This is a genomic window from Chitinophaga sp. W2I13, assembly GCF_050434005.1.
Lineage (GTDB): Bacteria > Bacteroidota > Bacteroidia > Chitinophagales > Chitinophagaceae > Chitinophaga.
On record NZ_JBNPWD010000001.1, the window covers coordinates 1,038,087 to 1,153,429 of the forward strand.

General features: G+C 47.7%; 102 protein-coding genes, 1 tRNA gene, 2 pseudogenes and 1 riboswitch (2 of these 106 cut by a window edge). Of the genes and pseudogenes, 45 read left to right on the forward strand and 60 right to left on the reverse strand.

The genetic code is table 11. The features are described from left to right. Together kdsA and QFZ48_RS04125 are read left to right on the forward strand one after the other, a co-directional pair. Positions 1-249, forward strand: partial view of a 3-deoxy-8-phosphooctulonate synthase gene (gene kdsA / locus QFZ48_RS04120; protein WP_370909788.1) — the end only. The gene continues 573 nt to the left of window position 1, outside the view; 249 of the gene's 822 nt are visible here — the last part of the coding sequence; its start codon lies off the left edge, out of view; the stop codon is at positions 247-249. A gap of 119 nt (positions 250-368) precedes the next feature. Next, positions 369-770: a hypothetical protein gene (locus QFZ48_RS04125; RefSeq protein ID WP_429045525.1), complete on the forward strand. Its 402-nt coding sequence runs from the start codon at positions 369-371 to the stop codon at positions 768-770. A 70-nt stretch (positions 771-840) separates the two neighbouring features. On the opposite strand, the gene QFZ48_RS04130 is transcribed toward QFZ48_RS04125, so the two are convergent. Next, positions 841-1,062 carry a PspC domain-containing protein gene (locus QFZ48_RS04130; RefSeq protein ID WP_079468922.1) on the reverse strand — a complete coding sequence of 74 codons (222 nt, stop codon included), beginning with the start codon at positions 1,060-1,062 and terminating at the stop codon, positions 841-843. A 209-nt stretch (positions 1,063-1,271) separates the two neighbouring features. On the opposite strand from QFZ48_RS04130, the gene QFZ48_RS04135 reads away from it, so the two are divergent. From QFZ48_RS04135 to QFZ48_RS04145, 3 genes are all read left to right on the forward strand, one after another. Continuing rightward, positions 1,272-3,542 (forward strand): aconitate hydratase, encoded by a 2,271-nt coding sequence (locus QFZ48_RS04135; RefSeq protein WP_429061249.1) that lies wholly within the window; start codon positions 1,272-1,274, stop codon positions 3,540-3,542. Positions 3,543-3,627: 85 nt separating this feature from the next. Next, positions 3,628-4,245 (forward strand): HD domain-containing protein, encoded by a 618-nt coding sequence (locus tag QFZ48_RS04140; RefSeq protein WP_429061250.1) that lies wholly within the window; start codon positions 3,628-3,630, stop codon positions 4,243-4,245. A gap of 8 nt (positions 4,246-4,253) precedes the next feature. After that, positions 4,254-4,835: a TIGR00730 family Rossman fold protein gene (locus QFZ48_RS04145; RefSeq protein ID WP_370909784.1), complete on the forward strand. Its 582-nt coding sequence runs from the start codon at positions 4,254-4,256 to the stop codon at positions 4,833-4,835. Here the strand turns inward: QFZ48_RS04145 and QFZ48_RS04150 are convergent. Next, entirely contained in the window at positions 4,832-5,881 is a 1,050-nt protein-coding gene (locus QFZ48_RS04150) for a DUF4421 domain-containing protein (RefSeq protein ID WP_429045519.1), read from the reverse strand. The two genes, QFZ48_RS04145 and QFZ48_RS04150, sit on opposite strands and share 4 nt — an antisense overlap. 31 nt (positions 5,882-5,912) lie before the next feature. Continuing rightward, positions 5,913-6,383: a metallophosphoesterase family protein gene (locus QFZ48_RS04155; RefSeq protein WP_370909782.1), complete on the reverse strand. Its 471-nt coding sequence runs from the start codon at positions 6,381-6,383 to the stop codon at positions 5,913-5,915. Positions 6,384-6,442: 59 nt separating this feature from the next. Here QFZ48_RS04155 and purU point away from each other — a divergent pair, with 59 nt between their 5' ends. Together purU and QFZ48_RS04165 are read left to right on the forward strand one after the other, a co-directional pair. Beyond that, a complete protein-coding gene (purU, locus tag QFZ48_RS04160) occupies positions 6,443-7,312 on the forward strand; it encodes a formyltetrahydrofolate deformylase (protein ID WP_429061252.1) in 870 nt (289 codons plus the stop codon). A gap of 33 nt (positions 7,313-7,345) precedes the next feature. Continuing rightward, positions 7,346-8,179 carry a CHAD domain-containing protein gene (locus QFZ48_RS04165; protein WP_429061254.1) on the forward strand — a complete coding sequence of 278 codons (834 nt, stop codon included), beginning with the start codon at positions 7,346-7,348 and terminating at the stop codon, positions 8,177-8,179. 30 nt (positions 8,180-8,209) lie between these two features. Here QFZ48_RS04165 and QFZ48_RS04170 read toward each other — a convergent pair whose 3' ends face one another. The 7 genes from QFZ48_RS04170 to QFZ48_RS04200 form a co-directional block, all read right to left on the reverse strand. After that, the gene (locus QFZ48_RS04170; RefSeq protein WP_429061255.1) at positions 8,210-8,386 is read right to left on the reverse strand and encodes an arginase family protein; all 177 of its coding nucleotides are present in this window, start codon (positions 8,384-8,386) and stop codon (positions 8,210-8,212) included. Positions 8,387-8,393: 7 nt separating this feature from the next. Continuing rightward, positions 8,394-9,215, reverse strand: coding sequence for a formimidoylglutamase (locus QFZ48_RS04175; protein WP_429061257.1), 822 nt, complete (start codon positions 9,213-9,215; stop codon positions 8,394-8,396). After that, complete coding sequence (hutI, locus tag QFZ48_RS04180) at positions 9,212-10,438, reverse strand: imidazolonepropionase (protein WP_429061259.1); 1,227 nt, start codon at positions 10,436-10,438, stop codon at positions 9,212-9,214. The genes QFZ48_RS04175 and hutI overlap by 4 nt, the downstream gene beginning before the upstream one ends. Positions 10,439-10,468: 30 nt before the next feature. Then, positions 10,469-12,139 carry a urocanate hydratase gene (gene hutU / locus QFZ48_RS04185; protein ID WP_429045509.1) on the reverse strand — a complete coding sequence of 557 codons (1,671 nt, stop codon included), beginning with the start codon at positions 12,137-12,139 and terminating at the stop codon, positions 10,469-10,471. Continuing rightward, entirely contained in the window at positions 12,117-13,685 is a 1,569-nt protein-coding gene (gene hutH / locus QFZ48_RS04190; protein ID WP_429045507.1) for a histidine ammonia-lyase, read from the reverse strand. The genes hutU and hutH overlap by 23 nt, the downstream gene beginning before the upstream one ends. 29 nt (positions 13,686-13,714) lie before the next feature. After that, on the reverse strand, positions 13,715-14,194 hold the full coding sequence (locus tag QFZ48_RS04195; RefSeq protein WP_429045505.1) for a MarR family winged helix-turn-helix transcriptional regulator: 480 nt from the start codon (positions 14,192-14,194) through the stop codon (positions 13,715-13,717). A gap of 127 nt (positions 14,195-14,321) precedes the next feature. Continuing rightward, the gene (locus tag QFZ48_RS04200) at positions 14,322-14,726 is read right to left on the reverse strand and encodes an SET domain-containing protein (protein ID WP_370909774.1); all 405 of its coding nucleotides are present in this window, start codon (positions 14,724-14,726) and stop codon (positions 14,322-14,324) included. Between the two features lie 125 nt (positions 14,727-14,851). Between QFZ48_RS04200 and QFZ48_RS04205 the strand changes: the two genes are divergently transcribed. Then, a complete protein-coding gene (locus QFZ48_RS04205; RefSeq protein WP_429061261.1) occupies positions 14,852-15,730 on the forward strand; it encodes a bestrophin family protein in 879 nt (292 codons plus the stop codon). Between the two features lie 55 nt (positions 15,731-15,785). Further along, positions 15,786-17,162, forward strand: coding sequence for a magnesium transporter (gene mgtE / locus QFZ48_RS04210; RefSeq protein ID WP_429045501.1), 1,377 nt, complete (start codon positions 15,786-15,788; stop codon positions 17,160-17,162). Positions 17,163-17,198: 36 nt separating this feature from the next. Here the strand turns inward: mgtE and QFZ48_RS04215 are convergent, their stop codons facing one another. After that, on the reverse strand, positions 17,199-17,729 hold the full coding sequence (locus QFZ48_RS04215; RefSeq protein ID WP_429045499.1) for a histidine phosphatase family protein: 531 nt from the start codon (positions 17,727-17,729) through the stop codon (positions 17,199-17,201). 102 nt (positions 17,730-17,831) lie between these two features. Here QFZ48_RS04215 and QFZ48_RS04220 point away from each other — a divergent pair, with 102 nt between their 5' ends. The 4 genes from QFZ48_RS04220 to QFZ48_RS04235 all read left to right on the forward strand — a co-directional run bounded on the left by QFZ48_RS04220 (position 17,832) and on the right by QFZ48_RS04235 (position 25,160). After that, the gene (locus tag QFZ48_RS04220) at positions 17,832-20,204 is read left to right on the forward strand and encodes a prolyl oligopeptidase family serine peptidase (protein WP_429061262.1); all 2,373 of its coding nucleotides are present in this window, start codon (positions 17,832-17,834) and stop codon (positions 20,202-20,204) included. 265 nt (positions 20,205-20,469) lie between these two features. After that, positions 20,470-22,305, forward strand: coding sequence for a glutamine--fructose-6-phosphate transaminase (isomerizing) (gene glmS / locus QFZ48_RS04225; RefSeq protein WP_429045496.1), 1,836 nt, complete (start codon positions 20,470-20,472; stop codon positions 22,303-22,305). Positions 22,306-22,395: 90 nt separating this feature from the next. Further along, positions 22,396-24,600: a DUF4954 family protein gene (locus QFZ48_RS04230; RefSeq protein WP_429061264.1), complete on the forward strand. Its 2,205-nt coding sequence runs from the start codon at positions 22,396-22,398 to the stop codon at positions 24,598-24,600. After that, entirely contained in the window at positions 24,588-25,160 is a 573-nt protein-coding gene (locus QFZ48_RS04235; RefSeq protein WP_429061265.1) for a DNA-3-methyladenine glycosylase I, read from the forward strand. Before QFZ48_RS04230 ends, QFZ48_RS04235 begins: the two co-directional genes overlap by 13 nt. Before the next feature lie 224 nt (positions 25,161-25,384). Here the strand turns inward: QFZ48_RS04235 and QFZ48_RS04240 are convergent, their stop codons facing one another. From QFZ48_RS04240 to QFZ48_RS04280, 9 genes are all read right to left on the reverse strand, one after another. Beyond that, entirely contained in the window at positions 25,385-26,434 is a 1,050-nt protein-coding gene (locus QFZ48_RS04240; RefSeq protein WP_429045489.1) for a cytochrome-c peroxidase, read from the reverse strand. A gap of 7 nt (positions 26,435-26,441) precedes the next feature. After that, on the reverse strand, positions 26,442-27,197 hold the full coding sequence (locus QFZ48_RS04245) for an MbnP family protein (RefSeq protein WP_429045487.1): 756 nt from the start codon (positions 27,195-27,197) through the stop codon (positions 26,442-26,444). Between the two features lie 68 nt (positions 27,198-27,265). Further along, positions 27,266-28,504 carry a sugar MFS transporter gene (locus tag QFZ48_RS04250; RefSeq protein ID WP_429045485.1) on the reverse strand — a complete coding sequence of 413 codons (1,239 nt, stop codon included), beginning with the start codon at positions 28,502-28,504 and terminating at the stop codon, positions 27,266-27,268. A 60-nt stretch (positions 28,505-28,564) separates the two neighbouring features. After that, positions 28,565-29,347, reverse strand: a complete 783-nt coding sequence (locus tag QFZ48_RS04255) for an SDR family oxidoreductase (protein ID WP_429061267.1) — start codon at positions 29,345-29,347, stop codon at positions 28,565-28,567. A gap of 20 nt (positions 29,348-29,367) precedes the next feature. Then, on the reverse strand, positions 29,368-30,195 hold the full coding sequence (locus tag QFZ48_RS04260; protein WP_429045481.1) for an amidohydrolase family protein: 828 nt from the start codon (positions 30,193-30,195) through the stop codon (positions 29,368-29,370). 51 nt (positions 30,196-30,246) lie between these two features. Then, positions 30,247-30,576, reverse strand: a complete 330-nt coding sequence (locus tag QFZ48_RS04265) for an L-rhamnose mutarotase (protein ID WP_370909761.1) — start codon at positions 30,574-30,576, stop codon at positions 30,247-30,249. A 5-nt stretch (positions 30,577-30,581) separates the two neighbouring features. Next, on the reverse strand, positions 30,582-31,433 hold the full coding sequence (locus tag QFZ48_RS04270; protein ID WP_370909760.1) for a fumarylacetoacetate hydrolase family protein: 852 nt from the start codon (positions 31,431-31,433) through the stop codon (positions 30,582-30,584). 24 nt (positions 31,434-31,457) lie between these two features. After that, on the reverse strand, positions 31,458-32,204 hold the full coding sequence (locus tag QFZ48_RS04275; protein WP_429061269.1) for a hypothetical protein: 747 nt from the start codon (positions 32,202-32,204) through the stop codon (positions 31,458-31,460). Between the two features lie 82 nt (positions 32,205-32,286). Beyond that, positions 32,287-33,072, reverse strand: a complete 786-nt coding sequence (locus QFZ48_RS04280) for an SDR family NAD(P)-dependent oxidoreductase (RefSeq protein WP_429061271.1) — start codon at positions 33,070-33,072, stop codon at positions 32,287-32,289. A gap of 144 nt (positions 33,073-33,216) precedes the next feature. Between QFZ48_RS04280 and QFZ48_RS04285 the strand changes: the two genes are divergently transcribed. After that, positions 33,217-33,894: a M15 family metallopeptidase gene (locus QFZ48_RS04285; RefSeq protein WP_429061272.1), complete on the forward strand. Its 678-nt coding sequence runs from the start codon at positions 33,217-33,219 to the stop codon at positions 33,892-33,894. 2 nt (positions 33,895-33,896) lie between these two features. Here QFZ48_RS04285 and QFZ48_RS04290 read toward each other — a convergent pair whose 3' ends face one another. The 7 genes from QFZ48_RS04290 to QFZ48_RS04320 all read right to left on the reverse strand — a co-directional run bounded on the left by QFZ48_RS04290 (position 33,897) and on the right by QFZ48_RS04320 (position 40,000). After that, positions 33,897-34,286 carry a hypothetical protein gene (locus QFZ48_RS04290; protein WP_429061274.1) on the reverse strand — a complete coding sequence of 130 codons (390 nt, stop codon included), beginning with the start codon at positions 34,284-34,286 and terminating at the stop codon, positions 33,897-33,899. A 263-nt stretch (positions 34,287-34,549) separates the two neighbouring features. Continuing rightward, the gene (locus tag QFZ48_RS04295) at positions 34,550-36,055 is read right to left on the reverse strand and encodes a 2-isopropylmalate synthase (protein ID WP_370909755.1); all 1,506 of its coding nucleotides are present in this window, start codon (positions 36,053-36,055) and stop codon (positions 34,550-34,552) included. 26 nt (positions 36,056-36,081) lie between these two features. Beyond that, positions 36,082-37,161 (reverse strand): 3-isopropylmalate dehydrogenase, encoded by a 1,080-nt coding sequence (gene leuB / locus QFZ48_RS04300; RefSeq protein ID WP_429061276.1) that lies wholly within the window; start codon positions 37,159-37,161, stop codon positions 36,082-36,084. 37 nt (positions 37,162-37,198) lie between these two features. Then, a complete protein-coding gene (gene leuD, locus QFZ48_RS04305; RefSeq protein WP_370909753.1) occupies positions 37,199-37,798 on the reverse strand; it encodes a 3-isopropylmalate dehydratase small subunit in 600 nt (199 codons plus the stop codon). Positions 37,799-37,812: 14 nt separating this feature from the next. After that, positions 37,813-38,562: a class I SAM-dependent methyltransferase gene (locus QFZ48_RS04310; RefSeq protein ID WP_429045470.1), complete on the reverse strand. Its 750-nt coding sequence runs from the start codon at positions 38,560-38,562 to the stop codon at positions 37,813-37,815. Positions 38,563-38,598: 36 nt separating this feature from the next. Beyond that, positions 38,599-39,399: an aconitase family protein gene (locus tag QFZ48_RS04315; RefSeq protein WP_429061278.1), complete on the reverse strand. Its 801-nt coding sequence runs from the start codon at positions 39,397-39,399 to the stop codon at positions 38,599-38,601. Further along, complete coding sequence (locus tag QFZ48_RS04320; protein WP_429061279.1) at positions 39,365-40,000, reverse strand: aconitase family protein; 636 nt, start codon at positions 39,998-40,000, stop codon at positions 39,365-39,367. Before QFZ48_RS04320 ends, QFZ48_RS04315 begins: the two co-directional genes overlap by 35 nt. 228 nt (positions 40,001-40,228) lie before the next feature. Here QFZ48_RS04320 and QFZ48_RS04325 point away from each other — a divergent pair, with 228 nt between their 5' ends. Both QFZ48_RS04325 and QFZ48_RS04330 read left to right on the forward strand, forming a co-directional pair. Continuing rightward, complete coding sequence (locus tag QFZ48_RS04325) at positions 40,229-41,707, forward strand: hypothetical protein (protein ID WP_429045466.1); 1,479 nt, start codon at positions 40,229-40,231, stop codon at positions 41,705-41,707. Between the two features lie 17 nt (positions 41,708-41,724). Next, entirely contained in the window at positions 41,725-42,303 is a 579-nt protein-coding gene (locus QFZ48_RS04330; protein WP_429045465.1) for an NADPH-dependent FMN reductase, read from the forward strand. On the opposite strand, the gene QFZ48_RS04335 is transcribed toward QFZ48_RS04330, so the two are convergent. Both QFZ48_RS04335 and QFZ48_RS04340 read right to left on the reverse strand, forming a co-directional pair. Further along, positions 42,282-43,409, reverse strand: coding sequence for a hypothetical protein (locus tag QFZ48_RS04335; RefSeq protein ID WP_429061281.1), 1,128 nt, complete (start codon positions 43,407-43,409; stop codon positions 42,282-42,284). The genes QFZ48_RS04330 and QFZ48_RS04335 overlap by 22 nt on opposite strands. 1 nt (position 43,410) lies before the next feature. Beyond that, entirely contained in the window at positions 43,411-44,052 is a 642-nt protein-coding gene (locus QFZ48_RS04340; RefSeq protein ID WP_429045461.1) for an ABC transporter ATP-binding protein, read from the reverse strand. A 444-nt stretch (positions 44,053-44,496) separates the two neighbouring features. On the opposite strand from QFZ48_RS04340, the gene QFZ48_RS04345 reads away from it, so the two are divergent. Both QFZ48_RS04345 and QFZ48_RS04350 read left to right on the forward strand, forming a co-directional pair. Further along, positions 44,497-45,471: a ribonucleoside-diphosphate reductase small subunit gene (locus QFZ48_RS04345; protein ID WP_429045459.1), complete on the forward strand. Its 975-nt coding sequence runs from the start codon at positions 44,497-44,499 to the stop codon at positions 45,469-45,471. 38 nt (positions 45,472-45,509) lie between these two features. Beyond that, the gene (locus tag QFZ48_RS04350) at positions 45,510-47,885 is read left to right on the forward strand and encodes a ribonucleoside-diphosphate reductase subunit alpha (protein ID WP_429045457.1); all 2,376 of its coding nucleotides are present in this window, start codon (positions 45,510-45,512) and stop codon (positions 47,883-47,885) included. A gap of 69 nt (positions 47,886-47,954) precedes the next feature. On the opposite strand, the gene QFZ48_RS04355 is transcribed toward QFZ48_RS04350, so the two are convergent. After that, entirely contained in the window at positions 47,955-48,800 is an 846-nt protein-coding gene (locus tag QFZ48_RS04355) for a helix-turn-helix domain-containing protein (protein ID WP_429061283.1), read from the reverse strand. 9 nt (positions 48,801-48,809) lie between these two features. Further along, complete coding sequence (locus QFZ48_RS04360; RefSeq protein ID WP_429045453.1) at positions 48,810-49,472, reverse strand: TrmH family RNA methyltransferase; 663 nt, start codon at positions 49,470-49,472, stop codon at positions 48,810-48,812. Between the two features lie 51 nt (positions 49,473-49,523). On the opposite strand from QFZ48_RS04360, the gene QFZ48_RS04365 reads away from it, so the two are divergent. Together QFZ48_RS04365 and QFZ48_RS04370 are read left to right on the forward strand one after the other, a co-directional pair. Further along, positions 49,524-52,229, forward strand: a complete 2,706-nt coding sequence (locus QFZ48_RS04365) for an AsmA family protein (RefSeq protein WP_429061285.1) — start codon at positions 49,524-49,526, stop codon at positions 52,227-52,229. A 246-nt stretch (positions 52,230-52,475) separates the two neighbouring features. Beyond that, on the forward strand, positions 52,476-52,859 hold the full coding sequence (locus QFZ48_RS04370; RefSeq protein ID WP_429045450.1) for an SdpI family protein: 384 nt from the start codon (positions 52,476-52,478) through the stop codon (positions 52,857-52,859). A 67-nt stretch (positions 52,860-52,926) separates the two neighbouring features. Here QFZ48_RS04370 and QFZ48_RS04375 read toward each other — a convergent pair whose 3' ends face one another. The 5 genes from QFZ48_RS04375 to QFZ48_RS04395 all read right to left on the reverse strand — a co-directional run bounded on the left by QFZ48_RS04375 (position 52,927) and on the right by QFZ48_RS04395 (position 60,776). Next, positions 52,927-56,109, reverse strand: a complete 3,183-nt coding sequence (locus QFZ48_RS04375; protein ID WP_429045448.1) for an efflux RND transporter permease subunit — start codon at positions 56,107-56,109, stop codon at positions 52,927-52,929. A gap of 29 nt (positions 56,110-56,138) precedes the next feature. Next, positions 56,139-57,272, reverse strand: a complete 1,134-nt coding sequence (locus tag QFZ48_RS04380) for an efflux RND transporter periplasmic adaptor subunit (protein ID WP_429045447.1) — start codon at positions 57,270-57,272, stop codon at positions 56,139-56,141. 18 nt (positions 57,273-57,290) lie between these two features. Next, the gene (locus QFZ48_RS04385) at positions 57,291-58,625 is read right to left on the reverse strand and encodes a TolC family protein (protein ID WP_429061287.1); all 1,335 of its coding nucleotides are present in this window, start codon (positions 58,623-58,625) and stop codon (positions 57,291-57,293) included. A gap of 408 nt (positions 58,626-59,033) precedes the next feature. Further along, entirely contained in the window at positions 59,034-59,933 is a 900-nt protein-coding gene (lipA, locus tag QFZ48_RS04390) for a lipoyl synthase (protein WP_079468971.1), read from the reverse strand. Positions 59,934-59,969: 36 nt separating this feature from the next. Next, positions 59,970-60,776, reverse strand: a complete 807-nt coding sequence (locus QFZ48_RS04395) for a hypothetical protein (RefSeq protein WP_429061289.1) — start codon at positions 60,774-60,776, stop codon at positions 59,970-59,972. A gap of 193 nt (positions 60,777-60,969) precedes the next feature. Between QFZ48_RS04395 and QFZ48_RS04400 the strand changes: the two genes are divergently transcribed. Next, on the forward strand, positions 60,970-61,377 hold the full coding sequence (locus tag QFZ48_RS04400) for an OsmC family protein (protein ID WP_429045441.1): 408 nt from the start codon (positions 60,970-60,972) through the stop codon (positions 61,375-61,377). 246 nt (positions 61,378-61,623) lie between these two features. On the opposite strand, the gene QFZ48_RS04405 is transcribed toward QFZ48_RS04400, so the two are convergent. After that, positions 61,624-62,907, reverse strand: a complete 1,284-nt coding sequence (locus QFZ48_RS04405; protein WP_429061290.1) for a DUF2851 family protein — start codon at positions 62,905-62,907, stop codon at positions 61,624-61,626. Between the two features lie 127 nt (positions 62,908-63,034). Next, positions 63,035-63,154, forward strand: a riboswitch (SAM riboswitch). 185 nt (positions 63,155-63,339) lie between these two features. On the opposite strand from QFZ48_RS04405, the gene QFZ48_RS04410 reads away from it, so the two are divergent. Together QFZ48_RS04410 and QFZ48_RS04415 are read left to right on the forward strand one after the other, a co-directional pair. Next, the gene (locus QFZ48_RS04410; protein WP_429045438.1) at positions 63,340-64,518 is read left to right on the forward strand and encodes a trans-sulfuration enzyme family protein; all 1,179 of its coding nucleotides are present in this window, start codon (positions 63,340-63,342) and stop codon (positions 64,516-64,518) included. A gap of 96 nt (positions 64,519-64,614) precedes the next feature. Further along, on the forward strand, positions 64,615-65,796 hold the full coding sequence (locus QFZ48_RS04415) for a homoserine dehydrogenase (RefSeq protein WP_429045436.1): 1,182 nt from the start codon (positions 64,615-64,617) through the stop codon (positions 65,794-65,796). A gap of 62 nt (positions 65,797-65,858) precedes the next feature. Here the strand turns inward: QFZ48_RS04415 and QFZ48_RS04420 are convergent, their stop codons facing one another. The 4 genes and pseudogenes from QFZ48_RS04420 to QFZ48_RS04435 form a co-directional block, all read right to left on the reverse strand. After that, positions 65,859-66,428 carry a Maf family protein gene (locus QFZ48_RS04420; RefSeq protein WP_370909733.1) on the reverse strand — a complete coding sequence of 190 codons (570 nt, stop codon included), beginning with the start codon at positions 66,426-66,428 and terminating at the stop codon, positions 65,859-65,861. Positions 66,429-66,430: 2 nt separating this feature from the next. Continuing rightward, positions 66,431-67,375, reverse strand: a pseudogene (locus QFZ48_RS04425) (geranylgeranylglycerol-phosphate geranylgeranyltransferase); the annotation flags it as partial. 10 nt (positions 67,376-67,385) lie between these two features. Beyond that, positions 67,386-67,907 carry a KdsC family phosphatase gene (locus QFZ48_RS04430; protein WP_370909732.1) on the reverse strand — a complete coding sequence of 174 codons (522 nt, stop codon included), beginning with the start codon at positions 67,905-67,907 and terminating at the stop codon, positions 67,386-67,388. A gap of 43 nt (positions 67,908-67,950) precedes the next feature. After that, entirely contained in the window at positions 67,951-68,715 is a 765-nt protein-coding gene (locus tag QFZ48_RS04435) for a Rossmann-like and DUF2520 domain-containing protein (protein WP_429061292.1), read from the reverse strand. 224 nt (positions 68,716-68,939) lie between these two features. Between QFZ48_RS04435 and topA the strand changes: the two genes are divergently transcribed. Then, the gene (gene topA / locus QFZ48_RS04440) at positions 68,940-71,288 is read left to right on the forward strand and encodes a type I DNA topoisomerase (protein ID WP_370909730.1); all 2,349 of its coding nucleotides are present in this window, start codon (positions 68,940-68,942) and stop codon (positions 71,286-71,288) included. A 127-nt stretch (positions 71,289-71,415) separates the two neighbouring features. Further along, complete coding sequence (locus QFZ48_RS04445; protein WP_370909729.1) at positions 71,416-72,288, forward strand: transglutaminase-like domain-containing protein; 873 nt, start codon at positions 71,416-71,418, stop codon at positions 72,286-72,288. 309 nt (positions 72,289-72,597) lie between these two features. On the opposite strand, the gene QFZ48_RS04450 is transcribed toward QFZ48_RS04445, so the two are convergent. The 6 genes from QFZ48_RS04450 to QFZ48_RS04475 all read right to left on the reverse strand — a co-directional run bounded on the left by QFZ48_RS04450 (position 72,598) and on the right by QFZ48_RS04475 (position 75,854). Further along, the gene (locus tag QFZ48_RS04450) at positions 72,598-72,816 is read right to left on the reverse strand and encodes a hypothetical protein (protein WP_370909728.1); all 219 of its coding nucleotides are present in this window, start codon (positions 72,814-72,816) and stop codon (positions 72,598-72,600) included. Positions 72,817-72,905: 89 nt separating this feature from the next. Beyond that, positions 72,906-74,219 (reverse strand): ribosome biogenesis GTPase Der, encoded by a 1,314-nt coding sequence (der, locus tag QFZ48_RS04455; protein WP_429045428.1) that lies wholly within the window; start codon positions 74,217-74,219, stop codon positions 72,906-72,908. Positions 74,220-74,277: 58 nt separating this feature from the next. After that, on the reverse strand, positions 74,278-74,877 hold the full coding sequence (era, locus tag QFZ48_RS04460) for a GTPase Era (protein ID WP_429061294.1): 600 nt from the start codon (positions 74,875-74,877) through the stop codon (positions 74,278-74,280). Between the two features lie 11 nt (positions 74,878-74,888). Continuing rightward, positions 74,889-75,149: a GTPase gene (locus tag QFZ48_RS04465; RefSeq protein WP_429061296.1), complete on the reverse strand. Its 261-nt coding sequence runs from the start codon at positions 75,147-75,149 to the stop codon at positions 74,889-74,891. Between the two features lie 114 nt (positions 75,150-75,263). After that, positions 75,264-75,335 (reverse strand) — tRNA-Met (locus QFZ48_RS04470). Between the two features lie 111 nt (positions 75,336-75,446). Beyond that, positions 75,447-75,854, reverse strand: coding sequence for a single-stranded DNA-binding protein (locus tag QFZ48_RS04475; protein WP_370909726.1), 408 nt, complete (start codon positions 75,852-75,854; stop codon positions 75,447-75,449). A 238-nt stretch (positions 75,855-76,092) separates the two neighbouring features. Here QFZ48_RS04475 and QFZ48_RS04480 point away from each other — a divergent pair, with 238 nt between their 5' ends. Continuing rightward, positions 76,093-78,468, forward strand: a complete 2,376-nt coding sequence (locus tag QFZ48_RS04480; protein ID WP_429045425.1) for a TonB-dependent receptor — start codon at positions 76,093-76,095, stop codon at positions 78,466-78,468. 221 nt (positions 78,469-78,689) lie between these two features. Here QFZ48_RS04480 and QFZ48_RS04485 read toward each other — a convergent pair whose 3' ends face one another. The 10 genes from QFZ48_RS04485 to QFZ48_RS04530 all read right to left on the reverse strand — a co-directional run bounded on the left by QFZ48_RS04485 (position 78,690) and on the right by QFZ48_RS04530 (position 89,961). Continuing rightward, complete coding sequence (locus tag QFZ48_RS04485; RefSeq protein WP_429061298.1) at positions 78,690-79,445, reverse strand: lyase family protein; 756 nt, start codon at positions 79,443-79,445, stop codon at positions 78,690-78,692. Then, the gene (locus tag QFZ48_RS04490; protein WP_429061300.1) at positions 79,399-80,025 is read right to left on the reverse strand and encodes a lyase family protein; all 627 of its coding nucleotides are present in this window, start codon (positions 80,023-80,025) and stop codon (positions 79,399-79,401) included. The genes QFZ48_RS04485 and QFZ48_RS04490 overlap by 47 nt, the downstream gene beginning before the upstream one ends. 78 nt (positions 80,026-80,103) lie before the next feature. Beyond that, the gene (locus QFZ48_RS04495) at positions 80,104-81,168 is read right to left on the reverse strand and encodes a M20 family metallo-hydrolase (RefSeq protein ID WP_429045421.1); all 1,065 of its coding nucleotides are present in this window, start codon (positions 81,166-81,168) and stop codon (positions 80,104-80,106) included. Positions 81,169-81,171: 3 nt separating this feature from the next. Then, a complete protein-coding gene (argB, locus tag QFZ48_RS04500) occupies positions 81,172-81,960 on the reverse strand; it encodes an acetylglutamate kinase (protein ID WP_370909722.1) in 789 nt (262 codons plus the stop codon). 2 nt (positions 81,961-81,962) lie between these two features. Then, positions 81,963-82,913: an N-acetylornithine carbamoyltransferase gene (locus QFZ48_RS04505; RefSeq protein ID WP_429061302.1), complete on the reverse strand. Its 951-nt coding sequence runs from the start codon at positions 82,911-82,913 to the stop codon at positions 81,963-81,965. A 72-nt stretch (positions 82,914-82,985) separates the two neighbouring features. Beyond that, positions 82,986-84,113 carry an aspartate aminotransferase family protein gene (locus QFZ48_RS04510; RefSeq protein WP_429045418.1) on the reverse strand — a complete coding sequence of 376 codons (1,128 nt, stop codon included), beginning with the start codon at positions 84,111-84,113 and terminating at the stop codon, positions 82,986-82,988. Positions 84,114-84,144: 31 nt separating this feature from the next. Continuing rightward, positions 84,145-85,128, reverse strand: a complete 984-nt coding sequence (gene argC / locus QFZ48_RS04515) for an N-acetyl-gamma-glutamyl-phosphate reductase (RefSeq protein WP_429045417.1) — start codon at positions 85,126-85,128, stop codon at positions 84,145-84,147. 11 nt (positions 85,129-85,139) lie between these two features. Further along, entirely contained in the window at positions 85,140-86,330 is a 1,191-nt protein-coding gene (argG, locus tag QFZ48_RS04520; RefSeq protein ID WP_370909719.1) for an argininosuccinate synthase, read from the reverse strand. 50 nt (positions 86,331-86,380) lie between these two features. Next, the gene (locus tag QFZ48_RS04525; RefSeq protein WP_370909718.1) at positions 86,381-87,160 is read right to left on the reverse strand and encodes a GNAT family N-acetyltransferase; all 780 of its coding nucleotides are present in this window, start codon (positions 87,158-87,160) and stop codon (positions 86,381-86,383) included. A 740-nt stretch (positions 87,161-87,900) separates the two neighbouring features. After that, positions 87,901-89,961, reverse strand: coding sequence for an alpha-L-fucosidase (locus tag QFZ48_RS04530; protein ID WP_429061304.1), 2,061 nt, complete (start codon positions 89,959-89,961; stop codon positions 87,901-87,903). Between the two features lie 319 nt (positions 89,962-90,280). On the opposite strand from QFZ48_RS04530, the gene QFZ48_RS04535 reads away from it, so the two are divergent. After that, the gene (locus QFZ48_RS04535) at positions 90,281-91,675 is read left to right on the forward strand and encodes a Gfo/Idh/MocA family protein (protein ID WP_370909716.1); all 1,395 of its coding nucleotides are present in this window, start codon (positions 90,281-90,283) and stop codon (positions 91,673-91,675) included. A 219-nt stretch (positions 91,676-91,894) separates the two neighbouring features. On the opposite strand, the gene galK is transcribed toward QFZ48_RS04535, so the two are convergent. Beyond that, positions 91,895-93,040 carry a galactokinase gene (gene galK, locus QFZ48_RS04540; RefSeq protein ID WP_429061305.1) on the reverse strand — a complete coding sequence of 382 codons (1,146 nt, stop codon included), beginning with the start codon at positions 93,038-93,040 and terminating at the stop codon, positions 91,895-91,897. A gap of 109 nt (positions 93,041-93,149) precedes the next feature. Continuing rightward, on the reverse strand, positions 93,150-94,472 hold the full coding sequence (locus QFZ48_RS04545) for a sugar MFS transporter (protein ID WP_429045409.1): 1,323 nt from the start codon (positions 94,470-94,472) through the stop codon (positions 93,150-93,152). Between the two features lie 198 nt (positions 94,473-94,670). Here QFZ48_RS04545 and QFZ48_RS04550 point away from each other — a divergent pair, with 198 nt between their 5' ends. From QFZ48_RS04550 to QFZ48_RS04625, 16 genes and pseudogenes are all read left to right on the forward strand, one after another. Next, on the forward strand, positions 94,671-96,587 hold the full coding sequence (locus tag QFZ48_RS04550) for an MFS transporter (protein ID WP_429045408.1): 1,917 nt from the start codon (positions 94,671-94,673) through the stop codon (positions 96,585-96,587). After that, a complete protein-coding gene (locus QFZ48_RS04555; RefSeq protein ID WP_370909712.1) occupies positions 96,559-97,524 on the forward strand; it encodes an ROK family protein in 966 nt (321 codons plus the stop codon). The genes QFZ48_RS04550 and QFZ48_RS04555 overlap by 29 nt, the downstream gene beginning before the upstream one ends. Positions 97,525-97,560: 36 nt before the next feature. After that, positions 97,561-98,616 (forward strand): N(4)-(beta-N-acetylglucosaminyl)-L-asparaginase, encoded by a 1,056-nt coding sequence (locus tag QFZ48_RS04560; RefSeq protein WP_429045406.1) that lies wholly within the window; start codon positions 97,561-97,563, stop codon positions 98,614-98,616. A 65-nt stretch (positions 98,617-98,681) separates the two neighbouring features. Then, on the forward strand, positions 98,682-99,437 hold the full coding sequence (locus QFZ48_RS04565; RefSeq protein WP_429045404.1) for a copper homeostasis protein CutC: 756 nt from the start codon (positions 98,682-98,684) through the stop codon (positions 99,435-99,437). A gap of 83 nt (positions 99,438-99,520) precedes the next feature. After that, complete coding sequence (locus tag QFZ48_RS04570; RefSeq protein WP_429061307.1) at positions 99,521-100,405, forward strand: alkaline phosphatase; 885 nt, start codon at positions 99,521-99,523, stop codon at positions 100,403-100,405. A 7-nt stretch (positions 100,406-100,412) separates the two neighbouring features. After that, positions 100,413-101,180: an endonuclease/exonuclease/phosphatase family protein gene (locus QFZ48_RS04575; protein ID WP_429045401.1), complete on the forward strand. Its 768-nt coding sequence runs from the start codon at positions 100,413-100,415 to the stop codon at positions 101,178-101,180. Positions 101,181-101,200: 20 nt separating this feature from the next. Then, a complete protein-coding gene (locus QFZ48_RS04580) occupies positions 101,201-103,495 on the forward strand; it encodes a beta-N-acetylhexosaminidase (protein WP_429061309.1) in 2,295 nt (764 codons plus the stop codon). A 235-nt stretch (positions 103,496-103,730) separates the two neighbouring features. Beyond that, positions 103,731-105,662, forward strand: a pseudogene (gene nagB / locus QFZ48_RS04585) (glucosamine-6-phosphate deaminase); the annotation flags it as partial. 56 nt (positions 105,663-105,718) lie between these two features. After that, positions 105,719-106,150 (forward strand): phosphohydrolase, encoded by a 432-nt coding sequence (locus QFZ48_RS04590; RefSeq protein WP_429045398.1) that lies wholly within the window; start codon positions 105,719-105,721, stop codon positions 106,148-106,150. Positions 106,151-106,213: 63 nt separating this feature from the next. Next, complete coding sequence (locus QFZ48_RS04595) at positions 106,214-106,786, forward strand: hypothetical protein (RefSeq protein WP_429045396.1); 573 nt, start codon at positions 106,214-106,216, stop codon at positions 106,784-106,786. Between the two features lie 25 nt (positions 106,787-106,811). Continuing rightward, a complete protein-coding gene (locus QFZ48_RS04600) occupies positions 106,812-107,189 on the forward strand; it encodes a hypothetical protein (protein ID WP_429045394.1) in 378 nt (125 codons plus the stop codon). A 73-nt stretch (positions 107,190-107,262) separates the two neighbouring features. After that, positions 107,263-108,102 (forward strand): hypothetical protein, encoded by an 840-nt coding sequence (locus tag QFZ48_RS04605; RefSeq protein WP_429045393.1) that lies wholly within the window; start codon positions 107,263-107,265, stop codon positions 108,100-108,102. Between the two features lie 93 nt (positions 108,103-108,195). After that, positions 108,196-109,152, forward strand: coding sequence for a YeiH family protein (locus QFZ48_RS04610; protein WP_429045391.1), 957 nt, complete (start codon positions 108,196-108,198; stop codon positions 109,150-109,152). A 150-nt stretch (positions 109,153-109,302) separates the two neighbouring features. After that, positions 109,303-110,148, forward strand: coding sequence for a class I SAM-dependent methyltransferase (locus QFZ48_RS04615; RefSeq protein WP_429061311.1), 846 nt, complete (start codon positions 109,303-109,305; stop codon positions 110,146-110,148). Between the two features lie 38 nt (positions 110,149-110,186). After that, complete coding sequence (locus QFZ48_RS04620) at positions 110,187-110,882, forward strand: glutamine amidotransferase-related protein (RefSeq protein ID WP_429061313.1); 696 nt, start codon at positions 110,187-110,189, stop codon at positions 110,880-110,882. 15 nt (positions 110,883-110,897) lie between these two features. Next, on the forward strand, positions 110,898-111,866 hold the full coding sequence (locus QFZ48_RS04625) for a YpdA family putative bacillithiol disulfide reductase (RefSeq protein ID WP_429061315.1): 969 nt from the start codon (positions 110,898-110,900) through the stop codon (positions 111,864-111,866). A gap of 271 nt (positions 111,867-112,137) precedes the next feature. Here the strand turns inward: QFZ48_RS04625 and murB are convergent, their stop codons facing one another. After that, entirely contained in the window at positions 112,138-113,154 is a 1,017-nt protein-coding gene (gene murB, locus QFZ48_RS04630) for a UDP-N-acetylmuramate dehydrogenase (protein WP_429061318.1), read from the reverse strand. Between the two features lie 65 nt (positions 113,155-113,219). Between murB and QFZ48_RS04635 the strand changes: the two genes are divergently transcribed. Beyond that, positions 113,220-113,882 (forward strand): oxidoreductase, encoded by a 663-nt coding sequence (locus tag QFZ48_RS04635; protein ID WP_370909697.1) that lies wholly within the window; start codon positions 113,220-113,222, stop codon positions 113,880-113,882. A 33-nt stretch (positions 113,883-113,915) separates the two neighbouring features. Continuing rightward, on the forward strand, positions 113,916-115,343 hold the 5' portion of the coding sequence (locus QFZ48_RS04640; RefSeq protein ID WP_429061321.1) for a hypothetical protein. The gene runs 543 nt beyond the window's last position; 1,428 of the gene's 1,971 nt are visible here — the first part of the coding sequence; it begins with the start codon at positions 113,916-113,918; the stop codon falls past the right edge of the window.

A 115,343-nucleotide genomic window follows, 5' to 3' on the forward strand; every position in this document is an offset into this window, starting at 1 on the left:
GTGGTAATGGATTGTACCCACTCCTTACAACAGCCCAACCAAACCAGCGGCGTAACCGGTGGTAACCCGCAAATGATCAGCACCATCGCCAGAGCAGCCATTGCTACCGGCGCAGATGGCCTGTTCATTGAAACCCACCCCGATCCTTCCTGCGCAAAATCCGACGGCGCCAACATGCTCCGCCTGGATTTACTGGAACCATTACTGGAACAACTGGTGGAACTCCGCCAGGTAGTGAGAAAGTTTTAATCCAAACCACATAAAGCAAAAAAGCTATTATCATCTTCCGGTGGTAATAGCTTTTTTCTTTACATGAAGCTTTGCACTTTTTTCAGTAAATTCATGAAACACATAAAACTCAGTTCACTATGATTAATATCCACGAATTAAAATCAGGTGATACCATTATCACAAATTATGGCGGGACAGAAAAGGAAGGGAAGATTTTGCAGGTAGATCATGAGGACAAGAAAGTGTTGGTGGCTACGGATGAAAATGAGTTCTGGTACGATCTTGATAACCTGGAACCTATTCATCTGACCGAGGCCACCCTGCTGAAACTGCAATTTCATAAAGATGAAACGGCATCGTCGAAAGCAGGAGGAACATTGTATGTGAGAGGACCATTCTCTATCCGCTGGTTTGAAGAAGGCAGCAAACCGCTGATGCAGCTGCATTACCGGGATGAAACCAGGAATCTCACAGAGCCGATCACGTTAAATGAATTGCAGAACCATTATCAACAGATGACATTGTTTCACCTGGAATAAGGAAAATATTTAAAAGAAAAGAGGTGGTTCACGGATAACGCGAACCACCTCTTTTCTTTATATCAATAACTTATAAATAACGCAGTGGATTCCTCCGGGCATTTAGAATGTAATTCTTCATATTTACCCAAAAGGCAAGAATCATGTATACAATGAGTGGGGAGCCCATTGTCAGGAAAGTGGCATAAATGAAAAAGATGCGAATACGGGACGTGGCTACGCCAAGTTTATCTCCTATAGCGGCACATACACCGAACGCCTTCCATTCCACAAAGTCTTTTATCCGGTTCATACTTCAAATTTATCAAATTCCGGCTGGAAAAACAAGGAAAAAACGGCTGGCAGGGCTATTCCCTGTACCGCGTTGAATATCAGGGGAACTTTAAAAGTACAGGAAGTTTTCAGGTAGTTGACCCGATGTTAAGTATTTAATTTAAAAACTTGCTGATTTTAGTTAATTTTGCGAGCAATTTTTAACCGCTCTTAAATAATTTTTTTCCCATGGTGTTTGATATTGACATGATTAAAAAAGTGTATGCGGCACTCCCGGGTAAGGTGGAAGCAACCCGTAAAATGCTGGGTCGCCCGCTGACACTGGCTGAGAAGATTTTGTACGCTCACTTGTATGCACCGACTACCACGCCCTACGAAAGAGGCAAATCTTATGTTGAATTTGCGCCGGATCGCGTAGCTATGCAGGATGCAACCGCCCAGATGGCATTGCTCCAGTTTATGACCTGCGGTCGTGATAAAGTTGCGGTTCCCTCCACTGTTCATTGTGATCACCTCATTCAGGCTAAAGTAGGCGCTACAGAAGATCTGGCAACGGCTATTGACACCAATAAAGAAGTTTACGATTTCCTTTCCTCAATTTCTGATAAATACGGCATCGGTTTCTGGAAACCAGGCGCTGGTATCATTCACCAGGTAGTGCTGGAAAACTATGCGTTTCCGGGTGGTATGATGATCGGTACCGACTCCCACACCCCTAATGCCGGCGGTTTAGGCATGGTGGCGATTGGTGTTGGCGGTGCTGACGCGGTTGACGTAATGGCCGGCTTACCATGGGAGCTGAAAATGCCGAAATTGATCGGTGTGAAACTGACAGGCAAAATGAGCGGTTGGACTTCTGCCAAAGATATTATCCTGAAAGTAGCAGGTATCCTCACCGTAAAAGGTGGTACCGGCGCTATCGTGGAATACTTCGGCGAAGGTGCGGATAGCTTCAGCGCTACCGGTAAGGCAACCATTTGTAACATGGGTGCTGAAATCGGCGCTACCTGTTCCCTGTTTGCGTACGACAGCAAAATGGCCGATTACCTGAAAATCACCGGTCGCTCAGAAGTGGCTGCCCTGGCTGATGAAGTAAGAGACCATCTCCGCCCTGATACAGATGTATATGCAGATCCTTCCAAATACTACGACCAGGTGATCGAAATCAACCTGGACGAACTGGAACCTTATGTAAACGGTCCGTTCACCCCGGATCTGGCATGGCCTATCTCCAAATTTGCACAGGCAGTAAAAGAAAACAACTGGCCTGAAAAACTGGAAGTAGCCCTCATCGGTTCCTGCACCAACTCTTCCTACGAAGATATTTCCCGCTCTGCTTCCCTGGCACAACAGGCCATCGACAAGCACCTGGAAATGAAATCTGAATACACCATCACTCCCGGCTCTGAACTGGTACGTTTCACCATCGAAAGAGACGGTTTACTGAATACCTTTGACCAGGTAGGCGGTGTGGTACTGGCAAATGCCTGCGGTCCGTGTATCGGTCAGTGGGCCCGTCATATCGATGACCCTACCCGTAAAAACTCTATCATCACTTCCTTCAACCGTAACTTCGCGAAGAGAAATGATGGTAACGCTTCTACCCACGCATTTGTGGCTTCTCCGGAAATCGTAACAGCACTGGCGATCGCAGGTGATCTTACCTTCAACCCGCTGACCGACAAGCTGAAAAACAAAAACGGTGAAGAAGTAATGCTGGACGAACCGGTAGGTTTTGAACTGCCTCCAAAAGGTTTTGCCGTGGAAGATGCCGGTTACCAGGCCCCTGCTGCCGATGGTAGCGGTGTTCAGGTGAAAGTATCCCCTACCTCCGACCGTTTACAACTCCTGGCGCCATTTGCTGCATGGGAAGGCACCGATCTGAAAGGATTGAAACTGCTCATCAAAGCAAAAGGTAAATGTACCACGGATCATATCTCTATGGCTGGTCCATGGCTGAAATACCGCGGTCACCTGGATAACATCTCCAACAATATGCTCATTGGTGCGATCAACGCATTCAACGATAAAAGCGATACCGTTAAAAATTCCATTACCGGCGAATATGGTGCAGTACCTGCTACCATGCGCGACTACAAAGCACACGGCTTCGGTGCAGTGGTAGTAGGTGATGAAAACTACGGTGAAGGCTCCAGCCGCGAACACGCTGCTATGGAACCCCGTCACCTCGGCGTTCGTGCCATCCTGGTGAAATCTTTCGCCCGTATCCACGAAACCAACCTGAAAAAACAAGGCATGCTGGGTCTGACCTTCGCTAACAAAGAAGATTATGACCTGATCCAGGAAGATGATACCATCGACATCCTGGGTCTTACGACCTTCGCTCCAGGTAAACAACTCACTGTTGTGCTTCATCATAAAGATGGCAGCACCAGCGAATTCCCTGTAAACCACACGTACAACGAACAACAGATCGAGTGGTTTAAAGCCGGTGGCGCACTGAACGTAATCCGTGCAGAAGCTGCGAAAAAAGCTTAATCAGGCTACTCAGCATAAAAGAAACGGGCAGGAATTTTTTCTGCCCGTTTTCTTTTTAAATTACTCCCCGAAAAGAACCCTGCGTATGTCAGCATTAAATGTCATCTGGTCCTCCCTTCATCCCAATACGGATGCAGCCCTGGTTAACAGCTCCTACGCGGCCTTGCTGGATGCCTACCAATCGTCCGGAAGGTATTATCACAACTGGTCGCATATACAGCAGCTGGTAAGCCTGCAACAGGCCTATGCGCATCAGCTCACAGATCCGGAAGCCGTACTTTTTGCCATCTTCTTTCATGATATCATTTATAACCCGCAGCAACCCGATAATGAAGAACGCAGCGCTGCAGCCGCAGTAGCCCATCTGCTTAAAATTAATTACCCGGCGGAAAAAACCGCCCAAATCAGCGATTTCATTATCGCCACCAAAACACATATCAATACCCGTCAGGATCCGAACCTGGATTACTTCCTGGACTTCGACCTGCAAATACTCGGCGCCGCACCGGAAACATACCGGGCCTACGCACAGCAAATCAGGCAGGAGTACCAGGTTTACCCCGATGAGGTGTATAACCCCGGCCGTAAAAAAGTATTGCAGCATTTCCTGGAAATGCCCGCCATTTATGTAACACCGGCGTTCCGGGAACAATATGAAACAGCTGCCCGCACCAACATCCGGGCTGAATTGAACACTTTATAATCAAGAATATGAATCGAATTGTTGTTTACTGTGGCTCCAGCGCCGGACATGATCCCGTTTATATGCAACAGGCCACTCTGCTGGGCGCCGCACTGGCCCAACGCAACCTTACACTGGTGTATGGCGGCGCTAACGTAGGACTGATGGGCGCAGTGGCAGATGGCGCCTTAAATGCCGGCGGAAAAGCCATTGGCGTACTGCCTCACTTCCTGCAACAGAAAGAACTGGCGCATACCGGCCTCACAGAACTGATCCTGGTAGATACCATGCACGAACGCAAAACGAAGATGAATGAATTGTGCGATGGCGTTATCGCATTGCCCGGAGGCTTCGGCACCATGGAGGAATTGTTTGAAATGCTCACCTGGGGACAACTGGGCCTGCATAAAAAACCCATCGGCCTGCTGAATGTAAATGGCTTCTACGACGCCCTGATGGCCCTGTCGCAAACCATGTCTGAGAAAGGCTTCCTCACGGCAGAGAACCGTGATATGCTGTTATGCAGCAATGATATCAGCGACCTGTTATTACAAATGGAAAAATACCAGCCACCGGCCAGGTCCAAGTGGATTTCACCGGCGCAAAGCTAAATCGTTTTTGATTTCCATAACGGCTTTTCCAAGGTGAAACGGCGCACCAGGCTCACCCTGAAATTGCCTGTACCAAAGGTTTGATAAGTATGTGGTATCGACATGCCGCTGCGGGTGTTCATGCCCACGTAGTGTATCCCCGCAAAATAACGGCTGGAATTATACCCCAGCGAGGCCCGCACTGTATTACTGAATTGCAGTCCCGCTTTACGGCTCACATTCCCGTTTTCCAGGAACAGGGTGGTGATATTTCCTCCTAAACCGCCGGTAAGCGATAAGGATAAAAAGAAGTGCTCCTTCAGCACAAAGGTGTAAGCATATCCTACATTGGCAGCCAGGGAATAAATGCCGGTCTTATGATAATGCTCATCCCGCAGAAATGCGGTATCTGCCATATTGGTGGGGATGAGGGAAGAATCGCCTTTGATGCCGGCAAAGAACATTTCTCCGCCTATGATCAGCGAACCCGCACTTTTCTTCTGGTATTCATTCTGTAGATTGGGCGCACGGTAAGAGAAACGTTTGTCGTTGAAGATATATCCCACATTCAGGCCGAAGTCGGTGTTCCTGATATCAGGCCGCTGCGGATAAGGATGCAGCGCAGTATAGGCTTTACCATATACTTCCTCCGGGTTGGCTACATAATAGCCTTTATAATATTGACCGTAGAAGTCTACTACAATTTTACGCAGGTATACATGCGACTGCAGATCGATGTATTTCGTTTTGCCGTACCTGTCGTTGCTGTTGATAAATGGCAGGTTAAACCCGATGTTAATGCCTATAAACCGGTAATTGGCGCCAAACCCCACATTAAAAGGAGTATTGGGACGGTAAAGGACATCGGTTTTCGTTTTCCGGTCTACGATGTCATACTTGGTGTACTTGCGGGAGCCGTACAGCCGGAAGGTAATATCTTCCGTATGATCTTCGATATACGCCGTATCATTTTCTGTTTTCAGCCATTTCAGGAATCTTCCCTGCGCCTTTGCCTGCGCAGATCCAAGTCCCAATACTACCAGCCATGCTAAAATTCGTAGGTTCATAAACGTTGTAGGTTATAAGCAATGATGTTGATCAGGGCAGTTCTATCACCTCGAGTTGTTGAATATTACCAGCCTCCAGTTGAAAACGCAGCAGCGTTTTTACCTTGTGCCATCCTTGTTGACCGCATGCGCCCGGGTTCATATGTAACAAATGAAGTGCCGCGTCCGGCATTACTTTCAGGATGTGTGAATGCCCGCAGATAAACAGTTTGGCAGGATGCTGTTTCAGTTGTTCCTTCACGCCCGGGGCATATTTCCCCGGATATCCGCCAATATGTGTCATCATCACCTCTACTCCTTCCAGGTTGAAACGCAGGGTTTCGGGGTAACGGATACGGATATCTGCCCCGTCGATATTCCCGGAAACGGCCCTGAAAGGCTTGAATTTTTCCAGTTTATCGGCCAGATCCACATTGCCGATGTCGCCGGCATGCCAGATTTCATCTACTTCTTCAAAATATTTGAATACCTGTGGGTGCAAATAGCTGTGGGTATCCGACATTAATCCTATCTTTTTCAACGGAGAATTGTAGTATTATAATTTTATATTTTGGTAATCATATGTTAAAACAAGAAGTCCCTCATATCACCGCCTGTTTGCTTATTTGCTGTCCCGACCGGCCGGGCATCGTAGCCGGCGTATCACAGTTCCTCTACCTGTTGGGTGCAAATATACTGGATGCAAGTCAACACAGTACCGATCCACGGGAAGGATTATTTTTTATGCGTATGGAATTCCAGCTGGAACAGCTTGATAAGTCCGCGCTGGAAGCGGCTTTCCAGCAACAGGTAGCTACCCCGCTGCAAATGGAATGGAAAATAGATTACAGCGATCGCCGCAAACGTATGGCTATCATGGTATCGGCGTATGATCATTGTTTGCTGGAATTATTATGGAGATGGAAAAGCGGTGAGCTGGCGGTAGATATCCCGCTCGTGATCTCGAATCATGCTTCCCTGGAAAAGGAGTGCACTGCATTGGGGATCCCATTTCACTACCTCCCGGTAAGCAGCGGCACCAAGGAATTGCAGGAGCGCGTTGCCATGCGGCTGCTGGAAGAGCACCGGGTGGATTTCACCGTGCTGGCCAGGTACATGCAGATCCTGTCGCCACAGTTTGTAAGTCATTATCCGCAACGGATCATCAATATTCATCACTCTTTCCTGCCTGCCTTCGCCGGCGCACGCCCTTACATCAACGCCTATACGAGAGGCGTAAAACTGATTGGCGCTACCGCCCACTACGTTACCAACGAACTGGATGAAGGCCCGATTATTGAGCAGGATGTGGCCAGGGTAAGCCACAAGCACACCGTGGAGGACCTGGTGATGCTGGGCCGCGACATTGAGCGGCAGGTGCTCACCCGTGCAGTGAAAGCGCATATTGATAACCGCGTGATCCTGCATGGCAACAAAACCATTGTGTTCTGATGGTTTCAGCGGATTTCGTTAATTTTAAAAGACATGTTGCAAACGGCTTTATATCATTATCTCCGTAAGGAATGCGATACGGTCACCACCGCATATGCCACCCTGCGGGAGGCTCCCGGTGATGCTGATGCCATACACGCCATGCGGGTAGGCGTAAAAAAGCTGCGGGCCTTTTTTTCGCTGGTAAAACAGCTCCCGGATTATTCGTTCGGGGCAGGTAAACATCTACGCACCGCCAGGCTGATACAGTCGATCGGCGGCGCTTCCAGGGATACGCACCTCCAGGAAAAAAACCTGCGCGGCTATGAAAAAAAAGTATCGTGGCGCTTTTCATTTGCGCATCTCTTACTGCAAAACAAAGCCGCTACAGCCAGTGAAATGTTAGCCGCCACAGTGAAATACTGCTCCCTGAAAAAACTGGAGTCACTGCCGGAAAGATTTAAAGAGGCTATTGCCAATACCGACACCAATGCTGCTACTGCCGCGCTGATCAGCTACCTGGAACAACAGCATCAAAAAATCACCGTACCTGCCAGCAGAGCGCATCACACGGTATGGCACGAAGTCAGGAAAGAAGTAAAAACATTGTACTATCAGCTCAATATACTGGAACAGGTACTCCCTGCTGTTTTCACAGAAAACCTCGCCACGCCTACCCGTAAAGCGGGTGAGCTCCTTGGCCAATGGCATGATACCAGCGAATTATTGTTGTTTGTAAAGGCAACGGCAGCACAGCTGAAGAAAGAGAAGATTACCCTGCCGGTAAATGCACAACAGCTGATACAGCTGCTGCAAATGGACATGAAAGAACAACTGGCGCAATGCGCCTGGCAGGTTAAGGAACTGAAAGCCGCTGCCGTATTTTAACGTATACCCGTTAAAGATAACGGCTACACGCTAAAATGCTTCTTCCCCGCTATACGCCATCACTATCTCAAAAACCAGCGCTGCCGCCAGTTTCGCAGTGCGGTTATCTATATCCAGTGAAGGATTTAATTCTGCAATATCGGCTCCTGCCACTTTCCCGCTTTCCAGTATCTTACGGAAACATTGCAGGAACAAACCTCCCGGCATAATACCATTATAAGCCGTAGCGCTTACTTCCCGGCGCAAAGGGTGCTGCAAATACATCCAGGCAGGTGGTCAGGTATACTTTATCCACCTGGCTGAGAAAATGCTGTATGGCGGCAAACAACGTGTCTTTATCCTGCAAATGAAAAGCATCTGCGCTTACATAAGTCGCTTCTTCTTCTCCTGCAGTATTAAAAAGCTGGCGGGTATTCCCGTTCTTCTGGATACCCAGGGCCAGGTAATGAAAAGGCACGCCGGACTGTTTGGCATCCTGCGCCAGTTGCCAGAAGCCGGTACCTGAGCTGGCGCCTTCTTCACCGGGAACACGGATATCAAAATGCGCATCAAAGTTGATAAAGCCTACGGATTGCTTTCCTGCAAACCGGCGGATACCACTGGCATGCCCATACGTAATTTCATGACCGCCGCCCAGTAACAGCGGCAGGTAACCTGCCGTGAGGATATCGTTCACCGTTTCGCTGAGCACCTGCTGCGCATTTTCCAGTTCGCCATTGGGACAAAGGATATCTCCCGCATCCAGCAACACCGTTTGTGCGTTGAAGTGAACCGGAAAGTTGGCAATCACCTTCCGTATGGCGGCGGGTCCTTTTGCAGCACCTGCCCTGCCTTTGTTGCGGCGCACGCCTTCATCGCAGACGAAGCCCAGCAGGACAATACCTTTCTGACCCGGCTGCAAAACCGGTAAGGGCGTTTGCAACAGGTCGGTTACGGTGATTACCTGGTGCCAGCGCAGCAGGTCGGGGTCTGTACCATCAATACGACCGGTCCAGGAACCACTTGCAGTGGGCTGATAGCTTTCTTTTGTTATCATACTAAAACTCCTTTCTTCCATACCAGTGACGGCTTCATCTTACCCTGGTAATAAAGTATGTCGCGATAATCCGCGGTGGGATAAGCCTGCATATCAGCGGCGTAACCTGCCAGCAGCTGGCCTGCATCTTTCAGTTGCAACGCAGGCGCTGCTCTTACGGTCAGCGCAGCCAGTACTTCTGCGGTGGATAACTTTTCGGCGGCGCTCATTACGGCAGCCTGTATCAGCAAATCGCCCATGGGGGCCGATCCGGGGTTCCAGTCGCTCGCAATGGCTACACATGCACCTGCATTCAGCAGCCTGCGCGCCGGCGCATATAACATACCTAATCCCAGTGAAGCACCTGGCAAAACTACTGCAACGGTATCAGAATTAGCGAGTAAAGCAATTTCTTTTTCAGTGCTGGCTTCCAGGTGATCGGCAGATAACGCCCGCGCATTCACGGCAACTTCAGCGCCGCCGGCGCTGAACTGATCCGCATGCACGGTTGCCACAAATCCCTGCTGCATGGCCTGTTGCAGGAAACCGGCAGCAGCCTTTGCAGAAAAAGCAGTTTCTTCTATAAAAATATCCACCCGGTTACTCAGCTGCTCCTGCTGCACCACCGGCAACAGTTCCGTTAAAACCCACTCCAGGTAGGCTTCTTCACTGCCTGCATAATCACGGGGTTTCATATGCGCAGCCAAACAGGTGGAAATCAGCGTAGCAGGCGTGTGCAGCCCCGCCTGCTGTATGGCGCGCAGCATTTTCAATTCACTCTCCAGGTTCAGGCCGTAACCACTTTTTACTTCCATGGTGGTAACGCCTTCTTTCAGATGCCGGTTAGCGCGGGCCACCGTGTTCTCCGTAAGGGTAACAAGATCGGCTATACGCGTTTTGGTAACCGAATCCCATATACCACCGCCTGCACGGGCTATTTCCAGGTAACTTTTACCGGCTATGCGCATGGCATAATCACGGTTGCGGCTACCATCGTAACAAATGTGTGTATGACAATCAATAAATCCCGGCAATAACACAAGCGGTGTATCCTGGAAAGCGATTTCGCAATCCGGGTATTTCTGCAACAGTGATTTGTACCCTGCTATCGCAATGATCTCCCCGTTTTCCACCACTACCCCGCCCTTCTCTATCACGGTCAACTGTTCATCGTGCAGGGCGCCTTTCAGCGATAAGCCCGTCATTGGCAGGATCTGGGCAAAAGGACCGATTAATGTTTTCATGGGCAATGATTAAGCGGTTAACCGCTGTGATTAAATGCTGATATCAAATTTTTGTCCCCATTCCTGTGCCTTTTCGTAACCCGCGTCCGCATGACGGAAAATGCCCAGCGCCGGATCATTGAAGAGCACGCGGCGTAAGCACTCAGCTGCACGGTCGGTACCATCGGCCAGCACTACCATGCCGGCATGTTGTGAATATCCCATCCCTACGCCGCCGCCATGATGAAAAGACACCCAGGTAGCGCCGCCGCCGGTATTGGCCATGAGATTGAGCAATGTCCAGTCGCTCACAGCATCGGAGCCGTCTTTCATAGATTCGGTTTCACGATTGGGAGAGGCCACGGAGCCACAGTCGAGGTGATCACGGCCAATCACAATCGGCGCTTTCACTTTTCCTGTTCTCACCAGCTCATTAAAAATAAGCCCCGCTTTTTCGCGTTCGCCCAGTCCCAGCCAGCAGATGCGTGCAGGCAATCCCTGGAACGCCACTTTCTCCTGCGCTTGTTTCAGCCAGTTGATCAGGTGGGTATTTTCCGGGAACGCTTCCATCAACGCGCGGTCGGTGGTATAAATATCTTCCGGATCGCCGGAGAGGGCTACCCAGCGGAAGGGTCCTTTCCCTTCACAGAAGAGCGGACGGATATATGCCGGCGTAAATCCGGGGAAGTTGAAAGCATTGGGCTCTCCGCCTTCCCGCGCAAATTCGCGGATGTTATTACCATAATCAAAAGTAACGGCGCCTTTCTGCTGCAGCTGCAACATAAAGCCCACATGGCGCGCCATGCTTTTCAGCGACAGCTCCCGGTATTTTGCCGCATCGCTTTTACGCAGTTCCAGCGCGGCCTGCAGTGTAATGCCATTAGGCACGTACCCGTTCAGCGGATCATGTGCGGAGGTTTGATCAGTGAGGATGTCCGGTATGATATTATCTTTCAGCATTCTTTCCAGCATATCACCGGCATCGCTTACCAACCCGATTGATAACGCTGTTCCGTTGGCCTGTGCTTCCTTCGCCCATTGAATGGCTTCTTCGTAGGAATGAGTCATACGGTCAATGTAACGGGTATCCAGTCTTTTCTGAATACGTGTAGGATCAATGTCGGCGCCAATGAACACGGCTCCGGCCATAGTGGCTGCCAGAGGCTGTGCGCCGCCCATACCGCCAATACCTGCTGTTACCAGCAGCTTACCGGCCAGGCTGCCATTGAAATGCTGCCGGCCGCATTCCATAAAGGTTTCATAGGTTCCCTGTAATATACCTTGTGTACCGATATAGATCCAGCTGCCGGCCGTCATTTGTCCGTACATCATCAGGCCCTTGGAACGCAGTTCGTTGAAATGCTCCCAGGTGGCCCATTTCGGCACCAGGTTGCTGTTGGCCAGCATTACTCTTGGCGCCTGCGGATGCGTGCGTACAATACCTACCGGTTTACCGGATTGCACCAGCAGGGAATGCTCGTCGTCCAGCGTTAATAATATTTCGATAATTTTTTGAAGAGATTCGCGGTTGCGCGCTGCCTGGCCGATGCCGCCGTACACCACCAGCTCATCGGGGTTTTCGGCTACTTCTGCATCCAGGTTGTTAAGCAGCATGCGCAGGGGCGCTTCGGTTTGCCAGGATCTGGCGTGCAGCTGTGCACCACGCGGCGCTTTATAATGCGGGTGAGCTGCATATGTTTTAATAAAGTCCAAACTGGTCATTATAAAGTCCGTTTAAGTTAAGTTGATGATTAGCGGCAGCTTCATTGGCTACACGTACCAGCGATTGATCGACAACAATTTTGTGCAGGGCGGCAATATCATTGGCAAAGATCCGGTCCTTATCTGCAAAGGTTACATGCCTGCGCGTATACTGATGTACGGCTTCCAGTACCGGGCCTGATTTCATTGGCCGGCGAAAATCCACTGCCTGCGCGGCATACAACAGCTCAATAGCAAGAATGTATTCGAGATTGCCGATCACCTGGTTCAATTTGCGGCCACTGATAGAGCCCATTGATACATGATCTTCCTGACCCAGTGAAGTAGGTACGCTGTCGGCGCTGGCAGGGAAGCACAGGGTTTTATTTTCTGTTACCAGTGCGGCAGTGGTATATTGTGGTATCATGAAACCGGAGTTGAGTCCGGCATCCTGGATCAATAATTTTGGCAGCCCGTATCTTCCTTCAATCATCATATAACAACGCCTGTCGGAGATGTTGCCCAGTTCCGCAGCAGCCACAGTAGCGTAGTCCAGGGGCAATGCCAGTGGCTGCCCGTGGAAGTTACCACCGCTGATGGTGTCTTCTGCACTGAAAATAATGGGGTTATCAGTAACAGCGTTCAGCTCTATGGTAGTGAGTTCCTGCAGGTGTTGCCAGGCAGTGCGTGACGCACCGTGTACCTGTGGCATACAACGCAGGGAATAAGGGTCCTGCACACGGCCGCAGTCTACATGCGACGACATGATCTCCGAGTTATCCAGCAATGCTTTCAAACGGTGCGCTACCAGCTGGTTGCCGGGGTACGGGCGGATAGCATGTAAGCGGGGATCAAATGGTTTGGCGGTGCCCATCAGTCCTTCGAGCGACAACGCCCCGATGATATCCGCGGCTTCGAGTGCATTATGCAGGCGTTGTACTGCTTTAACGGCAAACGACAGGATGAACTGTGTACCGTTGATAAGCGCCAGTCCTTCTTTAGGACCCAGCACTACCGGTTGGATCCCTTCCTGTTGCATCATGGAAGCGGTATCTGTTTTCGCGCCACGGTACATCACATGCCCCAGCCCTATCAATGGCAGGAACAGGTGCGATAATGGTGCGAGGTCGCCCGAAGCGCCTACAGAGCCCTTTTCAGGCACCAGCGGCGTTATCCCGTGTTCAATATGCCAGATGATTCTTTCGAGGGTGGACAGTGCCACGCCTGAGTAACCCTGTGCCAGTGCCTGCACTTTGGTGATGAGCATGATGCGGGCAATTTCTTCCGGGATATTTTCTCCTACGCCTACACTGTGGCTTTGCAGGATGTTGTACTGCAGGGCGCGGGTATCTGCTTCCGAAATCTTGGTATCGCACAACGGGCCGAAACCAGTGTTAATACCATATACCGTGGTGTGTTGCGCCACAATGGTTTGTACATAGCCGAAGCTGGTTTGTACACGCGTAATGACTTCCGGTACCAGTATGCCTTTCACTTTGCCGGCAGCAATATCAATCGCGCGGGCAACAGTGAGCTGGTCGATACCGTACTTAAAAATATCACTCATGTCGTTAGATTTTTCTGGTGTATGAAGTATTATAACTGTTGTCTGATCCTTTCTGATAAAGACTTTTGCTGCACTGACTGTTCAATCTGGGCGATGGCAGCCAATATCTGCTGGCTTTGTTTGTTTTCCGTTGCCAAAGCTTCCATAGCGCCGGTGATGGCTTCCCATACGGGTTGTATCTGTTGTAGCAGGTCTTCGCCTTTCTTGGAGAAAGCGACCAGTTGCCGGCGGCCATCTTCCTTACACGGCGTTGTTTTCAGGAGTCCTTTCTTTTTCAGGTTGGTCACCATCTGGCTTACGGCGGAGTGGGATATTTCCAGTTGTTCTGCAATATCGATCATGGGTACCGGCTGCTGTCTGGATAAGAGGTAAAACACCGGGAACCAGCTGGCATCAAAGGGTATGCCCGCCTGTTCATATACCTTGTTTACTTCCATGAGAAAGTATTCGCTCAGCCTGCGCAGGCGGCTGCCAAAAACGAGGTAGCCAAGTGATGGATAGAATGACATATGAAAAGGTTGATGTTAATATTATATAAGCGCTTATACAATATTACGAAAGAAATACGAATAATATAGTCACCGGGCAGGAATATTCACTGCTGTCTGCCCGCAACGGTACTATTCGTACTGCTTCTTACTTTTTAGCGGTCTGTTTCTTTTTAGTATCAAACCAAAGGGGGGAGCTGTCCGTTACATCACCATTGTAGTTGATAAAAAGCTCTTCTCCTTTCTTGATATCACGACGGGTGATGATACTCATGGTTTCTTCCTTGAAGTCCATTTCATACTCACAGTTGGGGTTGTAATCGTGATTATAGATAGAGCAAAAGCCCAGTGCCACGCAGGAACGGGTTTCTTTTGCACCCCAGAGAAAAATATAATTGTGGAGTCTTGTTTTATCCACAATCTCAGTATCGTCGTAAGTGAGAACGAGCACGGGTGACGTCTCAATTCTTGTTCCGGCAGGGATTTTTTCTTTGGTATAAACACCCCGGCCTTTTCCTTTCGACTTATCAATGTACAAATACGGCTTTATCATAGCGTAATTTCAAATAAAAGAAGACGTAAAGTAAAGTTAAAGCAGGAAGTTATCAAAATCATGTTTAAAAAATTTAGGTTTGCCGCCCGGAAAATATTTTTTTTGCCTTTCATTAACCTGCATATATGATCAATTATAATCCAAAGGAGTGGTTTACGTTCATTTTCCGTCTTCATAAAGCGGATACAGTAAGGAAGCTGTTCCCCATGTTTATTGCCCTCTCCATCTATTCTGCCATTGTAGCCTGGCTGGAACTGGAGGTCTGGAAGATGTCTGACAAGAGTGAACTGAAGAACATCACGCTGATGTATGGCCTGCTGGGCTTTGTGATCTCCCTGTTACTGGTGTTCCGCACCAACACCGCGTATGACCGCTGGTGGGAAGGCCGCCGGCAATGGGGCGCCCTGGTGAACAGCAGCCGCAACCTGGCTATTAAAATCCAGGCCATACTGCCATTGGAAAACAAGGCCGACAGGGATTTCTTCAAAGTAATGATCCCGAACTTCGCCTATGGCCTGAAAAATCACCTGCGCAAAACTTATGTGCACGACGAGATGGAAGCTATACCAGGACAGGAGCCGCTTCATACTGATATCAGTAAGCATGTGCCTAACCAGTTGTCGCAGCTCATCATGACTAAAACCATGGACCTGTACCGCAGCGGGCAGCTCACCGGGGATCAGCTCATTGTGCTGAACAACGAGCTGCAGTCGTTTGCTGATGTATGCGGCGCCTGCGAACGGATTAAAAATACCCCCATCCCTTTTTCCTACAGCGTATTTATCAAGAAATTTATATTCTTCTATGTAATGTCCATGCCCTTTGGATACGTGTTCAGCCTGGGTTACCTCATTATCCCCATGATTGTATTCGTATTCTTTGTACTGGCAAGCCTCGAGCTCATCGCAGAAGAAATTGAAGACCCCTTTGGCAAAGACGCCAACGATTTGCCGCTGGATAGCATTTGCAGCAACATCCGCCTGCATGTATCAGAATTATTATAACGACTGCCCCGGCAGCGTGCTATTTTAACTTAATTTCGCAGATAGAGGCAATTGTATGGAAAATGAAGCTTTACTGGAAAAATTCCAGACACTGACAAAAGAAAGAAATTACCGCGAACTGTCAGTATACCTGGACGACCAGCTGATTACGGATATAGCCGAATTGATTCACGAGGTCCCCGAAGATGCCGGAATAATCATCAATCACCTGTCGATCGGCAGAGCGGCAGCGGCTTTCCGTATCCTGGACTTTCCTTTACAGGAAGATGTGATACGTACTTTATCGCCCGCAAAAATAGCAGAGCTCATGAACGAGCTGCCAGCGGATGACCGTACCGCCTTCCTGGAAGAGCTTCCCAGCGAAGCGGTAAAAGAGCTGATCAAACTGCTGGACCCCGAAGAACGGCGCATCACCCTTTCCCTCCTGGGCTACAAGGAGAACAGTGTGGGCCGTATCATGACGCCCGATTACATTGCCGTTAGAGAAGAATGGACCGTGAAGGAAGTGCTGGATTATATCCGCGAGCATGGAAAGGACAGTGAAACCATCGACGTAATTTATGTAATCGACGAAAAAGGGCAGCTGCTGGACGACTTCCGGATACGTGAGTTCCTGCTCGTATCGCCGGAAACGGTGGTGCATACTCTCATGGACGACCGCTTTGTATCGCTCCATGCCAACGACGACCAGGAAGAGGCCATCCAGGTTTTCCGGATGGAAAACAGGGTAGCCTTGCCCGTGGCAGACGACCAGGGCATCCTGCTTGGCATTGTGACCATCGATGATATGTTGTGGATCGCCAACGAAGAACATACTGAAGATATCCAGAAGATTGGTGGTACCGAAGCCCTGGACGAGCCTTACCTCGATATGCCCCTGCTCAAACTGGTGAAGAAGCGGGTTGGCTGGCTGGTAGTATTGTTTATCGGTGAAATGCTGACCGCCACCGCCATGGGATTTTTTGAAGATGAAATTGCGAAGGCGGTTGTACTGGCGCTATTTGTACCGCTCATCATTTCCAGTGGCGGTAACAGTGGCTCACAGGCTTCCACGCTTATTATACAGGCAATGGCGCTGGGCGAAATCAGCGTGAGCGACTGGTGGCGCGTGATGCGCCGGGAAATCCTTTCCGGCCTGCTGCTGGGTGGCGCACTCGGCGCCATCGGCTTCCTGCGTATCCTGCTCTGGAATACCCTGTTCAATACTTACGGCGCACACACCGTGCTGATAGGCGCTACAGTAGGCATTTCCCTGGTAGGCGTAGTATTGTGGGGAACCCTCTCCGGTTCTATGCTGCCGCTGGTACTGAAGAAATGCGGCGCGGATCCTGCTACCTCCTCGGCACCTTTCGTGGCTACCCTGGTGGATGTAACCGGGTTGCTGATTTACTTTACAGTAGCCTATACCCTCATGAAAGGCATCTTGCTGTAATGCGCAACTATAGCGGGGGAAAAGGCTTTTCCTCCGCTAATAACAGATCTCTTTAAGCACCGTTCCTTCTCTTGTTTTCCGCACTATAAACAACCGGTCGTATTCATTTTCTCCTATAGAATCCGTATGTGGCCTAGCTTTCAGGCTATGCAAGATAGGGATCAGGGTATTGGAATGCCCTATCACCAGCAGGCGCTTTCCCCAGTCCTGGTGCCGGGTAACCTGGTAAATAAAAGATTCCCCGCTGGTATCTGCGGCATAAAAACAAGTATCGATGTGCAGGTGGATGCGCAAACTATCGGCCGTGGCAACCGCTCTTTTATAAGGCGTGAAGTAAATTTTATTCAGGCCCGAATCCTTCAGCAGCCGGTATAATGCGCCTGCCCTTTCCTGGCCTGCCAGGGTTAAAGTGGAATCCGGACCCGGGTTTCTTTCTGCATGCCTGATCACATAAAAAGTGCCTGTTAAAAAGGTACTGTCTTCAGATACCGGTACCGGTTGGCGGACGGGCTGCTTCGGCTTACAAGCGGTAAAGATCAGGAGGGAAAGAAGTATTGATATGCGCATAGCGTGGATTTAAAGCAGATGACCGCATTACGTCCATCCAAAACTTACGGCAATTTATGATTAAACCGTTACATTTATTCCCCAACAAAATAATGAACCGCTATGAGAAAATGGGTTATACCCGCCATTATTTTTTTATCAGCCAATCGCATCAGTGCCCAACAGGCAATGCCGCTCACGGTAGAAAAGATCATGCGCGATCCCAAATGGATAGGAACCTCTCCTGATAACGTTTTCTGGGGTGCCGACAACCAGACCGTTTATTTCAGCTGGAATCCCGGCAAGCAACTGAGCGACTCCCTTTACTATGCCGGTGTTAAAAACAATACGCCCCGGATTACAGCCGCAGGTGAGCGCTCCCTTATTAACGCCAAAGCTGCCGGTACTTGGAATGCAGATAAATCGCTACTGGCTTATTCCTATGAAGGGGATATTTATTTACTGGAGATAAAAAGCGGGAAAACCACCCGCATCACCAATACCAAAGCCGTGGAGTTTAACCCCGCATTCAGTTTCGGCGGTAAACAGGTGGTGTTTCAGCAAAACCGCGATCTCTATGGCTGGGACAAAGCGTCCGGGTTAATCAGTCAGCTTACCAGCTTTGAAGCAGGCAGCAAGCCGGCCGAAAACGATGAGCGTAAAACCGGCAACGCAGAAGAAAAGTTCCTCAAAGCACAGCAAGAGGAACTGTTGCAGGTGATCCGTGATAAAAAAACAAAGAAAGACGCCGCCGAAGCTTTTGATAAAGCATACGACCCCAAACCACTACGGTCCCTGTACCTGCAAAACAAAAGATTAAGAGATCTGCAGATCAGTCCCGACGGGCGCTTCGTTACCTATAGCCTTTTCACCGCACCCACTGATGCCCGCAATACCATCGTTCCCGAATTTGTAACCGCCACCGGTTTCACCACCGATATTGCGGCCCGCGATAAAGTAGGCGCGCCGCAAGGCAGCTTCGAAAGCTTTGTATACGACCGGCAGCGTGATACGGTGCTCCCCATCAAAACCACTGATCTCCCCGGCATCAAAGACCAGCCCGATTACGTAAAGGACTACACGAAAAAGGATACGCCCAAAGTAAGGGAAGTAATTGTGAACGGTCCTTACTGGTCGGAACAAGGCACACATGCCATTGCCGACATCCGCTCACAGGATAATAAAGACCGCTGGATTGTACTCCTCAACGCTGAAAACGGTACCGTGAAAACACTGAACCGCCAGCGCGACGAAGCCTGGATAGGCGGCCCCGGCATTGGCTGGAGCATGGGTGGCAGCAATATCGGCTGGATAAATGAAAACACCTGCTGGTTCCAGTCGGAAGCCACCGGTTATTCACATCTGTATACCGCCAATGTAAACGATGGTAGCACTAAAGCCCTCACCAGCGGCAACTATGAAGTACAGGAGGCACAATTATCTCCCGATAAAAAATACTTTTATATTACCACCAATGAAGTACACCCCGGTGAAAAACAATTTTACCGTATAGGCGTTGCCGGTGGAAAGGCCGAAAGGATCACTACCCTGCCCGGCGCCAATGAAGTAACTGTTTCTCCGGATGGAAAATGGATTGCGTTCCGTTACTCCTATTCCAACAAACCCTGGGAATTGTATGTGCAGCCAAACACACCGGGCGCAAAAGCAGTACAGGTCACCAACCTGGCGCAGACCGATGAATTTAAATCATATCACTGGCGCGATCCGCAGGTAATAACGATTACCGCGCGGGATAACCAGCCCGTGTATGCCCGCTTATACACCCCGGACCCTGCAAAAAATAATGGCGCGGCAGTGATTTTCGTACATGGCGCAGGCTACCTGCAAAATGCACATAAATGGTGGAGCTCCTATTTCAGGGAATACATGTTCCATAACCTGCTCACCGATAAAGGCTATACCGTACTGGACATGGATTACCGTGGCAGTGCCGGCTACGGCCGCAACTGGCGTACAGGCATTTACCGCTATATGGGCGGCAAGGATCTGGACGATGAAGTGGACGGCGCAAAATATCTGGCAGAAAAATTGCAGATGGACGCCCATCGTATCGGTATCTACGGAGGCAGTTACGGCGGCTTTATGACGCTGATGGCCCTGTTCACCCAGCCAGATGTGTTTGCATCCGGCGCTGCGCTGAGGTCTGTAACGGACTGGGCGCATTATAATCATGGCTACACCAGCAATATACTGAATGAACCATTCACTGACAGTATTGCTTACCGCAGGTCTTCCCCCATCTACTTTGCAGATGGACTGAAAGGCAAACTGCTGATGTGTCATGGCATGGTGGATACCAATGTGCATTTCCAGGATATCGTGCGGCTGTCGCAGCGACTGATTGAATTAGGGAAGAATAACTGGGAGCTGGCCGTGTATCCCGTGGAAGACCACGGATTTACTACGCCCAGCAGCTGGACAGATGAATATAAAAGAATACTTTTGCTCTTCGAGAGTACGCTCTTGAAGAGATGATTGCATTTTAAATTTTTTTATTTAGTTCCGTCGATATAAAAAAATTACAAAAGGGGGATACAGTGAATGATGCAGGCTAATGTTAAGGAATCTTAATATTCGCAAGGATCGTTCCCGGTATTCCCTTTTTCATTTTACATTAGGACCGTTGTAAAATGCATGCTGACCATATCTTTACTTAAACAATATTCACATTTTCTGATGTGATCTTAACATTTTAATGCGATATTGCAATGATAAAACCTAGCACAAATCCAAAAACCTTATGTGTGGAATCGTAGCTTACATCGGGCAGAGAGAAGCCTACCCGGTAGTATTAAAAGGCCTCAAAAGACTGGAATACCGCGGATACGACAGCGCGGGAGTAGCCCTGATCAATAACGGGTTACAGGTATACAAGAAAAAAGATAAAGTTGCCGCCCTCGAAGCATTCGTGGAAGGAAAAGATCTCCGGAGTCATATTGCCATCGGGCATACCCGCTGGGCAACACACGGAGAACCCTGCGACCGCAATGCGCACCCGCATTTATCCGGCGACGGTAAACTGGCCATGATCCACAATGGCATCATTGAAAACTATGTACAGCTGAAACAGGAGCTCATTAACCAGGGCCATGTTTTTCATAGTGATACCGATACCGAAGTACTCCTTCACTTTATTGAGGAAATCAAAAAACAAAACCAGTGTTCGCTGGAAGAAGCCCTGCGCATCGCTTTAAAAAGAGTGGTAGGCGCTTATGTGATTGTACTCATTGATGAAGAAAACCCGGATACCCTCATCGCCGCCCGCAAGGGAAGCCCGCTGGTAATAGGCGTTGGCAAGGGCGAACACTTCCTGGCTTCTGATGCATCTCCCATCATTGAATACACGAAAGAAGTAGTGTATGTAAATGATTATGAAATTGCCATCATCAAAGCAGATGAACTGATCCTGAAAAACATTTCCAATGAAAGGCAAACGCCTTACATCCAGAAACTGGATATCGAACTGGCCGCCATTGAAAAGGGAGGCTATGATCATTTCATGCTAAAGGAAATCTTTGAACAGCCGCAAACGATCTTCGATAGCTTACGTGGCCGTTTAGACGCGAAAAAAGGCACCCTCACCATGGGTGGTATGCGCGAATATGCGGATGTGCTGAGCAATGCCAAACGTATCATCATCGTAGCCTGCGGTACCTCCTGGCACGCAGGGCTGGTAGCCGAATACATGATTGAAGAATTATGCCGCATCCCGGTGGAAGTGGAATACGCTTCCGAGTTCCGCTACCGCAACCCGGTGGTAGGTCCCGGTGATGTCATCATTGCCGTATCGCAATCCGGCGAAACAGCCGATACCCTCGTAGCCATTGAAAGCGCTAAAGAAAAAGGCGCTATCATTCTCGGCGTTTGCAACGTGGTAGGTTCTTCTATTGCACGCTTATCTCACGCCGGCGCCTATACGCATGCCGGTCCTGAAATTGGCGTGGCCAGCACCAAAGCCTTTACTGCCCAGCTGGCAGTGCTTTGCCTGGTAGGCTTAAAACTGGCGGCCGATAAAGGCACCATTACCCCGCAAAGGTTCCAGCACCTGCTGGATGAACTGGAGCAGGTTCCTGAAAAAGTAGCAACGGCCCTGAAACTGGATAACCAGATCAAACAGGTAGCCGCCAAATATAAAGACGCACGTGATTTTCTCTACCTGGGCCGCGGATACAACTTCCCGGTAGCCCTGGAAGGAGCGCTCAAACTGAAAGAAATTTCCTACATCCACGCGGAAGGCTATCCTGCTGCGGAAATGAAACACGGTCCCATTGCACTGGTAGATGAAAACCTGCCGGTAGTAATTGTAGCCACGAAAGACAGCTACTACGAAAAAGTAGTGTCTAACATTCAGGAAATTAAAGCCCGTAAAGGTAAAGTGATCGCAGTAGTAACAGAAGGCGACAACACCATTCCTCCCATGGCGGATGATGTAATTTTTGTGCCTGCGGCAGATGAAATGGTAGCCCCTATCATTTCTGTAGTACCGTTACAACTGCTCGCTTATCATATAGGCGTGCTCAAAGGTCTGGACGTTGATAAACCCCGGAACCTTGCGAAATCAGTTACAGTAGAATAAAGACAATGGAGATACTCATCTGGTTATTTTATTATCTGCACGCATAATAAAATAACCAGATAGTCATTTCTCCTCAAATGATGTATCCTCATGAATAATATCCAAAAAAGACCCCTTTCCGATCTGGGGTATAATTTCATTGAAACCACGTTACCGAAAGGCAAAGACGAATATTATCTCCGTAATGAACAATGGAGCAGGCAGGACCAGTACAGGAAATTAACAGCATACGAAATAGAATCGCTGGTACGTAATGATAACACCTCCGACGACTGGAATATTATTTTTGTTTCCAACGAATTTGATCCGCAACTGGTACAGCACTGCCACTTTTTCGGGATGGTACGTATCGGGAAACTGGAACCCTACTACCTGGAGTTCCATAACCTTCGGATGCCGGTGGGATTGTACAACAGTACCATCTGCGCCTGCGACTTCGGCGACAATGTAGTGGTACACAACGTAAATTATTTATCGCATTATATCCTCGGCAACGAGGTAATTGTAGCCAACGTAAACGAAATGGCTACTACCGATTATGCTAAGTTCGGAAACGGTATCCTGAAAGAAGGCGAAAACGAAAACGGCCGCATCTGGATGGAACTGTGCAATGAAAACGGCGGCAGAAGCGTAATGCCCTTTGATGGTATGCTCCCCGGAGATGCTTACCTGTGGACACGCTACCGCGATGATGAACAACTGCAGCAGCAATTCAAATCGTTCACAGAAAAACAATTCGATAAAAAGCGTGGCTACTACGGTATGGTTGGCGATCGTACAGTGATCAAAAACTGTAAGATGATCAAAGATGTTACCATTGGTACCGACGCATACCTGAAAGGCGCCAACAAATTGAAAAACCTTACCATCAACAGCAGCAGCGAAGCTTCTTCACAAATAGGAGAAGGCTGCGAAATGGTAAACGGTATCATCGGCTACGGCTGCCGCGTATTCTACGGCGTGAAAGCCGTTCGTTTTGTAATGGCCTCGCACTCGCAGTTGAAATACGGCGCCAGGCTGATCAACTCCTATCTCGGCAACAACGCCACTATTTCCTGCTGCGAAGTATTGAACTCACTCATCTTCCCGGCACATGAACAACACCACCATAACAACTCGTTCCTGTGTGCAGCGCTGATCATGGGTCAAAGCAACATGGCGGCAGGCGCCACTATCGGCTCCAATCACAACTCACGCGGCGCTGATGGTGAAATCATTGCCGGCAGAGGATTCTGGCCAGGCCTGTGCGTAAGCCTGAAACATAATTCCCGCTTCGCCAGCTTCACCCTTATTTCCAAAGGCAACTATATGTCGGAGCTGAATATCTCCATTCCATTCAGCCTGGTGGTAAATGATGAACATGAAAACCGCCTGAAAATAATGCCCGGCTACTGGTTCCTCTACAACATGTACGCCATTGCCAGGAACTCCTGGAAATATGTTGACCGCGACAAACGCACCGATAAACAACAACTCATTGAATACGATTACCTGGCGCCCGATTCTGTAGAGGAAATATTCCAGGCGCTGTCGATCATGGAAACCGCCACCGGGAAAGCATGGTACGCCCTGCCGGAAAATGCCTCCAAAAAAGAACTAACGGAAAAGGACCTCCGTAAAAAAGGAAAGGACCTGTTAAAAAATAGTCCGGAAGAAGTAGCCAAGCTCACCATTCTCTCCAAAGGATTTGAAAACAGCTCGCGTGAAGTAGAACTGCTGAAAGTACACAAAGCTTACCCACTGTTCGTGGAAATGATAGTACTGTATGCTGTTAAAAATATTCTCGCCGCAGAAAAACCATCATTCCTGGCTTTACAGGCAGCAGTGAGCACCGCTAAACGCGGCGACTGGCAAAACATCGGCGGACAACTGATGAAAGCGGAAACAGTAGCCACGCTCAAAACAAAGATCCGGAAAAACAAGATCAGCAGCTGGCCGCAACTGCACACGGCCTATGAAGAAATAGGCAATGAATATGCAGCCGACAAATTACAACATGCCGTAGCCTGCCTGCTGGAAATAAAAGACAGCTCCCTGAAAAATATGACCACCGCCGATCTCGCGCAATGGATGAACGATTCTGTTGTAACGATGGAGTGGATCACCGCACAAATTAAACGCTCCAGGGAGAAGGACTACAAAAATCCGTTCCGCCAGCTCGCCTATGAAAGTGAAAAAGAAATGAATGCAGTAGTTGGCAGCCTGGAAGATAATAGTTTCATTAAACAAACTGCTGAAGACCTGGAAAAGTATAAATTGCAGGTAAACAAAACCATCAGCGAATGGGAGCTATAAAAAAAGTAAGATGCCACTGGTCGGAGAAAGATAAGCTTTACCAGGACTACCACGACGAAGAATGGGGCACGCCCAGTCATGACGATAAACATCTCTTTGAAATGTTATGCCTGGAAGGTGCGCAGGCTGGCCTCAGCTGGTATACCGTACTTACCAAAAGAGAAAATTACCGTAAAGCCTTTGATAACTGGGACGCCAAAAAAATAGCGAAATACGACGAGAAAAAAGTGGAAGAACTGATGCAAAACGAAGGCATCATCCGCAACCGTCTGAAAATAAAATCTGTGATCGGCAACGCAAAAGCCTTCCTCGCAGTTCAAAAGGAATTCGGCAGCTTTGACAAATACATCTGGTCATTTGTCAACCACAAACCCATCGTTAATCACTACCGCAAAGGCATGGCCGGCGTTCCCGCCAAAACAGCCATTTCCGACGCCATGAGCAAGGACCTGCTGAAACGGGGGTTCAAATTCGTGGGCTCCACCATCTGCTACGCCTACATGCAGGCCACCGGCATGGTAGATGACCACATGGAGGAGTGCTGGAAGAAGCGCGGGTAATGCGGATTTTGTCTTGCTCAGGATTACGCTGATTATACTGATTACCGGGATTTTTACTTTCTTGATTTTATAAAGGATTAAGGGAGATAGCAGCGGAGATATTCGCTTTTATCTCCCTTACTTATTATTAAAAAAATCAAAGAAATCCAAAAAATCCAAAAGTAAAAATCCCGGTAATCAGTATAATCAGCGTAATCCTGAGCAAGACAAAACTCGCGGCTGTCCTACTCGATCCGTACCTCACTTAGCGAAGCATTGCCGAGAAAGGAGTAGTCCGTGAGCGTGTTCAGAAAGAAATACAGCTGCCGCTTTTCCTGGTCCGACAACGGGATGCCCTGCTTCACCAGCGGATCGGTGGTGGGAGTGACCTTTACACCATGGTCATAGAAGTCAAAAACCTGGAAAATATCGAAGAAACGCCCATCGTGCATATAAGGGGCGCTTTTGAGAATATTGCGCAGGGAAGGTACCTTAAAACGAAGATTATCATCTGTGCTCCCGGTGATCTTCATCCGGCCGATGTCATTCAATGCCGGTAAATAAGGCAGGCCATTACTGCGGTAGGTGAGATCTGTGAACAATGGTTCCTTATGACAGGCCGCGCACTTCTCCTGGAAAACGGTGTATCCTGCGTTTTCTTCAGCAGTGAAGGCAACGCCGGGGACTTTGAGCATTACGCTGTCGTATTTGGAACCGGCCGATACCATGGTGGCAATAAACTGCGTGAAGGCTTTGAACATGCGTTCACTCGTGATTTCTTCCGTACCAAAAGCAGCTTTGAACATACTCCTGTATTCGGAGTCTGTCTGCATTTTTTGTATCAGCACCTTCAGGTCTACCGCCATTTCGTTGTGGTCTGTTAAGGGGGTGAGTGCCTGTATTTCGAGATGATTCACACCGCCATCCCACATAAACGCTTTTTGCCAGATCATGTTGAACAGTACCGGTACAGAGCGGATACCCTGCTGCCCGGCCACGCCATGCGCCAATGCGTGGTCAAAATGGCCGAAAGCCGCAAACTGCTGGTGGCAAAAACCACAGGACACGGTGCTGTCCTGCGACAGGCGGTAATCATAAAACATAAACCGGCCCAATGCCACACCTGGTTTGGTGAGCGGGTTACGGGTGAAGTCGTATACCGGCCGCGGAAAATGCGCGGGCAGCTGCAGTAAAAAAGGCTCCGGCCCTTTTACCGCGCGCTTCTTGGTACCCGCCTGCACCAGCGCCAGCAAAAGGCAAAACGCCCCAATGATGTATATGACCTTATGATTCACGCAGCGGCTAATTGGAAATACCTGTTATGTTAAACATATGCTGATAATTGCCGGCTACCTGTCTTGCTTTTACGCCCGGCGCCATGATCACGGTTATCTTTTTAAAACTTACGGTATCCGGTAAAAACCACCTTTCCACATCGGCAGTAAGATTAATACGGGGTTGTTTACCTGCTGCAATTGTTACCGGCTGCGGAAGCGGCAGCGTCACATTTTTCAGTACACCATCTTTTGTTTTATAACCGCCGCAATGAAATAAAAATTCCTGCATAGGCGTGTTAACCGCAGCAGAATGACCTTCTATCTGCGCCATAATATAACCGCTGTTCCACGTCCAGAACATGCCGGATTCTACAGCCAGCGCGCCGGATTGCACCCCGCTCACATTACGGATACTATCTACCCCGATCAGGAAACGGATACTCTTATATTCGCCGGCAGGAATGCTATCCAGCAGGATATTTTTTGAACTGTCGATCGCATCATCTACCAGGAAGTAAGCCGGTGGTAAAGTAACCATGTTGCCATTGACGGCTTCCAGTGAAAAGTTGCTGAGGAAATAACGGAAACGGCTGATGGTAAAAGCCTCTCCGGAAGCATTGGTGTAAGTGATCTCTTTCCTTACCAGTGGCTGCTGCCCCATCAGGTGGGTGAAAGACAATTGCAGGGAAGGCACAGGCCCGGGATCAGCAGGCACCCCGGCAAACAACGTGGTTACAACCAGGAACCAGCAAGCATAGGAAGCAAAAATCCGCAAAATCATGGTATCCTCTTTTGTTAAAGAAAGTTACAATGATTTTGCGGATTAAATATTAAAAAGAAATCTGCTGATTAAACTCTTTTATATCCTTTCCAGCCGTACAAAAACACAACAACAAAGCAGAAAGTAGGAATGCCGTAAGAAATAGCCAGCGACTGCCATTCCGTTACAATCCCCATCAGGTAAGGAACGGAAGCACCACCTACGATAGACATTACCTGGAAAGAAGCGCCGCGTTTGGTATGTACACCCAGGTCTTTTACGCCCAATGCAAAAATGGTAGGGAACATAATAGACATGAAGAAGAAGATAGCGATAAGCGCGTATACAGAAGGAGCCCCGTTACCAGTCATTACAAAAGCGCAGAGTAGGACATTTATAAACGCATAAACAGCAAGCAATTGATTCGGAGCGATTTTGCGCATAAGTGCTGTGCCCACAAAGCGACCTCCTGTGAACAGTGCCATACCAATAGAGAGCAGAAGAGATGCATTTTTAGCAGAGGTGCCATGCCAGTATTCAGTTACATAGTTAATAAACAAAGCGCCCACACCTACCTGAGCCGCCACATAAAAGAATTGTGCTACCACTCCTAATACAAAATGCCGGTGAGCAAAAAGCGGGCGGGTATCCGCCATCACCTCTTCACCTTCCTGTTTTGCTTCTTCAATTTCTGGCAAGGGAGTTCTTACGAAAAAAGCTGCTATTAGCAATACTACAACAGCAATAGCAACATAAGTAATCTTTACCGTGGTGAGATCTCCTTTACCAGTGCCGAGAAATAGCCAGGCACCAATAATAGGTCCGAGGAAAGACCCCAGCCCGTTAAAACACTGTGATAAATTCAACCGTTGCTCGGAAGTAGCTTTATCTCCCAACACGGTTACATATGGATTGGCAGCCGTTTCCAGGCAGGCCAATCCGCAAGCAAGTATAAACAATGCCAGCAGGAAGAAATCAAAATTGAGTGCGTTGGCCGCTGGATAAAAAAGAAATGCACCGGTAGCATACAACAGCAAACCCAGTATGATCCCCTTCTTGTAGCCAAATTTGTTCATAAACATTCCCGCAGGAAATGCCATGAGGAAATAAGCGCCGAAATAAGCGCCCTGTAATAAAGTAGAACGTTTCGTAGTAATGCTCAATACTTCCTGGAAATGTTTATTTAATACATCCAGCAGCCCGTATGCCAGTCCCCATAAGAAGAACAGGCTGGTAACCAGGATCAGCGGGAACAGGTAGCTGCCAGGCTTTGCGCCTGTATCTTTACTGGTGGTATAGGTGGAATTACTTACTGCGCCTCCGGCCATAACGAAGAATTTAATGTTTCAGGTGATTAAATGTTGATAACGTGTGTTGGCTCTTTATCCTTAGCTGATGGATCTGTCGAGATGCGTGTAACCACCATCTACGTATACGATTTGTCCGGTTGTATGAGATGAACGTGGCGACAGCAGGAATACGGTGCTGTTGGCGATTTCTGTTGAAGTGGTCATCCTTTTTTCAAATGGAATGTTAGCCGTGATAGACGCCAGTTTTTCTTTTGGATTGGGCAACGAATTAATCCAGGTTTCATACAGCGGTGTCCATACTTCAGCTGGGATAACCGTGTTTACACGGATGGAGTATGGCAGCAATTCCACTGCCCACTCGCGGGTGAGCGCGTTGATTGCGCCTTTGGAGGCAGCATAACCACTGGTGTTCCCCTGGCCGGTATCGGCTACTTTGGATCCGATGTTCACAATATTTCCTTTGGTGACCTTCAGGTACGGCAATGCAAAATGCGCCAGGTTGTAGTAGTGTGATAAATTATTCTGCAGCGACTGCATAAACCGCTCGGGGCTGCCACTTTCGAGTCCTACGCCATCATTGGCGCCGGCGTTGTTTACCAGCCCATCTATTCTGCCATACTTTGCTATCGTTTCAGAGATCACTTTTTTACAATCTTCCACTTTACCCAGTTCTGCGGTAACAGCGATCGCCTTACCACCCACCGCGATAATTTCGTTGACGGTTTTTTCATTATCGGCAGTACTGCGGCCGGCAATCACGGTAATACCGCCTTCCGCTGCTATTAGCTTTGCAATAGCTTCCCCGATTCCTTTTGCACCACCGGTAACGATAATCACTTTCTCCTGTAATCCTAAATCCATAGTATGTATGATATTATTTTTTATAGATGATAAAATGAGCGGGCATTGCCTCCCATTATCTGTTCCTGTTCACTTGTTGATAAGGTGCTGATGAAATCTGTCACGATGCCTTTCACTTCGTGGTACCTGGCGGCTACCAGGCACACGGGCCAGTCGGAGCCATACACCAGCCTGTTTGCACCAAAGGCTTCCAGCGCTACTTCCAGGAAAGGCCGGAAGTGTGCCGGCTCCCACTGCTGCCAGTCGGCTTCAGTAACCATGCCGCTTAGTTTGCAGTATACGTTTGGCGACTGTGCAATGCGGCGCATATGTGCCGCCCATGCGTCCAGTTCACCGGCTTTAATATCGGGCTTGGCCAGGTGATCAATGATCAGTGGCTGGTCAGGGAACTGCTGTACAAATTCTTCTACCGCAGGTAACTGTTTCGGATATACGAGAATATCATACGTGAACCGGTGCTTCGCCAGCGCTTTGATACCACGGCAGAAATGTTCCCCGAGAATAAACCGGTTATCCGCCTCACCCTGTACAATATGGCGAAAGCCTTTCAGCTTCGGATGTGCAGCGTACTGTTCCAGTTGTTCACTGATATTTTCAGCGCGGAGGTCTGTCCAGCCCACCACGCCTTTAATAAAATCATGCTTATCCGCCAGCGCCAGTAAAAAGGCCGTTTCATCCGGCGACTGATCCGCCTGTACCGCCACACAGCCGTGAACGCCGTTTTCAGCCAATACCGGGGCCAGGTCTTCCGGGTAAAAGTCGCGGCGGATCACTTCCATAGATTCATCGATCCATGCGTCGCGGACAGGATCGTATTGCCAGAAATGCTGATGTGCGTCAATAACCATGTAGATATTTTTTGCATACCGGTCGCCGGAAGTTCCGGCGGCCGGTATACTTTACAATGCAAAAATCTGATCCATAATCACCCACTTCTCTCCTTCCTTCGCTACCGGCAATGACTGCTGGTATTTCCACATCAGCTGTTCCCACACCTTTACGGCGGGATTGGCAGCGTCCATCGCATCTTTACGTTCAAAGGAGAAAGTATCGTCTACTTCCATGATCATAAACAGGCGGTTACCGGCACGGTAAATATCCATTACGGTAATGCCGGCGTCCGTGATACTCTTTTTTATTTCAGCGGATACGTTGCGGTGATGCGCTTCATATTCGCTGATCAATTGCGGATCATCTACCAGATCCAGCGCCAGACAATATCTTTTCATAATTATTATTTACAGGCTACAGCAGTTTGTTTGGAAGTACCCAAACCATCAATACCCAGTTCAATCACATCCCCTGCTTTGAGGTATACCTGCGGATTCATGCCCAGGCCCACACCAGCAGGCGTACCGGTGGAAATCACATCTCCCGGGAGCAGGGTCATGAACTGGCTCAGGTAAGCCACTACATAAGCTACGTTGAATATAAAGTTGGAAGTATTGCCATCCTGCATTTTCTGACCATTAACGGTGAGCCATAAACGAAGATTATTCACATCGGCAATTTCATCTTTGGTAGCCAGCCATGGGCCTAACGGAGCGAATGTATCGCAGCTCTTTCCTTTTACCCACTGTCCGTTTCTTTCAATCTGGAAAGCTCTTTCGCTGTAGTCGTTATGCAGGCAGTAACCCGCTACGTAGTCCATTGCGTCTTTTTCTTCCACATAAGTGGCCTTTTTGCCAATTACTACTGCCAATTCCACTTCCCAGTCGGTTTTCTGACTGTTGCGCGGAATCACCAGGTCGTCGTTTGGACCCACCAGTGCGCTGGTACTTTTAAAGAACACGATAGGTTCTGTAGGAATGGCTGCGTTGGTTTCACGCGCATGATCTGCGTAGTTAAGACCGATGCAGATAATTTTGGAAGGACGGAGGATAGGTGAGCCCAAACGTGTACCGGCAGGCACCTGCGGGCATTCTGCAGCATGTGCGCCATACCATTCTGATAAGCGCGCCAGCCCGTTGGTTTCAAAGAATTTCTCTCCAAAATCTTCACCAAAAGCACTCACGTCAAACATTCCCGCTGCGGTTGCAACACCCGGTTTTTCTTCTCCCGGTAAACCAAACCTGATCAGTTTCATATCGATATTATTTATTTATTAGTCTTACTTAATTTCTTTCAGTGTTTTAATCTGTAATCTTCCGTTTTCCACATGCAGGTCAATCACCGGTTCTGCTTTACCATCTTTTACAAAAGAGAAATACACATGATCATTTTGTCCTGTTGGCTGGATCACACCTTTACTGCCACTGGGCACGGGCATGAACATACTTTTACGGAGACCGCCAAATTCCACATACAGCTCCAGGCTGTCGGGTGAGGCATCCGGCTTGATCTCTGCAATAAAATCTGCCAGGATGTTTCCGGACTGGATACTCTTTTTATATTGCTGCAACATTTCGCCGCCGGCAGATACCTTACCAAGACCCAGCGTACCTTCCATGTATGCCCAGATTGGCTCAGGCGGCGTGGCAGCCCATAATATTTTCATGTCTTTTTTACTGTCTACAAAAGCGTGGTAATAACGTGGCTGATGATTCGCTTTCATAACGCCGATATAACAGCTGTTGGGCTCATTCCACAACACCTTATAAAGGTCTTGTTCCGGTGCGTCTTTCAGGATTGTTTGTTCAAAAGTTTTTTCCTTTGTTCCTTCTTTCAGCTGAAATTTAATCGTGACCAGCGAAGTATCTTTTTCCTTATCAGAAAAAGTAACAGATACGGTACCACCCGGTGTAGCCGGTTTAACCCCTGTGGCGGAATCCCCGGTGGCAGTTTCCTTGTTGGTACCGGAATTACAGGCAGATAATACGGCTATTGCTATTGCCAGCCCTATTCGAAAATGTTGCATGATATAACTAAAAATTAATGAATGAATAACTTGAAAGATACGGGTAATCGTCCGCACTTTAAAACACACATCACATTAATTATTAATTATTAAGCCTGATAAAACCGCCATCGATGGGATAGTCGGTTCCGGTAATAAAGCCTGCTTCGTCGGAACACAGGAATAACGCCAGGTTACCCACTTCCACTGGTTTAGCCATGCGGCCGATGGGTTGTGTTTTACTCAGCTTATCAAACATTTCAGCTTCCCTGCCCGGGTAATTCTTGGCAATAAATCCATCCACAAACGGCGTGTGTACTCTTGCGGGCGACACGCAGTTGCAACGGATATTAGCGCCGAGGTAATCTTTCGCCACGGATAATGTCATAGTCAGCACCGCGCCCTTACTCATAGAGTAGGCCAGCCTGTCCGGTATACCTACACTGGAAGCAATGGATGCCACATTGAGGATCACACCGCCGCCCTGTGCTTTCATTTGTTTAATGACTGCATACATGCAGTTATAGGTGCCCTTCACATTTACCTGGTACACCCTGTCGAAGTCCTGTTCCGCCGTATTTTCGAGGTTACCCACATGCGCAATGCCTGCACAGTTCACCAGGATATCCAGTTTACCGGCCGTTTGTACAATACCGTCCATAACGCCTATCACGGCTGCCTGGTCGGCTACATTGCACGCATGCACACTTGCCTGGCCACCTGCTGCCCTGATTTCCTCTGCTGTAGCTTTACCACCATCTTCATTCAGCTCCAGGATATGCACCTGCGCACCCTGGGCCCCGAATGTTTTTGCTATTGCCTGTCCTATGCCGCTACCACCACCTGTGATAACCGCTACTTTATTGTCTAGTCTGAACAGTTCCATCATTAAAAAATTTAAGGGTTCTAAAATACCTATTAATATAAGGTGATTGCAATTGTATTTTCACTGTATTTCATACTTTCTTGCCTAATTTTCGCAAAATTCAATAATCAGGTCCAAATACGGGGCTTTTTCTGCAATTTTAAGCACATGAAAATAATACTGTTAGCGGCGCTCCTGTGGACCATTTCCGGCCAGCTATCCGCCCAAAAAATACCGGTGAATAAATACGGACTCGCCGTATTGAGCACCCGGCAGCAATATGATCAGCTGGTGAAAGCCGACAGCAACCAGCTGCTCGTAAACCTGGAAAAGTATATCCCGGGCATCAAAAAAGATGTGCGCTATGCCACCACCAATAACTTCACCAAACAAAAGCTTTATACCCGCACCGATATTTACCTCCGGCTGCCGGCAGCCAAAGCCCTCAAAGTAGTACAGGAAGCCCTGCGCAAAAAGGGATACGGCCTGCTTATTTACGATGCATACCGTCCTTATCATGTAACGGAAACGATGTTTAAAATAGTACCAAACGATCTCTATGCGGCCGATCCCCGCAAAGGATCGGGGCACAACCGCGGCGTAGCCATAGACCTGAGTATGGTAAGCCTGAAAACAAACAAGCCCGTGGCAATGCCTACGGACTTTGATGATTTTACCCTGAAAGCGCATGAAAACTACACCCCGCCGGACCCGGCAATGGCGGCCAACCGCAAATTGTTAAGAGATACCATGATGCAACATGGCTTTAAAGGAAGTTCTACAGAATGGTGGCACTTCTATCTGCCGGGTTATAAAAAATACCCGCTGATGGATATCTTCTTTTAAGATCATGGAATCTTCACGGTATCCACCCGGTTGGGAATCCCCTCCCACTTTAAATAATAGGTGCCGTTATCGGCAGGTATAAAAGAATACGTTTTGGTTTGTGTAGTAAATGCCTGTGTACATACGGTACAGGTATTATATATATATTCCGCCTTTAGCAGTACGGTATCCTTGTCCCTCATCTCCACAATTTTGTTGATGGCGTAACAGGAATTGGGGAAGGTACAGCTTACATCATAAAAAGCACCATTCTGACCTCTTGCATCGCTGGTGGATTTACCCATGTATTTCGCGCCCACAATATTCACCCATCCGTACTGGGAGCAATTGTCTGCTTCTTTGCTGCAACCGGCAAAGAGTAAAAAGGCAAGGAGTAAGGGAATTGTTTTCATCAGGCAAATATTTCACCCGTAGAACGGGGTGGCGCGGGAAAAGTTACAGCACGCGGATTTTGTCTTTCCCGCTGATTACGCTGATTATACTGATTACCAGGATTTTTACTTTTTGGATTTTTGGATTTTATTTGATTAACATAATAAGGGAGATAAAAGCGAATATCCGCTTCTATCTCCCTTAATCCTTTATAAAATCAAAAAGTAAAAATCCGAGTAATCAGTATAATCAGCGTAATCAGCGGGAAAGACAAAATCCGCGGCTAGTATATCTTGTTCAGCGCGTCCACGTAGGCGTGCACGGAAGCGTTCACGATATCGGTGGAGATACCGAAACCGTAGTACGACTGGCCGTTATGTTTTACGCGCATGTTTACTTTACTCACATCATCGCTGCCGCCGCGCATGGATTGAATATTAAATTCATCTAGTTCAATATCGTCCTTAATAATATCGTGGATCGCATTGATGGTAGCATTAACGGGACCATTACCGGCAGCACTGGCTTCTTTTTCTTCGCCATTGATACGCAGTTTAACGGTAGCCATGGGGCGGAGCGGATCGCCGCAAACCACCTGCAGTAAGATTACTTTGATGGCATTGTCGCCGTAGGTTTTAGCGTCGCCGTCGCCCATCAGTTCCAGCAGATCGGCATCATTGATTTCCTTTTTGGTATCCGCCATCAGCAGGAAGCGTTGGTACACTTCGTCGATGTTTACTCTTTCCAGGTTGTATCCCAGGCGCGACAGGTGATGCTTCAGCGCATGACGGCCGCTGCGGGCAGTGAGGATAATGGAGTTGGAGTTGATCCCTACATCTTCAGGGTTCAGGATCTCGTAGTTCTCGCGGTGTTTCAGCACGCCATCCTGGTGGATGCCGGAGCTGTGCGCAAATGCGTTACGGCCTACAATGGCTTTGTTGGGCTGTACCGGCATGTGCATCATGGTTTCCACAAGATTACTGATTTCATAGATCCCTTTTGAGTTGATCTGGGTATGATAACCCAGGGCATGATGCGTTTTCAGGATCATGGCTACTTCTTCCAGCGAAGTGTTACCGGCACGTTCACCGATACCATTGATAGTACATTCCACCTGGCGGGCGCCGTTGATAATACCTGCAATGGTATTGGCGGTAGCCAAACCGAGGTCGTTATGACAGTGAACGGAAATGATCGCTTTATCGATATTGGAAACGTGATCTACGAGGTACTTGATTTTTGCGCCATACTGATCGGGCAGGCAGTAACCGTTGGTATCGGGGATGTTAACGGTGGTAGCACCGGCTGCAATCACGGCTTCGATCATGCGAGCCAGGTATTCATTGTCTGCGCGGCCGGCATCTTCTGCATAAAATTCCACATCGTCGGTAAACTTGCGGGCATACGTTACAGCGGCTACGGCACGTTGTAAAATTTCATCGCGGGTGCTGTTGAATTTATATTTGATGTGCATATCGGAAGAACCGATACCGGTATGGATACGTTTGCGTTTTGCGAAGCGTAAAGCATCTGCGGCAGCATCAATGTCTTTGTTATTGGCACGGGTAAGTGCGCAGATCACGGGCTCTGTAACCGCTTTGGAAATTTCCACCACGCTCTGGAAGTCGCCCGGACTTGAAATCGGGAAACCTGCTTCAATGATATCTACGCCTAGTGCTTCGAGTTTTTTAGCTACTTCAATTTTTTCAACGGTTGTCAGCTGACAGCCGGGGACCTGTTCTCCATCACGCAAGGTGGTATCAAAGACGTATACACGATTTTTATCCATGATAGTGTAATAATTTTATTGAATGATTAATTCAGATTCTCTAATACTTTGGCGCCCATCGCATCGGTGCCCATAATGAAATCGTTCACGGTGTGTTTGTTGGCGATGTCCATTGTTCTGTAACCCTGTCTGAGAGTGGCTTCCACGGCTTTGATCACCCGTTGTGATTCTGTTTTCAGGCCGAAGGAAATATCCAGCATGAGGGCAGCTGATAAGATAGAAGCCAGCGGATTGGCAATGCCTTTACCGGCAATATCATGTGCAGATCCGTGGATCGGTTCAAAGAAACCGGTGCTGTCACCGATAGAGGCAGATGCCAGCATACCCATGGAGCCAGCGATCTGTGAGGCTTCATCCGTAAGGATATCACCAAACAGGTTACCCGTAACCACTACATCAAAGCGCTTAGGATCTTTAATCAGCTGCATGGCGGCGTTGTCGATGAACATATGTTCCGTTTCCACGTCAGGATATTCTTTTGCTATTTCCTGCACCACTTCTCTCCAGAGACGGCTTGCTTCCAGCACGTTTGCTTTATCCACAGAGCACAGCTTTTTGCGGCGGGTGCGCGCTGCTTCGTAAGCTTTGCGGGCAATGCGTTCTACTTCATAACGGTGGTAGATCATGAGGTCCGAAGCGGTGTTGCGGTCGGCAGTCCGGATCTTTTCACCGAAATACACGTCGCCGGTCAGCTCACGGAAAAAGAGGATATCTGAACCGCGTAAAATTTCCGGTTTAATGCTGGATGCTTCCAGCAGTTCATCAAACAACTTTATCGGGCGGAGGTTGGCATACAATCCCAGTTCTTTCCTGATCTTCAGCAAACCTTGTTCTGGTCTTACTTTCAGGGTAGGATCGTTGTCATATTTAGCATGACCGATAGCGCCGAAGAGGATAGCATCGGCGTTCCGTGCTTTCTGCAGCGTTTCTTCAGGCAGCGGATCACCGGTAGCTTCAATGGCTACGTGCCCCATGATCCCTTCTTCGAAGGTAAAAGTGTGGTGATAATTTTTGGCTATTGTTGTCAGCACTTTTTGTCCCCATGCGGTCACTTCCTGTCCGATCCCATCCCCGGGTATAACTAGTATTTTCTTCTCAACGCCCATATATGTGTTTAGCTTTTAGTATTTAGCTTTTTGATGATTAGAAATTATATGTTCTTGTGGTTTCGTATTGTTCAATTTCTTTACGGAGGCTCAGCAGGTAATCGATATCATCATAGCCGTTGAGCAGGCATGTTTTTTTATACTGGTTGATATCGAAGTTTTCTTTTTCGCCGGTGCTCACAATTTTTATGAACTGGTTTTCCAGGTCTACTTCCAGTTCGGCTTTAGGATCGGCTTCTATGGCTTTAAAGATCCGGTCCAGGAAATCTTCTGATACCTGGATGGGTAAAATGAAGGTGTTGAGGGCGTTATTTTTAAAGATGTCTGCAAAGAAGCTGCTCACCACTACTTTAAAACCGGCATCCGCAATCGCCCAGGCAGCGTGTTCACGGGAGGAACCACAACCGAAGTTTTTACCGCCTACGAGGATCTGGCCACTGTAGATGGGATTGTTCATCACAAAATCCGCCTTTGGCGTATTATCGGCTTCATAGCGCCAGTCGCGGAACAGGTTTTCGCCGAAACCTTCCCGGGTGGTAGCTTTCAGGAAGCGTGCGGGGATGATCTGGTCTGTATCTATATTCTCGATGGGTACAGGTACCGCAGATGAAACGAGGTGTTGAAATATTTTACTCATGATGATTTTACAGTTTAAATTTTTGTGGCGGCTACTCTCAGGCGCACATAATCCGCATACAATTCGCCGTTCCGCATCAGCTGTGGCGCCAGTTCGTATTGCACCTGCTGCAGGATGGCGCCTTTGTCCTGTTCCGGCACACCGGCAAAAAAGTGAGCGCCAAACATCTCCAGCCAGTCGCTGATGCCTGTTTCCGGATCCACCAGTTTTGAAGGGCGGTCAAAAAAATGCACCCTGTCTATTTTAAAACCTTCCTTTTCCAGCAGGGTAGTATATTCTGCCGGAGATGGAAAATACCAGAACGGTTCGTAGGTATAACCCCGTTGCTGCATGGCCTTTTCCAGGTAAGTAAGGATTTGCTGCACATTGCCTTTGCCGCCCATTTCTATCACCAGCCGGCCGCCTTTTTTAAGTTGGGCGTACATCCGGCTGATGGCTTTTTCCTTCTCCCGCACCCAGTGGAGGGTAGCATTGGAAAAGATGCCATCAAACTGTTGTGGCAGGGAAAAAGTAGTAGCGTCGCCCACTTCAAAGGAAATGCCGGGAAAATGTTCACGGGCGCTGCTGATCATAGCTGCGGAAGCATCTATTCCTGTTACGGTGGCGCCTTTTTGCGCCAGCTGCGCGGTGAGTTCACCGGTGCCGCAACCCAGGTCCAGGATATTTTCCCCCGATTGCGGCTGCAGCCAGTCGATCAGGCTGTTGCCATATTCAAACACGAAGGCGTGTTTTTCTTTGTATAAGTCAGCGTTCCATTGATCCATAGCTTTCGGCTTTATTTGTTCTTTTTTGTTAAACTATTACGCCAACAATTCCCTTACATCTGTTACCCTGCCCGTAATGGCTGCTGCCGCCGCGGTGAGCGGACTGGCCAGGAAGGTGCGGGCATTGGGACCCTGACGACCTTCAAAGTTACGGTTGGAAGTAGAAATGCAGTACATGCCGGCAGGCACTTTATCTTCATTCATGGCCAGGCAGGCGGAGCAACCTGGTTCACGCAGCTGGAAACCGGCTTCGGCAAATATTTTGTCGATGCCTTCTTCCATGGCCTGGGCCTCCACCTGTTTGGAGCCGGGAACGATCCATACCACTACATCGTCTGCTTTATGTTTACCTTTCACAAAATCTGCTACGAGGCGTAAATCTTCAATGCGGGAGTTGGTGCAACTGCCAATGAATACATAATCCACTTTTTTGCCCAGCAGTTCAGCGCCGGGTTGGAGGTCCATATACTCAAGCGATTTTTTGAAAGAAGGCCTTTCTTTCTCGTCGAGCTGCTCCAGTGAAGGGATGTGGCGGGTAACGCCCATGCCCATACCGGGGTTGGTACCATAAGTAATCTGTGGTTCTATATCGGCGGCGTCAAAGGTAAGCACCTGGTCAAATACGGCGTCGCTGTCGGAATACAGCGTTTTCCAGTATTCCAGTGATTTATCCCAGTCGGCTCCCTCAGGCGCGAACTCGCGGCCTTTGATATAATCGAAAGTGATATCGTCCGGGGCGATGAGTCCTCCGCGGGCGCCCATTTCAATACTCATGTTACAGATGGTCATGCGGGCCTCCATACTAAGACTGCGGATGGCTTCCCCTGCATATTCCACGAAGTAACCGGATAGCGCCGGAAGCGGATATTTTGGAGATGATATAAAGAATGATGTCTTTAGAAAGTACGCCCTTGCCCAGTTGTCCGTTCACTTCGATCTTCATCCGCTTGGGCTTGTATTGCAGGATGCATTGGGTGGCCAGTACCTGTTCCACTTCGGAAGTGCCGATACCAAAGGCAACAGCGCCAAAAGCTCCGTGGGTGCTGGTGTGGCTGTCGCCGCAAACGATGGTCATGCCAGGCAGGGTGATGCCCAGCTCCGGTCCTATCACGTGCACAATGCCCTGGAACCGGTGGCCCAGTCCGTAAAGCTCTACACCGAATTCAGTAGTATTTTTTGTCAACATTTCCACCTGGCGGCGGCTCAATGCTTCTTTGATAGGCTGGTCCTGGTGTAAGGTAGGTACGTTGTGATCGGCGGTAGCCCTGGTTTTAGCCGGGCGGAATACCGGGATGCCACGCTTACGCAGCCCGTCAAATGCCTGGGGGCTCGTCACCTCGTGAATAAAGTGCGTGTTGATGTACACCGCATCGGGATGCCCCGGCTTGCTAACCACTATATGGCCATCCCAGATTTTATCAAATAACGTTTTTCCCATCCTTTTGCTTCCTTTTATAATTGTTTATACCTTCAAATCTAATGGTCCTTAATTAATTGCCATATCGCTAAATTTGCTTTAATTACAACCTTTAAACACCACTGATACACGTTAATATACTGTTTATCAATAAATTACAAGATTTTAATAACGATGCCCAACAGTCAAAGTGATGCTTTATTCATATTAATAAAAACCTTAACAAAAGCCGAAAAACGCAATTTTCAGTTGGCGTTTAACAAAAACAACACCAAGGAAGATGTACTTTTTATCCAATTGTTCACCACGCTGGACAAAATGAAAGAGTACGATGAAGAGCAGATACTGAAGAAAATAACGGATATTAAAAAGCAGCAGCTATCGAATGTAAAAGCACATCTTTACAAGCACCTGTTATCCAGTTTGCGGCAGCTATATAAACAAAAGGACCCGTTGATCGACCTGCGCGAGCAGCTGGACCATGCGCGGGTGCTGTATAATAAAGGGCTGTACAACCAGAGCCTGAAGATACTGGCCAAAGCCAAAACGATGGCGCAGGAACAGGAAGAGGTAATGCTGACCTATGAAATTGTGGAGTTTGAAAAGCTGATTGAATCGCGGCATATTACGCGAAGCCTGGAAAACCGGGCGGAAGTGCTGAGTGCCGAGTCCAGGCAGATAGAACAGCAGCTCACCAATATCAGCCGCCTGTCTACCCTTTCCCTGCGGATGTATGGCCTTTACCTCAAGCTGGGCCACGCGCGCAATGAGCGGGATGCCGAAATGGTAAAGTCTTTTTTTGAAAGCCAGCTGCCGCCCTTGCAGCATGTGCATATGAGCTTTTACGAAAAAGTGTACATGTACCAGGCATCGAGCTGGTACTACTATATTCTGCAGGACTTCGTGATGTATTACCGATATACGCAGAAATGGGTGGACCTGTTTCGCAAATACCCGTCCCTGCAGCAAACGGATATGGATCTGTATATTAAAGCGCAGCATAATTTACTGACCGCGCATTTTTATACTTCGAATTTTGAAAAGTTCAAAACAGCCCTGCAGGACCTGGAAGAATTTATCCGGGACAACCAGGATAATTTCCACGAAAACACCCGCACCTCTGCTTTTGTATACCTGTATACCGCCAAAATAAACCGTTATTTCCTGGAAGGCACGTTCAGCCAGGGTTTGGAAATGGTGCCGGAACTCGAAACAGAGATCACCAGGCATACCCTGAAAATAGACCAGCACCGGGTGCTGGTATTTTACTATAAGATTGCCTGTTTATATTTTGGTAGCGGTGACAACAACAAAGCCATTGTTTATCTTAATAAAATTATCAATTTAAAAATTGGTAACCTGCGGGCAGATATCCAGTGTTTTGCCCGTATCCTGCACCTCATTGCACATTACGAACTGGAGAATTACAGCCTGGTGGAATACCTGATCAAATCTGTTTACCATTTCATTTCAAAACATAAGGATCTTGGTTTGGTGATGGAAGAAATCATGAAATTCCTCCGCCGTTATATTTATGCCAATCCCAAAGCATTACGTAATGCGTTCGTAGACCTGAAAGACCGGCTGGAACAGATCTCCGAAGATCCGTACGAACGCCGTTCCTTCCTTTACCTGGACATTATTTCCTGGCTGGAAAGTAAGATTGAGAGCATACCGGTGCAGGAAGTTATTCACCGGAAATTTGTGAATAAGGAAAAACGCATTTAAATAAAACCGACGAGCATATGTCTGCTGACAAACAGTATCATTTCATTGCCATTTCCGGCAGTTTACGGAAAGGCTCTTACAACACGATGGCGCTGAAAGCGCTGCAAAAACTGTGTCCTTCAAACATCACGGTGGAGCAGGTATTTTTCGACAAGATCCCGATGTACAATGCCGACCTGCATACCGAGCAATTGCCGGAAGAAGTAGTGCCGCTGGTGCATAAAATTAAGGAATCGGATGGCGTGATCATCGTTTCACCGGAATACAACTACTCTATACCCGGCGCCCTGAAAAACGCGATAGACGTGGTTTCCAGGCACCCCGATAAACCCTTCAGCGAAAAGGCAGTGGCTATTATGGGCGCCTCGCAGGGCCAGATCGGTACTGCCAGGATGCAGTATCATTTACGGCAGGTGATGGTATTCCTGAATGCGTTTGTGATCAACAAACCGGAGATCATGATTGGCAATGCCCAGCATAAGTTTGATACCGATGGTAACCTGACAGATGAACTGGTGATTAAGCAAATCCCTCAGTTGTTGCTTTCACTGGCACGGCTGAGCGACAAAATGGGTCATGATCCTGCTTCTATATAAGGTTCATAGCTGCGGTATTTTGTAAAAAAGATAATGGCCGATGCTGTCTGTAACAACAGTACAGCCGGCCATTCATAATGTCCGAGCACCATGAACAGCACAATGAAAGAAGTGAGCATGGTATAACGTACATGCACCTCCGGATTCATTTTAGGGAAAAACAATAGGGTACGGAACAGGATCATTAATGATAATGCCGTGCAGAATACCGTTATCAGTCCCCATGGCGTTGTTTTCGTATATGCATTAACGGTAATGATGATCATCTCCGGTAAAAAAGTAATCACATATACCCCCACCAGCCGCATATAGTGGCTGAATAAATTAACAGGAAGATTCTCCATGAAATTGAGGTACGTATCATCAAACGCGCGATGATGCACCATCAGCTGCATGTGTGTAAGCACGCTGATCATAACACCCAGCTGTAGTCCGCGGAGATCGAAATAATCACCTCTCGTCATAATGAGAAATGTGAGCCACAGCACTCCTGCGGAAAACAGTTTGGTGCTCACAATCCGGCGTGGAAAATTAGTAAACAGTTCATACAGGAAAAATAATACCGGCGGCTTTGTGAAGTGCCGGTTGATCCAGCGTTGCAGGTGGCCTGTAAAAAAGATGACATCGGGTTGTTCCAGTTTTCTTTCATATAACGTTAACGGCCATATGCAATTGGCAATATTAACAACCGTGATGATCACCGCCTGTACATAATATTCCTGTTGGATCGCAATAACGAGTGCAATGGCCACATATACGAGTACCGGCATATAAATGGCCGTATGGAGCCGCAGCCAGATAACACGGCGGGTTGGTTTATCGATGCTGCCCATGGTGGGATAAAGGAAATCATATCCCTGCAGCTGAAATGTTTTCAGCATGAAGCCCACGCATTTGAGCGCGTAGGACGTCCATAGCAGGAGCACCAGGAACAGGAACGTATAATTGCCCAGGAAGCCCAGCATCAATCCTTTGTGATAGGCGAGCAGGTTGGCGCCGTTTACCACGCCGAACAGCAAATAAAACAGTACCAGGAAAAAGCCCGTATTCTGAATATAGAACCGTTGTGTGAATATTTTGCTAAGTATTGCCGTGGTGGTACGCATATCAGCTGAGCGTAATGTTTTTATGAGCTACTTTCAGTGTGCCCGTTACCGTTAATTCTTCCTCATCCAGCGGCTGGTGGGAAGTGATACAAAAAGAAACGCCTTTGGCGCTGTACTCCCGGATCAGGTCGTACAAAACGGCCAATGCGCGGGTATCGATGGTGATAAGGGGTTCATCCAGCAGGATGAGGGCCGGGTTACCGGTAAAGGCCAGCAGCAGGGATAATTTCTTCAGCATGCCGCTCGAATAGCTGCTTACCGGGTTATTCACAAAGATATGCACACCCAGTTTTTCACTGATGGCCCGGATGTCTCCGGTGTTCCCTCCTTTGGTGTTGAGGTAAAGCTCCAGTAAATCGCGGCCGGTGAGAAAAGAAGGGTAAAGCGGTTCCGCTTCCGCGTAGTTGATCAGGCGGCGGAACTGTACCGGGTGTTCCCGGCTGCTCACCTTTCCCTGCAGCAGTATTTCCCCTTTGAAGGGGATTAAGCCTGCCATGACCTTCATGCAGGTGGTTTTGCCGGCGCCATTCTCCCCCTGCAGCCAGTAAATGCCGGCGGGCAGCTCCAGCCGGGCAATATCCAGGACAGGTACATCCTGGTAGTTCTTCTTAACCGCATGAAGGGCTATAACCGGTTCGGGCATATGAAAAGACTTAAAAGTGTAAATATGAAAAATTATCGCATATATATCTATGGAAGGTCCTCTTTTTAACAAAAATTTTCCGGGTACATTTTTATACTGATCATCATTCATTTAGCCGTAACAGTTAAAAAAACAATTATATAAGCCAGATTTTTGCATGGCCCTTTTCACATGCTAATCATATTACATATGCACAAAGTGCAAAACGCGTGAAACACGCATTGCCACTATACTTTCATTAAAGTTGTATATCTTTTCCACACCTGTTGAAAACTATATCGGGCATGCCTTACCCGGATGCTTACATTTGTAATCCTGAGCGTATGGATTTTAGGAAGCAGAGATGTTGAAATCGGATTGTGGGAAAGAGAAGTGAAGATTTCGGTATGCTGACCCCAAAAGAAAAACCAAAAACCTTCGACAGTACCCATAAAATAATTAAAGATGAGTAACGAGAATGAAATTCTTTTAAAAGAGAACAAGGACCGTTTTGTGCTATTGCCGATCAAATACCCAAAAATCTGGGAGCAATACAAAAAGCATGAGGCCAGTTTCTGGACAGCAGAAGAAATAGATTTAAGCAGTGATCTTAAGGATTGGGCAGGCCTGAATGATGGCGAACGTCATTTTATCTCTCACGTACTGGCATTTTTCGCCGCCAGTGACGGGATCGTAAATGAGAACCTGGCAGTAAACTTTATGAGTGAAGTACAGATCCCGGAAGCCCGGTGTTTTTACGGCTTCCAGATCATGATGGAAAACATCCACTCTGAAACATATGCATTGCTGATAGACACCTACGTAAAAGACGGCACAGAAAAAGACCGTTTGTTCCACGCTATCGACACCGTACCTGCGGTAAAGAAAAAAGCGGAATGGGCATTGCGCTGGATTGAAAATGGCAACTTCGCCGAACGCCTGGTGGCATTTGCTGCTGTAGAAGGTATCTTCTTCAGCGGTAGTTTCTGCTCCATTTTCTGGTTGAAGAAAAGAGGGCTGATGCCGGGCTTAACCTTCTCCAACGAACTGATCAGCCGCGATGAGGGCCTGCACTGCGAATTCGCGTGCCTGCTTTACAGCATGCTGGAAAACAAACTGAGTGAAGAACAGGTACACGGCATCATCCGCGATGCAGTGAGCTATGAAAAAGAATTTATCACAGAAGCCCTGCCGGTTGGACTGATCGGCATGAACGCCGAACTGATGTCGCAATACATCGAATTTGTGGCAGACAGATGGATCGGTGAACTGGGCTATAACAAGATATTTAATGCGTCTAATCCTTTTGACTTCATGGAAATGATTTCCTTACAGGGTAAGACCAACTTCTTTGAAAAACGTGTGGGAGATTACCAGAAATCCGGCGTAATGGGTGGTACAAAAGAATCACAGACATTCAGCCTGGAAGAAGATTTTTAAAACATTTTGAATTACTAACCTCTTAAATTCGCAAACCCATGTTCGTAATCAAAAGAGATGGAAGGAAAGAAGCAGTGAAGTTCGATAAAATCACTGCGCGTATTGAAAAACTATGCTATGGTTTCAATACAGAATATGTAGATGCCATAGATGTAGCGAAAAAAGTGATACAAGGTTTGTATGATGGTGTAACCACCAGCGAACTCGACAACCTGGCTGCCGAAACGGCCGCTTCCCTTACTACAAAGCACCCTGACTATGCACTGCTGGCTTCCCGCATAGCAGTAAGCAACCTGCATAAGAATACCATCAAGTCGTTTTCCAAAACGATGAAGAAACTGTATGATTATATTGATCCCAAAACCGGCAAAAACGCAGCGCTGCTGTCTGACGACGTTTGGGAAATCATCCGGAAAAATGCAGAAATCCTGGATTCCAGCATCATCTACGACCGCGACTTTGCCTTTGACTATTTCGGGTTCAAAACACTGGAACGTTCTTACCTGCTGAAAACAGACGGTAAAGTGCAGGAACGCCCCCAGCATATGCTGATGCGCGTATCTGTTGGCATTCACAAAGAAGACATCGAGTCTGCCATCAAAACATACAACCTGATGAGTGAGCGCTGGTTTACACATGCCACGCCTACCCTGTTCAACGCAGGCACTCCAAAACCACAGATGTCTTCCTGTTTCCTGCTCACCATGCAGGACGACAGCATCGAAGGCATTTACGATACCCTGAAACAAACGGCCAAAATTTCACAGAGCGCCGGTGGTATCGGTTTAAGCATTCATAATATCCGCGCTACAGGATCTTACATCAGCGGTACCAATGGTACTTCCAATGGTATTATCCCAATGCTGCGCGTATTCAACGATACAGCACGCTACGTGGATCAGGGTGGTGGCAAACGCAAAGGCGCTTTCGCTATCTACCTGGAACCATGGCACGCCGACATCTACGAATTCCTGGACCTGCGCAAGAACCACGGTAAAGAAGAAATGCGCGCCCGCGACCTGTTCTACGCCCTCTGGATGCCAGACCTGTTTATGAAACGCGTGGAATCCAACGGCGACTGGTCGTTGTTCTGCCCGCACGAAGCACCAGGACTGCACGAATGCTGGGGTGATGAATTTGAAGCCCTGTACGCCAAATACGAACAGGAAGGACGCGCCCGTAAAACAGTAAAAGCACAGGATCTCTGGTTTGCCATCCTCGATGCGCAAATAGAAACCGGTAACCCCTACCTGCTGTATAAAGATGCTGCCAACCGCAAATCCAACCAGCAAAACCTGGGTACCATCAAGAGTTCCAACCTCTGCACTGAAATCATCGAGTATACTGATGCAGATGAAGTGGCCGTTTGTAACCTGGCCTCCCTGGCGCTGCCCCGCTTTGTAATTGATGGTAAATTTGATCACCAGAAATTATTCGAGGTAACCTACCAGGCTACCCTGAACCTCAACAAGATCATCGATAACAACTACTACCCTATTGAAGAGGCCAGACGCAGCAACATGCGCCACCGCCCTGTAGGACTGGGTGTACAAGGTCTTGCTGATGCGTTTATCCTGATGCGTTATCCATTTGAAAGCGACGAAGCTAAAAAACTGAACAGCGAAATATTTGAAACTATTTACTTCGCAGGGTTAACCGCTTCCAACGATCTCGCAAAAGTAGACGGCGCCTACGAAACCTTTAAAGGCTCCCCTGCCTCCAAAGGTATCCTCCAGTTTGATATGTGGGATGTGAAACCTTCCGCACGCTGGGACTGGGAAAGCCTGAAAAAATCTATCGTGAAAGATGGTATCCGCAACTCCCTGCTGCTGGCGCCAATGCCTACCGCTTCCACTTCACAGATCCTCGGCAACAACGAGTGCTTTGAACCATACACTTCCAACATCTACACCCGTCGTGTACTGAGCGGTGAGTTTGTGGTGGTAAACAAACACCTGCTGAAAGACCTGGTAGAACTGGGACTGTGGGATAATGATATGAAAACAAAGATTATTTCACACAATGGTTCTATCCAGAACATTGCTGAAATACCTGCAAATATTAAAGAACTGTACAAAACAGTTTGGGAAATCAAACAACGTAACCTCATTGATATGGCGGCTGACCGCGGAGCTTTCATCTGCCAGTCACAATCACTGAACCTGTTCGTTGACACCCCTACTACCGGTAAACTTACCTCCATGCACTTCTACGCCTGGAAGAAAGGTCTGAAAACCGGTATGTACTACCTGCGTACTCAGGCAGCCACCCAGGCTGTTCAGTTTACTGTAGAGAAACAAGGCGGTCAGCAAATCCAGCCAGTAGTTGCTACCGGCGGCGACAGCGCGGCAGAAGAAATGGTGGTGGGTGCAGTTTGCACCATGGAAGAAGGTTGCGTTACCTGCAGTGCATAAGGGTTTATGTAAGTATAAATGCGAATCCCTGGTCAAATGGCCAGGGATTTTTTTGTGCAATAACTTTACCTAATACCGTTTTCCCGGCTTCGTGGTACAAAACTCCTTACGCGCAATCTGTTTAATAAACGTTTCAGGCGTGGTTCCCAGGTAATGCTGAAAATCTTTGATCAGGTGACTCTGATCATGATACCCAAAGTCGTGGATCAGATCAAACCAGTCGATCGAATCCGCGGTATTGTGTTCTATGCTGCTGATCACCTGCTTGAAGCGCAGAAACCGCAGCATTTCTTTGGGGGAATAACCAACATATTTCTTAAACCGCATCTGCACCGTGCGTTCGGAGAGGTCTGCATCTGCAGCAATGGCTTTCGCCGGCTGGATAAGCGGATCATTAAAATAATCAGCGCCGTTTAAAAGCGGCAGCGCCCCTTCCTCCGCCACATGCGTAGCGGTGGAGATATAATCCTTTAGAATGTCTACTCTTTCTGCTGAAGAAGGCGTTCTTTTCAATACTTCCCATAATTCATGTGCAGATGCCTCCTCCATGAAATCCCCGGGGTGATGGAGCTGTTCACTATTCAGTGCATCTACCGGCACCTGGAACAGCCGGTAAAAACCATCCAGGTTGAATACCACGGCCAACAGGTCTGTTTCCGGCAGCAATTCGTAGTTCAACATCTTCCTTAAAGGGCCCAAAACAGCCACTTTATCTATCTGCATATCATCCAGCGGGGTGGCGGCAAAAGAGAACCTGACAGGGGCGCCAAAATTGAACAGCCACATCATTTCATAGTTGGGCGAAAGGTGCGCGGTAGTAGTAACGAAATCCCGGCCGGATTGCATCACGTAAAAATGCTTCACGATATCCGACAACGGCGGCGAAACTTCGAAATGTGTACCGGCTAATGCCATAAGGAGCGGTTAATTTTCTTCATCCAGATCGTGTGCCTTGAATCCCCATTCCGTCAGTAAAGTCTGATACTGTTCTTCCGGCAATCCCTGTTTGCTATAATGCCCTGCAATGGTTTTCTGACGCATGGCCTCATAAATACTCACTGCGCAGGCTACCGAAATATTCAGGGAACGGATAATACCCATCTGGGGAATAATAAAATTTCCGTCTGCCATTGCCCTGGCGGCATCACTCACGCCGTTCTGTTCATTCCCAAAAACCAATGCTACAGAGCCACTGAAATCAATATCATAAAGACTCACCGCATCTGCGGCGAGATGTGTCGTTAATATTTTGTCATATTTGCTGCGCAATACGGCAAAACAATCTGCCGCATTATCAAAATCATGTATGGTGAGCCACTGTTTGGCACTGCTACTGCTTCTGTGGCCCCAGTTCTTTATCCGCGGCGCTTTTGATGTGATGATATAAATATCCTGTATTCCTACGGCATCGCATGTACGCATCACCGCCGACACATTATGAGGGTCCTGTACATCCTCCAGCACTACGGTTAAATTAGCCTGCCGTTTGCCCAATACAGATAATAATTTTTCTCTTCTTTCCGGTGTCATACGCTGATTATTGCCGCTAAAATACGAAATAGTGCAGAGATGGTCCTGCACCCACATTTCCTCGTTTACACATTATGCTTATCTTCACCCCCAAAATATAGATAACCTATGCTCAAAAAGATCCTGAAAATTGTGGGTATCACAATGGTGGTCTTGATACTGGCCGCTATTGCCATCCCCTATTTCTTTAAAGACAAAATAATAGCGAAAGTAAAAACAGAACTGAATAAACAGCTGACCGCCAAAGTAGATTTTAAAGATGTGGATATCAGCTTATTCCGCCACTTCCCCCGTCTGGCCGTTGGCCTGGAAGACCTGCAGGTGATCGGCACCGGTGAATTTGCTGCCGATACCCTTCTTTCTGTAAAACAAATAGACATAGCCCTCAACCTGATGAGTGTGATCAAGGGAGATAAAATGGACATCTACAACATTGCACTCTTACAGCCACGCATACACGCTATTGTTAATAAAGATGGCGTACCCAACTGGGATATAATCATGAAGCCTGATACCGCCGCCGTAAGTCCTGCCGACACCGGTAAAAGCAGCTTCTCACTCAGTTTACAGCAATATAAAATCGAAGATGCCTGGGTGAATTACGACGACCGCCAGGGCAACATGGAATTACTCGTTACAGGCCTGAACCACCAGGGCAAGGGCGATTTTACACAAGACCAGTTCCTCCTGCAAACCAGTACCACCGCCGGCGGCATTACCTTCCGGTATGGCCCCGTTCCTTATTTGTCGCAGGTAAAAACCACCCTGGATGCCGCTATCCAGGTGGATAATAACACCAACACCTATACGTTTAAAGATGGCAAAGCCTCTCTCAACAACCTGGAACTGGCGCTGCAAGGGTTCTTTAAGCTGGTAAATGATTCTACCTATGGTATGGATATGAGCTTTAAAGCGCCTTCCACCAATTTTAAAGACCTGTTGTCTTTAATACCTGCTGTTTATAAAACAGATTTCGATAAGATAAAAACCAGTGGTACCGCCGCTTTTGGCGGGTTCGTAAAAGGCAATTATTCTCCTGTGCAAATGCCTGCGTTTGGACTGGACCTGGCCGTAAAAGATGGTTTCTTCCAATATCCTGATCTTCCAAAACCGGTAAAAAATATCCAGATTGCCATGAAGATCAGCAATCCCGATGGTGTACCGGATCATACCGTGATAGATATGCCCACCGGCCACCTGGAAATGGATAACACGCCGCTGGACCTGCGCATGCTCATTAAAACACCGGTATCTGATATGTATGTAGACGCAGCTGCCAAAGGCAAACTGGATCTTTCTAAAATCACCCAGTTTGTAAAACTCGAAGCCGGCACCAATTTATCCGGCCTGCTGGATGCCGACATCAGCGCCAAAGGCAACATGAGCGCTATCGAAAAACAACAGTACGATCGCTTCTATGCCGCCGGCACACTGCAACTGAGCAATATGCTCTACAAAAGCAAAGATTATCCCGATGGTGTAAAAGTGAATAATCTCTTCTTGCAGTTCAACCCTAAAAACGTGACGGTGAAAGACCTTAACGGTCAATACCTGGGTACCAACTTTGAAGCCAACGGAGAAGTGAATAACCTGCTCGCCTATACGTTTAAAAACGAGCCGCTGGACGGACAAATGAATTTCAAAGCAGATGAAATCAACCTCGACAAATGGATGGGCACCACCAGCACCACTTCCACCGATCCCGCCACTGCAAAAAAGGATTCCGCTGCCGCTACCCCATTTGCCGTACCAGCTAACCTGAACTTAGGATTGCAGGCCAATGTGAATAAGATCCACTACGATAAAGCCGATCTTACCAATGTATCCGGCAAGCTGCTGGTAAAAGATGAAACAGTAACCATGCAGCAGCTGAAAGCCAATGCCCTGCAGGGTACTATGGAAATAAACGGCAGCTACAGCACCAAAGCCAGCAAAACAAATCCCGATATCAACCTGGCCTACGACGTGCAAAACCTGGATGTGCAACAAACATTCAACACCTTCAATACCGTACAGAAATTAATGCCAATCGGCAAATTCCTTTCCGGTAAAATTACCTCGCAGTTAACGATGCATGGTAAACTGGGAAAGGATATGTCGCCCGATCTGAGTACGCTTACGGGAGATGGCAACCTGCTGCTTGTACAAGGATTCCTGAAACAGTTTGCCCCAATTGACCAGCTGGCCAACACCCTTAATGTAACACAGCTGAAAGATCTTTCGCTGCGTGACATTAAAAACTATTTCTCTTTTGAAAACGGACGTGTTAAAGTAAACCCGTTCAAAGTAACGGTGAATGGTATACGAATGGATATCGCCGGTTCGCACGGCTTTGACCAGTCGCTCGATTACACACTGCAGCTGGCACTGCCACGCAGCATGATGGGCACTGCCGGCAACACGCTGGTGAACAACCTGGCGTCGCAGGCACAAAGCAAAGGCATCCCCATTAACCTGGGCGACAGCGTTCACCTGCAGGTATTAATGGCCGGAAACATTCTCAAGCCGAGCGTAAAAACCGACCTGCGTGAAACGGCTAACAACCTCAAATCACAGGCAACAGAACTGGTAAAGAACAAGATCGACACCGTAAAAAATACGGTAAAGGATAGTCTTAACCAGATCAAAAATACCGCTGTCAATTCCCTGAAAAATCAACTCAAAGATCAACTCAGCGGAAAGAAGGATTCTACCAAACCCGCCACGGGCAAACCACTGGACAACGTAGGCAAACAAGCCGGCGAATCCGTGAAAAACACGCTGAACGGCCTGTTCGGCAAGAAGAAACCGGCGGCGGATACCACGAAGCACTGACGCGGAGGTTGTCTTTCCCGCTGATTACGCTGATTTTGTTGATTACTTTGATTTTACTTTTTTGATTTTATAAGGATTTGGGGAGATGTAAGCGGATATTTTCGCTTATATCTCCCCAAATCCTTTATAAAATCCTTTATAAAATCCAAAAAGTAAAATCAAAGTAATCAACAAAATCAGCGTAATCAGCGGGAAAGACAAAATCCGCCTTTTTTACGTAACTTATGGTAACCAAAACCCCGGACCATGTGGTTACGTTTCTTACATTCCACTTATTGTAATCCAGCTATTTTTGCGGGCATCATCTTTTATCTCATGGGGTATTTCATACACCGTTTCCCGCCTAAAAGCCCCAAATCCTGGTATGGTTACCGCAGCGTATTGTCTACCAAAACGCCTGAAATGTGGCGCTCTGCCAATGAATATGCCGCATATATTTCGCGGCGTGTGGGCGTGATACTGGTGGTTAGCGGCATTGCATGCGCACTTCTTTTTCAGCGCCAGTCCGATTGGTTCTGGTATATCACGGTGGGCGCTGTAGTAGCAGGGACTATGTACCTGGTAGGAGATACTGAATGGGAATTAACCCGTCACTTCGACAAAGACGGCAAACGTATCCTTCCGGAATAAAACAAAGAAGGCGCTGCTTTCGCAACGCCTCTTCGTGTATGTACAATTATAAACCCTTCTCTTTTTATTACAATCTGCCCTGCACATCGTGCTCCGGTACAGACTGATAATTTTCTTTCATCTTACGGAGCTTCTCTTTGCCGTAAGCCAAACGGGTGATCACCACGTACAGCACCGGCACTATAAAGATGGCCAGGAAGGTGGCGGTAAACATACCACCCAATACGGTCCAGCCCATTGTTTTACGCGCTTCCGCACCTGCGCCGGATGAAAATACCAGCGGCAGGATACCCAGCAGGAAGGCCAGGGAAGTCATGATAATAGGGCGTAAACGCAGCTTCGCTGCTTCCACCGCCGCTGTTACCAGGTCCATGCCCTTATCCACACGCTCCTTCGCAAATTCCACGATCAGGATCGCATTCTTGGCTGACAAACCTATCAGCGTGATCAAACCGATCTGTGCGTATACGTTGTTGCTCAGCTTCGGCAGGAAGGTAAGCACCGTAATGGCCCCAAAGGCGCCAATAGGCACCGCCAGGAGTACCGAGAATGGTACGGACCAGCTCTCGTACAATGCGGCCAGGAACAGGAACACAAAGATGATAGACAGCGCAAAGATGTACACCGTTTTGGAACCCGACAGGAGTTCCTCGCGGCTCAAACCGGAGAACTCATAACCATATCCATCCGGCAGGGTTTGCGCCGCCACTTCTTTCAGCGCATTGATGGCGTCACCACTACTGTATCCCGGAGCCGGGTTACCATTTATTTCCGCAGAGCGGAACAGGTTATAGTGTGAAATTACCGGGGCACTTTCTATCACCTTATAAGAAGTAAGAGAACTCAGTGGCACCATAGAACCGGCTGCATTGCGTACAAATAACTGGCTCAGGTTTTTGATATCTCCACGATAACTGGAATCCGCCTGCGTTACCACGCGGAAGTTACGGCCATAGATGGTGAAGTCGTTGATATAAGCACTACCCATGTATGTTTGCAATGCAGTAGCAATATCAGATATCTTCACCCCCATTTTCTTCGCCTTCTCACGGTCGATGTCCAGCTGGTAGCCGGGCGTGCGTGCGGTGAAGAAGGAGAATGCCTTGGCTATTTCAGGGCGTTTGTTGGCGGCGGCCAGGAAGTTCTGTAATACCCCTTCAAACGCTTTCACTTCGCCGCTTCCTTTTTGCTCCAGTATAAATGAGAACCCTGCGGTAGATCCCAGACCCGGAATGGCCGGAGGCGGAATTACCACTACGTTTGCTTCTTTGTATTTCGATAGCTTTTTCTGCAGCGCAGCTACCAGTCCGAAAACCTGCAGGGAATCCGGCTTGCGTTCATCCCAGGGCTTCAGCTGACAAAAGATAGTCGCACTGTTTGATTTAGTGGCAAAGTTTACCACGTTCAAACCGCCGAGCGCTGCATAGTGGGCAATACCTTCGGTGTTGTCCAGGTCTTTCATCATTTGCTGCATGACAGCCAGCGTACGTTCTGTAGAAGAAGATTCGGGCAGATCGAAGGTGATGTAAATACGTCCGTCATCTTCCGTAGGAATGAACCCGGTGGGCTTGGCTTTGAATAACATCATTGTTCCCACAAAAATGCAGATCAGGATGACAACTACAAAGCGGAAGTAGCGGATACTTTTCTTAACCCCCATCGAATAACGGGAAGTAGTATGCCCGAACCAGCGGTTGAATTTAAAGAAGAACTTGTTCAGACCTTTTGAATCTTTATCCAGGTGCATTGGTTTCAGCAGCAGGATACACAACGCCGGTGTTAATGACAAGGCTACAAAAGCAGAGATCATTACCGAAATGGCGATGGTGATCGCAAACTGCTGATACAGGCGGCCTACGATACCAGGTATAAACCCTACCGGCACAAACACCGCCGCGAGGATCAGTGCAATCGCAATTACCGGCCCGGATATTTCCTTCATGGCCATTGCAGTAGCGTCTCTCGGCGACATTTTCTCATGGTCAATATTATGCTGCACTGCTTCCACCACCACAATGGCATCATCCACCACGATACCAATGGCCAGTACGAAACCGAACAAAGTAAGGGTGTTGATGGTAAATCCAAGCGGGATGAAGAAGATAAATGTGGCGATAATGGATACCGGGATAGCCAATACCGGGATCAGGGTAGCGCGCCAGCTCTGTAAGAACAGGAACACCACGATCACTACCAGTATCAGCGCTTCCACGAGTGTGTGCAATACTTCCTCTATGGATACTTTTACTACAGATACGGATTCAAATGGCACTACATATTCCACATCGTTTGGAAACTGCTTCTTCAGTTCTTCCATTGCTGCCGTAACATTCTTCGCTGTTTCAATCGCATTGCTTCCCGGCGCCTGGTAAACCAGCAGGTAGGCTGCACGCTTGCCATCCACAAAGTTGTTACCCGCGTAGTTGAATTTGCCTAACTGCACACGGGCTACATCTTTCAGGTATACCAGCGTTCCGTCTGACGGACGTGTTTTAATGATCACATTTCCAAATTCCTCAGGGGTGGATAAACGTCCTTTGGTGAAGATGTTGTATTCAAAGGTTTGCCCGGTTTGTTGCGGCGGCGCACCCACGGAACCTGCGGTGATCTGCGCATTCTGTTCTGCCAGCGCTGCGCGTATATCCTCGGCAGTTACGCCCATTTCTGCGAGCTTATCGGGCTTCAGCCAGATACGCATACTGAAATCATCTGCACGGGTAAAGATATCACCCACACCTTTGGCCCTGAGCAACGCATCTTTTACATATACGTTGGTGTAGTTATCCAGGAAGGTAATATCGTGTGTGCCTTTGGGTGAGTACAAAGCTACCAGCATGAGAATGCTGGGATTACGCTTTCTAACGGTTAAGCCCAAACGCTGTACTTCCTGTGGCAGGGTAGGCTGCGCAATACCCACGCGGTTTTGCACATCCAGTGCGGCGATGTTGATGTCGGTACCTACTTCAAAGTTTACCGTCATACTCATCTGACCACTGCTGGTGTTGTTGGTGTTGATATAGGTCATGCCCGGCGTACCATTTACCTGTACTTCCACTGGCGTGGCCACTGTTTGTTCTACCGTTTGCGCATCCGCACCGGTATAGGTACCTGTTACCTGCACAGTGGGGGGTGAAATTTCCGGATACTGGCCAATGGCCAGGTTCATCATCGCCAATATCCCCACCAGCACCAGTACTATAGATATTACTATAGCCGTTACGGGTCGTTTTATAAAAGTATCTGCAATCATGATCTTCTGCTGTTGATTCTACTGATAAACTATTTCTTCGCAGGCGCGCCTGTTGTTGCGGCTGGTATTCCTATCTGTATCTTGCCGCCATCACGTAAACGCTGGAAGCCTTCTGTAATCACTTTATCGCCGGCCTGTATACCGTCCATGATCACGATCCTGTCGCCGATTCTTGGTCCGAGATGTACTTTTTGCTGGGCTGCCACAGAATCTTTTGCGATGAATACAAAGTATTCACCCATCTGCTCGGTGATCGCTTTGTAAGGAATGATCAGCCTTTCGCCGGATTGTTCGTTCAACACACGCAATACGCAGCTCATACCATCTTTCAGGCGGTCGTCGGGGTTACTGAATTCGATACGCACGCGAATAGTACCGGTCTGGTTATCCACGCCGCGGTCGATAGCCAGGATCTTACCGGCATGAACGAACTCTGTGCCATCGGACAACTGCAAACGGAAGGTGGAGTCGCTGGCTTTGCTGCCCTGCATGGCGGCAAAACGGGAGATATCATTTTCCGTTACCACGAAATCAACACCTATCGGGTTTTCGCTGGAGATGGTATTCAGGAGGGTTGTACCAGGGCTTACCTGTGCGCCCAGCTTTACTTGTGAGATACCGATACGCCCGGTAAACGGCGCTTTGATCAGGGAATAATCCAGGTCAGTACGCACAGCAGACAGGTTGGCTTCTGCGGCAGCCAGCTGGCTGCGGGAAGTTTCCAGCGTCGCTTTCGCATTATCCAATATCTGACGGGCCACCGCATCCTGCTCTGCCAGTCGCTGGTAACGGTCGTCATCTTTTTTTGCTCTCTCAAAGGTGGCTCTTGCGCTGGCCACATTTGCCTGCGCCTGCAGATAAGCCGCTTCATATTTACGGCGGTCTATTTCATACAGGGTCTTTCCTTTCTGCACCACTTCACCTTCTTTAAAAAAGATCCCGGTAATAAACCCTGACACCTGGGAACGCAGTTCCACCTGGTTCAACGCTACTACTGTGGCGGGATATTTATCGTAATAAACGGCCGGTGCTACGGATGCCTCCGCAATATTTACCGGTGTAGGGGGCACAGCAGGCGCTCCTTTCTGGGCAGGACCTTTACAGGCAGTAAAGCCCAGGATACTGGCAGCGCTGATTAAGACAATGTTGTTCATTTTTTTCATATCCGTTCCGGTTACCATTTAATAATTAGCGGTTAAGGTTCCTAATGCTTTTTGCAGGTCTATCCGGCTGGACAGCACCTGGTACATGGAATTATAAAAATTCAGTTGCGCAGTGCGCAGTTCTGTTTCAGACACCAGTACATCGAGGTAAGTTTTAATTCCTTCTTTATACTGCAGTTGTAACATATCGTATACATCCTGTGCCATCTGTACATTTTCTTTCAATGTGAGATAGTCGTTATAATTACTTTTATATGCAGCCATTGCCTGTGCGTACTGCGAATTAATTTGGCTTCTTAAAGCCGCGAAATCCCATTGTGTACGCTGGATCTGGAGTTCTGCCATGCGAATGTTATGCACTCTCTTTCCTCCCTGGAAAATGGGTAAAGATAATTTCAATCCAAGTAAAGAGTTGGGGAAATTCTCACTGTATAACTTGCCAAATTGCTCATTCTGGTAAGCAAAAGAGTAGTTAATAAAAGCAGATACGGTGGGCAGGTAACTCCATTTATTGTATTTCAGGTTAGCCTGCAGTAAGCTTTGCTGTGTTTCGAGTAACTGGTATTCAATGCGGTTTTTATAATCGGCTGTCAGCAGGGTGTCCGCCCCTGTTACCTCTGCTGCTACGGAAACGGAATCGGCTGTCAGTGGCACATCGCCGCCGTTCAGCGGATATCCCATCAGTTCCTTCAGGTAAGCCTGTTTGGAGGTGAGCAGTTCACGCGCGGCTTTTTGTTGTGCGCGGGCATTGTTCAGCGAAATGGTAGCGCGCTTGGCATCCGTTTTATCCACAATACCGCTGGCGTATTGGTTATTCGCGTCTCTGAGGCTGCGTTCCAGGCGGATAATGTCTTCACTCAATACCTTGATCTGCTGTGTAGTGAGGAGTACGTCGTAGTAAGCCTTGCTCACATCTGCCACCAGGTCTATCTGGTTGCGTGCTGTGGTCTGATGGCTTTGTTTCCGTACATCCCTTGCCGTATTAGTGGCCAGTAAGAGATCGCGGGTAAAGAGGTTCTGATTCAGTCCGAACTGCGCGGTAGAGGTATTGGCCACGCCTACTTTGGTAGGATTACCACCAAAAATGGAAGTGGGCAGTTCCAGGTAATGCTGGATATTATAATCCAGGTTGATCTGTGGATACCAGTCGGCCAGCTTACTTTTCACTGTTCTGTCGGTAATCGCTTCATCGATGCGCGATTGCCTGATGACCGGCTGATGGGAAAGGGCATACCGCACACATTCCTGCAGGGTAGCGCTGGTTAACAGAGAGTCCGTAGATTGCTGTGCAAATACCTGCGGGGATATAAATAATCCGCACGCCACAGCTAACAAATAAAATGCTCTTTTCATAAAAGGCTTTTGACATTCAGTTCATCATTGTACCAATCGAAAGAAAATAATGTATACCAGCAAGCGGTTGATTTCTTTCATGGCATGGCATTATCATCCCGTATTTGTTGCAGCGCTGTACGCACTCCAACATTTTTAATTGCCGCAAAAACATGTTAAGCTGTAATCATTACAGCAAACAGGTAGGTCGATAAGAGAGTTGCGAATTCAAAATCATCTGAAACTTTATCAGCACGGTTTCCAGGATGGTTTCAGGTATCTGAATACAACGTATAACAGCGAAGTAGGTGAACAACAAAATGATTCTGTTGCTTAGGTAAAACGAATTCGGGCGCTAAGATAACGCTATGAAAACGAAAATCCACCCTTTTGGGTGGATTTTAACAATTAAGTGAAAATCAGTTCCGGTCATCCTTTATTACGACCGCTGACAATATGTTTCTCTGCGTGATAAGATGATCTTACTAACGGTCCTGACTCTACGTAGTCGAGTCCCATATTGTAACCTATCTCGCGTAATTCGGCAAATTCATCAGGATGCACGAAGCGGGCAACAGGCAGGTGTTTTGGAGTAGGCTGGAGATACTGGCCCAGCGTTACCACATCACAACCGTTGTCGTACAGGTCCTGCATGGCCTGTACCACTTCTTCTTTTGTTTCGCCCAAACCGAGCATGATACCGCTCTTCGTGCGCATGCCACCTTCTTTCAGGCGACGGATCACTTCCAGGCTACGGTGATATTTGGCTTGTATCCTTACCTGTTTGGTTAAACGTTCTACGGTTTCCAGGTTATGTGATACAATTTCGGGCGCCACATCGATAATGCGCTGGAGATTTTCCCATTGGCCGCGGAAGTCCGGGATAAGGGTTTCCATGGTGGTTTCCGGGTTCAATGCCCTTACGGCATTGATGGTGTTGGCCCAGATAATGGAACCGCCATCTTTCAGTTCATCCCTGTCCACAGAGGTGATAACGGCATGTTTTACTTTCATCAGGTAAATGGCTTCGGCCACACGCTGTGGTTCATCAAAATCCACTGCCTCCGGCCGACCGGTGGCTACAGCGCAAAAACCGCAGCTACGGGTACAGATATTTCCCAGGATCATGAAAGTAGCGGTACCGGCTCCCCAGCACTCGCCCATATTAGGGCAGTTACCACTTTCGCAGATCGTATGTAATTTATGGGTATCTACCAGGTTTCTAACCTGTTTATAATTCTCGCCTATGGGTAATTTAACGCGCAGCCAGTCTGGCTTTTTTACTCTTGTTGTAGCCGGTTCGGCGGCTATTACGGGTAGTTCTTGCATCGCTTATTCCTTTCTTTAGAAGAGCAAAGTTAATACTTATCTCTTATTCCAGCGCTTCCCGAATTGGATGCTGATATATGCATTAAAAAAGAACTGTTTATTTGGGTCAACGCCATCCACTGTCACCATAATAGGAATCTTTTTAGTGTAATATTCAGCATTTACCCCTACTTCCAGGGCGCTCACCACCTCGTTAAAATGGGCCCAGTCGAACCGCATGCCCAATTTGGCATGTAAACCCGGTACCACACTGAGGTTATTCCAGCCCTTACCAAAGCCGCCGGCGCCATTGATCTGTTCCTTATGCAGGAAAAGGTCTGCCGTTTCCGGGCTGTATTTGATATCCACATTCTCGCCGTTTTCGTCCTGCACGTTCAGGTAATAAGGTTTCAACAGCCCCAGGGATACGCCTCCGTAATAGATGGCATCTACTTCTACCCCGTTTTTATTGGCTTTGCCACCGATCAGGTACCGCTGACCCACGCCCAGCTTAGCCTGGTAGAAATTATTCTGTTTACCGAATATATAAGGACGCTGGGTAAAGGCATAACCGCTGTTGAGCTTTACTTCCTTGTGACTTTTCTTCTCTCCAAACTCAAACTGGAAATAATTCACCTTTTTCCTGGTTTTCCGGTATCCCAGTTCCGCAAAGCCGGACCAGCCGTCGGTATTCAGCCGGGCACCCGCGGAAAAGTCGCGCTGGAAAACGTTTTCCCCTTCCTCCTGTTCACGGAAAATGGAGATCTTCTTCAGCTTACGCTGTTCCTTATCGCTCTTCTTATTAGTGCTTTGCTGCTGCCGTGAGGTGGATTGCGCAAACAAGCCGCCGGATATTGTTGCCAAAAACAGGATTAAGTATATTTTTTTCACAGTGGGCTATTGTTATAATAATTAAACGCTTGAACAAAGGTATTGTTATGTATATATTACAAACGTAGCTAATTTTTTTTTAGTTTACCAGGGCCTTCACTGCCAGGGAATACACTTATAATAAAAATACATTTAATTTTACGGATTGATCATTTAAAAAGATATCATGCAAACAGCATCTATTATCTATACCGGCGAACTTCGTACAACCGCCACCCACCTGCAATCAGGCACTGTTATCGAAACAGATGCCCCTGTTGATAACCGTGGTAAAGGAGAAAGATTTTCCCCGACCGACCTGGTGGCTACCGCCCTCGGTTCCTGCATGCTCAGCATCATGGGTATCAAGGCGCTGGATAATAACTGGGCTATTGAAGGCACCAAAGTAAGCGTTCAGAAAATAATGGGCTCAGATCCCCGCCGCATTACCGGTGTAACCATCGTATTCGACTTCCCCTCCGGCCACGGTTTCGGTGAAAAGGAACGAACCATCCTGGAAAGAGCCGCCCTCACCTGCCCGGTGGCCAAGAGCGTGCACCCGGATATTGTGCAGGACGTAACCTTTAACTGGTAGTACCGCCTTCGGCGGTACGGAAATTGTCTTGGGCGCTGATTACGCTGATTATACTGATTGGCCTGATTTTTATTTTTTGGATTTTTTTGGATTTTAAAAAGATGAAGGGAGATAAAAGCGGGTATATCCGTTTCTATCTCCCTTTCATCTTTTAAAAATCTAAAAGTAAAAATCAAGCCAATCAGTATAATCAGCGTAATCAGCGCCCAAGACAATTTCCGCATCGCCGAAGGCGAGGCGCCCTCCTCACACCCCCGCGATGATCTTCGCTCCTATGGCGCAATGCAGGCACTTCTTCTCGTCGCAGTAGTGTTGCTTCAGCTGCAACAAGGCTTGCGATTCCATAGCGCTTTCCTGGGTTACGCCCAGCCGGCTCCAGCTGTTGGTGATGTGGTTCTTTTCCGGCGGCAGCTGTTGCAGGAAATGCAATGCTTTTTCCTGGTAATATTTCCCGTTCTTATCCTGTCCGTACAGGAACAGCAATGGCAATACCGTGTTGATCAGGATGCCCTGCACCGCCTGTTTTCCCGGCCGTTGTGTGCGGGCCACGGGTTGCCCGAAGCGGTAGTGCGTATGCCAGTACGCCGACGGCTGTACGAAGAACAGCTGTTCCAGCGCTGTTACGTCGGGGGCTTCCAGTATGCGGGAAAACAGGTGGGGAGATTGCTGCAAAAGCGCCGCAAAAGTCGCCAGCCGCATGGTAGGAAAGGCGGCAGGCCGCATCCGCAGCCAGTTCCATTGGTGAGCGGGCATAGGACTTAGCCGGAACTTGTGTTGCAGGTGCCCGTAAACATCCTGTAACTGCAACGCATATCCGTCTGTTTGGGGCGCTTCCAGCATACCTGCCTGGCCAAACAGCAGGGCCTCCAGCTGAAGCAACAGGTGCCGGTACCGCATCAGCATTTTGTAGGGCAGCGACTGTGCCACCTGCAGGAACGGTAAGGTATTTACGGGCGTGCCATAACTTTGCGCTACCGCCCAGTAACACACCTCTTCCCAGTTGTAGCGATTATGCTGCAGCCAGGCCCGCAGGCTGCCGATCTTACGTTCCCAGCGCTCTGCCAGCAAGCGTTCCTTCCAGCTAAGCCAGATGAGGGGCGGCACCCGCGCAGCATGCGGGGCACAGGGAACAAAAGGCGACAACCGCCGCAGCTCCTCATACCGCTGCAGGAGCAACTTGGGAATATGCTGCTGCAATTCCAGGCAGGGGGCCTCGCCCATTCCTACGGCGGGCATATCGTGTACAAACACCACATGCAGGATAATTCGCCCGTATTGCGGATTATGCTGGTGCCCATGCCGGAACCAGTCGGATGTACGCAGGTGCAGCTCCACCTGGCCTACCCATAAAGTAGCCCCGATCCTGATTTTTGCGGCCGAAAAATCCGGCCCGCCATTGTGGTTGTGACTACCGGGAAACAAGACCTGTACTGATTCTCCGCCGGTAGTGGTTAGATGATCCTGCTTAAATAGCCGGAATGCCCAGATATGCTGGAACAGCTCTTCTGAGAGCAACGGGTTAACAAACATAAGAGATATGGTTGGGTACAAAATAATATCATCCAAAGGTAATAAAACATCGATTAATAAATAAAATTCAGCTCCAATTTGGAAATCTGCTCAAAGTCATATTACCTTTGCGCCAGTTCTTACACATCACTTATCCAGAAAGGCGGAGGGACTTGGCCCTGCGATGCCTTAGCAACCTTTCCTGATTATTATAATCGGGAAAAAGGTGCTAATTCCTGCCCCGGTGCAAATCGGGGAAAGATAAGTTGGCAGAGATAATACTTCACAGAGATATATAACTTTCTAAAGGAGCTCTTCCAACAAACGGGAGAGCTTTTTTTATGCCCCTTCCCCACCCTTTTCATGGATTTGTTGTTGTTTAAGTTGATCTTTAATGATATCGTTGCAGTTGGCAATTGTGCACATTGAACATCATTAAAAATAATTTATAACATGAAAACAGCTACACAACTGATTCATAGCATCCCGGTAGACGAACTGACAGGCGCCATTTCTGTGCCTATCTATCAAACGTCCACCTTTGTGCAGGAATCACCCGGCATCAATAAAGGCTTTGAGTTTTCGCGGGCAAACAATCCCACGAGAAAAGTGCTGGAAGACCTTATCTGCAACCTGGAAGAAGGGTTTGCCGGATTTGCGTTTGCCAGCGGTATGTCGGCCATAGATGCGGTGCTGAAGCTGTTAAAGACCGGCGATGAGATCATGGCCGTGGAAGACACCTACGGTGGCATCTTCCAGATCTTTAATCACATGTTTGAACGCTTTGGCATCAAAGTGAACTTTGTAGATACCAGCAACCTCGATAAAGTACTGGCCGCCATCACGCCCAATACAAGGATCATCTGGCTGGAATCCCCTACCAATCCTACTTTGCGCGTATCTGATATTAAATCTATCAGCAAAATTGCTAAACAACATAACATCCTGCTGGCGGTAGACAATACCTTCAGCACACCATTACTGCAACAGCCGCTGACACTGGGCGCCGACCTCGTTATCCACAGCGCTTCCAAATACCTCGCAGGACACTGTGACGTAATTGCCGGCCTCGTAGTCGTAAACTCAAAAACACTGGCAGACCAGATCCGGTACAACCAGAATATTTCCGGCAGTATCCTCAGCCCGTTTGAAGCATGGCTCACCATACGCGGTATTGAAACATTATACCTGCGCCTGGAAAAACAATGCAGCAACGCCAACGCCATCGCCAATTGGCTGGCCACACACCCCGCTGTGGATAAAGTATTTTATCCCGGACTGGCTACTCATAAAAATCATCACATTGCCCGTAAACAACAAAAAAATTACGGCGCACTGGTAAGCTTTTCCCTGAAAAGCGACAATATCAAAAACGCTATACGTATCGTAAACGCCACCAAATTATTTAAGCTGGCAGAAAGCTTTGGCGGCGTGAAAAGCATGCTGGCCCATCCGGCCACCATGACGCATCGTACCATACCGGAAGAATTCCGGAGAAAAACAGGTCTGCAGGACTCCTGCATCCGTTTATCAGTAGGCATCGAAGATGCTGATGACCTGATCAACGACCTGAAACAGGCGCTGGATAAATTAAACCATCCGGCCGGCAAGCAAATTACTGTTTTACAATAGCCGTCGGCGGTTAGCACACCACTTTCAATGTTCAGAACCTGATCATCTCTGTACAGCGAAAGACTGACCCCTACGGCGGAAAGCTCAAAAAAAAGTATGGAAAACAAGATCATCAATTTAGGCATTTTCGGATTTGGCGTCGTAGGACAAGGACTCTATGAAGTTTTGAACAGAACAAAAGGTATTAATGCACGGATCAAAAAAATCTGTATTAAAGACCCCAATAAATCAAGACCTATCGATAGCAGCTACTTTACGACAGATAAAAACGACATCCTCGAAGATCCTACCATTGACGTAGTAGTGGAACTGATCAACGACACCGAAGCAGCCTTCGAAATAGTAAGCAAAGCACTCCGCAACGGCAAAGCCGTAGTAAGCGCCAGCAAACGTATGATCGCTGAAAACCTGCCCGCACTATACCAGCTGCAGGCAGAAAACAAAGTGCCATTCCTGTATGAAGCGTCCAGCTGTGCGAGTATTCCCATTATCCGCAACCTGGAAGAATATTATGATAACGACCTGCTCAATGCTGTAGAAGGTATCTGTAACGGATCTACGAATTATATTCTTACCAAAATATTTGAAGAGAACCTCAGCTTTGCCACTGCCTTGCAACAGGCACAGGACCTGGGTTTCGCGGAAACAGATCCTACACTTGATATCGAAGGATATGATCCGAAATTTAAAATAGTGATCCTGCTGCTGCACGCATTCGGCACCTTTGTGAAACCGGAAGAAGTGTTCAATTTCGGTATCCATCACCTCAATGATTTTGATATACAATTTGCCAAACAAAGAAATTGTACCATCAAACTGATTGCGCAATGCCGCCGCCAGAACGGTCACGTATTTGCGTATGTGCTGCCACACCTGATCAGGGAACACAACCTGCTTTATGATGTGTATAACGAATACAATGGTATCCTGCTGGAAAGCGCATTCACCGATAAACAATTTTTTGTAGGCAAAGGCGCAGGCGGTACGGCTACCGGCAGCGCGGTATTATCCGATATCTCTGCCCTGTTATACAACTACCGCTACGAATACAAAAAGATCAAACAAAACAATCAGCCCAACTTTACCAACGACGTAAACCTGAAAGTATACCTGCGCTACAAAACACCGGACCAGGTGGACCTGGCAGAGTTCTTCAATATCTCTGAGAAATATGAATCTACTGAATGGCGCTATGTGGTAGGTACTATTAACTTACAGAAACTGAGAGAAGCCGGCTGGCTGAAAAATAAAGATGTGAATATTCTCGTATTGGAATAAAGATAGTAATAAGCAAAAACCAATCATGAAAACGGCGCAGGGAACTGCGCCGTTCCTCTTGTTTAAAAATTTTCCAGTTCTTCCACTACCCTGCTCACCGGTAGCCCCATTACATTATAGAAGCAACCGTTTATACTGTCTATGCCCACAGCGCCGATCCATTCCTGGATCGCATAAGCCCCGGCTTTATCAAAAGGTTTATACTTATCCACATAATAAGTGATCTGCCCGGTGGTTAACGGCTTGAAATGCACGGCCGTTGTTTTGGAAAAAGCGACTTCTTTTTCTCCCTGTTGAATAATAACGCCGGTGACTACACGATGTTCACGCCCGCTGAGGCGCGACAAAATATCAATGGCATCTTCACGGTCCTTTGGCTTGCCGATAATGTTGTTATCCAGCACCACCACTGTATCTGCAGCGATAATGATATCGCTGGCCTCACACAGGTGCTGCACAGCGGCCGCTTTCTGCCGGGCAATATGAACCGGGATATCGGGTATGGCCAGCCCGGGAGGAAAAGTTTCTGCGGTTTCTACCACCTTCACCTGGAAAGGGATTCCGGCCTGCTCCAGCAGCTGCTTTCTGCGTGGCGACTGGGAAGCCAGGATAACGGGCGCGCGGTTATACATCTCTATAAATAAAGTTTAAAAAATATCATTGATAAAATACCGGTGAGCATAATTACTTTCACCAGGGAACTCACCTTGTGATAATGTTCCGGCAGGCTTGCCTTTTTTAACCTCAGGTAGATATAAGCACAGGGCACCTGTACAAACAGGAACAGATAGCCGATGGCAATATACCAGCCAAGTATCCACACCCGGATTTCCACCAGGAGAATAATGATGATCAGTGCCAGCAACAGCGCATTGCAAAAGCGTTTGGCAGCCAGCACTCCCCAGGCAATGGGCAGGGTGCGGCACCCGTCTTTGCTGTCGCCCATCATATCTTCCAGGTCCTTCACAATTTCCCTGACCATAGAAATGAGGAATGCAAATAACGCATACACCCCGATGATCTGGATCAGCTTCCGGCCGGTGGGCGACAAGATGGCTTCAAAGCTATGATAGATCTGTTTTTCGTAAAATCCTACCACCACTACTGCCAGGGCAGTTAGTAATGAAATGACCACATTCCCGATGAGTACCTGTCTTTTAAAAGAAGTGGAGTAAAACCAGAGCAGCAGGGAACAGATTACCTGGGTGAAGCCGAGGTAAAACTGCTCTGTTTTCCAGGCTACCAGGAAACCCAGCGACACGCCGGCCAGGTTAAGCATGGTGTGCCAGGCCATGGCCCAGCGGCGGCTGATAATTTTGTCCAGCACCATTTTATCGGGCTTGTTGACAATGTCTATGTTAATATCAAAATAGTCGTTGATAATATAACCCGCAGCTGCTACCAATATAGTAGACAGGCTTAATAAAATAAATTGGGGAACCGGCAGTGACGGCTCTTCGCCGGAGCTGCGTAAAACCGGCTCTACTACGCAATATTGCAGTAAAAACTGGGTTAGGCCAATATATATCAGGTTTGGGTACCTGATCAGTTTAAAAAATGCAGCCCAGAGCTTCATAGTTTTTCTTTTATTATTTCGATGCTATTCCTTCATCCATTAACCAATGTCCATTCAGTTTCAATACTTTTTCCATGACTTCCCTCACGCAACCGTGGCCTCCGGGCAATGGGGACACATACCTGGAAATACTTTTTATTTCGGCTGCCGCATCTGCGGGGCAGGTGGGCAAAGCCACCAGTTGCATAGGCAGATAATCCGGGATATCATCTCCCATATATAATATCTCTTCCCAGCGAAGATCATTTTCAAAAACATAATCCTGCAGCTTCTCCTGCTTATCGTGTATGCCGGTGAAGATATCTTTTATACCCAGTCCCTGTAACCTGCTCACCACACTTTCTGATTTTCCCCCGGAGATAATCACCACACGATAACCTTTTTTTACCGCCAGCTGTAAAGCATAACCATCCTTGATGTTCATCCTGCGGGACATTTCACCTCCCGGCAGCAATTGCAGGGTGCCATCGGTGAGTACACCATCCACGTCCAGCACAAAGGTGGTGATAGATTTAAATAAAGCCAATACGTTCATGGGGCCAAAAATAGCCAATTACGCATTAAGAATCGCTTATTCTCTATTTATTATGGAACTGGTAAATGGCGTCAGACATCACCTGGTAAACCAATTGCAGATAGGGGTCACCGGCCAGCAATTCGCGGTGGAGGCTCATGGTGGTTTCGTCCTGGCGCAGCGCCGGACCGGTTTGTACCGACTCTGGTGCAAACTTCTCCAGCCGGTCGAAAGTCTCCTTTATAATAGGTTGTAACAGGTTAAAGTCCAGCTGTTCTTTTTCACAATAGGCTTTTGCCTGTGCGATCAGGTGATTGGTAAAATTATTACATAATACCGCCGTGAGGTGATATTTCAGCCGTTGTTCCGAGGAAGTAATGGTAACGCTGCCGGAAATACTCTGGGCGAGCGATTGCAGTCGCCGGAGCACCTCGTCGTTGCTGGCTTCCAGCATCACCGGGATGGGCGGATAGCTCTTCACTTCCTTGCGGATCGATTGTAACGGGTATACAACCCCCGTATTAGACGATATCCGGGAGATCGCCGCCAGGGGTACAGCCCCTGCGGTATGCGCCACCATACGCTTCCCTAAGCGGAGCTGGTCGTTCAGTTCGGGGATGGCTGCATCACTTACCGCGAGCAGGTATACGTCTGCGTCCATATTTATATCCTGCAGATCGTCTGTATAATCTGCGTGGAGCATCTCTCCCAGTTCCCTGGCGTGTTCCTTGTTCCGGCTCACCACCTGTTTTACCTGGTGCCCATGAATTTTTAAGAGGTGTCCGAAACAATGCGCAACATTGCCAGTGCCAACGATAACTACATCCATTATAATTAATTTTAAAATAACAAACCGCCGGTATCCGTCTGATTCGTGCTTTCTAATATACGGGTTTTAGCGGGTCCCCGTTTTTTTCATTACATTACAACGTATTTTAACGTTTAAGAGTGCCTTATTTTTTAATTTGATGGTACTTTTATATTATTGCGGAATTCATTGCAGTAATTATTTTATAGAATTTGCGTATTTAGCAGCACAATAAAGAAGCATACATGGCAAAAAATTTAGTTATAGTTGAGTCCCCGGCGAAAGCCAAGACCATAGAAAAAATATTGGGCAAAGACTTCGAAGTCAGATCCTGCTTCGGTCACATACGTGACCTGGAGAAGGATGACATGGGGATAGACATTGAAAATAACTTCAAGCCTAAGTATGTGATCCCGGAAGATAAGGAAAAGGTGGTGAAAGAGCTGAAGAAGATGGCGAAGGATACCGATGAGGTATGGCTGGCAACGGATGAGGACCGTGAGGGGGAGGCCATTTCCTGGCATCTGTGTGAGGTGTTGAACCTGGACCCAAAGACGACCAAACGTATCGTTTTCCATGAAATCACCAAGCCTGCTATTGAGGCTGCGGTACAACATCCGCGTCACCTGGATATGGACCGTGTAAATGCACAGCAGGCCCGCCGTATCCTGGATCGCATCGTAGGTTTTGAAATTTCCCCGGTACTGTGGCGCAAAATGAGCATGCGCAACTCCCTGTCGGCCGGACGCGTGCAATCCGTAGCGGTACGGCTGATTGTAGAAAGGGAAAGAGAGATCAATACCTTTAATTCGGTGAGCACCTTTAAAGTGGAAGCTTATTTCACCGGCAAGGATATTAATGGTAAGAACATTTCCTTCAAGGCAGATGGTCCCGGTAAGTTCAAAACCGCGGAAGATGCGGAGAAATTCCTGGAACAATGTGTTGGAGCGGCCTATACCGTAAAAGACATACAGGTTAAACCAGGTAAGAAATCACCCGCAGCGCCTTTTACCACTTCTACCCTGCAACAGGAAGCCAGCCGCAAATTAGGCTACAGCGTTTCCAAAACCATGTTGCTGGCCCAGAAGCTGTATGAAAGCGGTAATATCACCTATATGCGTACCGACTCCGTAAACCTGTCGGATACCGCTATCGGTGAAATTGAAAAAGCGATCAAAACCAGTTTCGGTGATAAATACCATCAGCACCGGAAATTTAAAAATAAGAATGAGTCCGCACAGGAAGCGCATGAGGCCATCCGTCCTACCTACATGGAAAACACCACGGTAGATGACAGCGATACCCGCAAACTGTACGAACTGATCTGGAAACGTACTATCGCCAGCCAGATGGCAGATGCGGAACTGGAAAAAACCACCGCCAAGATCGATATCTCTACCAACCACGAAGAGCTGAGTGCCAGCGGGGAAGTATTGAAATTCGACGGCTTCCTGAAAGTATATATGGAGAGCCATGACGATGAGGATGAAACAGAAGAAGAACAGGAAGGCTCTTTACCGCCACTGGCAGTAAAACAGTCGCTGGATCTGAAAGAGATGAAAGCCACTGAAAGATTCTCCCGCCCGGCTCCCCGTTATACGGAAGCCAGCCTGGTAAAGAAACTGGAAGAACTGGGCATTGGCCGTCCGTCTACCTATGCACCTACCATTACCACTATCCAGAAGCGTAACTATGTAGAAAAAAGGGATAAAGAAGGAATAAAAAGAGATTTCCGTATCCTGAGCCTCAAGGACGATAAGATCACTAAACAAACCGATGCGGAAAATACCGGTGCAGAAAAATCAAAATTATTCCCGACCGATCTGGGAATGATTGTGACCGACTTCCTGAACCAGTATTTTAATAATGTAATGGACTACGGTTTTACCGCCAAGATTGAAGGGGAGTTTGATGAAATTGCCAGCGGTAAGAAGGTATGGAACACGATGATCAGCGAATTTTATTCTCCTTTCCACAAAGATGTGGAAAACACCCTGGAAAATGCAGAGCGTGTAAAAGGAGAACGTCCGCTGGGCACCGATGCCGCTACCGGTAAACCCATTGTAGCCCGCATGGGCCGTTATGGCCCGATGATCCAGATAGGCAGTGTGGAAGATGAGGAAAAGCCGCGCTTTGCCAAATTGAAATCTACCCAGAGCATTGAAACCATCACCATGGATGAAGCCATGGAATTGTTTAAATTGCCGCGTAACCTGGGTCAGTTCGAGGACTCCGAGGTTATTGTAAATATTGGCCGTTTTGGTCCTTATGCACAGCACGATAAGAAGTTTTATTCCCTGAAAAAGGAAATGGACCCTTATACAGTGGAACTGGATGAAGTAGCGCCGCTGATTGCGGAGAAACGCACCGCCAAAGACGAACGGACTATCAAGATATTTGAAAAGGAGAAAATTCAGATCCTGAAGGGCCCATATGGTCCTTATATTAAGCAAGGCCTGAAGAACTATAAGATACCGAAGGAGAAAATAGATAACGCAGCTGATTTGACAGTGGAAGATGCCAAAGCGATCATTGAAGACGTTAAAGCAAATCCACCTAAGAAAAAGGCGCCTCCCAGAAAGAAAAAAGCTTAACGCTGTGGTAAGAATATGCTGAAAAATGGGGCAATGATAATAACTGCAGTGTGAATGGTATGCTTATTATTTAATTTGCCGACAGGATCACATTATTTAATGATTACCACATGATCATAATAATGGTATGAACGAAAACAGAGAAATAAACGCTTTGTTCCACCTGTTGGATGATCCGGATCTGGAGGTATTTGATACGGTTGCCAGTAAAATATTACTGTACGGTAAAGATATCATTCCGAACCTGGAGAATTTGTGGGAGAATACAATTGACGAGGCTATTCAGGAAAGGATAGAACTGCTCATTCACCGGGTACATTACCAGGATTTGCAGGCGGCGTTGCGTGTATGGGGGCTTTCAGAAAGACAGGACCTGATGCAGGGCGCCATACTGGCGGCCCGGTACCAGTTTCCCGATCTCATGGATGCGCAGATCATTGCGGAAATAGACCGGATCAAACGTAATATATGGCTGGAACTCAATAATTATCTTACACCGCTGGAACAGATCAATGTGCTGAACAGCATGATCTATAACTACTTTGGCCTTAAAGGAGAAGAAGTTTCTTACCAGCGTAAAAATCAGTTTTTTATTAACCAGGTAGTAGAATCCAAAAAAGGTAACCCTGTTACCAATGGAATCATTTACCAGAGCCTGTGCACAATGCTGGATTTACCGGTGTATGCAGTGAATATTCCCCGGCAGTTTATCCTGGCGTATTTCGACAGCTACATCGATTTTTCCACCCCGATAGAACCTGATGACCACCGGATCCTGTTCTTTATAGATCCCATACAGGGCCAGATATATACCCAGCAGGATGTAGACACTTATCTGAAAAGGGTTTCTGTGCCACCGGTGCCTTCTTACTTCAAACCACAATCCAACAAACGCATTATACAATTCTTACTGGAAGAATTATCCAAATGCTTCCGCGACGACAAAGACGCCTACAAACAGGATGAACTGATCAACCTGGCGAGTATACTCGAGGATTAGCGCGCGCCTTCGGCGCTGCGGAAATTGTCTTGGCTCAGGATTACGCTGATTATACTGATTTGTTTGATTTACATTTTGATTTTATAAAGGATTAAGGGAGATAGAAGCGAATATTCGCTCTTATCTCCCTTAGTTATTATTAATCAAAAAAGTAAAAATCAAAAAAATCAGTATAATCAGCGTAATCCTGAGCCAAGACAATTTCCGCAGCGCCGAAGGCGCGAAGGCGCACACACGAAAAAGCCCACCGCACAAGCGACGGGCTTCTTAATTTCTTGCAAGAAAAGATATTATTGTTATAATAATCTCTTACTTAGCTGGAGTTGCAGCAGCAGCAGAATCAACTGGAGCAGTTACAGCAGCAGAATCAACGTGAGCAGCAGAATCAACTGGAGCAGTTGCTACTGGAGCAGCGTTCATAGTGTCTACTGGTGCAGTTGCAGCAGAATCAGCAGCAGGAGTGCTACCACCGTTACAAGCAACGAAGAACATGCCAGCGGCAACAGCGAATACGAATAATTTTTTCATTTTTTAGGTTGTTTTATTTTTAAAACCGCCGCAAAGGTATGCAAAATTTATAAAATACAAAATCTGCTGCCTGCTTTTTCGGTAAGTATTTATTTTTTTCTGAAGAAGATCTTCAATGGAACGCCTGTAAAGTTGAATTTCGTGCGGATCTGGTTCTCCAGGTAGTTACGATATGGTGTTTTCACATCATCCGGGAGATTACAGAAAAACGCAAATGCAGGTGTATGCGTAGGGATCTGCGTTACGTACTTGATACGGATAGGAATACCTCTTACCACCGGTGGATGATACGCTTCAATAGCTTTCAGCAGTACATCGTTTAACACGGAAGTCTGGATCCGGCGTTTACGGTTTTCGTATACGTCCAGGGCTGTTTCAATCGCCTTGAAAATACGTTGCTTTTCAGTTACGGAAGTGAAGATGATGGGCACATCGGAGAATGGCGCCAGTCGCTCTTTCAGTGTTTTTTCATAATCCCTGGCGGTGTTGGTACCTTTTTCCACGAGGTCCCATTTGTTCACCAGCACCACTACGCCTTTACCTTTACGGGCAGCGAGACTAAAAATGCTGAGATCCTGTGCAGTGATACCTTTTTCGGCATCCAGCAGCAGCATCACTACATCAGATTCATCTACCGCCTTGATGGCGCGGATCACGGAATAAAATTCCAGGTCTTCATGCACTTTTGTTTTACGACGGATACCAGCGGTATCTATCAGCATGAAATCTTTCTGGAACATATTATAGCGGGTGTGAATGGTATCGCGGGTAGTACCGGCAATTTCGGAAACGATATTACGCTCTACGCCTACCAATGCATTCAGCAGGGATGATTTCCCTACGTTAGGCTGACCAATGATCGCTATTTTAGGAATATCTGTGTCCAGTCTGGCGTCTTCCATTTCCGGGGTAATAAAGCTTACCACATCATCCAGCAATTCGCCGGTACCGCTACCGGTCATGGACGAAAGGAAGTGGATATGTTCGAAGCCCATACTGTAGAATTCAGTGGCTTCCAGCTGACGCTGACTGTTATCTACTTTATTTACTACGAGGAAAACCGGTTTGGAGGTGCGACGCAGAATGTTTGCCACGTCTGCATCCAGGTCGGTAATACCGGTGGTTACATCACACATGAAGATGATTACATTGGCCTCTTCCATAGCCACTTTTGCCTGCTTGCGAATCTCCCGCTCAAATACATCATCACTGTTGGTTACAAATCCGCCAGTATCGATTACGTTGAAGGTTTTGCCGTTCCAGTCGGCAATACCGTATTGACGATCGCGGGTTACACCGCTTTGGTCATCCACGATGGCCTTCCGTTGTTCCAGTAAACGATTGAACAACGTTGACTTGCCTACGTTGGGGCGACCCACTATAGCTGCTGTAAATCCTGCCATTTTTTTATTATATTTTGTCGTACTAACCTGGATAATACATCCAGGAATTTTGCAATGATTAATATCCGTATTCCTTCAGGAAAGTGTCGTTGTCGCGCCATTTGCCGCGTACTTTCACAAACAGTTCCAGGAATACTTTCCGCTCAATAAATTTCTCTATCTCCTGCCGGGCTAATGTTCCCAGCTCGCGGATGGATTTACCCTTTTCACCGAGGATAATTCCTTTCTGGGTGTCGCGGGTGACGATGATTTCAGCGGTAATCTTTGTCAGTGTTTCCTTTTCCTGGAATTGTGTAACAATTACCGTGGTGTGATAAGGAATCTCTTCTTCAAACAACTGAAATACTTTTTCACGGATCATTTCTGCCACTAAAAAACGTGTAGACTTATCCGTTAGTGTATCATCCGGATAGAACGGATTGCCGTCAGGTAACAGCTTTATAATTTCAGCCAGCAACTCTTTAATACCTTTCTTCTGCATTGCAGACACCGGTACTACCGCTGCTGCTTTGCCCCAGGCTTTGGCGCGTTCTACCAGAACTTCCATATCCTCTTTAAGGATATTATCCATTTTATTAAGGATGAGAACGATCGGCACTTTCAATTTCAGTGAATCAAACAATTCCAGGTTTTCTTCCATAGAATCTTTCGAATCCATGATCAGCAAAGCTACATCGGCATCCTCGAGGGCGGATTTTTAACCGCACCCATCATTTTCTCATGCAGCTTGTATTTGGGATCAATGATGCCCGGCGTGTCAGAAAAAACGATCTGATACGCAGGGTCCGTTAATACGCCTGTAATACGGTGCCGCGTGGTTTGCACTTTGGGGGAAATAATAGCCAGCTTCTCGCCGATGATGGCGTTCAGCAAGGTGCTTTTTCCCGCATTGGGCTTACCAAAAATATTTACAAAACCTGCCTTATGCATGATGACATTTAAAACCTGGTGATGTTGCTTTCACAACTCAAACTTACCGAAATAAAAAAAGCCGAATTTCTTCGGCTCTTAATCTTTTTTATGGACGCTGACGTACCTATTTTGTAGCGAGGAGCGGATTCGAACCACTGACCTTCGGGTTATGAGCCCGACGAGCTACCTCTGCTCTACCTCGCAATGAGGGTGCAAAGATACAAATATTTCAATCCGCTCCAAATCTTTTTTAAAAGAAAAACAAAAAGCCAACCGTAACTGGTTGGCTTTCATATTGGAATGCTTCATACATTGTTAAAATGGAAGATCGTCAGCCGGCTGCTCCTGAACGGGCTCTGCCTCGGGTACGGTCATTTCAGCGACCGGCATTTTCCGCTTTTCCTCGTCCTTACGGCTGAGTAACTGCAGTGAAAACACCCGGAGCCGGATAGCCCCGCATAACGCACCGGTAGCTGTACTTACATAAGCCTCCAGTTTTGGAGCGCCTTCTACATACACCATTACACCCTGCGTTAAATAAGGAGCTACATTGGCCTTGTCCCAGAGCGAGCAATCCACCCAGGTGGTTCTTTCTTCCAGTATGCCCTGCGCGTTTTTAAAACGCTCATTTACCGCTACCGGAAAATTGAAAACAGTGGCGCCGTTGACTTCTTTTTTCACTACATCGCGGCCAAGATGCCCGATAAACTGAAGTTTGATCATCAGAAATAAAGATTTAAATGATTAAAAATTTATAAAAGATGACTGAGAGAAGTATCCCCGAAAATTACGCATTTTTCCTTCTCCCAAAAAATAATTTCTGATTTATTATAGATACAAGTATACCTTTGCATTAACACAATACATGGGGTGCCTTACTTTCAGGCTGAGATCACACCCAATGAACCTGGACCAGGTAATGCTGGTTAGGAATGAACTAACAGAAAACAGGATATTTAAAATGAAACAGCTAATGTTATTAGTGCTGCTATCTGTAGCAGGCACTTTACATGCACAATCCCTGGTTACCGGTACCGTTACCAGTAAAGCCAGCGGCCAGCCACTGGAGGGTGTTACCATCTCCATCAACCAAACCGGCGCTGTTACCGACAGCAGAGGCCACTACAGTATTCATCTTCCCAAAAAAGGAAGTTATCCCTTAACTGCCAGCTACATTGGCTTCAAAACATTTACCACTACCATTACCGCGAATAACACCACGCAGCTGGCAGACATTTCGCTGGAAACAACAGCACTGTTTGTAAAACCGGTAGAGATCAGCAGTTTACGCGCCGGTAAAAATTCGCCTTTCGTAAACACCACTTTAACGGCGGCAGACCTTAAGAAAGAAAACCTTGGCCAGGACCTGCCCATACTGCTGGATCAGCAACCAGGCGTAGTTACTAACTCAGACGCAGGTACCGGTATCGGCTATACGGGCATGCGCGTGCGTGGTTCCGATATCACCCGCATCAACGTTACGGTAAATGGTATCCCGGTAAACGATGCGGAATCGCAGGGAACATTTTTTGTGAATATGCCCGACTTTGCGTCCTCTGTGAGCAGCATTCAGCTGCAACGCGGCGTAGGTACCTCTACCAACGGCGCTGCTGCTTTTGGCGCCACGCTGAACCTCAGCACCAACGAATTCAATGAAAAAGCATACGGCGAAATCAGCAACAGCTACGGTTCTTTCAATAGCTGGAAACATACGGTGAAAGCAGGTTCCGGCCTCATCAACGATCACTTCACCATCGACGCACGCCTTTCCAAAATTTCATCAGATGGATATATCGATCGCGCTACTTCCGACCTGCGCTCTTTCTATACTTCCGCCGCCTACGTTTCTGCCAAAACAGCCATCCGACTGAACGTCTTCTCCGGAAAAGAAAAAACATACCAGGCATGGAACGGCGTACCACAGGCACTCCTGGAAACAGACCGCACCTACAATTCTGCAGGCACCGATAAACCAGGCACCCCGTACGATAATGAAACAGATAACTACCAACAGGATCATTACCAGCTATTCCTGAACCAGGAAGTAAATTCACATCTCAACTTCAACGTGGCCTTCCACCTCACCCGCGGACGCGGCTACTACGAACAGTACAAAGCTCAACAACCTTTCTCTGAATACGGCCTGCAAGGACCAGTGATCAACGGCAAACAGGTTGATACCACTGATCTCGTCCGTCAGCTGTGGCTGGACAACTACTTCTATGGCTCGGTATTTTCGGTAAACCGCACCGGTGACAAGTTCAACTGGAGCCTTGGCGGCGGCTGGAACCGCTATACCGGCGACCACTACGGCAAAATCATCTGGGCACAAACAGGCATCGATAAAGACCATGAATATTATAATTATCCTGCTGCTAAAAACGACTTCAATATCTACTGGAAAGGAGAATATAAACTCACTTCTGCCCTCAGCATTTTCGCAGATATGCAATACCGCAACATCATGTACAACATGGATGGCTTTGAAGCCGCTCCCGCATACATTGCACATGTGAACTATAATTTCTTTAATCCGAAAGCAGGTATCTCCTATAACATCAACCCTACCAACCGTATATTCGCTTCTGTGGCTATTGCACACAAAGAGCCCAACCGCGTAGACTTTGAAAATAACTTTGGTACAGCAACACCCAAACCGGAAGTGCTCCGTGACGTGGAAGCCGGCTATTCATGGAACAACAACATCGCTGCCATCCAGGCCAACGTGTATTACATGAACTACAAAAACCAGCTGGTGCAAACCGGTATGCTCAATGATGTGGGTGCATACATCCGTACCAACATTCCTAAAAGCTACCGCATGGGTATTGAAGTAAATGGAAATGTAAAACTGGGAAGTATCGTGAGTGTGGCCGCCAATGCAGCTTTGAGCCAAAACAAAGTACTGGACTATCATGCCGTTACTTACGACGCCGACTATGCATCACATACCCAGGTGTTCAACAAAACAGATATTTCTTTCTCCCCTTCTTTCGTAGGTGGGTTAACGTTAACCGTGAAACCGGTTAAAAACCTGAACATCGATGTGCTGGGTAAATATGTAAGCCGTCAGTATATGGATAACACCTCCAATGTAGCCGGCAGCCTGGATGCTTACTTTGTAAACAACCTGCGTATCAACTACGTAGTGCCGCAACCGTTATTCCGTGAACTTGGGCTGCAATTCATGCTGAACAATATCTTCAACGTGAAGTATGAGCCCAACGGAAGTACCTACAGCAGCTATGATCAGGCTAGTAACCGTGTGGTGTACGACAATTATTATTACCCGATGGCGGGGATTAATTTCTTTGCCGGAGTGACGATAGGATTCTAAAGCATAAGCGGTTGATCAAAGCGGATTTTGTCTTTCTCGCTGATTACGCTGATTTTACTGATTACCTTGATTTTACTTTTTGGATTTTTAAAGGATTTAAAATGATTGGGGAGATATAAGCGGATATTTTCGCTTATATCTCCCCAATCATTTTAAATCCAAAAAGTAAAATCAAGGTAATCAGTAAAATCAGCGTAATCAGCGAGAAAGACAAAATCCGCTCAGCTATTCAGTAATTTCTCTAACGCTTTATCTACCGATTCAAAAGGAAAACTTTTTATCACCGCATCCATTTGTGCGGCAATTTGCTGTGTACCTAAATTACCGATGCTGCCTGCGTGGGTATGTTTTACTTCTTTATCAGGGGAGAAGGTGCCGTTTTCAATGTCCATGCCTACTTTTTTATAAGCTTCGCGGAACGGAGTACCTTGCAGCACCAGGTTGTTTACCACTTCCACGCTGAAGAGATACTGGTACTTATCATCGTCCAGTATGTTTTCCTTTATGCGCACATTTTCCAGCATCAGGCGGCTCATGCGGATACAGTCTTTTAACGTTTGGAAGGCGGGGAATAAATTCTCTTTCAGCAGCTGCAGATCGCGGTGATAGCCGGAAGGCAGGTTGGTGATCATCATAGCAATTTCGTTCGGCAATGCCTGGAGCTTATTACCATGAGAGCGGATCAGTTCCCATACATCCGGGTTCTTTTTATGCGGCATGATGCTGGAGCCGGTGGTGAGTTCATCCGGGAAGCTGATGAAGCCGAAGTTCTGGTTCATGAACAAACAGGCATCCATCGCCATTTTAGCAATGGTGGCGGCAATGCCGGCCAGTGCAAAAGCCACTATTTTTTCCGTTTTACCGCGTCCCATCTGTGCGTATACTACGTTGTAGTTGAGCGAATCAAAACCCAGCAAGGCAGTGGTAAGCTCACGGTCGAGGGGGAAGGGAAGATCCGTAACCCGCGGCGGAGCCAAGCGGGTTTTTATTCACTACTTTATAAGCGCCCTGTAACATGGTGAGGTCGTCTACCAGGCTTTCCGCATAAGCGCCAAACCATAATCCGAAAGAAGAGGGCATGGCAATTTGCAGATGGGTGTAACCTGGTATCAGGTGTGCTTTGTATTCTTCACTTTTTTGCTGTAACAGGTGGAACAACGCAAGTACTTCTTCTGTCATGGTTTGCAGCTCATGACGCAGGAACAGCTTCAGATCCACCAAAACCTGGTCGTTGCGGGAACGGCCGCTGTGGATCTTTTTGCCTACTTCCCCCAACCGGCGGGTCAGCAACAGTTCTACCTGTGAGTGGATATCTTCCACTCCTTCTTCCAGTTTAAAATCACCGGACTGAATTTCCTGGTAGATGTTTTTGAGTTCTTGTTTTAATATAGTGAGTTCTTCTGCTTCCAGCAATCCTATACTTTGCAGCATGGTGATATGCGCCATAGAACCCAGCACATCAAACGGCGCCAGGAAGGCGTCCATCTCACGGTCTTTTCCTACGGTGAATGTTTCCACTGCCGCTAAGGAGGCTTTATCTTTTTGCCACAATTTCATAATACTATAGTTTTTCCACGCTGTGTTGGAGCATGAAATTAAAAATCATATTTACCAAAGATACGCTGCCCTTCCATACTACTGGATCATTTCAAGTAACTGGATATAACTCTGTATACCCTCTTTGATTTCATGCAGGTGAATATATTCATCTGCGGTGTGTGAACGGGCGGAATCGCCGGGACCCATTTTCACAGAGGTAGCCGGGATCAGCGCCTGGTCAGAGGTAGTAGGCGATCCATAGCAGGTTTTGCCCACGCTTATGCCTGCCTGTACAAACGGATGATCCATTGGAATAAAGGAAGGCCGCATTCTCATGGACCGTGGCTTTACTTCGCAGGATACATTGGCCCGGATGATTTCCAGCAGCTCCTCGAGTGTATATTGATCGTTAGCCCGTACATCCACTACAAAGGAGCAGTCGGCCGGTACTACGTTATGTGCTTTATTGGAAGTGTTGATCACTGTAGCGCTCATCTTCACCGGGCCCAGTGTTTCCGATACTTTCGGGAACCGGAAATCTTTGAACCAGTTAAGATCAGGCAATGCTTTATACAGCGCATTCTCACCTTCCTCCCTTGCAGCGTGTCCTGCTTTGCCATAGCTGGTACAATCCAGTACCATCAGGCCTTTTTCCGCGATGGCCAGTTGTGTTAAAGTAGGTTCTCCCACAATAGCAAACTCGATAGCGGGCAGTTTTGGCAAGATACTTTCTATCCCGTTGGGGCCGCTGATTTCTTCTTCTGCGGTAGCCGTGAGGATGATGTTATAGCCCAGGTCACTACGATGATAAAAATGCAGGAACGTTGCGATCAGGCTCACCAGGCAACCGCCGGCATCATTACTACCGAGTCCGTAGAGCTTTCCGTCTTCCACATCCGGACTAAAAGGATCGCGGGTATATTGCGGATTAGGTTTTACGGTATCATGATGGGAGTTCAGGAGTATATTACGTTTGGAGGGATCGTAGTGTTTATTGAGGGCCCAGATATTATTGAGATGCCGCTCATGCGGAATATCCATTGCCGTCAGGAATTCACTGATCAGTTGCGCGGTGCCGTCTTCTTCGCGGCTTAATGAAGGGGTGGCGATCATCTGTTTGAGCAGGGCCACCGCCACATCATATAGTTTTTCGTTCCACATAGGTTAGCATATTAGAGTGCCTGCCACTTTCGGGGTTGTATTGCTCAGAACATCGTCTGCATGCCCTATCAGCACTTCTTTTACACCATTGTCAATTGCCCCGAAAGCGTTTTGCAGTTTAGGCAATATCCCTTCTGTCAGTATTTTTTCTTCCAGCAGTTGCTGGTAAATTTCTTTGTTGATAAGATTTATAACGGATTCATCATCTGCAGGATCACGCAATACGCCTTTCTTTTCAAAGCAGTAGATCAGCCGCACGCTGTAGTGCTGTGATAAAGCAATGGCCAGGGAAGAAGCGATGGTATCTGCATTGGTATTCAGTATCTGGCCTTTACCATCGTGCGTAAGCGGGGCAAACACCGGTGTGATGCCTGTATCCAGTAATGCTTTCAGCGGCCCGGTGTGCAAGATATCCGTGCGTACATCTCCTACAAAGCCGTAGTCGATTTCCTTTACGGGTCTTTTTACAGCGGGGATGATGTTGGCGTCTGCACCGGTTAAACCGATGGCATTGCAGCCACTGGCCTGCAGTTTGGCTACCAGCTGTTTGTTTACCAAACCGCCGTATACCATTGTCACCACGTCGATGGTGTCTGCATCTGTGATCCGCCTGCCGTCTACATACTTCGATTCGATACCCAGCTTATCACCGATACGGGTAGCGATTTTGCCGCCGCCGTGAATCAGGATTTTCTTACCGGGAATTGCTGCAAACTTTTCCACGAAGGTTTGCAGCAATGCCGGGTTATCGATTACGTTTCCGCCTACTTTGATAATGAATAAGTCGATCATAATTATCCTTTGAGTATTTCACTCAAAACTGCCTGGGCAGCCCATACCCGGTTACCGGCTTCCCGGATAACGATGGATTGGGGACCGTCCAGTACTTCATCTGCAATCACTACATTCCTTCTTACCGGGAGACAGTGCATTACCTTGGCAGCATTGGTGAGCTTGAGTTTTTCGTTGGTAAACATCCAGGAAGGATCTGTGCAGGTGATCTTTCCATAGTCTTTGTAAGAAGACCAGTTTTTCACGTATACAAAATCCGCGTCCTGCAGGGCTTTATCCTGATCGTATTCAATTTGTGCGTTACCGGAAAATTTTTCGTCCAGTTCGTAGCCTTCCGGATGGGTGATTACAAAATCGGCTTCTCCCCATGCGTTCATCCATTGTGCAAAAGAGTTGGGAACAGCCTGTGGCAGCGCTTTTACGTGAGGCGCCCAGGTCATTACCACTTTAGGCTTACGGGTTTGCTGCCAGTTTTCCTTAATGGTAATTACGTCTGTTAAACTCTGCAAAGGGTGCAGCGTAGCGCTTTCGAGACTTACTACCGGCACGCCGGCATACTTAATGAACTGGTTAATATATTTCTCGGTATAATCTTCTTCTTTATTCTTCAACCCCGGAAAAGTACGGATGGCCAGTATGTCGAAGTACTGCCCCATTACTGCCGCCGCTTCCTTCACGTGTTCGGTGGTGTTGCCGTTCATCACCACACCGTCATTCATTTCCAGCGCCCATCCTTCCTTGTCGATATTAAACACGATTGCTTCCATACCCAGGTTCTTTGCAGCGATCTGTGTACTTAAACGTGTTCGCAAACTGGGATTCAGGAATATCATTCCCACTGTTTTGTTCTTACCTAATTCCTTATCCCTGAAAGGATCTTTCTTGTAGTTCAGCGCAATGTCCACTAACCGCGGGACACTGGGAACATCTGCTGTAGAAATAAATTGTTTCATTTCGCTTATAGGCTTTAAACAGGCAGTGGAAAGATGTTAAAGGCACACTGCCTGCCGTACATGGTTGTTTACTTATTTGTTTAATGCTTTTCCGAATGCTTCCAGGAACTGGTCTGCATGGGCTTGTGTAAGCGCCAGGGAAGGAAGCAAACGGATCACGTTTGGCTTGGCTTCACCGGTGAAGATCTTATGGGTATGCAGCAGTTCTTTTTTCACATGTGATAATTCTTCCGGGAGATCTATACCGATCATCAAACCACGGCCTCTTACTTCTTTTACCTTATCAAAGGTGCGTAGCTGTTCCATGAGATAGTTACCTACTGTAGCTGCGTTCTCTATCAGTTTTTCGGCCTGTATGGTTTCCAGTACTGCCAGCGCTGCTGCGCAGGCCAGGTGATTACCACCGAAAGTAGTGCCCAGCATACCATACACTGCCTGAAATTTAGGTGCAATGATGATAGCCCCGATCGGAAAACCATTTCCCATTCCTTTCGCCATGCTGTAGATATCTGCGTTTACGCCTGCAAAATCGTGCGAGTAAAACTTACCGCTGCGGCCATATCCACACTGAACGGAGTCTGCAATGAACACCGCGTTGTGCGCATCACACAGGCTCCTGATCTTCCGCAGGAACGATTCGCTGGCTACATTGATACCACCTACGCCCTGGATACCTTCAATGATCACGGATGACACTTCATACTGCTGGAAAGCCTGTTCCAGTGCAGCTTCATCTTCCCAGGGTAAAAATACCACGTTCTCTGTTTCATTTACCGGCGCAACAATCCTGGGATTGTCGGTAGCTGCTACTGCCAGGGATGTTCTGCCATGAAATGCTTTCTTAAAAGCGATGATTTTCTTTTTGCCGTTGTAAAAAGAAGCCAGCTTCAGGGCATTTTCATTGGCTTCTGCTCCGGAGTTGCACAGGAACAGCTGATAGTCTTCCTTACCGGACACCTTGCCCAGCAAGGCGGCCAGCTCTTCCTGTAAAGGCATCTTTACAGAATTGGAATAGAAGCCTACTTTATGCAGCTGATCTGTAAGGCGTTTTACATAATGTGGATGCGTGTGACCAATAGAGATCACGGCATGCCCGCCATACAGGTCGAGGTATTGTGTGCCCTTGTCATCCCAAACATGGGAGCCCAGGGCTTTTTCTATAATGATATCGTTAACGGGATATACGTCGAAAAGTTTCATGTCGGCAATAAATTGAAAATGATAAAAACACTTAGAACACGATGGACTTCAGTTTCAGTCCGGAGGTTTCATCCAGTCCGCACATCAGGTTCATGTTTTGCACTGCCTGACCAGAGGCGCCTTTCAGCAGGTTATCTTCAATGGAATGGATCACCAGTTTGTTGCCGGTTTTTTCCAGTTGAATCAAACACTTGTTGGTATTTACCACCTGCTTCAGATCGATCTGTTTATCGCTTACATGTGTAAACGGATGACCGGTGTAGAAGTCCTTGTACAGCTTCACAGCGTCTTCCAGCGATAAGTCGGTTTGCAGGTACGAGGTTACCCAGATCCCTCTTGGATAATCGCCGCGTACCGGCACAAAGTTCACCTCACCATTGAAGCCTGGCTGCAACAGCTGCAGGCTTCGTCGTATTTCTTTCAGATGCTGATGATTCAGCACTTTATAGGTAGATATGTTATTGGCTCTCCAGGTAAAGTGGGAGGTCGACTGTAAGCTTTGCCCCGCTCCGGTGGAACCGGTGATACCGGTGGTATGCACTTCTGTGAGCAAACCTGCTTTTGCCAGTGGCAATAGGCCCAGCTGGATACCGGTAGCAAAGCAACCGGGATTGGCAATGTTCTTTGCTGTTTTTATGAGATCGCGCTGCATTTCCGGCAGGCCGTATACAAAAGTGCGGTCCTTCACGGTTTCGCCTAAACGAAAATCCTGACTCAGGTCAATCACTTTTACATGGGCAGCCACATCGGTTGCTTCGAGGAATTTTTTAGATTCGCCATGGCCCAGGCAAAGGAACATCACATCGATGTCATTGCTGAGATCGCCGGTAAACAGTTGTTCTGTTTCACCCAGCAGATCTGCATGTACTGCATACAAAGGATTGCCTGCATTACTACGGCTATGTACAAACGAAATGGTAACATCCGGGTGATTCAATAAAAGCCGGATCATTTCACCGCCTGTATAACCTGCCCCGCCTACAATTCCTGCTCTTATCTTTTTATCATTTGCCATTGCCTGCTGATTTAGATAGAATTTTTAACCTGATGCCAGATCATTGTCTGGTTACCAAAAATTTTGCTGAATCCTCTTACATCATCTCCGCTCCAGCCGGTGTTCATTTCACCGTATTTACCAAACTTGCTGCTCATCAGATCGTAAGGCGAGCTGATACCGGTAACCTGGAAACGGTAAGGCATCAGGGTAACAAATACTTCGCCGGAAACATTTTCCTGGGTGTTTTGCAGGAAGGCTTCGATGTCACGCATCACGGGGTCCATGATCTGACCTTCGTGCATGTAGTTACCGTAGAACTGCGCCAGTTGATCTTTCCAGCTCAGCTGCCATTTTGTTAACACGTGTTTTTCCAGTGCGTGGTGCGCTTTGATGATCACCATTGGTGCAGCGGCCTCAAACCCTACACGTCCTTTGATACCGATGATGGTATCGCCTACGTGAATATCGCGGCCAATGGCAAAAGGACCGGCGATGGTTTGTAAATATTGAATCGCTTCAGATGGATGACCAAAAGTTTTATCGTTCACACCTGTAAGCTCACCTTTTTCAAAAGTTAATTTCACCTGTTCTTCACCCTGCTTTGTGAGCTGGGTAGGCCATGCCGCTTCCGGCAGCATACCGTTGGAGGTCAGTGTTTCTTTACCGCCCACTGAAGTTCCCCACATACCTTTGTTGATAGAGTACATGGCTTTTTCAAAGTTCACTTCTACTCCTTTGGATTTGAGGTAGGAGATCTCTTCTTCACGGCTCAGTTTCAGGTCACGGATGGGGGTAATGATTTCCACGCCGGGGATCATGATATGGAACACCATATCAAAACGTACCTGGTCGTTACCGGCGCCGGTGCTGCCGTGCGCTACCGCATCGGCACCTACTTCCTTCACATATTCCGCGATGGCTAATGCCTGGCTCATGCGCTCCGCACTTACGCTCAGCGGGTAGGTATTATTTTTCAGTACATTACCGAAGATGAGGTATTTGATCACACCATCATAATAAGAACGTATTGCATTAACAGTTTTATGACTTTTAACGCCCAGGCTGTAAGCGCGCTTTTCTATTTCCTGCAGTTCTTCTTCAGAGAAACCGCCAGTGTTTACAATCACTGAATGCACTTCATATCCTTTTTCTTCGGTCAGATATTTAACGCAATAGGAAGTATCAAGTCCTCCGCTAAATCCCAGTACTACTTTTTTCATTATGACATCTTTTTTTATAAATCCAGATAACAATATTGACGATCCTGTAGTCAGAACAGGAAAAATTTCTTTTTAGATCCGGTGGCGCCACCTTCTTTTTTACTTTTCAGCAAAACAAATCTTTTAAAACGTAACCATCGCTCGTAGAGCTTTATGTTTCCTTTAAATCTGCGGCGGCGTCTGGCGTGGTGTATGTGACCGCTGGCGCTTACGGAAAATTGTGGCTCTGGTTGTGGTGCAGCAGCAGTGGCTTTTTCGGACATTGCTTTCTCTTCTGCTTCCTTCAGTTTTTCCAGCGGGTTGTACAGCATGGCGGTACACAGGCAGTTTTTCCTGTCTTTCGCCGTGAGGATATCGAAGTTTACGCAGCTTCTGCAGCCTTTCCAGAACTCTTCGTCATCGGTGAGTTCGGAATAGGTTACCGGCTCGTATCCGAGTTCGGAGTTGATTTTCATTACTGCCAGCCCGGTGGTTAAGCCGAAGATCTTGGCATCTGGGTATTTCTCTCTCGACAGCTCGAATATTCTCTTTTTAATTGATTTAGCCACACCGTGGCCTCTGAAGGCGGGATTAACGATCAGACCTGAATTCGCTACAAATTTCTCATGACCCCAGGCTTCTATATAGCAGAAGCCTACCCATTCGTCTTTGTCGGTAACAGCAATTACCGCTTTGCCTTCCTTCATTTTCAGTTCTACATAGTCAGGAGAACGCTTGGCAATGCCTGTTCCTCTTGCTTTTGCAGACGATTCCATCTCGTTTGTGATGGTATTTGAATAGTGAACGTCGTCAGGAGTGGCTACCCTAACGATGATATGTTGATTTTCCAACTTTTTAAATTGAAATCGTGAATCAATAAACTAACTTGAAATTCCATTGCTGGAAAGGTTCACCGGAGGATTGGGGAATCGCGGTGCGATAGCGGTCATATTCAGACAAGCGCTATCAAATTCTAGGTCGTCGGGAAAGAAATCTAAAGACATTGAACCCAACAGAATATACCCCCTCGATGAAAGCGGGATGATATGCAGAAATGTTGGTATGAGTTGCGGTTTTTTCCAACTTCAGTTCAGCGTTAAATTGTTATAAATATTGTCTTTAGTTTTAGATTATCCGCAAAGTTATAACAATATCCTTTTAAATAGTCGAATTTTTTTTGGGTAGAGAAGAATTTTAACAAATGCGGAGGTTGTCTTTCTCGCTGATTACGCTGATTATACTGATTATAAGGATTTGATCACTTGGATTTTAAAGGATTTGGGGAGATATAAGCGGAGGTTGTCTTTCTCGCTGATTACGCTGATTATACTGATTATACTGATTATAAGGATTTGATCACTTGGATTTTAAAGGATTTGGGGAGATATAAGCGGAGGTTGTCTTTCTCAGGATTACGCTTATTATGCTGATTTTAATATGAAAATATATTTAATTATATGATAATGTATATAGGGAGATAAAAATGGAATATCCAATTCTATCTCCCCAAATCCTTTAAAATCCAAATGATCAAATCCTTATAATCAGTATAATCAGCGTAATCCTGAGAAAGACAAAATCCGCGTCGGTGTTACCGGGTAATTACGCCCAACTCGGCAATTGCGGCCTGCGCCTGCTTTTCGTCTGCGGGCGAAGTGGCCACAAAGCGGATATAGCGGGCGGTAGTCTTTTTGAAAGCCACTGTTTGCTGTACCGGGTTGTTTTTGATATTGGCAAACTGACCACTGGCTACCGGGCTGCCCCAGTTTTTGCCATCGGTGCTGGTGTAAAATCCGTAACCATAAATAATACCTTCGCCGGTGGGCGGAGTGTAGGTAAATCCTTTCAGGGAAAGGGTTTCGCCTAGATCCACCTGCAACTCATGCGGGTATCCTTTATTGCCTGCCACATAAATAGTAGCGGTATTGCCGTCTATTGCTTTAGCAGGGTCATTATCTTTGGTGGCCGCTTCCGGGGAAATTACTTTCCATTTGGCAGAAGCGATATCAAAGGTAGCGGTAACGGTTTCGCTGGCAGTTTTGCCGTTGTCGAGGAACGCTTTGGCGTGTACCACACCGCCCAGGGGCAGGTTGATAACCGTACTTTCTGCAGATATATACTTCGGCGACTTCACGGTAGGTTCGCTGCCATCCAGGGTATAGTGAATATCGGTATCGCCGGATTCGCTGTGTATCCATACTTTTCCGTCGGCGGTACGGCCTATCTGTGGCAGGGTGAGCAATCCCGGCGCCTTATAGAGCTGCACTTCGCTGATCACCGGCGCCGCCTTGGCATCCATGATATTGATACGCACCTGGGTGGTGGTGTAATCTTTCAAACGCAATATACGTTTGTGGCCGATGGTGGTTTCATTGGCAATTTGCTTCCAGGCGCCTTGCTCCAGCACTTCCACGTTGAAGGCTTTCACACGCTGCCCCAGTGCAATATATTCCTGCAGCACCAGCCTGTTGAACGTAACCGGCTGTTTATACGTAAGCGTAATAGTGGTAGCAGCGGCATCGTCGGTGGTGGCCCAGTAGGTGTTGTTGGTACCATCATTCAGGTGCGACACTTTCACCGCTTTATTATTGCTGCGTGTATGAGTAGCCGTTACTACGGCCTGCTTTGCCAGGTTGGTTTTAAAAGATGCATCCAGTACACGGCGCAGTTCCATCAGGCGGGTGGAGTCGTTGGGGTGGATAAGACCATCGCGGTCAACCGGCACATTGAGGATCAGGTTACCGTTGCGGCCCACGGAGCCGTAATAAATATCGAGCAGGGAGGACACGGACTTCACCTTATCGTTTGTTTCCGGGCTGTAAAACCATCCCGGCCGGATGGATACATCGCATTCTGCGGGAATCCATTGTTCGCCATCCTCATTACCTTCATTGAGTGATTTGGTGGCCGGGCCGTTGGCGCCTGGTGCAAAACCTTTTACGTTCAGTGTGCTCCAGTTGGTGGTGCCGGCAATACCATTCTCATTGCCTACCCAGCGGCAACCCGGGCCTACATCACTGAAGATGACAGCATTGGGTTGATTCTTATATACCACGCTGTGGAACAGGTTCCAGTCGTACGGCTGTTTGATATTACCGCCATTGGCCCCATCGAACCACTGCTCAAACACAGGGCCGTAGCTGGAAAGCACTTCATTGAGCGTATTGGCGAACACCTGGTTATAACCGGGCTTGCCATATTCAGGATGGTTGCGGTCCCACGGAGAGAGGTACACGCCAAACTTCAGACCGTACTCTTTACAGGCGGCAGACAATTCTGCCAGCACGTCTCCTTTACCATCTTTCCATGCGCTTTCGCGGACAGTGTGGGTGCTGTACTTGCTGGGCCAGAGGCAGAAGCCATCATGGTGTTTGGCGGTGATCACAATTCCCTTCATACCGGCCGCTTTGGCGGTACGTGCCCACTGACGGGCATCCAGGTGGGTAGGATTGAATACTTTCGGATCTTCATCTCCATGTCCCCATTCCTTGTTGGTGAAAGTGTTTGGACCAAAATGAATGAACATGTAATATTCCATGTCATTCCAGGACACCTGCGCTTTGGAAGGCAGGGCGCCATAGGGCTTGATTTCCTGGGCCATTGCCATATTAAAGCCTAGCAGCCCCGCGAGGAGTAACGTGTTTTTCTTCATTGCCGGAAATAAAAGTTACAGATTACGATGTGAGCGAAGATATAGCAGATAATCAGAATCATTCAATCTCAAATTCCCTATTATTAATTCAATTTTAGCTTAAACCGGCCTTTGACACGAGGCTGATACGCCTTTGATACGCCTTTGAGGTGGACTTGATCCGCTTTCGCCCGTCTGTAGCGCGAAATAAGCCACAATTCTTCGCCGTTTATCACAAAAATGTAAGATTATTCCCTATTGGGTTGGTTTAGATAAATCAATTTTTATAAATTTAGTCCCTCCTAAGACGTATAATGTATACGCTGATAAACTTTGAACAATGAATAAAAATCCACTGCATCGCAGAAGTTTTCTGAAAAACACGGTAGCAGCTGGCGTAGGACTTTCTATGCTCGGCTCTTCTGCCAAATTATTTGCCAACGAAAAGAAACCAAAAGTTAGAATTGGTCTGATTGGTGTTGGCGCCCGCGGACTCGGTCACCTGAATTTCTGTCTCCATCGCGAAGATGCGGAAGTAGTTGCTTTCGCAGATCCTGACACCGCCTACACCCTCCCGAAGGTACGTGCCATGATCGAAAAGGTATACGGCGGCAAAAGAAAAGTAGCTGAATACACGAATGGTCCGGAAGATTTCCGCAACATGCTGAAACGCGACGACATCGACGCAGTGATTATTGCTACTCCCTGGGAATGGCACTCTATCATGGCGGTGGCCTGTATGAAAGCAGGAAAAACACCGGCGGTGGAAGTTTGCGGCGCATCAGATATCCAGGAATGCTGGGAGCTGGTAAACACCAGTGAAGAAACCGGCATCCCCGTATTTGGTATGGAAAACGTATGTTACCGCAGGGATGTGATGGCGGTACTGAATATGGTACGCCAGGGTTTATTTGGTGAGCTTATCCACTTACAGGGTGGCTACCAGCATGATCTGCGTGGCGTTAAGTTTAACAACGGCAAGCAGTATTACGGCGGTGGTGTGGAATTCGGAGAAAAGGCGCTGTCGGAAGCCAAGTGGAGAACTAACCACTCTGTGCATCGCAACGGTGACCTGTACCCTTCCCATGGCCTCGGTCCTATCAACAACTATATCAATATTAACCGTGGTAACCGTTTATTGTCGCTGACATCCGTGGCTACCAAATCCCGCGGTCTGCATAAATACATTGTAGACAATGGCGGTGAAAACCATCCAAATGCAAAAGTAGAATTCAAACTGGGCGATATCGTGTCTACCCTGATCAAAACCAACAATGGTGAAACGATCATGTTGTCGCACGACACCAACTCCCCGCGTCCTTACTCACTGAACTTCCGTGTTCAGGGTACCAATGGCCTGTGGATGGATGACCAGGAATCTATTTACGTGGAAAAGAAAAGTAAGTACGACGAGTGGGAAAAGACCGGCGACTTTAAAGACGCCAACAGCTACTTTGGAAAATACGACCACCCATTGTGGAAAAAGTATGCCAACGATGCCGCAGGCGCAGGTCATGGTGGTATGGACTGGTTTGTACTCAACTCTTTCCTGGAGTGTATCAAACGTGGCGCACCTTACCCGCTGGATGTATACGACATGGCTACCTGGTACGCTATCACTCCACTGAGTGAGCAATCCGTGGCAGAAAGTGGCAGTGTACAATTCATTCCGGACTTCACCCGTGGCCGCTGGATGAACAGAACGCCGATCTTCGCACTGGACGACCAGTACTAAGCGGAGGAGCGCCTTCGGCGCTTTAAATTGTCTTGGAGCGCTGATTACGCTGATTATACTGATTTCCTTGATTTGATTTTCCGGGATTTTAAAAAAGAAAAGGGAGATAGAAGCGGATATTCGCTTTTATCTCCCTTTATCTTTAAAAATCAAATATGATCAAATCTTAGTAATCAGTATAATCAGCGCTCCAAGACAATTTAAAAGCGCCGGAGGCGCCTAGTCAATAATGGAAACCCCTTCCTCTATAATAGTTACATATACTTCCGGCTCCTTACCATATTGATCCTGGTACCGGGATTTGATGAAGGAGACGTATTCATCTACCTGATCGGATTTTACGAGGTTGATGGTGCAGCCACCAAAACCTCCGCCCATTACGCGGGCGCCGGCCACTTCTTTTCTTTCCCTGGCAAGAGATACGAGGAAGTCCAGTTCCGGGCAGCTTACTTCATAGAGTTTGCTCAGTCCTTCGTGGGTGGCATACATCAATTCTCCAAACTGTTGCAGGTCGCCTTTCCTGAGCAGTGCGGTGGCATCCTGTACGCGTTGTATTTCAGCGATCACGTAATTACAGCGGTCGTATACTTTGGAAGAAAGCTGTGCGCGTACTTCGTTGAGCATATTCATATCTGCATCGCGCAGGGATTTTACGGCAGGGTGATTTGCCTGGATGGCCTTTACCCCTTCCTCACACTGCTGCCTGCGTACATTATATTCCGAGGAGGCGAGTGAGTGGTGTACCATGGAATTGCACAGCACTATTTTGTAATCGGGGAAGCTGAAAGGGAAATATTCAAATTCCAGGCTGCGGCAGTCGAGGCGCATTACCTGGTCTTTTTTACCATGCAAGTTTGCAAACTGGTCCATGATGCCGCATTTTACGCCGGGGAAAGTATGTTCCGCTTTCTGACCGATGAGGGCCATTTGCATGCGATCCAATCCGTATGCGAAGATGTGGTCCAGTGCGGCCACGAGGCCACCTTCCACTGCCGCGGAGGACGACATGCCTGCGCCTACGGGAATATCGCCGGCCAGTACACAATCGAAACCCTGTACTGGTAGTCCGCGTTCCTGCAGCTGATACACTACTCCCATGAGATAGTTGATCCATCCGGGGGTTGGCTTCACCTCGTCCAGGCTGAACGACATGGTTTCGTTGGTAAAAACGGCGTGTACATTACATTGCTGAGTATTGTTGAGCGCGATGGCGTATACAATTTTTTTATCGATAGCTGCGGGTAAAACAAAACCATCATTATAATCTGTATGTTCACCGATCAGGTTGATTCGTCCGGGCGAAACGACCATCAGTGGCTCTTTTTCAAATAAGTGGATAAACTGCTCCCTGGTTTCTTGTATCATTAAAAGATGATTAAACGTAAAATTTACACCTAAAAATATAAAAATGATTGAGAATAAAAAAAGGTTGTTCCGAAAATCGGAACAACCTTTCAAAAAATATCAGGAGTAGTTAATTCTTGCCTACTTTGTCGCCTACCAGGGCATAAAACAGGATGTACAGGTAGCAGGGCACCATGCAGTACAGGAATGCGTGTCTGAAATCGATGCTGCTGCTGTAAAGGAAGCTGAACATGCTGTGCTGGTCGAACATACCGCTATAGATCTGCGGGATTACGCCACCACCGGCGATACCCATTACCAGTAAGGCGGAGCCTATTTTGGTAAAGCGTCCGAGTCCGTCGATCGCCATTGGGAAAATGGCCGGCCACATGAGTGCGTTTGCCAGTCCGAGTAAAGCGATGAATGTTACCGCAGAGAAGCCGGTAGCGAAATAGGCGGCTACAGTAAACAGTACGCCCAGTATAGCAGAGATCTGCAATCCTTTTTTACCCGAAAGGTATTTCGGGATGGTGGCGATGCCTATTACATAACCTGCCAGCATGGCAACGAGGGTAAAGGTGGTGAAGTACTTGGTATCGTCTACGCTCATGCCGAGGGCTTTTCCGTACTGACCGATTACGTCGCCGGCCATTACTTCCACGCCTACATAAACAAAGATGCAGAGTACGCCCAGCAACAGCTGAGGGAACTGGAATACGCTTGTTTTACCGGTGGTAGCTGCGGCGGTGGCAGCATCTTCCGAATTGGTATCTATTTCCGGTAAAGAAGAACGTTTCAGGAGAAACGCCAGTATAGTTAATATGATAGCGATAGCTACATAGGGTCCGATTACGCGGGAAGCCAGGCTATCGAGTAAAGCATTTTTCTGAACTGCATCTACCGCAGCGGCGATATCTTTTTCCAGCTTGTCGGCTCCTTTCAGTACAATAGAGCTGAGGATCAGTGGTGCCAGGGCGCCTGCACTTTTGTTACAGATACCGAGGATACTGATACGTTTGGCAGCGCTTTCCTTTGGTCCGATGATGCTGGCGTAAGGGTTGGAAGCGGTTTGCAGCAATGATAATCCCGCGCCCTGGATGAACAGGCCGGTGAGGAACATGGCAAAGCTGCGTGCGTTGGCGGCAGGAATAAATACCAGGGAGCCGATGGCTATGATGAGGAGTCCTAAGGCCATCCCATTCTTGAAACCTGTTTTGTTCAGGATAAAGGAAGAAGGAATAGAGAGGAAGAAGTAGGCCATATAAAAGGCCATGGTTACCAGCAGCGCCTGGGAAACGTTCAGTTCACATACGATCTGGAAAAACTGGATCAGTGTTCCATTGAGCCAGGTAACAAACCCGAATACGAAAAACAATATGCCGATGATGGCCATTGATTGCGCATACCCGGCCTGTTTGGAAGGGACTTTCATTGTTACTGTTTGGTTGGACATAAGCTGTCAGAATTATTTTTTTTTGATAAACACGAACATAATTAAACTTCTCTTATATTTCTTGTATATTTCGCAATTATTTTTGCTAAAACGTTTTACCCAATCACTAAATTGCAAGAATATTTTGACTTTTTAAAAAATTTTAAAAAAATAATTATACATTTAACCGGCAAAATTTCACCGTAACTTAACACGTTTATGACTGAGCAATCAAAACAAAACGCACAAAGCACCCATCCTTCGTTCTTTGTGCTTATTCTGGTTTTCTTTTTCTGGGGATTTCTGGCTGCCTCCAACAGTATCTTTATCCCATTTTGCAAATCTCACTTTAACCTTACCCAGCTGGAGTCGCAGCTGATCGACTTCTCTTTTTACAGTGCCTATTTTATAGGTTCACTGATCCTGTACCTGGCTTCCACTGCTAGAAAAGTGGATATCCTCAACAAGATCGGGTACAAGAAGGGTATTATTTACGGGTTGCTGATTTCGGTGCTTGGCTCCGTGATTATGATTCCATGTGTGAATAAGGAAAAGATTGTTCCTATTAAAGAAACCATTGCTGACATCAGCGGTTTCCAGGTAGAGCAGCAGTTACAGACTTCCGACAGGCAGGTGAAGATCCGCCGTGAGAAAGACCCTGACACTTATTCGCTCCTGATCAGCAGCAATGAATCCGCTGAAAAGTACACCACGAATCCACAGTTAATTTCTGCAGTTTCCGGTGGTTTTACAAAAGATGAGGAGCATAAACAATATGCTGCCAGCTTCACAAAAGCCAACCTGGAAAAGATAGTTACGGTACTGGATACAGATTATAAACAAACGGTTACGTTCGGATATTTTGCCCTTATCCTCATGGCTTTATTTATAGTGGCCTTAGGATTTTCACTGCAGCAAACTGCTGCCAATCCATTTGCTATTTTACTGGGAGATCCTGCCAAAGGTACACACCGCCTGAATCTCGCGGGAGGTATCAACTCCTTCGGTACTACCATCGGACCCATCATCGTGAGCATGTTGCTGTTTGGTAATATTAAGGGCGGCGAAGTAAGTACGGATATCAGCAAGATCAATACTTTATATTTCCTGCTCATTGCGTTGTTCCTGATTGCAGCTGCTATTTTTGCTTTTGTGAAGATGCCGGAAAGCCAGGATACAGAAGGTTTTGAATCTTCTCCTAAAGCTACTAAGTCATTACTGGCTATCACCTTTATGTTCATCCTGATCCTCATGGGGCTGGTGCTGAAATTTGAATTGCCTATGTTCATTGCCGGTATTGTGGGTATTATCGGTATCCTCTTCTATACCAAGATGGCATCTGCCAACAACAGTGAAGGCTGGGGTGCCATGAAATATCCGCAGCTGATCCTGGGCATGCTGGCCATCTTTATATATGTGGGTGTGGAAGTATCCATTGCCAGTAATCTCGGCGCATTGCTGAAGCATCCTGGTTTCCTGACTGTAAAAGGTTTGGCAGAATCAGAACTGGATCCTTATGTATCGCTGTTCTGGGGAAGTATGATGATTGGCCGCTGGACCGGTGCTATCAGCGTATTTAATGTATCTAAAACCACCCGTAATATTCTCTGTGTAATTGTTCCTTTTGTGGCTTATGGTGTTATTCTCGGCGCCAACAGCATCAAGGGCAATGATATCAGTGTTTTATATCCATATGTCATCTGTATAGTGGTACAGATCATTGGCTTCTTCGCCGGCCAGGACAAACCTGCCAAAACCCTCACCATCTTTGGTTTGCTGGGTGTTGGTTCTGTTCTGATCGGATTATTTACCACCGGTCAGCTGGCTACATTTGCATTTATCAGCGGCGGATTATTCTGCTCTGTGATGTGGCCAAGCATTTTCGCATTATCTATCGCAGGCCTGGGTAAGTATACCGGTCAGGGTTCTGCGTTCCTGGTAATGATGATCCTCGGTGGCTCGCTCATTCCTCCTGTACAGGGCGGTCTGGCAGACATTGCAAGCATTGGTATCCACGCCTCTTATGTTATTCCGGCGCTGTGCTTTGCTTATCTCGCGTTCTTCGCATTTAGAGTTAAAACCATTTTAAAATCTCAAGGAATTGATTATGAGTCAGCAGTTAGCGGTGGGCATTGATATCGGGGGTACTAACACCAAATTTGGTATTGTAGACCGCAGGGGTAATATTATATGTGATGGTCGGATGTTAACCAATCAGCACGAAGATGTAACCGGCTTCCTGGATGAATTGCACGAACACCTGTCCGCGCTTATTGAACAAGCGGGAGGCATCGAAAACATGAAAGGTATCGGGGTAGGCGCTCCTAATGGCAACTACTACACCGGCAATATAGAATATGCGCCCAACCTGCGCTGGAAAGGCGTAGTACCGCTGGCCAGTCTGCTGGAGCAGAAATTCGGTTTGCCTACCGTACTCACCAACGACGCCAATGCGGCAGCTTTGGGAGAACTGATTTATGGTGCTGCCAGGGGTATGAAAGACTTTATCGTGATCACCCTGGGTACAGGTGTAGGAAGCGGCATTGTAGCCAACGGGCAGCTGATTTATGGTCATGATGGTTTTGCCGGAGAGCTGGGTCACTGTATCGTGATCCCTGGCGGCAGGCTGCATGCCGGTACCGGAGCACATGGTTCGCTGGAAGCGTATGCTTCTGCCACCGGCGTTACCAATACCGCCATAGAATTCCTGGCTAACCGCCCGGATACGCCCAGCATCATGCGGGAGCATACCAACGAAGAAATCAATTCCAAGCTCATCTACGAAGCAGCCATGGAAGGCGATCCGCTTGCCAGGGAAGTATATGAGTTCACCGGCAAAATACTCGGTGAAGCCCTCGCCAATTTCGTGATGTTCTCCAGCCCGGAAGCGATTGTGCTGTTCGGCGGCTTAACCAAAGCCGGAGACCTCATCATGAAACCGGTACGGGAGCATATGGAGAAGAACCTGCTTCCTATTTTCCAGAATAAGGTTAAATTGCTGTTCTCTGAACTGAAAGAAAGCGATGCAGCTATTCTGGGCGCCAGCGCACTGGCATGGGAAATGAAAGACTAGCTTTCAGCGGAAGCAGAAAAGTATAAAATGCTTTATATGAGTAATAGAAGATCATTCCTGAAAACAGCGGCCCTTAGCGCCGCTGTTTTCTCTTTGGACGGAGTAACGGGAACGCCTGCACGTTCACAGGGGAAACGCGGACCGGTAAAAGGAAAGCCGATTGTGGTATCTACGTGGGACTTTGGCCGTGCAGCCAATGCTGCTGCGTGGGAGGTACTGAAGAAAGGCGGCCGCGCACTGGATGCTGTGGAAGCAGGCGTAAAGATACCGGAAGCAGATCCCAACAACCACACCGTTGGTTTCTCCGGTTACCCCGACCGCGACGGCCGTGTTACGCTCGATGCCTGTATCATGGATGAACATGGCAACTGCGGCTCTGTAGGCGCGCTGGAACATGTAACCCACGCTATTTCTGTAGCCCGCCTGGTGATGGAAAAAACACCGCACGTAATGCTGGTAGGCGATGGCGCCTTACAGTTTGCACTGGCCAATGGCTTCCAGAAGGAAAACCTGCTGACGCCTGAATCAGAAAAAGCATGGAAAGAATGGTTGAAAACATCGGAATATAAGCCTGTCATCAACATAGAAAACAAATCGTATACGCCCACCAACGGCGCCACCGCATTTAATCCGCTGATGCTGCCCGGGAATGCATACAACCACGATACAATAGGCATGGTTGCAATGGACGCCGACGGCAACCTGTCCGGCGCCTGCACTACCAGCGGCATGGCCTTTAAGCTGCATGGCCGCCTGGGCGATTCTCCCATCATCGGCGCAGGATTGTATGTAGACAATGAAATTGGCGCTGCTACCAGCACTGGTGTTGGCGAAGAAGTGATCAAAATAGTAGGCAGCCACCTGGTGGTGGAACTGATGCGTCAGGGATATCCGCCGGAAAAGGCCTGTAAAGAAGCAGTAGACCGTATTGTGAAAAGAAGTCCTTCCAAAGCAAAAGAAATCCAGGTTGGTTTCCTGGCCCTCAATAAAAAAGGAGAGCATGGCGCTTATTGCCTCCAGAAAGGCTTTAGCTATGCGGTGTGCACCAGTGATACCAGCAATGTGCTAATTGACGGGAAACATCATTTTTAGCAGACAGGGATCAGCCGTTGTGGCTGATCCCTGTACTGATACCTCATTTTCAAAAGCTATTTTTTATGTCTTTCACCCTCGAAATATGTGCAGGATCAGTAGCATCCTGCATTGCAGCGGAAGAAGGCGGCGCAAACCGGATAGAACTGTGTGACAACCTGCTGGAAGGCGGTACTACGCCCAGCTATGGTGCCATTGCGCTGGCCAGGGAAAAAGTAAAAATAGACCTCTACCCTATTATCCGCCCGCGTGGTGGCGATTTCCTTTACTCCGACCTGGAATTTGAAGTAATGAAACGTGATATTGAGCTTAGCAAGCAACTGGGCTGCAACGGTGTGGTAATTGGTATCCTCCTGCCTGATGGCCGGGTAGATAAACAACGATGCAAAATACTTGTTGACCTGGCATGGCCGATGGGTGTTACTTTTCACCGCGCCTTTGACATGACAGACAACCCGTTTGAAGCCCTGGAAGATATCATTTCCATCGGTTGTGAACGGATCCTTACTTCGGGTGCGCGCAATACTGCGCTGGAAGGCGCGTCTCTATTGAAAGAGCTGGTGGAAAGGGCGAACGACCGCATCGCTATTATGGCCGGTTCCGGTGTTCGTGCCAGCAATATTGCCCAGCTGATTACCGCTACAGGTGTTACGGAATATCATACTTCCGCAAAAGCCTATGAAGAAAGCGGGATGATCTATCGCAATCCCAATGTGAGCATGGGCGGCATTCCCGGCGTTCCTGAGTATGGCATCTCTGCCACACAGAAAAAAGAAGTAACATTAATACGTGAAATAGGAGAGAAAACATTACTATCTTAGTCGCTCTGTTTAGCTAAAGATTTATTGAAAACCCATTATTAATTGCAGGCTGACGTGTGTCAGCCTAAAAGTGAACAACGAAAATGAAAAAACTGATCATTGCAACAGGTTTGTTGCTTGGCGGATTCTTCGCGCAGGCACAGATCAAAGGGGTAAAGCATGTTATCCTGATAGGCATGGATGGCTTCGGCGCTTACTGTTTTCCGAAAGTGGACAACCCCAACATGAAACAAATGATGCAGGACGGTGCGTGGACCTTACAGGCCCGCAGTGTATTGCCTTCCTCAAGTGCGGTTAACTGGGCCTCTATGGTGATGGGCGCCGGTCCTGAAGTACACGGTTATACAGAATGGGACAGCCGGAAACCGGAACTGCCTTCCCGCGAGCTGGATCAGTATGGTATGTTTCCATCTATATACACGATTTTACGTGAACAAAAACCAAAGGCAGAGATAGGCGTTATTTACAGCTGGGAGGGTATCGGTTATTTGTTTCCAAAAGCAGCGGTCAACAAAGAGCTTGGCACACACGACAACGACAGCCTCGCTACTGCGGCGGCTGTAGCATATATCAAAGAAAAGAAACCGGACTTCCTGTTCATCCATTTTGATGAACCCGATGGAACCGGGCATAATATTGGTCATAATATACAGCCTTACTTCGACCAGGTAGCAAAGAATGATGTGTTGCTGGGAAAAATTCTGCAGGCAGTGAAAGATGCAGGGATGTGGGATAATACCATCATCCTGCTGACGGCCGATCATGGCGGCATCAAGAAAGGACATGGCGGCAAAACGATGGAAGAAATGCAGATTCCCTGGATCATCCGTGGCCCTGGCGTGGCAAAAAATAAAGAGATCAAAAGCAGTGTGGTGACCTACGATACCGCTGCTACTCTTGCCTGGATCTTTGGGTTGAAAACACCGCAGGTGTGGACCGGAAGGCCAGTGACGGAAGCGTTCAAATGATATTGATATGAAAAAAATGCTGCTTTTAACGGTGGTATGTTTTGCAGGTTGCACCCTTTTTGCGCAAACACAAAAAGTAAAGGTGCTTACCTACAACATTCATCACGGGGAAAACATGAAACAGGTGCTGGATCTTCAGGGAATTGCCAATGTAATACTGGCCACTAATCCCGATCTGGTGGCGTTGCAGGAAGTAGACAGTGTTACCGGCCGTACCAGCCAGAGTGATCAGCTGAAAGAACTGGCTTCCATCACCGGCATGTACACTTATTTTGCCAAATCAATGGATTTTGATGGCGGCGGTTACGGCACCGGCATTCTATCCCGTTTCCCTATCAGCAGTAATACTACCATGATGTTACCTTCTGCAAAAGGCAATGAGCCCAGGGCCGCCGGTATTGTTACCGTTCAGCTGCCGGGAGATAGTTCACTGCAGTTTGTGACCACTCACCTGGATGCAGGCAGAAAGGCTACCGACCGTATTGCCCAGGCAAATGCACTGGCAGACTATTTCAGGGCCACGGCTACTCCGGTGATTATTGCCGGCGATTTCAACGCCCTGCCGGCCTCAAAGGAACTAAAAGTACTGAAACAGGTATTTACGGATGCCAGCAGCCTGATGGGACCAACCTTTCCTTCCGATTCACCGACCATAAAACTGGACTATATCATGATTGCTCCCAAACAACGGTGGACGATCACCGGCGCACGTGTCATTGAAGAAACAGTAGCATCTGATCATCGCCCGGTGTTGTGCGAACTTGAAATGAAATAAGAGAAAAAACAATCCATTATATGACAATGAAAAGAGTAATTCACCTGTGCTTACTGATGGCAGCAGCAGGACTGTGGAGTTGTACCACTCAGCAGCCCTCCGCGCCCAAAGGCAGTGTGAGCATCATTCCTATGCCTGCCAGTGTCAGCGAAACAGCTGATTCTTTTTTACTGGACAAGCAAACGGTGATTGTTGCCAATAATGAAAGCGACAAAAAAACAGCCGCTTTATTTAATGCCTGGCTCAAAGAACTGACCGGGTATGAACTGGCAGTAAAAGACCAGGGAGATAAAAATGCAATCCTGTTACAGACCGGCAATGACAGTGCTAACGCAGAAGGCTATACGCTTGCTGCGACTCACAACAACATCACCATTAAAGGTAACAGCAGCGCCGGCACTTTTTATGGCGTACAGACGCTGATCCAGTTACTGCCGGTAGAAAAAGCGCGCGCCATGTTTGTACCGGGTGTGAATATTACCGATGCGCCGCGTTTCGCTTACCGCGGGCTGCACCTGGATGTGGGTCGCCATTTTTTTTCTGTTGATTTTATTAAGAAGTACATCGACCTGATGGCAATGCACAAATTGAATACGTTTCACTGGCACCTGACAGAAGACCAGGGCTGGCGTATTGAAATAAAGAAATATCCGCGCCTGCAGGAAGTGGCTTCCAAAAGAAAAGAAACCATGGCCGGCCGTTATGCCGACAATAAATACGATGGCAAGCCTTATGGCGGCTATTATACACAGGAGCAGGTGAAAGAAGTAGTGCAGTATGCTACCGATCATTTCATCACGGTGATTCCTGAAATTGAAATGCCGGGTCATTCGCTGGCAGCGCTTACCGCATATCCCAACCTGGGCTGCACCGGCGGCCCGTATGAAGTAGGCACCCGATGGGGCGTGTACGACGATGTATACTGCGCCGGCAACGACAGCGTTTATCTTTTCCTGCAGGATGTACTGGATGAAGTGATGGCGTTGTTCCCCAGCAAGTATATCCACATCGGCGGTGATGAATCTCCCAAAGTACGCTGGGAAAAATGTCCTAAATGCCAGGCGCGCATGAAGCAGGAAGGTTTGAAAGATGAGCATGCGTTGCAGAGCTATTTCATCCAGCGGATGGAGAAATACCTGAACAGCAAAGGCCGGCAGATCATCGGCTGGGATGAAATCCTGGAAGGCGGTTTGGCACCCAACGCTACGGTGATGAGCTGGAGAGGCATTGAGGGCGGCATTGCAGCAGCCAAACAAAAGCACGATGTGATTATGACGCCGGGCGAATTCTGCTACTTTGACCACTACCAGTCCAAAGGCACGAATGAACCACTGGCAATAGGCGGATTCCTGCCGGTAAGCCAGGTATATTCCTACGAACCCATACCCGCAGAGCTGAGCAGCGAGGAAGCCAAATACATTAAAGGTGCACAGGCTAACGTATGGACAGAATACATCAACAATACCAACTACCTGGAATACATGGTATACCCGCGTGCAGCTGCATTATCAGAAGTATTGTGGTCGCCCAAGGATAAACGCAACTACGACAACTTCGTGGACCGTTTAAAAGTACATGTAAAAAGGCTCGACCTGAAAAAGGTAAATTATGCCAAGCATGTTTTTGAAGTTACCGGTAAAGTAACCGATAATAGCAAAGGCGGTGTAGCAGTAGTACTGAATACAAAACTGGATGGCGGTAAAATATTTTTCACCACCGATAGTACTGCCCCTACCCCTCAGGCGACTCCTTATACAGCGCCTGTACAGATTACCCGCAGCGGCACACTCCGCGCGCAGGTATTCCTGGATGGCAAACCTTTTGGTAACGAATACAGTCAAACCTTCCTGTTTCACAAAGCACTGGCTAAAAAGGTAAGCATGGCTTCCGCAGCAGATGCTGCTCACCGTCCTGCGACGACCTTTACGCTGGTAAATGGAGTGGAAGGCAATGCTGCTTATAACGACAACGAGTGGTTTGGCTTTAAAGGAACGGATATGGAAGCAGTAGTGGAGCTGGACAGTGTGCAGGATATTCACCTGGTAGGCATTAATACGATCAATGTAAAGGGCGACTGGATCTACCCACCGAAGCAGGTAGTGTTTTCTGTATCTGACGATGGTAAAACATTTAAAGAAGAATACAAGCAAAACACCTTTGCGCAGCAGGGCATCAACAAGATCAGGGGCCATTTGCAGGCTGTTCGCGGCCGCTTTGTGAAGGTGCAGATGCAGAACTTTGGTAAGATACCTGCCGGTGCAGCAGGAGCAGGCAACGGCGCATGGTTGTTTGCAGATGAACTTATTATAGACTAAAATCGAAAACCGTCCCGGCAAATGCGGAACGGTTTTCATTTTATGACTCCTACACCAAAATATATGATACGGCCTTCAACCGCTGTATGCTAAACATATTAACGAGATCAAATATTAATTGGTTTATTACAAGCTAAAAGAAATATAATTTAAATATTGCTAAATAATAATGCGCATTAGCAGTAAATTCTTTAATTTTCCGGCTCGTTTTTAAACCGCATCTAATCAAAAACGTTTACAAATGACGATTAATCATCAGGAAATCGAACTGATCGACAGCTTTGAACAAATTGCTGTGGAAATTCACCCTTCTGCCAAAGAAGGTTCCAAAGCAGTAGCACAGGAAATTGCCGCGCTGATCCGCGAAAGGCAGGCTGCCGGCCAAAAATGTATTTTAGGATTGGCCACCGGCTCTACTCCTAAATATCTGTATGCAGAATTAGTACGTCTGCACAAAGAAGAAGGACTCAGCTTTAAAAACGTCATCACCTTTAACCTGGATGAATATTATCCTATAGAGCCGGATGCTTTACAGAGCTATAACCGCTTTATGAAAGAGCACCTGTTCAATCATGTTGATATCCCTGAAGGCCAATACAACATTCCGGATGGTACTATTCCAAAGGACCAGATCAAGAAATATTGTGAGGCTTACGACAAACGTATTGAAGAATTAGGCGGTATCGATATCCAGGTGCTGGGTATTGGCAACAACGGCCACATTGGTTTTAACGAACCAGGCGCCAATATTAATTCACACACCCGTCTCGTTACACTGGACAACAGCACCCGGTTGGCCAATGCGTACGAGTTTCCGAATATGAGCCAGGTGCCCCGTTTGGCTATCACCATGGGTCTCAGCAGCATCTTTAAGGCAAAACGTATCTTACTGATGGCATGGGGTTCCCATAAATCCAAAATCGTTCGCCGTTCGGTAGAAGGACACAGTACCGACCAGGTGCCTGCTTCCCTGCTGCAACAGCATTCAAACTGCAAGTTTGTGATCGACGAACAGGCAGCTGCAGAGCTGACCCGTTTCAACGAACCGTGGCTCACCGGCGATTGCGAATGGACGCCCGGTCTGATCCGCAAAGCAGTAACCAGCCTGGCGCTGAAGCTGAACAAGCCTATCCTGATGCTCACCGATAAGGACTATAACGAAAACGGTTTGAACGACCTGATCGTACAGTATGGTTCTGCCTATGAGCTGAATATCGAAGAATTTAACGCCATTCGTGATACCATTACCGGCTGGCCTGGCGGCAAGCCCGGTCCGCAGTTACCGAATCACCCCGAGCGTTCAGAACCCGCTAAAAAGCGCGCGCTGATCTTCTCTCCGCATCCCGATGATGACATCATTTCTATGGGCGGTACTTTCATCCGCCTGCATGAGCAGGGCCACGATGTGCATGTAGCTTACCAGACTTCCGGCAACATAGCCGTAACAGATGAGTTCCTGCTGCGTTTCATCGACTTTGCCGTAGGTTTTGAAGGTATGTTCGATATTGATAAAAGCAAAAGCTCCCTGATCCTGGATGAAGCGAAAGCCTTCATCCGCACCAAGAAGCCGAGCCAGAAAGATACTCCTGAGATCCGCGCTATCAAAGGTTTGATCCGCCGTTGTGAAGCAAAAGCTACCTGCCGTTATGTAGGTATTGCGGAAGAAAACGCCCACTTCATGAACCTCCCTTTCTATGAAACCGGTTTGGTGGAAAAGAAACCCATGGGACCAGAAGACGTGGCGCTGACCGTAGAGTTGCTTCGTAAACTGAAGCCGCAACAGATTTTCTGTGCCGGTGACCTTGCCGATCCGCATGGAACGCATAAGGTGTGCCTGGATGTAATCTTTGCCGCACTGGAAATTGTGAAAACAGAGGACTGGGCGAAAGATTGCTGGGTATGGCTGTATAAAGGCGCATGGCAGGAATGGGAAGTACATGAAATTGAAATGGCTGTTCCAATGAGTCCTGACCAGGTAATGCAGAAGCGTTTGGGTATCTTCATTCACCAGAGTCAGAAAGATGTGGTGCCTTTCCAGGGAACCGATCTCCGCGAATTCTGGCAGCGTGCGGAAGACCGTAACGCCAACACGGCCGACCTGTACGACCGCCTGGGCTTACAGAAGTATGCCGCCATGGAAGCATTTGTACGTTATCATTTTATGTAAATAAATCATAATTTTAGGGGACTGTGATAACCATCGCAGTCCCTTTATTTTTTTATATGAATCTGAGCAGAGCCATAGAAATAGCCACCACCGCGCATAAAGACCAGGTGGATAAATACGGACAGCCTTATATAGGGCATGTATTCCGGGTAATGCAAATGGGCCGTACCGAAGATGAAAAGATAGTGGGTGTACTGCATGATGTGGTAGAAGACACCGACTGGACCTTTGAAGCCCTCGAAAAAGAAGGACTGGCCCCTCACCTGCTGGCGGCACTTTACTGTGTGACCAAACTGGATGAAGACGAAGACTACCACCACTTCGTAGACCGTACCCTCCAGAACCGGTTGGCCTGTATGGTTAAACTCAACGACCTGACGGATAACATGGATATCAGGCGTATGACCGATGTACAGGAAAAAGATATTGCCCGCCTGAACAAATACCTGCACGCTTACCGCCGGATAGCGGCCGCCGTTATCCAGTAGAATATTTTTTCAACGCCTTCCGATTAAACTATTAAATTACAGTAGAAAACAGAATAGCCATCAATGGAAAACGATATCCTCATTGACTTTAGGTTCGCTGCAAAAGAGAAGCCCAGGTTCGGTGAATTATTCTTAATTACAGGAGAAGAGAATCCTAAATTTCCGGCCAGGAACAAAGCATTCGCACAACTGGCCCCATTGGGTTTTGAACAACTCGATGATTTTTTTGGTATCCTTAACAGCGAAGAATCAGGCGACGACGTACTGATATGGCTTTTCCCCATGATCAACGGGGAAGAAGTATTTCATAACAGCGGTCCGTTCGACGCTATCCGGCTATCTTACAGCGCATTACGCAATGCTCCCGCAACTATCACTTTACTGCAGGATTGCTTCAATGCCCTCCAGGCCTTACCTGAGGTAGAAGTTGAATTTGAAGGATCGCCTATTGCCGACTTTAGCCCCGTGCAAAAGAAAGCTGACGAGATTGTGGCTCACTGGCGGGAAAGCCATATAGAACCTGGTTCAGAACAAAGTTTACTGATTGACGATGATGATGCAGACGATGACTGGGAAGAGGATGAAGACTGGGAAGAAGACGACGAATGGGATGAAGAAGCTGGTGATAAAAAATAAATAACCTGATTTACGCCAACGGATCATGAAAAAACAAGCCAACAAAAAAGGTACCACCGCATTATTGCTGGTGGCCTCTTTAATACTGGTATTGCTTATTTCCGGTATTCCCTCTGCCCGTAAGGCTGATAAAAAGAATTGCACGCCAATCACCGGGGTGGTAAAAGAAATCAAAGCGGGTCCTCCTGGCATTATTATTCACCTGAAGCAGGATCCCAGGATCTATTACATCTCCCGTAAAACTAATACCAGCCTATCTCTAAAAACACTGGAAAAAGAACTGACAGGTAAAAACATACAACTTTATACTGCGCAGGACTGGTCGCCGCTGGACCCGTTTTCCACCATGAAACAGGTTCACCGGCTGCAGATAGGCGACACCGTTATATTCACGGAATTCTAGGCCTAATCTTTGTGCAGATGCCATGCGGGTGGAAGCCGGAGTCCTTCCATCCGCATAAAACAGTAACTTTCATATGCATCTCAATAAATATTTATCCTGCCTCTCACTGGCAGTATTACTGGTATCGTGCAACCTGAATAACAAACCAAGTAAATACGATAACGAAGAAAACGCTGCAAAAAACGATAAGAAAACTGCTACTACCACTGCCGCCAAACCAGCACGCAGCAAGGCTCCCATTGTTGGCGAAAGAATCAACGGCGCTGCTACCATACTGAATAATCCAGGCGGAGAACCACTGGTTACCCTCGTGGATTATATCCCGCTGCGTTGTGCGCCGGTGAAAAAAGACTGGTACCCTGTAAGCGTAGATTTTGATATTACGAAAGAAGAATACAGCAAACCCATTTTTCACAAGGGCCGCAAAATAAAAGTAAACGGCGTGGATGCAGGCGTACTGCAACGCGATATCAAACTGCCCGTAGCCACCAACGGGGAAAAGATGTGGGCTACCATTGACGGCTATACGCAAAAGAAAAGTATCCGCAGCGGCACTATCATTGAATCTGCTTTAAGCAGTTACCTGAAGCAACATACCGGTCGCAGTACCGCCGATATGGAGCCCTTTATCCACAATTTCAAACTGGAAGAAGAAACCACCCTCAAGCCTTACCTGCTGTATTTCAATTATGAAAGCGGTATCGACGATCCCAGCCCCTTGTATCGCCTCGCCCTTGTTTTCCAGGGGAAACAGCTGATAGGCGTGCTGCACTCCCGGCCCATTCAACTGGATGGCGGCACTCCGCGCAGGTTGCAACGTGGCTTTACGGTGAACTACCTCAGTGGCATCGATAAAAGCCTGAAAGAAGATTTCGCCGTGAAGTTCAATAAGTTCATTCTTTCTGTTGATTAATCCCATAACTTTTGGTTATCACCTATCACATATAGACATTTGACTTCCGCGGCAGCGATACGGACCTTTGTATCCAATTACAAACGTTCGTGTATGCAACAAGAGAAGACAATAGCTGCCTGGCTGCCGGAGAACACGCAGAAAATTATATTCCTTACCGCAGCAGCCATTACGCTGTTGCCCGTAGTAACTCCACCGGTGGCGCTGTTGCTGGGATTTGCACTGGCGCAAACCAGCGGGAACCCTTTCACTGCGGTAACGCCGCGCATCACGCACTGGTTGTTGCAGCTGTCGATTATAGGAATGGGCTTTGGCATGAATGTACACAGCGCGCTGAAAGCCGGCGGTGAAGGTTTTCTCTTTACGGTTACTGCCATTGCAGGTACCCTGTTAACAGGGGCGGTGCTGGGTAAGCTGCTGGGCATCGATAAAAAAACCGCTCATCTTATTTCCTGTGGCACCGCCATCTGCGGCGGCAGCGCTATTGCCGCCATTGCCCCGGTAATGAAAGCCGGTGAGAAACAGATATCTGTTGCGCTGGGAATCATTTTCCTGCTGAATGCACTCGCTCTTTTTATTTTTCCGGCGGTAGGCCACGGGTTACATTTATCCCAGCAACAGTTTGGCCTGTGGAGCGCCATCGCCATTCATGATACCAGCTCCGTGATAGGCGCCGCCAGCAAATACGGCGAAGAAGCACTGCAGGTAGCCACCACGGTGAAGCTGTCGCGCGCCCTCTGGATTGTTCCCGTAGCATTTATGACCACCCTGTTGTTTAAAACAGGTACAGGTAACATAAAGATCCCGTGGTTTATTGCGGTGTTCATTGCTGCCATGCTGCTGAATACCTGGGTACCGCTATTCCAGCACGCGGGCCCCTTCCTGGTAAAAAGCGCCAAAACAGGGTTGTCGCTCACCCTTTTCCTGATAGGCACCAATCTCAGCCGCGAGGCGTTGCGGGGAATCGGGCGTAAACCATTGATTCACGGGGTAGTACTATGGGTATTGATCAGTACCGGTACCTTACTGGCCATCTGCTGCCTGGCCTGATACCGGGGAAAACCCCGTGATAACCCAATTATCATTTTTACATATATTTGATCATCGAGCATTTGTGATACTGGCAGCATTTATCATAATAACCAAGATGACTACACGTAATTTATGAGCCGGTCCCCAGCCACAAAATCCGGCACTTATATGGCTGCATTCCGGGCAATAGAAAGTACGAAACCTGAAAAAGAGCGTTTGTTGTATGATCCGTTTGCCAGTGCATTCCTGTCAAAATTCTATCAGATCTTACTGGCAGGTTGCGCCATCGCCTTCATCCGGAGAATAGTGACAGCCTGCATCCAGTTCCGCTGGCCTGGCAGCTTCACCGCCGCTGTTGCCAGAACAAGGCTGATTGACGACATGATCCTGCATGCCGTAAGATCGCAGGGAATTAACCAGGTGATCATCCTCAATGCTACTTTTGATACCAGGGCGCACCGCCTCAACGTAGGCGTACCACTGCATTATGTAGAAATGGATCATCCCGCGCTCCAGTATACAAAAAAGAAAATACTGTCTGACCTGGTAGGACTGCCCGCCGTTCACGTGGATTATGTGCAGCTGGATTTAAACACGCAGCAGATCTCGGAAGTATTCCCGGAACTCTTCTACGGCGCACATTACAAAACATTGTTCCTATGGGAAGGAATCACCACCAGGCAGGAAGCCAAACAAGCAGAAACGATTTTCCATCATGTGAAAAATTTTAGTCCGGGTACACAGATCATCTTCACCTATGTAGAAAAAGCAGTACTGGAAAATCCCACGGCATTCTATGGGTTTGTGCGTATAAACAAGCTGCTGAGCCGCGCCGGTGAGAACTGGGACTTTGGTATCCGCCCGGAAGAGTTGTATGCCTTCCTCGAATTACATCACCTGAAGCTGCACTATGACGGCGGCGGCGGGGATTACCGCGCAAAATATTTCGGAGAAAAGAGTAAGCAGATGAAAGGTTATGAATATTTAAGGGTGGTAAGAGCAGAAGTGAAATAGCAGCCGTATCTTCGGTGCATCATTTTAGCGTTCTGCATATGCATATTCACTACTTTCAACATGTGCCTTTTGAAGGATTAAGCTGCATCGCCGACTGGGCCAACCGTCATCAACACCAGGTAACTTATACCCGCTGGTATGAAAATACTGATACCAGTGCCGTTGCGGCGGCCGACTGGCTCATTATCATGGGCGGACCGATGGGCGTGTATGAACAGGATCATCATCCGTGGATGACCACAGAAATAGCCCTTATCCGGGAAGCTATCCAACAAAATAAAAAAGTATTGGGCATCTGCCTGGGATCACAACTGATTGCTGCGGCTCTTGGTGCTAACGTATACCCGCACACGCAGCCGGAAATCGGCTGGTTCCCGCTGGACCTGAGCTTTCAGGGCCAGGCCGCCCCATTGGAAACCGTGCTGCCACATCACTTTAACACCTTTCATTTTCACGGCGACACCTTTGATGTGCCTGAAGGCGCTACCCGCTTCGCGGCGTCCGCAGCCTGCAGTCACCAGGCATTCATTTACGGCAACAACGTAATTGGGCTCCAGTTCCATATGGAATTAACGGCAGAAAGTTTGCAGGAAATGATCCTGCACGGCGCCGGCGCCATTGCCGCCGGTGGACCATTTGTGCAAAATGAAGATAAAATCCGCCAGCATATGAACCTGCTGACACAAAATACTGAAAACATGCACCGCCTGCTGGATTATATGGCAGCGCTGTAAATAAAATATGATTGTATGACTGCTGCGTTTGACGTATTGATTATCGGCGGAGGACCTATTGGTCTTGCCTGCGGACTGGAAGCTAAAAAAGCGGGGCTTAGTTACATCATCCTCGAAAAGGGCTGTGTGGTGAACTCCCTCTATAACTACCCGCTGTACATGACTTTTTTCTCTACCTCCGAGCGGCTGGAAATTGGCAACGTTCCCTTTGTGTCCATCAATCCCAAACCCACCCGGCCGGAAGCCCTGGAATATTACAGGAGGGTAGCTACTTCACATGAACTGAACATAAAACTGTTTGAAGAAGCGGAGCAGGTAATACCCAACGCCAACGAATATACGGTTATAACCAAAAAGAGTAGATATCATGCACGGCACGTAGTTATTGCTACCGGCTTTTACGACATTCCCAACCTGCTGAACATACCCGGCGAAGATCTTCCTAAAGTAACACACTATTATAAAGATCCCCACTTCTACGCCACACAGGATGTAGTAGTGATAGGCGCTCATAACTCCGCCGTGGATGCCGCCCTGGAAACTTACCGCAAAGGCGCCCGCGTAACCATGGTGATCCGCCAGGAAGACATTGGCTCCCGCGTAAAATACTGGGTACGGCCGGATATTGAAAACCGCATCAAAGAGGGATCTATTAAAGCATGGTTTAATTCTTCACTTACCGCCATCCGGGATAAGGAAGTGGATATCGCAACGCCTGACGGTCCCGTTACCATTGCCAATGATTTTGTGATCGCTATGACTGGCTACCAGCCTAATTTCAGCCTGCTGCAAAAGGCAGGCATCGCATTGTCTGATGATAGTCTCAAACTCCCAACCTACAATCCTATCACCATGGAAACCAATATGCCGCGCATCTACCTGGCCGGCGTGGTTTGCGGGGGGATGAATACCCACGTGTGGTTCATTGAAAACTCGCGGGATCATGCGGAGAAGATTATGGCGCATGTCCGTGCGAATGCGTAGAGCGGGGGGCGCCTTCGGCGCTGGTAAATTGTCTTGGAGCGCTGATTATACTGATTGGCTTGATTTGATTATGTTTGATTTTACTTTTTTGATTTTTATTTGATTTTATTTAAGATTTAAAAATAGATAAGGGAAATACATGCGGATCTATCCGCTTATATCTCCCTTCATTCTTATAAAAATCAAAAAAGTAAAAATCAAGCCAATCAGTATAATCAGCGTAATCAGCGCTCCAAGACAATTTACAAGCGCCGAAGGCGCTCCCTCCGTATCAAACAATGTTCACCTCGCGCTCCAGTTCCACTCCGAATTTGGCCTTTACGCTGTCCAGTACCTGTTGGGACAGGTGGTAAATATCGGCGCCTTTGGCGTGGCCGTAATTTACGAGTACCAGTGCCTGGCGGGCGTGTACGCCTGCATCGCCGTTACGGTATCCTTTCCAGCCGCATTGCTCGATAAGCCAGCCGGCGGCCAGTTTGAAATGGTTGTCCGCTACGGGGTAGGCTACCATGGCAGGAAATTCGGCGTGCAGCTTTTCGTATTCCGCTTTGGTGATGGTTGGGTTTTTAAAGAAGCTGCCTGCATTACCTATTTCTGCGGGGTTGGGCAGTTTGGAAGAACGGATGTTTATCACTGCCTGGCTGATGGCCTGGATAGACAGCTCCTGCACATTCATCCGCTGGAGCTCTTCATTGATAGCGCCGTAGCTGGTATTGAAATGTGGCTGCTTGCTTAACCGGTAGGTAACAGATAAAATAGCAAACTGGTTTTTATATTCTTTTTTAAAGATGCTTTCGCGATAACCAAAATGGCAATCGGCATTGTTGAAGGTAACGATGCTGTGATCCTTCAGGTGGAGCGCTTCCAGCTCATGAAATACATCTTTTATTTCCACACCATAAGCGCCGATATTTTGCATGGGACTGGCGCCTACGTTACCCGGTATCAGGGAAAGGTTTTCCAGGCCGGCGAGATTTTGCGCGATGCAGTGCTGCACAAACCCGTGCCAGTTCTCTCCTGCGCCTGCTTTCACATATACGTAGTCGTTATCTTCCCCGGTAACGGTGATACCTTTGATCTCGTTTTTCAGCAGCCAGCCATTGAAGTCCTGTGTGAACAGGATGTTGCTGCCACCACCCAGGACCATCCGGGGCAGGCCGTCGCTCTGCGGTTGTTCTGTGAATGACTTCAGCTCTTCTGCTGAGGAAAAGGACGCGAAATAACGTGCAGTGGCGTTGATACCAAAAGTATTATATGATTTGAGCAGAACATTTTCTGATACCTGCATAATAACTTAAATTTATGGTGAGCAAAGATAGCCGCAAATCATTTAGAAATCATAAATCCAGTTTCATGAATAAAACGGCGATTGTAATAGGCGCAACAGGACTCACAGGCACCCACCTGGTGGCGGCCCTGCTGCATGACCCGGCATTCAGCAAAGTAAAGGTGCTGGTCCGGCAGCCCTGGGCCCATGACCGGCCGAAACTGGAAAGCATTATTGCAGACTTTGAATCGGATGAGAGCCTGGCGGCAGCGCTACAGGGAGATGTTCTTTTTTGCTGTATCGGTACCACCATCAAAAAAGCCGGCAGCCAGGAAAATTTCAGGGCGGTGGATTACGGTATTCCTGTAAAATGCGCCAGGATCGCCAAACAGCAAGGCGTCACACAATTCCTGCTGATGTCGTCCATTGGCGCTAATCCGCACTCCCGCAACTTTTATCTGCGTACCAAAGGAGCAACCGAAGAAGCCATTCAACAGGTGGGTTTCTACAGTGTTAATATCTTCCGTCCTTCGGTACTGATCGGGCAGCGGAAAGAATTCAGGTTAGGCGAATGGATCAGCAGATATCTTATCCAGCTTTTTTATTTTTTATTACAGGGAAGATGGAAAAAATACCGGGGCATTAAAGCGGCAACCGTTGCCAATGCCATGATCATAGCAGCAAAAGAGAATGATGAAGGTGTGAGCATCTTTGAATCAGATGCTATCCAGAGCATGGGCGAGTCGTGAAAATCCGGAATTTGAGTCTTATCTTTAACCCGTATGAAAAAATGGGTCCTTCTTCTGGCTGTTGCAGTTATTGCAATACTGCCGCTATCTATGCAGGCGCAGGTAAACAGCTACTTTCCTGAAATATGGAAAGACAATCCACAGCTGCATACCACTCCATCTACTGATGCTCCTTACACGATCGTGGATTACAGAATGGTAAGGGATTTTAATGTAAGTCCGCGTGATAAAGCACAGGCCACTTCGCACTATAAAACACTCTATAAAAATATAAAAGTTAATACACAACGCGCGGCGGATAGCCTTACCCGCCTGGTGATGTCGATGGAACCCAGCGAAGCGTTGCGCGGCTTGCGCATCCGCGTAATACATCCGGGCGGCAGCGTGACCAGTCTCAACGAGCAGGTACGGATGATTGAAATGGATCGCGAGCGGAAAGCAATAGTAGCCAACAACCTCGTACTGGAAGCCGGCTGTGAAATTGAATATGAGCTGAGCCTGAAAGTGCAGTACGATTATGCAGGCACCGATTACCTGCAATCCGGTATCGCGTGCGACCAGCTCAGCTTTGTACTGATAGCGCCCAAAACTTTGGATTTTGTAGTGAAGCCCAGCACCGGTTTGCCAGCACTGAAGGACAGTATTACGGATACCAACCACTACTACCAGCTGAATATGCAAAATATGCCGGCCCTGCCCAGCAGCGACCTGTATTTTTACCTGCCACAACTAAAGCGGATTGATTTCGGATTGAAGCAGGCAATAGAAGGAAAAGATACAGTACACATGACGTGGCAGAAGTTTGGGGAAGATAATTATATCCCTTTTGTGGCGGTATCAAAAGCAGAATATAAACAACTGGAAAAAGAACTGCAGAAATGGCCTTTCCTGAAACAACGGATTCCTGTTCCGCAGATGATCTACCTGGTAGAACAATTTATAAAATCTAATTACCGGCTGGTAGAGCCTTCTGAAACCGGTGAAACGGTGGATATCATTTCCATCATCCGTAATAAGCAGGCAGAAAAAGCAGGCTTTACCCGTTTGCTGAATGCGGTGTATTATATGCTGAATATTCCCACGCAGATATTATTTACTACTTCACGCGACAGTTTGCTGATGGACAGCCAGCTGGTATACCGGCAGCTGCCAACCAATGTACTACTGTATTTCCCGGGATTGCAACAGGCGCTGGCGCCAACGGAAATGAATACACGCTTTCCGTGTTACCCGTCGTTATGGACCGGCATTCCTGCGCTGCGCTGCCGTGATACGCTGGTGGCGGGGGAGAGCAAGGTGCTGACCGATTTTATTCAAACGCCGGCGCCGCCATACACACTCAGTAACATTACCACCGAGGCCACGCTCCGGTCAGTAACAGATCCTACCTGGGAGGTGAAGCAATCTTTTGGTGGTTATCCCGCATCCAATCTGAAAACAGCTTTTGGCGGTACCGGCAGT

Coding starts and splice junctions, on each gene's coding strand:
- QFZ48_RS04125 (WP_429045525.1), top strand. CDS start 369: ATGATTAATATCCACGAATTAAAATCAGGTGATACCATTATCACAAAT.
- QFZ48_RS04130 (WP_079468922.1), bottom strand. CDS start 1,062: ATGAACCGGATAAAAGACTTTGTGGAATGGAAGGCGTTCGGTGTATGT.
- QFZ48_RS04135 (WP_429061249.1), top strand. CDS start 1,272: ATGGTGTTTGATATTGACATGATTAAAAAAGTGTATGCGGCACTCCCG.
- QFZ48_RS04140 (WP_429061250.1), top strand. CDS start 3,628: ATGTCAGCATTAAATGTCATCTGGTCCTCCCTTCATCCCAATACGGAT.
- QFZ48_RS04145 (WP_370909784.1), top strand. CDS start 4,254: ATGAATCGAATTGTTGTTTACTGTGGCTCCAGCGCCGGACATGATCCC.
- QFZ48_RS04150 (WP_429045519.1), bottom strand. CDS start 5,881: ATGAACCTACGAATTTTAGCATGGCTGGTAGTATTGGGACTTGGATCT.
- QFZ48_RS04155 (WP_370909782.1), bottom strand. CDS start 6,383: ATGTCGGATACCCACAGCTATTTGCACCCACAGGTATTCAAATATTTT.
- purU (WP_429061252.1), top strand. CDS start 6,443: ATGTTAAAACAAGAAGTCCCTCATATCACCGCCTGTTTGCTTATTTGC.
- QFZ48_RS04165 (WP_429061254.1), top strand. CDS start 7,346: ATGTTGCAAACGGCTTTATATCATTATCTCCGTAAGGAATGCGATACG.
- QFZ48_RS04170 (WP_429061255.1), bottom strand. CDS start 8,386: ATGCCGGGAGGTTTGTTCCTGCAATGTTTCCGTAAGATACTGGAAAGC.
- QFZ48_RS04175 (WP_429061257.1), bottom strand. CDS start 9,215: ATGATAACAAAAGAAAGCTATCAGCCCACTGCAAGTGGTTCCTGGACC.
- hutI (WP_429061259.1), bottom strand. CDS start 10,438: ATGAAAACATTAATCGGTCCTTTTGCCCAGATCCTGCCAATGACGGGC.
- hutU (WP_429045509.1), bottom strand. CDS start 12,139: ATGACCAGTTTGGACTTTATTAAAACATATGCAGCTCACCCGCATTAT.
- hutH (WP_429045507.1), bottom strand. CDS start 13,685: ATGAGTGATATTTTTAAGTACGGTATCGACCAGCTCACTGTTGCCCGC.
- QFZ48_RS04195 (WP_429045505.1), bottom strand. CDS start 14,194: ATGTCATTCTATCCATCACTTGGCTACCTCGTTTTTGGCAGCCGCCTG.
- QFZ48_RS04200 (WP_370909774.1), bottom strand. CDS start 14,726: ATGATAAAGCCGTATTTGTACATTGATAAGTCGAAAGGAAAAGGCCGG.
- QFZ48_RS04205 (WP_429061261.1), top strand. CDS start 14,852: ATGATCAATTATAATCCAAAGGAGTGGTTTACGTTCATTTTCCGTCTT.
- mgtE (WP_429045501.1), top strand. CDS start 15,786: ATGGAAAATGAAGCTTTACTGGAAAAATTCCAGACACTGACAAAAGAA.
- QFZ48_RS04215 (WP_429045499.1), bottom strand. CDS start 17,729: ATGCGCATATCAATACTTCTTTCCCTCCTGATCTTTACCGCTTGTAAG.
- QFZ48_RS04220 (WP_429061262.1), top strand. CDS start 17,832: ATGAGAAAATGGGTTATACCCGCCATTATTTTTTTATCAGCCAATCGC.
- glmS (WP_429045496.1), top strand. CDS start 20,470: ATGTGTGGAATCGTAGCTTACATCGGGCAGAGAGAAGCCTACCCGGTA.
- QFZ48_RS04230 (WP_429061264.1), top strand. CDS start 22,396: ATGAATAATATCCAAAAAAGACCCCTTTCCGATCTGGGGTATAATTTC.
- QFZ48_RS04235 (WP_429061265.1), top strand. CDS start 24,588: ATGGGAGCTATAAAAAAAGTAAGATGCCACTGGTCGGAGAAAGATAAG.
- QFZ48_RS04245 (WP_429045487.1), bottom strand. CDS start 27,197: ATGATTTTGCGGATTTTTGCTTCCTATGCTTGCTGGTTCCTGGTTGTA.
- QFZ48_RS04250 (WP_429045485.1), bottom strand. CDS start 28,504: ATGGCCGGAGGCGCAGTAAGTAATTCCACCTATACCACCAGTAAAGAT.
- QFZ48_RS04255 (WP_429061267.1), bottom strand. CDS start 29,347: ATGGATTTAGGATTACAGGAGAAAGTGATTATCGTTACCGGTGGTGCA.
- QFZ48_RS04260 (WP_429045481.1), bottom strand. CDS start 30,195: ATGGTTATTGACGCACATCAGCATTTCTGGCAATACGATCCTGTCCGC.
- QFZ48_RS04265 (WP_370909761.1), bottom strand. CDS start 30,576: ATGAAAAGATATTGTCTGGCGCTGGATCTGGTAGATGATCCGCAATTG.
- QFZ48_RS04270 (WP_370909760.1), bottom strand. CDS start 31,433: ATGAAACTGATCAGGTTTGGTTTACCGGGAGAAGAAAAACCGGGTGTT.
- QFZ48_RS04275 (WP_429061269.1), bottom strand. CDS start 32,204: ATGCAACATTTTCGAATAGGGCTGGCAATAGCAATAGCCGTATTATCT.
- QFZ48_RS04280 (WP_429061271.1), bottom strand. CDS start 33,072: ATGATGGAACTGTTCAGACTAGACAATAAAGTAGCGGTTATCACAGGT.
- QFZ48_RS04285 (WP_429061272.1), top strand. CDS start 33,217: ATGAAAATAATACTGTTAGCGGCGCTCCTGTGGACCATTTCCGGCCAG.
- QFZ48_RS04290 (WP_429061274.1), bottom strand. CDS start 34,286: ATGAAAACAATTCCCTTACTCCTTGCCTTTTTACTCTTTGCCGGTTGC.
- QFZ48_RS04295 (WP_370909755.1), bottom strand. CDS start 36,055: ATGGATAAAAATCGTGTATACGTCTTTGATACCACCTTGCGTGATGGA.
- leuB (WP_429061276.1), bottom strand. CDS start 37,161: ATGGGCGTTGAGAAGAAAATACTAGTTATACCCGGGGATGGGATCGGA.
- leuD (WP_370909753.1), bottom strand. CDS start 37,798: ATGAGTAAAATATTTCAACACCTCGTTTCATCTGCGGTACCTGTACCC.
- QFZ48_RS04310 (WP_429045470.1), bottom strand. CDS start 38,562: ATGGATCAATGGAACGCTGACTTATACAAAGAAAAACACGCCTTCGTG.
- QFZ48_RS04320 (WP_429061279.1), bottom strand. CDS start 40,000: ATGGGAAAAACGTTATTTGATAAAATCTGGGATGGCCATATAGTGGTT.
- QFZ48_RS04330 (WP_429045465.1), top strand. CDS start 41,725: ATGTCTGCTGACAAACAGTATCATTTCATTGCCATTTCCGGCAGTTTA.
- QFZ48_RS04335 (WP_429061281.1), bottom strand. CDS start 43,409: ATGCGTACCACCACGGCAATACTTAGCAAAATATTCACACAACGGTTC.
- QFZ48_RS04340 (WP_429045461.1), bottom strand. CDS start 44,052: ATGCCCGAACCGGTTATAGCCCTTCATGCGGTTAAGAAGAACTACCAG.
- QFZ48_RS04345 (WP_429045459.1), top strand. CDS start 44,497: ATGAGTAACGAGAATGAAATTCTTTTAAAAGAGAACAAGGACCGTTTT.
- QFZ48_RS04350 (WP_429045457.1), top strand. CDS start 45,510: ATGTTCGTAATCAAAAGAGATGGAAGGAAAGAAGCAGTGAAGTTCGAT.
- QFZ48_RS04355 (WP_429061283.1), bottom strand. CDS start 48,800: ATGGCATTAGCCGGTACACATTTCGAAGTTTCGCCGCCGTTGTCGGAT.
- QFZ48_RS04360 (WP_429045453.1), bottom strand. CDS start 49,472: ATGTGGGTGCAGGACCATCTCTGCACTATTTCGTATTTTAGCGGCAAT.
- QFZ48_RS04365 (WP_429061285.1), top strand. CDS start 49,524: ATGCTCAAAAAGATCCTGAAAATTGTGGGTATCACAATGGTGGTCTTG.
- QFZ48_RS04370 (WP_429045450.1), top strand. CDS start 52,476: ATGTGGTTACGTTTCTTACATTCCACTTATTGTAATCCAGCTATTTTT.
- QFZ48_RS04375 (WP_429045448.1), bottom strand. CDS start 56,109: ATGATTGCAGATACTTTTATAAAACGACCCGTAACGGCTATAGTAATA.
- QFZ48_RS04380 (WP_429045447.1), bottom strand. CDS start 57,272: ATGAAAAAAATGAACAACATTGTCTTAATCAGCGCTGCCAGTATCCTG.
- QFZ48_RS04385 (WP_429061287.1), bottom strand. CDS start 58,625: ATGAAAAGAGCATTTTATTTGTTAGCTGTGGCGTGCGGATTATTTATA.
- lipA (WP_079468971.1), bottom strand. CDS start 59,933: ATGCAAGAACTACCCGTAATAGCCGCCGAACCGGCTACAACAAGAGTA.
- QFZ48_RS04400 (WP_429045441.1), top strand. CDS start 60,970: ATGCAAACAGCATCTATTATCTATACCGGCGAACTTCGTACAACCGCC.
- QFZ48_RS04405 (WP_429061290.1), bottom strand. CDS start 62,907: ATGTTTGTTAACCCGTTGCTCTCAGAAGAGCTGTTCCAGCATATCTGG.
- QFZ48_RS04410 (WP_429045438.1), top strand. CDS start 63,340: ATGAAAACAGCTACACAACTGATTCATAGCATCCCGGTAGACGAACTG.
- QFZ48_RS04415 (WP_429045436.1), top strand. CDS start 64,615: ATGGAAAACAAGATCATCAATTTAGGCATTTTCGGATTTGGCGTCGTA.
- QFZ48_RS04420 (WP_370909733.1), bottom strand. CDS start 66,428: ATGTATAACCGCGCGCCCGTTATCCTGGCTTCCCAGTCGCCACGCAGA.
- QFZ48_RS04430 (WP_370909732.1), bottom strand. CDS start 67,907: ATGAACGTATTGGCTTTATTTAAATCTATCACCACCTTTGTGCTGGAC.
- QFZ48_RS04435 (WP_429061292.1), bottom strand. CDS start 68,715: ATGGATGTAGTTATCGTTGGCACTGGCAATGTTGCGCATTGTTTCGGA.
- topA (WP_370909730.1), top strand. CDS start 68,940: ATGGCAAAAAATTTAGTTATAGTTGAGTCCCCGGCGAAAGCCAAGACC.
- QFZ48_RS04445 (WP_370909729.1), top strand. CDS start 71,416: ATGAACGAAAACAGAGAAATAAACGCTTTGTTCCACCTGTTGGATGAT.
- QFZ48_RS04450 (WP_370909728.1), bottom strand. CDS start 72,816: ATGAAAAAATTATTCGTATTCGCTGTTGCCGCTGGCATGTTCTTCGTT.
- der (WP_429045428.1), bottom strand. CDS start 74,219: ATGGCAGGATTTACAGCAGCTATAGTGGGTCGCCCCAACGTAGGCAAG.
- era (WP_429061294.1), bottom strand. CDS start 74,877: ATGGATTCGAAAGATTCTATGGAAGAAAACCTGGAATTGTTTGATTCA.
- QFZ48_RS04465 (WP_429061296.1), bottom strand. CDS start 75,149: ATGCATAAGGCAGGTTTTGTAAATATTTTTGGTAAGCCCAATGCGGGA.
- QFZ48_RS04475 (WP_370909726.1), bottom strand. CDS start 75,854: ATGATCAAACTTCAGTTTATCGGGCATCTTGGCCGCGATGTAGTGAAA.
- QFZ48_RS04480 (WP_429045425.1), top strand. CDS start 76,093: ATGAAACAGCTAATGTTATTAGTGCTGCTATCTGTAGCAGGCACTTTA.
- QFZ48_RS04490 (WP_429061300.1), bottom strand. CDS start 80,025: ATGAAATTGTGGCAAAAAGATAAAGCCTCCTTAGCGGCAGTGGAAACA.
- QFZ48_RS04495 (WP_429045421.1), bottom strand. CDS start 81,168: ATGTGGAACGAAAAACTATATGATGTGGCGGTGGCCCTGCTCAAACAG.
- argB (WP_370909722.1), bottom strand. CDS start 81,960: ATGATCGACTTATTCATTATCAAAGTAGGCGGAAACGTAATCGATAAC.
- QFZ48_RS04505 (WP_429061302.1), bottom strand. CDS start 82,913: ATGAAACAATTTATTTCTACAGCAGATGTTCCCAGTGTCCCGCGGTTA.
- QFZ48_RS04510 (WP_429045418.1), bottom strand. CDS start 84,113: ATGAAACTTTTCGACGTATATCCCGTTAACGATATCATTATAGAAAAA.
- argC (WP_429045417.1), bottom strand. CDS start 85,128: ATGGCAAATGATAAAAAGATAAGAGCAGGAATTGTAGGCGGGGCAGGT.
- argG (WP_370909719.1), bottom strand. CDS start 86,330: ATGAAAAAAGTAGTACTGGGATTTAGCGGAGGACTTGATACTTCCTAT.
- QFZ48_RS04530 (WP_429061304.1), bottom strand. CDS start 89,961: ATGAAGAAAAACACGTTACTCCTCGCGGGGCTGCTAGGCTTTAATATG.
- QFZ48_RS04535 (WP_370909716.1), top strand. CDS start 90,281: ATGAATAAAAATCCACTGCATCGCAGAAGTTTTCTGAAAAACACGGTA.
- galK (WP_429061305.1), bottom strand. CDS start 93,040: ATGATACAAGAAACCAGGGAGCAGTTTATCCACTTATTTGAAAAAGAG.
- QFZ48_RS04545 (WP_429045409.1), bottom strand. CDS start 94,472: ATGTCCAACCAAACAGTAACAATGAAAGTCCCTTCCAAACAGGCCGGG.
- QFZ48_RS04550 (WP_429045408.1), top strand. CDS start 94,671: ATGACTGAGCAATCAAAACAAAACGCACAAAGCACCCATCCTTCGTTC.
- QFZ48_RS04555 (WP_370909712.1), top strand. CDS start 96,559: ATGAGTCAGCAGTTAGCGGTGGGCATTGATATCGGGGGTACTAACACC.
- QFZ48_RS04560 (WP_429045406.1), top strand. CDS start 97,561: ATGAGTAATAGAAGATCATTCCTGAAAACAGCGGCCCTTAGCGCCGCT.
- QFZ48_RS04565 (WP_429045404.1), top strand. CDS start 98,682: ATGTCTTTCACCCTCGAAATATGTGCAGGATCAGTAGCATCCTGCATT.
- QFZ48_RS04570 (WP_429061307.1), top strand. CDS start 99,521: ATGAAAAAACTGATCATTGCAACAGGTTTGTTGCTTGGCGGATTCTTC.
- QFZ48_RS04575 (WP_429045401.1), top strand. CDS start 100,413: ATGAAAAAAATGCTGCTTTTAACGGTGGTATGTTTTGCAGGTTGCACC.
- QFZ48_RS04580 (WP_429061309.1), top strand. CDS start 101,201: ATGACAATGAAAAGAGTAATTCACCTGTGCTTACTGATGGCAGCAGCA.
- QFZ48_RS04590 (WP_429045398.1), top strand. CDS start 105,719: ATGAATCTGAGCAGAGCCATAGAAATAGCCACCACCGCGCATAAAGAC.
- QFZ48_RS04595 (WP_429045396.1), top strand. CDS start 106,214: ATGGAAAACGATATCCTCATTGACTTTAGGTTCGCTGCAAAAGAGAAG.
- QFZ48_RS04600 (WP_429045394.1), top strand. CDS start 106,812: ATGAAAAAACAAGCCAACAAAAAAGGTACCACCGCATTATTGCTGGTG.
- QFZ48_RS04605 (WP_429045393.1), top strand. CDS start 107,263: ATGCATCTCAATAAATATTTATCCTGCCTCTCACTGGCAGTATTACTG.
- QFZ48_RS04610 (WP_429045391.1), top strand. CDS start 108,196: ATGCAACAAGAGAAGACAATAGCTGCCTGGCTGCCGGAGAACACGCAG.
- QFZ48_RS04615 (WP_429061311.1), top strand. CDS start 109,303: ATGGCTGCATTCCGGGCAATAGAAAGTACGAAACCTGAAAAAGAGCGT.
- QFZ48_RS04620 (WP_429061313.1), top strand. CDS start 110,187: ATGCATATTCACTACTTTCAACATGTGCCTTTTGAAGGATTAAGCTGC.
- QFZ48_RS04625 (WP_429061315.1), top strand. CDS start 110,898: ATGACTGCTGCGTTTGACGTATTGATTATCGGCGGAGGACCTATTGGT.
- murB (WP_429061318.1), bottom strand. CDS start 113,154: ATGCAGGTATCAGAAAATGTTCTGCTCAAATCATATAATACTTTTGGT.
- QFZ48_RS04635 (WP_370909697.1), top strand. CDS start 113,220: ATGAATAAAACGGCGATTGTAATAGGCGCAACAGGACTCACAGGCACC.